Origin of the sequence: Arcicella sp. LKC2W, assembly GCF_034931005.1 — a bacterium.
Lineage (GTDB): Bacteria > Bacteroidota > Bacteroidia > Cytophagales > Spirosomataceae > Arcicella.
This window is the reverse complement of sequence record NZ_JAYGIN010000001.1, coordinates 115,343-230,685: the sequence shown is the minus strand read 5'-3', so window position 1 is coordinate 230,685 and position 115,343 is coordinate 115,343. Positions and strand designations below refer to the sequence as shown.

The following is a 115,343-nucleotide window of genomic DNA, read 5'->3' as shown; positions in this document are numbered from 1 at the left end:
GCGTATTTTCCACCCAATATTTCTTTTGTTAAATACGATTTGTCGTTCGGGGATTCGGTAATACAGGCTTCATAACGGCAATGTTTTTCAATGGTAATTAAAGGTTGGTCAACGATAATTCCATAATATGAAACATTGTTATTTTTATGAAATAATTGGTCAATTTTATCCCAATGTTTTTCTATTTCATCGTTATTGTAATTGGTGGTTTTTATGCTTTGATAATAAATTTTAATGGCATTGATGTATACAATTTCTGGTTGAATTAATGGTTTGTTTTGGGCTTCATTCAAGAAAGATTCAAAAATTTTCAACTTGCTGATTCTTGCCTCAGTTGGTGAAACCTGAAATTGCTTTTTGAAAGATTTGGTAAAAGCTTGTAAACTTTCAAAACCAACAGAATAAGCAATATCCGTAATGGTATCAGATGTATAAATTAGCTTTTTATAACCATTTTCAAGTTTAAGTCGTTTTTGAAATGCACCTAAAGTTTCCTTGAAAATATTTTGAAATACACGATGCAGATTTCGGTATGAATAACAGCCAATATCCTCCAATTCTTCAATCGGGATATTACGATGAAAATTATCTTCTACGTATTTGATGATATGTTGAATTTTCTCTAAATCCATTTTATTCTAATCTTATCTTAAATTTCTTCAAAGCAATTGTTAAATAAAATACAGTCATTCCAACCAAAATTAGTGTTTGTTTCCAGACATATTCAAAACCCAAACCTTTCACCATAATGGCACTCACGATACTGTAAAACCACTTGGTTGGAATAATATTACTGACAATTTGCATCGGCAAAGGCATATTTTCTAAGGGAAACATAAATCCGCTAAAAATCAAAGCAGGCATTAATAGTCCCACCAATGAAATAAACATGGCAACTTGTTGGGTGTCAACCAAGTTTGAAATCAATAAGCCTAAAGATAATGTGGTGAAAATGAATAAAATACTTTCTGCTAACAGCATACCGATATTTCCACGCATGGGCATTTCAAGCACGGTATATGCCAAGAGTAAAATCAGCAAAACGTCCACAAAGCAAAGTAATAAATAAGGAATGGCTTTGGTAATTACTACCATAATTGGACGCATCGGTGACACCAAAAGAATCTCCATTGTGCCTTTTTCTTTCTCTTTTACGATAGAAACTGAGGTCATCATTGCCCCCAAAAGCATCAAAATCAAAGTCATAACGCCAGGGACAAAATTGAAAGCACTGCTCAATTTTGGATTGTACAACATACTACTTTCTAACTCAATTCGATAGGGGAGTTTCTGCTCGCCCAAAATCTCATTTTGATAATCTCTGATAATTGCTGAAGCATAGTTTATCATAATATTGGACGTATTTGGGTCGGTAGCATCACCAATAAATCGTATTTGAGCTTGTTTATTATGTGAAAGATTCCTTTGAAAATTGGGCGGGAAGATTATCATCATTCTTAACTCGTTTTTACGGAAAGCATCTCCAATTTCACTTTCTCGTTTTAGTTTTTGAGTAACTGAAAAGTATCTACTTTGGTCAAATCGATTGGTAAGGAGAATTGTACTTTCGTCGTGAGAAAGGTCTAAAATGCCGATATTTGAGTTTTTAACCTCATTGGATAAAGCAAAACCAAACAAAAGCATCATCATCACGGGCAAACCCAACAGAATGATTAAACTGCGAGTATCCCGAAGTACGTGCCAAAATTCCTTACGGATAAATGCGAAAAATAGTTTCATGTTACGTAGTGGCGAATAGCATTCGCCATTTGGTGTTATTAAATGATGGATAGCATTCGCCATTTGGTGTTTTTTTATGGCGAATACTATTCGCCACTACCATAGTCTAGGATTACTCGCCCCGTTTCGCTTGTCTTGCCAATTTCAAGAAAACGCCTTCCATAGAATCGGTGTCAAATTGGTGTTTCAAATTATTGGGAGTGTCCAATGCGGAAATTGTGCCGTCCACCATGATGGAAACACGGTTGCAATATTCGGCTTCATCCATGTAATGCGTGGTTACAAAAACGGTGATTCCCGAATCGGTGGCTTCGTAAATCATATCCCAAAATTGTCGTCTCGTGATGGGGTCAACGCCACCAGTCGGTTCATCTAAAAACACTATTTTGGGTTGGTGTAAAATGGCGGTTGAGAAGGAAATCTTTTGTTTCCAACCCAAAGGCAGTGAACCTACTAATTTTTCTGCTTCTTTTTCCATGCCGAGCCGTTGAATTAAATCGTTTCCTTTTTCTTTTAATTCCTTTCGAGAAAGTCCGTAAATACCACCGAAAAACTCAATATTTTCACGCACGGTCAGGTTTTCATACAAAGAAAACTTCTGACTCATATAGCCAATGTGTTTTTTGATGGATTCATTTTCTTTATAAACATCGAAACCTGCCACCGTTGCTTCGCCAGAGGTAGGGGAGAGCAACCCGCATAAAATCCGCATGGCAGTAGTTTTTCCTGCTCCATTTGCTCCCAAAAAACCAAAAATTTCACCTGCTTTTACTTCAAAAGTAATGGCATTTACGGCTGTAAAATCTCCGAAAGATTTGGTGAGATTGTGGGTTTTTATGACAATTTCTTGACTAAGCATCTTGCATTAATTTTATAAAAGTATCTTCAATATCAGGACTGATGGCTTGGATAGAAATGTTAGTATGTCCTTTTTGTTCGAGATATGGTAAAAGAGATTTTAAACTATTTTCTCCCGATTTGAGCTGTAAATGATGTTTTTGACCGAAGGCAAAGCAAGAAATGGTATCGGGATAAGCTCGTAAATCTTTCAATAATTGATACATTTTATCACTATTTACGGCAAATAAATTTTGTTTATTTTTACTCAAAATGCCTTCTAATGTATCAATATCCAATATTTTACTGTTTTGAATCAGGGCTATTCTGTCACAAAGTTTGGCTTCGTCCATGTAGGGCGTTGAAACCATAATGGTAATTCCACGTTCTTTCAGTCTCCCCAACATTTCCCAAAACTCTTTTCTCGAAACTGGGTCAACGCCTGTGGTTGGTTCGTCCAAAAACAAAACTTTAGGTTCATGAATTAAAGCACAACACAAGGCTAATTTTTGCTTCATTCCTCCCGAAAGTTGTCCAGCCAAACGTTTTTTAAAAGGCTCAATTTGTACGTAAATCTCTCGAATCAATTCGTAGTTTTCTTCAACAGTTGTTCCAAAAACGGTGGCGAAAAAGTTGAGATTTTCTTCAATGCTTAGGTCTTGGTATAAAGAAAATTTCCCAGGCATATAGCCCACAATTTCTCTGATTTTTTTGAAATCTTTCACCACATCAAAACCCGCTACACTTGCTTTGCCACTATCAGGAATTAACAGCGTAGTTAGAATTCGGAATAAGCTCGTTTTTCCTGCTCCGTCTGCACCAATAAGTCCGAAAAGCTCACCAGATTTGACAGTAAAACTTACATCGTCAAGGGCTTTTATTGCACCGTTTTCGTAGGTCTTAGTGATATTTTGAATGATAACTTCTGCCATGTTAAGGATTGTTGATTGAGTAAATTGTAAGTGAGTGTTTTAAATTCTAACGGAACTATCTACAATTTGTCGCAGAATAAAATTAGCCCACAGATTTTACTGATTCAACGGATTTACACGGATAAATTTACAGAAAAATCAGTGTAAATCTGTTTTATCTGTTCTATCCGTGGTCTAATTTTGTCTTGTGACAAATAGTAGATTATTCCGAAATCTAAAACTTCACTTCTCCGTACATTCCAATCTTTAGAAATCCATCGTTTTTAACTTTGATTTTAGTGGCATAAACTAAATTGGCTCTTTCGTCTTTGGTTTGGATGGTTTTTGGCGTAAATTCTGATTTGCTCGAAATCCATGAAATAGTTCCCGTCATTTCTTTGTAAGAACCGTCTTTTCCGTTATCAATAAAAACCTTAACAGGTTGATTTACTTTGACTTGTCCCAATTGTGTGCCAGCGATGTACGCACGAAGAGTCATCGTTTCCAAGTTGGCAATTTTATAAAGTGGCTTGCCCATACCTGTAATTTCTTGAGCTTCTGCGTATTTTACCAAAACGGTTCCATCAATTGGATTGGTAATTTTGCAATGCCCTAACTGTTCTTCAATTTGAGAAATCCGTACTTGTAAAGGTTGGGTTTCGCTCAAAATGCCTTTGTTTTGGATATTTACTTGCTCTTTTTGTGAAGCAATTTGTTGCGTAATTACCGCTAATTGACTTTGGGTATTTTCTATTTGACGTTTCAAAATGTCAATTTGCCCCGAAATGTCATCTAATTGCTTCGTCGGAACGGCTTCAGCATTTACCAAATTTTGGATTCTTTTGCGTTCTTTTTCTAAAATGGTTAATTGCTCTTTTTGGGTAGCCATTACCGATTTTTGACTATCTATTTGCTTGGCTAAAATCTCAATTTGTGGCGAGGCATTATTGTGTTTTAGTTTCAACGCCTCAATGCTCGCTTGAACTTGTGCTTTCTGCAAGCCAACATTTTGACAATCAACTGAACCAATTTTTTGCCCAATTTTTAAATTATCACCTTCCGAAATATTGAAATTTAGCAGTTTCCCACTCGATTCTGCTGAAACGATAACTTCATCGGCTTCAAAAACACCTGTTGCATCAAAGTCATTTTTTGAGGAATTACAGGCAGATACGCCCAAAACAAATGCTGAAAGAAAATATATTTTGTATGATTTTTTCATTGTTTTAAATGTTGATTTTTTTTGCTACGAAGTCACTAAGAATCAAAGAGGTCTAACCCCAAATTCTCATTAAAACTTGCCTTTTGTAATTTTTATACTATTGATAACTTGCAGTAATTGAACTTGATGTAAACTCAAATTTTGTTTTGCAATTGCTTCATTATCCATTTCAGTAATATAATCACTCACTGTAATAATGCCATTTTCGAGTTTATTTTCAGCCGTTTTTTTGATATATTCCCTAATTTCAATCAGTCGAGCATCTTCTTTAATTTGGTCTTGCAATTTTGCAACGTCTTCATTTTGTGAAGCTAATTTTAGATTGGTTTGTTGCAAGAAAAGCTCTTTTTGACGGTCAATTTTCTCTTTATTAATATCCAATTGTCGTAAATCTGAATTTTGGGTTTTTAAGTATAGATGTGATAACGGAATTTTGAATGCTAATCCGCCAATAAAGTAGGTACTAAAGTCGGGAGAAAGGAAATTTAACCCTGGTCTGCCATATCCGCCAGTCGCAAATAAATTAACTTTTGGAGCATATTTCGCTTTTATGAGCGATTTATTGGCTTCTGATAAATCCTTCTGAGCATCAAATAATTTTAGTTCTGGTCGGTCAATATTACTTTCTTCAAGTGCTTGAATTTGAGGCGTTTCTAAAATTGTATTTTCAGGAAATTCCTTTCCTGTTAAGATAGAAAGCCCTTTCAAAGCCGCTAATTTTCTGCTTTTTATTTCTCTTTGAATTTGTTTTAGTTCAATCAAACGAGCTTCAATCATTAAAACATTGCCTTTAATAGCTGTTCCATTTTGCAAATTTGCTTGAATTTTCTTCGATTGACTTTCAAGGTCGTTTCGTGTAATTTCAGTATTTACGAACTGTTTATCGGCTAATAAAATCCCAAAATAGAGATTTGAAATTTGTTCTTTTAGTTGATAAAGATTATTCTCAATACTTTTCGAATCTGTGTTTGCCGTAGCGGAGGTTATTTTTTTTTGTCCTTTGGTCAATCCGCCATCCCAAATATTTTGGGTTAAATCCAAAGTTGCTTTGTATTGGTCTTTTGAGATAGTCGGGACTGAAATATTGGGTAATGAAATCGGTAAACTCGTCACCGCAGACTGCCAAGTAGCTTGTCCACCCAATGACATTTGGGGGAGAAAATTCTTATTCAATGCTCCAATTTGTACGTTTTCAGCTTCTTTCACCAAAGGCAAAAGTTGTGCTTGTGGACTATTTTTTTCAGCCAATTCTATGCAAGATTGCAGGGTAGTTTGGGCAGAAATAGAAAAATTACAGAATGCTACTATGATGAAAATTTGACTTAACTTGTTCATTATCAATGTCTCATGATTATGGTTCTAATATTAATTTTATATATCCTTGCACTTCGGGAATTCGTTGATTCATGAATTCTTGAAATTGCTCATCATTCATATTTGACATTTTTTTTAGCATTGGTTTTGCCATAAATGGAAATACACACATACCAAAAACAGAAATAATTAATTGGACAGGGTTATGCTTTCTGACCTTTCCAAGTGCTAAATCTCTTTGATAAAACTCTATTAATCTTCGCTTTAAAAATATAGGAAGTTTTTCCAGAAAATCTTCTCTATCAGGTTTGTTTATGGTTGTGATGACAAAAAGAGGTAGAAATGGATTTGCCATTAATAATTTGATGTAATTCTCAATAAATCCTGATAAAATCTCAATGAACGAAGCATTTTCATCGAAAAGTTCTTCCATTTTAGGGAACATCAAACTGATTTTTTTATCAAAAATATATTCAAATAACTTGTCTTTTGAACGGAAATAGTAGTGAAGTAAAGCTTTGTTCATACCCGCAAGGTCTGCAATATCTTGCATTCGTGAACCTGAGTAACCATCACGCAAAAATATCACTTCGGCAGCAGCCAAGATTTTTGCTTCGGTTGTTATGTTATCAATTTTTGACATTAACTAAATAATTTAACTTTCAAATTTAACCATTTGGTTAAATTTGAAACAAAATTACTTTTATAAGTTTTTATTTACAAATTCTTATTAAGATTTTATGGAGAATAAAATAAGTCAAGAAGTAAAGTTTTAAGTATTCGTTAAAATAAGTTTATGGTTGAATAGGTTATAACTTGACTAATGGCGAGTTCCAACACTAATACCTAACCCCCACATATATAAAAAAGCCTTCAAAAGAGGGTTAAATCTTTTGAAGGCTTCCAAAATATTAAAAATAAAGAATCAAATTAATCGTCATCTTCGTCTTCTTCTTCATTTCCTGCAAATTTGGCAGGATAGGGTGATTTACCTTTTACCGAAAACCATAAAATTCGATTTAATAAATTATCGTGTCCTTGGTCAATTTTATTAAATGCCATTTGAACAGATTTATTACTAAATTTCAAAGCAGCACCTTTTAAATCTTTGGGTTCAGGATTCATTTTGTCAAGTTGAATCCTGTTTGGAATGGCTTTATATTTGAACGAAAAATCTGGTTTGTCGCTGAAACAATCAAACATCGGGAGGGCAGTTGCATCAATAACATTCATTGGTGGAAGTCCCAAAATTTGTTCCATCGTTCTCAACATCGAAGTTTGATTATAACTCGTATGAATTGTTTTTTGTAATCTTGAATAGGCACTAATAATATAACCAGTAGTTCGATACGCTGAAATATGATCCCAACCAGCTTGTGAATCATCTTCTGAAATAAAAATCACGGTAGAATCGGCAAATCGACTTTTCATAACTGCTTCTACAATTCTTCCAACCGCTAAATCATTATCTGCCACCATAGCTTGTGGAACTGGAAATTTAGGACTCGTCCCTGCCGTATGGTCATTTGGTAAAGCCATAATCATCAAATTTGGTAATTGACCGTTTGGTTTTGCCGCTGTTTCCTCCAATTCTCTGATAAAGGCATCGGCACGCATTTGGTCACTTACTCTTTCATCGTCTCCACCAGGAAAAGTCTCTGATAAAATTGGTCTTACTCTCGAAATGGTCGTAGTATTTTTAAATTTAAAATCAACAATTTTTCCTGCCTCACGCATATCATAAAGGGTTTTCCAGTCGTACTTTTTCTCATCAAATTCAGACGTACAGGCTTCTCCATAAATACGAACGGTTTTTCCGTGGTCTAAAGCATTATTCCAAATCAAGCCTTTTTTATTATAAACCATTGCATCGTACAATACGTGTGGGTAACTTCTAAACCAAGCCCGAACATTTTTCTCCGTATAATCTGTCACCATTGCCGCACTTGCCCAATGATGCCCTTCGGCTGAGCTTTTTCCAGAAGCGTGATAATTGTCTAAAAGTAAATAATCGTAAGTCAATTTATGCTGATTTGGCGTTACGCTGTCCCCAAAAATACACAGTGATGGCATTCCACGACCTTCTGGAATATCGCCCAAAACTTGGTCATAAGTACGATTTTCCTTGATGATATACAAAACGTGCTTGAAAACCGACGGTTCGCCAATTCTTTCTGGAACTGGTTTCGGGGCAACTCCTTTACGGGGTAATCTTTCAGAAAGTGCTAATCTGAAACTCATATTAAGCTTTTTTACTTTCTCTGTATAGTTTTTGAGTTCCCCATCACTTGGTAAAGGAATGAACGAAATGGAAGCCATTTGTTTGTGAGAATTGAAGCCTGAAACTTTATTTGGACCTTTTACACCCATAGATTTTCCGAGCGAAAATACTTCAATAGGTGAGTCATTTAAAGCTCTTGCTCCGGTTGCTTCTAAGTTTGTTATACATAATTGATTGTTATTCAGTACAATACCTGATGGATACGCTTCGGTTGGAATATACCCTTTTATTTGATGTTTTCCAGATTGGTGATTTAATTCGACTACGCAAATAGCATTATCCAAACCATTCGCTACGTAAAGAATTTTGTCCTGACTATCAATTGCTAAGGCGTTTGGTGTACTTCCGATATAGCCATTCCCAGTATTAAAAAGTCCAACAAAAATGGAATCTTTAACTGTATTTGTCTTTGTGTCGATAATAGAAATGTAGTCACTATTACCATTAGCAACGTAAATATATTGTTTATCGTGACTGGTAATAATAGCATTTGGGTGCAAACCAACGCTGATTTCTTTTTCTAATTGAATAGAATTAAGGTCAAAAATTGAGACCGTTCCTTGCGACATTGCACCTGTTTTAGGGTCAATATAAGCACTTCCCCAAGGAATTCCTGCGGTTTCTAAGCCATTTGTAGAATCTGGAACTGCACCAGCCCAATTGGTTATGTATGCTTTGTTATTAACTATTGCTAACCCAAAAGGAGCAACGCCTGTGGGTTTTGTCCAAACGGTTTGTTTGTCTTTTACTCGAACTTTTACCAATTGATTATTGCCATTTAGGATAGTGTAAAAATATAAATCTCCGTTTTCTACTTGTGTAATAATTTGATTTGGCAACGCAATCGTAGCAGGTTTCAGAGGTTCAAAAGAGAATAAATTTACAATTTTAGCTTTTTTACCATCCCAATAAAATTGTGCTACATAGGAATTGGCAATTTTTTCTCCTTTTTCGCTTGTAAAGGTATCTCGCCCGCCTGCACTGCAAAAAATAAAAGTTGAATCGTGATGAATAGTCGTTGTAATTCCCGAAAAAGTATTCATACTACTTTTGTATTTTGAATCTTTTGAGTAACTCCAACGGTGAATCAATTGGTGAGAATTTACCTCAAAGAAAGCAAGTCCGTATCGGTCTTCCACCAAAAGCGTCTGCTTATCAGGTAGTAAAATGGCATCAAGACTGTGGTTTTCTACCGAACCATCACCAAAGCTGACAGATTCGCCCGCAGGTTCAAGCGTTCTATTGTATGGCATGATGTACGGTGCTTTGTTTCCGTACAAAGTGCTATCGTCAGAGGCTGATTTATAAGAAGAAAAAACGTCCTTTTGTGAACTGGAATTCATAGTTCTGCATCCTTCGATTAGCAGAAATGTCAGTAAGCTGAAAATTAAAGTATTCGTGTAATGAAGTTTGTGTTTCATGGAATGTTTGGTTGTCTGTCAGATAGAAAGAAGACAATATGAAATGAATTTTACTGAAAATTAAGAAATTCAATCTGCTTATTTCACCTCAATATAGTTTTTTAATTTAGGGATAATATGAAAATAAAAAACCTCCATACAGTAAAGTATGAAGGTTTTTATGTGGAGAATATCGGATTCGAACCGATGACCTCTACGCTGCCAGCGTAGCGCTCTAGCCAACTGAGCTAATCCCCCGTATTGGTTTTACAAATGTAGCCAATAAGCTGACTTATGCAAAACCTTAACGATTTATTTCTTAAAAATTAAGCCTAACACCTCCGCCACCTTGTGGATGAAAGTAGAGAATTGAAGGTACAAGTTCAACATAAGCACCTGCTTCTAAGAAAATAGAAATAGGAGAACTTGGAAGAAAATATTCAATACCCACTTGTCCTAATCCACCTAAGCCTGTCGTTGGAATTTCTTTTTTACCCGTTCCATCTGGTACATAATACGAACGTGAAGTAAATTGAGCTCCAAAACCATAATAGTTTTTTAAGTTGGTTGTCATTTCATTATGCCATAAATAAACACCACTAAAAGAAAAACCCGCTCCATCAAAAGCACCATTTTTATAATTACTTCTTAGTCCCCAAATACCGCCATAAACTCCCAGATTAAGTTCTATCGCATTTTTATCATTATTCAGATAATGACGAATGTTTAGTCCTGATGGGTCGCCAATTTTTGCCCCTAAAGCCCAACCTTTTTCTTGTGAAAAACCGCTTAAATAGCTGATTAATAAGATAGATAATAGCAATATTCGTTTCATAAGTACCGTGAATATTTAGGCTCTTTGCCGTGTAATTATTATTTTTTTCTAAAAATTGAAAGAGTTTTTTCCCCAATCTAATGCTTGAAAAATGCTATGCGGTCTGACTATCGTCTGACCGAGTCAAGGTCTTAAGTCAGACGATAGTCGGACTGCTTAGAACTCGCTAAGTTAGAGTTTCTTTACCAACTAATATCCCTAAAACTAAATTCTCTTAACTATGAATAGTTCTTTAAAAGTTCCATTAAATGATGGTTTTCTTCGGCAGTTCCAATTGAAATTCTAAGGGAATTATCGCAAAGAACAACTTTAGAACGGTCACGCACAATTGTTTTTTGCTCAATTAAATAATCAAAAATTTTCTTTGCTTCCGTGAATTTTACTAAAAGGAAATTGGCATCGGATGGATAAATTTTTGTAACAATTGAAAGGTTTTCTAATGCCACAATCATATCTGCTCGATTTTGATTTAATGTTTTTACCGAATTTTTAACAAATTCTACATTACCAATATTCTCAATTAATTGCTTTTGGGTTAGTCCGTTAATGTTGTACGGATATTTTATTTTATTCAAAAGAGAAATTAATTCTTCATTGGCAAAAGCCATTCCCAAACGTAAAGCGGCTAATCCCCAAGCCTTTGAGAAAGTTTGAAGCACCATAACATTCGAAAATTTATCTAATTCTGGAATGAAAGACGGCTCTTCTGAAAAATCATTGTAGGCTTCATCAATGATAACGATTCCTTGTTGGAAGTTTTCGATGATGGTTAGAATGGCTTGTCTATCAATCAAATTTCCCGTTGGATTATTGGGCGAACAAACGAAAATTAGCTTCGTTTTTGGATTAACCGCCGCAATAATTTTATCAGTATCCAATTGATAATCAGTCGTTAATGGGATTTTTTGAATTTCCACATTATTCACTGACGCACTCACTTCATACATTCCGTAAGTAGGAGGCAAAATAATAATATTATCTTCTTTAGGTTCGCAGGTAAGTCTGATAATGAGGTCAATTGGTTCATCAGAGCCATTTCCCAAGAATATCTGCGATGAACGACAACCTTTTATCGGGGCTAACTTTTCTTTAATTTCCCACTGATATGGGTCTGGATAACGGTTCCAATTTTCGGGTGTTGCCGAGCCAATTGGATTTTCGTTGGCATCCAAGAAAATACCTTCTTTTCCTGTATATTCATCACGAGCAGACGAATACGGAGCAAGTGATAAAATATGTTGTCTGACTATGTTTTGTAAATTAAAGCTATTCAAAATCTTAAAATATTTTTTTGTAAATGTCTTTTAATGAAACAGTTAGATTGTCAATGATTGCTGTATTTTCCAACGAATCATAATCAGTATTTATCCAAACATTAGGTTCGTTAGTTCTGGTAAAAGTAGAAATCCAAGGTCTATCCTGTGCTACAAAAATGATTTGCTTAATCGTTTCAATGGTTTTATAGTTCACCAATTTCTCACTCATATCAAAATCTTGTGTTGCCTTTGATAAAACTTCAACTACAATATATGGATTTAAAATCTCAGTTTTAGTCCCTTCTTTGAGTTTTATTTCTCCGTTGATTACCGTCATGTCTGGTTGGTAATAACTTTTAAGATTAGGAATGTGAACACAAGCACCGCTTTCTAAAACCCAAAAATTTTCATTTTCAAGATTATCGTAATAGTTTGATAAAATATTGATTAATCTTGTACCTAAAATTGAATGAATAGGTGTAACTCTGCCCATAGTAGCAATAATTTCTTCGTTATGATATTCTATTTTCAATTCTCGTTCATCTGCAATACTTTCATATTCCTCTACTGTCGCAGGAATTCTGACAAATGGCTCAGTCAAAAGCCTTTCACGTATTTCATGTAGTAATTCAACCGTTTTTACCATATCCGTAATGATTTTAACTATTCATTATTTATTAGCTAATCGAACTCTAACTGCATTGGCATGGGCTTCTAAAGATTCTGCCGTCGCCATTTCTATAATGGTTTTACCAAGATTTTGAATCCCTGCTTGGGTAATATTTTGCACTGTAATTTTCTTCATAAAACTGTCCAAACTTACGCCTGAGTATGCTCTTGCATAGCCGTTTGTTGGTAAGGTATGGTTTGTGCCAGAAGCATAATCGCCTGCTGATTCTGGTGTATAATTCCCTAAAAAAATCGAGCCAGCATTGTATATTTTCTCCGAAACTTCCTCTGCATTTTCAATAGACATAATTAAATGTTCTGCTGCATATTGATTCAACATATCCAACGCAATCTCTTGATTCTCTACAATTACGGCTTGACTATTCTCCAATGCTTTTGACGCAAATTCTGCTCTCGGTAAAACCGCTAATTGTGCTGAAAGTTCTTGATTGACTGCTTCAACCATTGTTTCAGAAGTCGAAACTAATAAAACCTGCGAGTCAATGCCGTGTTCTGCTTGCGACAATAAATCTGCCGCTACAAAAGCTGGGTTTGCTGAATCATCAGCATAAACGGCTACTTCCGAAGGGCCAGCGGGCATATCAATGGCAATTCCTTCTTTGTTTACTAACATTTTGGCGGCGGTAACGTATTGATTTCCAGGTCCAAAAATTTTATAAACTTGTGGAATTGTCTCTGTACCATAAGCCATTGCTGCAATCGCTTGCGAACCACCAATTCTAAAAACCTTAGAAATACCGCATAAACTTGCCGCAAAATAAATAGCAGGGTGATTTGACGGAGTACATAAAACCACTTCACGACATCCCGCAATTTGGGCAGGAATTCCCAACATTAAAACTGTAGAAAATAGGGGAGCAGTTCCACCGGGAATATATAAACCTACTTTATCAATCCCTACTGATTTACGCCAACAAGTAACACCCGTCATCGTTTCAATTTTTTCTGGGACTGATTTTTGAGCTTCGTGAAATTTATAAATATTAGCGTAAGCCTGTTTAATCGCTGTTTTTAGGTCTTTTGACAATAATGTTTCTGCATTTTGAATTTCAGAAACATTTACCTCAAAGTTTTCCAAAGCAATATTATCAAACTTCAAAGCAAAATCACGAATGGCAGCATCGCCTTCTTTTTTTACTCTTTGCAGAATAGGAGCAACTCTTTCCTCAATTACCGAAATATCTTGTGTAGGTCGGGTAAGAATTGCTTTATATGCTGATTGATTGGGGTATTTTATAATTTTCATATTTTTGAAGCGATACTTAGCAAAAATAGCGAAAGGCGAAAAAAATAACTGCTTATGTTTAATAACTTATTCTAAGCTCTTTTTTCTATTCGCCATTCGCTAACTCGCTTTTATTGCTAAAACTAATAAATCATCTTCTCGATTGGCATTACTAAAATTCCTTCTGCACCTGCTTCACGGAGTTTTTCGATATTTTGCCAAAAATCATTTTCATTAATAACTGAACTCAAAGCTGACCATCCTGACTGTGCCAATGGAATAATCGAAGGCGATTGCATTCCTGGTAAAAGTTTTGAAATAGCTTCAATATTTTCATTTTTTGTGTTCAAAACAACATATTTACTATTTTTTGCCCGTTGAACAGCATCAATTCTGAAAAGTATTTGCTTGACAATTTCCTGCTTTTCTTCGCTCATATCTTGGCAACCAATCATGATAGCTTCCGAACGGAAAATTACTTCCACTTCTTTTAAGCCATTACTCAAAAGTGTACCACCCGATGAAACAATATCACAAACGGCATGAGCCAAACCAATGCTTGGAGCGATTTCAACTGAACCTGAAATTTCATGAATGTGAGATGTCACACCGTGTTCTTTCAAGAAATTACCTAAAATAATTGGATAAGAAGTTGCAATGTCCTTTCCTTCCAAACTCTCTACGCCACCATAAACGTCTTCACGAGGAATAGCAATAGATAAACGACACTTTGAGAACCCTAAAAGTTTTACTTCTGAAACATTTTTATGGGATTCGACATGGACATTCTGCCCCACAATTCCAATATCAGCTACGCCATCTTCTACATAACCAGGAATGTCATCGTCTCTAAGAAACAAAAATTCAGCAGGGAAGTTTGAAGAAGTAGCTTTTAATTTGCCCGCACCATTGTCGAACTTAATGCCACATTCTTTGAAAAGATTGAGGGAATCCTCACTTAATCGTCCAGATTTTTGGACTGCAATTCTTAAAATAGTATCCACGATTGTCAATTAACAGTTATTAATTATCAGTTAACAGTTTGAGCAGGATTTTGTCTTTTCCATAATGAATGAATTTTGACTTATTCTGATAACTATTTCCGATTTTACAAAATTACTCAATCAAATTTAGCTTTTACTTGCTTTTCTTTAAATTGTGTCTATTTCAACTGAAAATAAAGGTTTTGAGTAAAAATACTTAAAATAAAAAAGTCTCAACAATGATGAATTGCTGAGACTTTTTCGTTGATGTCATAAAACAAAAAAAGCAGGCTCAAAAAGGCTGCTTTTTTGAATTACACTTCATCAACAAACTAAAAACCAAATAAAACTACTTTTATAATCGGTAGTCAATCTGATAATTTGAGAATAAAGGTAATCATTAAAAGACGATTTGTCAATGTTTTACTCTCAAATATTCAAATAATTGGCTGTAGGAGAAGGACTCGAACCTCCACGGTGTGATTAGGTATAGTACAAAATCCGGTGGTCTACCCCAGTCTGTCTTGCGACAGGCATTATACTAACTTTATTTCATGTTCACCACCCCCGAGACAGGAGGGTACGTCTGCCAAATTTCATCACCCTACAGTGTGTGTATCTTTTCGACATGACAAAATTAGTATATGTGTGATTGTTTTGCAAATTTTTTATAAAAAAATATTAAAATATACATTTTTTTTATTTTTATCTTATATTTATTGTGAATTTATTAAAAAAATGGTTGGTGTAATCCATTTTTTTAATAAATTCACAATCATACAAAACAGTATAAATACTTATAGAATGACTAATAATACAATTATTGATGAAGTTGATAAAAAGATATTGAGCCTTTTGATGCAAAACGCTAATATGCCGTACACTGAAATTGGAAAAAAAATCAATGTATCAGGTGGGACGGTTCATGTAAGGATGACTAAAATGGAGGAGGCTGGTATTGTTATTGGTTCACAACTTATTATTGACCACACAAAATTAGGTTGGGATATTTCCGCTTTTTTGGGAATATATTTGGATAAAAGCTCTCTTTATGAGGAAGTTGCTATACAGCTTCAGCAAATCCCCGAAGTGGTAAGTATTAATTATACAACAGGTATTTATTCGATATTTGCTAAAATCGTTTGCAGAGACACCGTCCACTTAAGGGAAGTGTTACACGATAAAATTCAGAAAGTTCAAGGAATACAGCGAACAGAGACTTTTATTTCATTGGAAGAGTCCTTAAATAGACCAGTTCCTTTCACAAAATAGCCAAAATATTATTGATAATCAATCGGAATTATCTACTATTTGTCGGAAGACAAAATTAGACCACGGATAGAACAGATAAAACAGATTTACACTGATTTTTCTTTAAATTTATCCGTGTAAATCCGTTGAATCAGTACAATCTGTGGGCTAATTTTATTCTGCGACAAATTGTAGATAGTTCCGTAATCAATTAAGTATTTTGTCAATTCATTACCTCAAATTGCTAAGAATAACGCAAATGTTTAGGAAAATTCTATGCAATAGAACTTTTGTACGGGTTTATGAGTTAAATTTGTAGTGTAAAAACAAGACAAATCTCGTTTCAGATAAGACTAATTGTATTTTTTGCAATTATTTTAAATCTGGAAAACAATAACATGGCAAAGGAAGAAATTGATATTTTAGAAGAAGTAACCTCCTCGGAGTACAAATATGGCTTTCATGATAATTTTGAAGCTGATGAATTTCCTGCTGGTTTAAGCGAAAACGTTGTTCGTCAAATTTCTGCTAAAAAAAATGAGCCAGAATGGATGTTAGAATATCGTTTGAATGCTTATACTGCATGGTTAGGCATGAAAGAACCGAAATGGTCGAATGTAAACTATACTCCTGTTGATTATCAGGCAATTAAGTATTATTCAGCTCCCAAAGTAGCGAAGGTAGTCGAGTCAATGGACGATGTTGACCCTGAATTACGTGCTACTTTTGAAAAGTTAGGTATTTCTTTGAAAGAACAAAAGCGTCTTTTAAACGTAAAAGATGGGGAAGAATTATCAGGTATTGCCGTTGATGCGGTGATTGACTCGGTTTCTGTTGGAACTACCTTTAAAGCAGATTTAGCAAAAAGAGGTATTATTTTTTGTTCAATTTCAGAGGCTATTCAAGAGCATCCAGAATTAATCAAGAAATATTTAGGTTCGGTTGTGCCTGTTAAAGATAACTTTTTCTCGGCACTAAATGCAGCAGTTTTCTCTGACGGTTCGTTCTGTTATATTCCAAAAGGTGTTCGTTGCCCGATGGAACTTTCAACGTATTTCCGTATCAATGCAGCAGGTACAGGTCAGTTTGAACGTACTTTGATTGTTGCTGATGCAGGTTCGTATGTAAGTTATTTAGAAGGTTGTACTGCTCCTCAACGTGATGAAAATCAATTACACGCAGCCGTAGTTGAAATTTTTGCCCATGAAGATGCGGAGGTGAAATATTCAACAGTTCAAAACTGGTATCCTGGCGATAAAGATGGTAAAGGAGGAATTTATAACTTCGTTACTAAGCGTGGTATTTGTGATGGAGCAAATTCTAAAATTTCTTGGACGCAAGTAGAAACTGGTTCAGCAATTACGTGGAAATATCCATCGGTAATTCTGAAAGGAGATAATTCTATCGGAGAATTTTATTCTGTTGCCGTTACCAATAATATGCAACAAGCCGATACAGGTACTAAAATGGTACACATCGGAAAAAATACCAAATCAAGAATTGTATCAAAAGGTATCTCAGCGGGAAAATCTCATAATTCATATCGTGGTTTAGTTGAAGTGATGAAACGTGCAGATAATGCTCGTAACTTTTCTCAATGTGATTCTCTTTTAATGGGTGACCGTTGTGGAGCTCATACTTTCCCTTATATTGAAGTTAAAAATAAAACGGCTACCGTAGAACACGAAGCAACGACTTCAAAAATTGGAGAAGACCAATTGTTTTATTGTAATCAAAGAGGAATTTCAACCGAAGCAGCCGTAGCTTTAATCGTGAATGGTTATGCAAAAGAAGTTTTAAATCAATTACCAATGGAGTTTGCAGTTGAAGCACAAAAATTGCTTGCCGTATCTTTAGAAGGGTCAGTTGGTTAGAAAATAATTAAATTTTATTAAAGGCTTTTGTTTTCGTTAACAAAAGCCTTTTGTATTTTTGTAAGTAACAACATACCACTTAATTTAACGTTTTGCATCTTAAATAATTATTAATTTTCGATTCAATAACGGTTAAATTTTATCCGATTCCTCATGAAGAAAATCATTTTTTTTGCTCTTTTTCTTCCGCCATTTTCCCAAAATATCTTTGGAATTGATTATTTCAAAGGAAATTTAAAAACTGCATTAGACTCCGCTAAAAAATCCGAAAAACTCATTTTTATGAATATTGCTGCCACGTGGAGTGGGGCATCTAATAGAATGGAAGAAACTGTGTTTCGTGATGACGAGACAGAAAATCAAATTGGTACACATTTTTTGCCAATTCGTTTTGATGCTTCGTCTGAAGAAGGATTGAAAATTCAACAACAATTTGGAATAACCGCTTTGCCTGCCTTTTTGGTAATAAATAGTCAGGGACAAATTGTACGTTTACGCATTGGTGAAATTTCATTGGAGGCATTCAGAACATTTCTAAAAGATGCTTTAACCGACCCCAACGGCTATCAAAATCTGGAAAAGGAAACTTTAGAATCTTTTAATTTAAGTATGAAAACGCCCAATGATTATTCGTGGTCGTCGTACAATTTTAACTATCTGATTTCAAAACCTGAGATAGCTTTGACACTCTATACCGCAAATAATTATCGTCCCAAAGGAGTAGCCTCCAAACTTGAGGTTTTCAATACTTTAGTGAATTGTGCCAGAAAAGCGGGCAAAAATAATAATATTGCTTTGCTGAGTGAATTACAGATTTATGCTGAAAAAATTGGGTTTGTCGGAAGAGAAAAGACAGTTTTTGAACTATTTTATCATCTTGAACGCAACGATGCTGAAGATGTACAAAAAAGTTTACTTGAATTTGGGAATAATAAAGATAGATTTTCAGATTTTCAGTTTACTGGTGTAGTTTTTTCTGAATTGGTGAGAAGTATTTCTGAAATTTATTATCGTACTGCTGATTCAGAAACATTACTTGCTACCCTTGAAAAAGTGAATTCCCAAAATTCGTTTTTTGAAAGAGTTTACCCAGAGCGAATTTATAAATACTATAAGTCTATTTTATTGACAAAGGTTGGACATTTGGAAGAAGCAAAGGTGATTGCTAAAACGATTATGAAAACGTATGAGTTTGTTCCTGCCGACAAAAACTACGATGAAATGATAACTGAGTTGGAAAAAATAGTCGATGAACGAGAATAATAATTAGATAATAGAGATTAGTGGATAGAATTTGTAATGGATAAAATCTCTAATCTCTAATCTCTAATCTCTAATCTCTAATCTCTAATCTCTAATCTCTAATCTCTAATCTCTAATCTCTAATCTCTAATCTCTAATCTCTAATCTACTTATGATAAATTACAATCCCAAAGAGTGGTTTACTTTTATTTTTAAACTGCATAAAGCTGACACTTTTAGGCAGTTATTGCCACTGTTATTTAGTATTTCTATTTATGTAGGAATTGTAGCATATTTGGAGATTGAGTTTTTTAAATTGGGTGATGAAAGCCATTTAAAGAACATCACAGTTATGCACGGGATGTTGGGTTTTGTAATTTCTTTATTGTTAGTTTTCAGAACAAATACTGCTTATGAACGTTGGTGGGAAGGTCGGAAATTATTTGGTAGTTTAACAAACAATTCCCGAAATCTTGCCATAAAATTGCGTGCAATTTTGCCAGTTGATAATGAAGTTATTCGTAACGAATTTCAACAAATTATTATAGAATATGCTTTTGCCTTGAAAAGACATTTGCGTGGACATCAACGAAATAGTGAATATTTTACCTCTAAAATAAATGTAGTTGAGGGTAGTCACAAACCAAATTACATTGCAATTTTACTATTTAAAAAGGTTCAAGAGTTACAAGTAAATGGAGTTCTAACGAGTGAACAACTTTTATTCTTAAATAATGAATTAAGTTCATTTACAGATATTTGTGGGGCTTGTGAACGGATTAAAAATACGCCAATTCCATTTTCTTATTCTGTTTTTATCAAAAAGTTTATATTTTTCTATGTGATGACTTTACCTTTTGGGTATGTTTTTACGTTAGGTTATTTATCAATTCCGATTGTCGTTTTTGTATTTTATGTACTTGCAAGTTTAGAGTTAATTGCGGAAGAAATTGAAAATCCTTTCGGTACAGATTCTAACGATTTACCACTAAATCAGATTTGTAAAAATATACAGAAAAATATTCAAGATATTCTTTAATTGATTCCGTCTAACTCTTTGCAACGTCCTAATAATCCGCCAGTATGAATCACAACAATGGTTGAATGCTCCTTGAAATGCCCTTTTTGAATTAAATCATAGACACCATACATCATTTTGCCTGTATAAACTTGGTCGAGTTTGATGCTTGGATTTCTCCTCTCAAAAGCTTTGATAAACTCAATTAATTCGGGAGTTGTTTTTCCATAATTTCCAAAAATGTAATCCGTAGAAATGTCAAATTCTGCTGATTCTGGTACTAATTTGGCAACGGCATTCCAGAGTAATCCTTTATCTTTCAGAACCGCAAAACCAAGTGCCTCTGTGTTTTCTCGTAATCCAGAAACGACTCCCGCTAATGTACCGCCTGTTCCTGAGGCAACACAAACATAATCAGGGGTGATTTCTGAATAAATTTCGTCCATCATTTCTACTACGCCTTTTACCGCTAATTCATTAGAACCACCTTCTGGAATTACATAAAATTCATTTTTGTATTGTCGGGTTATCTTATCTTTGAAACCATAATTTAATCTTGGCAGAAAGATTAAATCCATACCATTCATTTTTGACATGGTTAGCATTATATTGGACTTTGGGGTTAATTCTTCCCCTCTGATAAGTCCTGTGGTTTCAAATCCAAACTCTTTCCCTGCTGCTGAAGTGGCATAAACATGATTTGAAAATGCTCCTCCAAAGGTCATAAGTCTATTAAATCCAGTACTGCGTGCCTCGATGAGATTGTATTTCAGTTTTCTCCATTTATTACCAGTAATTTCTGGATGAATAATATCATCACGTTTTATATACAATTTTATAGGATAATTACTTAAAAGAGGGTCATTAATTAACTCTAAAGGAGAAGGAGGTAGTTGAATCATGGCAATAATTTTTTAAATTTGGGGTCAAATTAGCTATTGCTAAGAAACACAAATGTATGCAAGAATTAGAAGAAGACGAAGCATTATACGTTCATCATAATATCACAGTTGATAAAGGGCAAAATATCCTTAGAATCGACAAATATTTGATGTTAAAATTGCAAAATGCTTCCAGAGTTAAGATTCAGGAGGGTATTGATGAAGGTGCTGTAAAGGTAAATGGGGCTGTCGTGAAGGCAAGTTACAAGATAAAACCTTTAGATGTTATTACTGTTGAATTAACTGAACCGCCAAGAGATAATGAAATTATTCCACAGGACATTCCTCTGGATATTGTCTATGAAGACGATGAACTTTTGGTGGTAAATAAACCAGCAGGCATGGTTGTACATCCAGCACATGGCAATTGGGAAGGTACTTTGGTAAATGCTTTGGTATATCATTTTCAGAATTTGCCAACGCATCGAAACGGAGAAATTCGTCCAGGTTTGGTACATCGTATTGATAAAGATACTTCGGGATTATTGGTGATTGCCAAGACAGAACAAGCGATGACCCATTTAGCAAAACAGTTTTTCGACCACTCTATCGAAAGAACTTATAATGCTTTAGTTTGGGGCGAACCTAAAAATGACGAAGGTACTATTGAAGGACATATTGGTAGAAGTTTGAAAGACCGCAAAATTATGGCAATTTTTCCAGATGGTTCACAAGGAAAAGATGCCGTTACGCATTATAAAGTCTTGAAGAAAATCCGTTATGTGTCGTTGGTTCAATGTAATTTGGAGACAGGGAGAACGCATCAAATTAGAGTACACCTAAAGTCAATCGGAAATACTCTTTTTAATGATGAAACTTATGGTGGAAATAAAGTGCTTCGTGGTACAGTTTTTACAAAATATGAACAGTTTGTAGCCAATTGCTTTAAATTATGTCCAAGACAAGCTCTTCACGCAAAATCTTTAGGATTTATTCATCCTAAAACGGGTGAATTTATGCACTTTGAAACGGAGCTTCCTGAAGAAATGAAATCGGTGATTGCTAAGTGGGAAGGCTACGTAAATAATGAATAGATTTCTTGCGAAAGTCGTTTATGATTGAAAAATAGTGATTTTTTGAGCGAAAATCAGGTAAATTTTGAAAGCATAGCATAGCTACGGTTGAAAAATTTACCTGATTTGTAGCCTAAAAGGTGCTGGCTTTCACCTTAAACGACTTTCGCAAGAAGTCTAATAGGTGTTTTAGAGAATTAAACCAGAATAAAATGTCAATTGTAATTCGTGAAGGCATAAAAGAAGATGTGCCAGTGATGTTTGAGTTGATTAAAGAATTAGCTCTTTATGAAAATGCTCCTGAGCAGGTAACCAATACTGTCGAGCAAATGTATATTGACGGTTTTGGCGAAAATCCTATTTTTGGCTCAATTGTAGCCGAATTTGAAGGGAAAGTTGTTGGACTTGCCTTGTATTATTATCGTTATTCTACTTGGAAAGGCAAAAGACTTTATTTAGAAGATTTAATTGTTTCTGAAAAAATACGTGGAAAAGGATTAGGCGAGCAACTTTTAGAAGCAACAATTCAAAAAGCTAAAGATACAGCTTGTACAGGCGTTATGTGGCAAGTATTGGACTGGAATGAACCTGCTATCAACTTTTATAAGAAATTCGGAGTGAGGTTTGATTCTGAATGGTTAAACGTTCATCTTGATTTTTAAGTAATTATAGATAATCATATGACTTATTTGGAACTTCCCGAAAGTTTTAAACTTTCGGGAAGTTAGGCTGAATCACTAAATTTCACTTTTAATAAGTTATGGCTTAGTCTATAAATAGGTTTTAGAATTTAGTGGTTAGGGAAATGCCTTGATTGCTAAACCCTAAAACCTAACCCCAAAAACCTAATTATGACAAAATCTTTCCAGATTTCAATTGACACAGGCGGAACATTTACAGATTGTATTGCTACTGATAATTTTGGAACAGAATATCGTTGCAAAATACTTTCAAGTAGTAGTATTCGAGGTGAAGTCATTGAACAATTTTCGGCAAATAAATTTAAAGTAAAACAGTCTTGGTTATTGAAAAGAGATATTCTAAAAGATTATCTCTTTTTGATTTTAGGACATAATTTTCAAGCGTCGGTACTTAGTTTTGATATTCATGAATCTACTTTGGAAATTGACAAGAGTCTTCCAGAATATCTTCAAAGTCAAGTCTTTAGCTTTGCTTTAACCGCTAATGAAGAAGCACCAGTTTTGGGTGCAAGACTCATTACCGAAACAGCTTTGTCTGAATCTTTTCCACCAATAGAAATGAGAATTGGTTCAACCAAAGGAACAAATGCACTTTTAGAAATGAAAGGAGCAAAAACCGCTTTTATTGTCACCAAAGGTTTCAAAGATTTATTAGTCATTGGCAATCAAGCTCGTCCAGATATTTTTGCCCTAAATATTGTTCGTCCAGAGCCATTGTATAGTTTAGTTATTGAAGTTGAAGAACAGATTGATGCACAAGGAAATATAATTCAATCCTTAGTTTTAGATGAAAAAAACTTAGTTCAAAGTCTTGTAAATCAGGATATTGAGTCGGTTGCCATTTGTTTGAAAAATGCCTATCGAAATAATATTCATGAGCAACAGTTACAAGAAACGCTAAAAAAATACTTCAAATTTGTTAATATTTCTACCGAATTAAGCCCACAAATAAAGTTTGTTAATCGTGCAGAAACTACGGTTGTCAATGCGTATTTAGCTCCAATTATTTCTAATTATCTTCAAAATATTACCGATAAATTACCCAATAATTCCCTCAAAGTGATGACCAGTGCGGGCAGTTTAGTAAAATCAAACGCTTTTTATCCCAAAGATAGTCTTTTTTCTGGCCCAGCAGGTGGCGTTGTAGGAGCTTCTGTCATTGCTAAACAGGCTAATTATCAGCACTTTATTGCTTTTGATATGGGTGGAACCAGTACCGATGTCGCCCGTTATGATGGTAATTTTGAATATCAGTTTAGTCAACAAATTGGTAATGCTCAGATTTTTAGTCCATCATTAGCCATTGAAACAGTTGCCGCAGGTGGAGGCTCAATATGTACCTATGATGGTTATAAATTATCAGTAGGCCCAGAAAGTGCAGGTTCTATGCCAGGCCCTGCGTGTTATGGTGCTGGTGGACCTTTGACGATTACGGATGTCAATTTATTATTGGGACGTTTAGATGCCACTCAATTTTCAATTCCAGTTTTTCCTGAAAAAGCAGAAGAACGTTTGCAAGAAATTTTGCAAAATGCTCATTTTCAATTGAGTAAAGAAGAAGTTTTAGAAGGATTTCGGGCAATTGCGAATGAGAAAATGGCAGAAACTGTTCGCAAAATTTCTATCACGAAAGGATACGACACTCAAGATTATGCCTTAGTTGCTTTTGGTGGTGCAGGTGGATTACACGCTTGTGGCATTGCTGACTTACTAAATATTAATACCATTTTACTACCAAAAGATGCAGGAATATTATCAGCTTTTGGAATTTCAAAAGCCCAAGTAGAGCGTTTTTCTGAGGCTTCTGTCCTTCAAATTTTTGATGTTTTTTTAAATTCTAAACTCGAACAACAATTTTCTAAATTAGAATCTGAAGTCAAAAATAAGTTAATAGTTGATAGAATTTCCGAAGATAAAATCGAAATAAAAAGTCGCTTACTATATCTACGTTTTAAAGGACAAGACTCAAGTATAGAAGTTGAATGGACTGATTTTGAAGAAGGTATTAATAGTTTTAAAGAGAAATATACTTCAATTTTTGGACATTGGGTAGAAAACAGAGCCATCGAACTTGAAAGTATTCGGGTTATTGCAGGTGAAAAAAAGTATTCAGAACAATGTGAATATTCATTGTCTGAAAATTTAGAAATATATTTTCCAGAGCCTTCTCATTTTATCGAAGCATTTGTTGAAAATAAGAAAGAATCTGTCCCTGTCTATATCCGTGAAAATCTGAAGTCGGGGGCTAAAATCAAAGGATTTGCCTTACTGTTGGATAGGTTCAGTACAACAATTATTGAGAATGATTGGGAATTAGTCATCGATGATTTTGGAACTGGGCATATTACTAAAATTAAAGTTGAAAATACGATTCAATTTGCTGATAATCAATTGAATAATGAAGCTGCTCAGTTAGAATTATTCACTAATCGCTTCATGTCGATTGCTGAAAATATGGGTGTTTTATTGCAAAGAACTTCCTTGTCAGTCAATGTAAAAGAGCGTTTAGATTTCTCCTGTGCTTTGTTGGATGCCGATGCCGAACTGATAGCCAATGCCCCACATATACCTGTGCATTTAGGGAGTTTGGGCGTATGTGTGCGAAGTGTTTTAAAATATATTTCCATTGAAAAAGGTGATGTTGTTATCACCAATCATCCCAAATATGGGGGTTCTCATTTACCCGACGTTACCTTGATTTCTTCGGTGTATTCAGATGATAATCAATTGATTGGCTATGTGGTCAACCGTTGTCATCATTCTGAAATCGGTGGAATACGTCCTGCGTCTATGCCTCCATATTCTACAAATTTGGCAGAGGAAGGCGTTGTAATTCCACCGATGTATTTGGCAAAAAACGGAGAAATACACTGGGATACAATCAGAAACGTTTTGACTGCTGCAAAATATCCAACTCGTTCTGTCGAGGAAAATTTAGCTGATTTGAATGCCGCTTTAGCTGCCAACAGGAATGGAGAAATTGCTTTGCAAAATTTAGTCAAAAATTATGGGTTGTCCAACGTTCATTTTTACATGAATCGTTTGAAGGAATATTCTACTCAAAAAATGCAAGAACGTTTGCAAAATTTTGGTATTGGGACTTATGAGGCTGAGGAATTTTTAGATATATTACTCGATAATAAAGAAATTTATCGTTTAAAAGTAAAAGTTGAAATTGCTCAAAACGAATGTGTTATAGATTTTTCGGGAAGTGCCAAAACGCATCATGGAAATCTAAATGCGAATATTGCCATTGTTAACTCGGCAGTGGTTTATGTTTTGAGATTACTTTTAAATGAAAATATTCCATTAAATGATGGCATTTTAAAAGCAGTGAAGATTATTATTCCAGAAAAATCAATGCTGAATCCTGATTTTCCTGATAATAGTGAAGATTGTCCTGCGGTGGTAGGTGGAAATGTAGAAGTTAGCCAAAGATTGACCGATACTTTATTAAAAGCTTTTGGAATAGTGGCGTGTTCGCAAGGAACGATGAATAACTTTTTGTTCGGTAATGCTAAATTTGGTTACTATGAGACGATTTGTGGTGGGAGTGGAGCAGGAGAAGACTTTTCGGGGACTTCTGGTGTACATACTCACATGACCAATACTCGAATTACCGACGCTGAAGTGATGGAATTACGTTATCCCGTTTATCTTAATCGTTTTGAAATTCGGGAAAATTCAGGAGGAAATGGTATTTTCAAAGGTGGTAACGGAATTGTGAGAGAAGTTACATTTTTAGAAGATGTAGAAGTATCACTTTTACGTCAACATCAACAACAAGAGCCTTACGGTATAAGTGGTGGTGAAAATGGAAAAGTAGGCAAACATATTCTGGAGAAAACCGACGGAACAAAATTTACTTCCAACGAATTTTCTGCTCAAAAAGGTGATAAAATAACCATTTGTACGCCAGGTGGTGGAGGTTTTGGAAAAGCATAATAATTGTTATTTTATTGAGAGGAAATCTCGTTAAAGTGATTTCCTCTCAATAAAATAACAATTATTAACAAACCTGCCTTTTTCTCTTGATAAAATCATTTTTGCTGCTCGTTTTCCCATGATAGAAAAATCGTTTGAAATAACCGAAATTCCCTCTGCTAAGATTTCTTTTATAGGTGTATCATCATAAGAAAGTAGTCCAATATCTTCGCCCAATTTCCAGTGCTTTTTGTTTGACCAATTGATGAATCTCACTAAATCATTTTCTCTAAAAACCAAGTAAGCATGGTCTTTTTGAAGATGCTCTTCTTCTTCTAAATTAGAAATTATCTCATAGCTAATTTTATTTTCATTACAGAAACGCTCAAAGCCATTAATAATTCCAATTGGCGTGTACTGAAAACTTTTACTACTTAAAACCAAAGAAAGCGTTTGGTATTTTTTGATTAAATCCTTTGCCTCTGTTAGTCCCTGAAAAATATTTTGTTCAAAATCTTGGCATAAAATAGCATAATCATCGCCCAAATTCGGAGCATCAATATCAAGAATTAAGAGCTTTTCTCTTGGTATTTTTTGAAGAATATGCGTTACATCTTCCTTAAAATGAGGCATAACCACAAAAAAATTATAGTTGCCCAAATTATTCATCAAAAGATTTTCAAAAACCTTCAAATTGTGGTGATGAAAAAAAATATTCACATTTATACTTTCTCCCAATTCAGCAATAAGACTATCATAAAGTATTTCTTTGAATGGGGTAAGAGCATCAAATAAAACGAAAATATTTAGTTGATTTCGAGTATCCGTACTGGCTACATAAAAACCTTTGCCATGATGAGAAGTAACCAAGCCTAATTCTCTCAATTCATCGTATGCTTTTGTCACGGTCATTCGTGCAATTCCAGAACTTTCAGAAACTTCATTGATAGAAGGAAGTCTTTGCCCTCGCAAGAGAGTTCCATCTTCTATTGAGTTGATAATATGCTCAATTAGCTGTTGAAACTTGGGTTTACTTGAACTTGAAATAGAGGTGAAATTTTTCATTAAATGAGTTTTATAGTTTATGCTTGATGAACAAAATTACACTTTTTCATATTACTGATGATGATTAACACATTTTATCATAAAATATTGCAAAAAAATTTTGGATAGGCAAAAATATTTATATATTTGTGATACAATAAAATAGCATAGTATAGCATTGTTAAGTGATAGCTCAATTTTCAATGTTTAAAAATATCAACAATACCTTATTTTAAGGTTATTTGGTTAGTTTTTGTTTATAAAAATGGTTAATGGTGTACAGTGTCTGCGGGAGACCAATGGTGTCTCCGCAGGCAATTGTCTTTAAACAAAAACATTTAAAATAGAATCATACTTCTGAATAATTTAACTACTAAACCGTTTGATGGACAAACGGTTTTTTTGTGTATAAAAAAAAGCCAACTCTTACGAGTCGGCTTCCTTAACTTCTTCAAAAACAGACATCTAATCTTTTAAATAGCATTCTTCATTGAGAAATAAATTATATTTTACTTGATTTTATTCGTTAGAAATGCTCCCAACAATCCCAAAAACATAATTGATGATAGTGCAATTCTTAAAGAAGAAAATTCTGAAAGATAACCAATTAATACTGGTCCAATCAAGAAACCTGCCATACCAACGGTTGTTATTGCCGCTAATGCAACACCAGCCGACATCGTTTTTGAGTGTCCAGCTTCAGAATAAATTAGTGGAACAATGGTTGACAGCCCTAAACCTGTGATACCAAAACCAATAACAACTGAAATTGGATGTTGAAATATTAAGGCAATTGACATACCTGAAAATACAATTAAGCAATTGATTAACAATGTTTTACGTAGACCAATTGTGTGTACTATTTTATCTCCAAAAACTCTGCCCACAACCATGAGAATCGAAAATGCAGTAAAGCCTGCCGTTGCGTATCCTTGCGGATTATTTAGCACTTGTTTATAGTATAATACACTCCAATCCGCCATTGCACCTTCTGATAACATTCCACAAAAAGCGATAATTCCTAAGAGCATTAAACCTTTGTCTGGAATGGCAAAAAGTGGTTGAGATTCAGATGATTTTTGGTCTTGGGCTACTAAAAAACGATATACAACAATACCCAATATTATATCAATAATCGAAATGGTGGTTAAATGTAGAAAAGGTGAAATACCTTGATTTGCTATCAATCCCCCTAATGCGGCACCAATCATAAAACCTGTGCTAAATACCGCATGGAAAGACGACATGATTGAGCGTTTTAAGATTTTTTCTACATTTACGGCTTGAACATTCATTGAAATATTGAGCATATCACTGCCAAAACCAAAAATAAACAAGCCGATTGCCAACACATAAGGCACCTGAGCAAGTCCAAGAATTGGAAGGGCAATAACATAGAATATTAATGAGAAAATGGTGATATTTCTACTGCCAAATTTTTCAATAATGATTCCAGAAACTGGCAATGCCGTCAAACTACCAATTGGCATGGCAAATAAAACCGAGCCTAAAGCGGCATCGCTGAGTTGTAAAAACTCTTTTACATCTGGAATTCTTGATGCCCAAGAGGCAAAACTTATTCCGCAAAGGAAAAAAAGCGTATTTGTGGCAATTCGGGCATTTCGCCCATTATCTGAATTAATGGTTATGTTTTCCAATGGAGAATGGATTATAGTAAAATCGTTTCGATGTGTTTCCAAGAATTAACTCGTTGAAAATCAACTATGTGTTGATTGTGAGGAGCATCAAAAAGTAAACCTTTTCCTGTAAAGTTAATCAAGTTTTTTTCGTGGTCGTCAATTATATAATCAGCTTTAATCATCCATTTATGACCACAAAAAACGGTATGACTCCAACCAATGTATGGAAAATAATCTTCCAACCATTCTAATTTTTCTGACATTGAATTTGGAAATTCGGTTGCGGCAGAAACAATGAAAATTTCATATTTTTTATATAATTCTCCAATAACTTCTTGAGCATCAGGCATTAAAGGAATATCTCTAAAAAATCCTTTGTCCCATAATCTATGTCTTTGAGTGAGGTATTTTGCTTGGTATTCCTCTTTAATTTTTGGGTCAGAAATTAACATTTCTTTGGTGTAAGTTGTACCAAATGTTTCGTTTACCATGTTGATGATTTTTTGGCTTGTATCTGCCATTACGTCATCCATATCAATTAATAATCTTTGCATAATTTTACTTTTAAATAGTTATTTCAATTCTGTTTTTGTCTGGGTCAAGAATTACACTTTCATAATATCCGTCGCCAGTGGTGCGTGGTTCGCCTATAATTTCAAAACCATCATTTCTAAATATTTCGGTGATTTCATTAACTTTTTCTTTGCTTCCTACCGAAATCGCAAAATGAATTAACCCTGTATATTCATCGTAAATATTATTGATATTAGCAGGAATTCCCTCTTTTTCCATAAGTTCTAATCGACAACCATTTTCAAATGATAAGAAATACGAAGAGAAGCTTTTTTTAGGATTATGATATTTTTCATTTGCTGAAGCTTTGAAATATTTTACGTAAAAATCTTTCAAAATTTCCAACTGTTTTGTCCAAATGGCAATATGTTCTATTTGCACGTTATTTCGGTTTTATTCCTTTTTGTTAAATGATTGAACAAATTTACCGAATAAAAACGCATAATTGCAAATTTTATATTAAATTTGTGTGAAATAAAACGATAAAAACCGAAACTATGCTCAGAGAAGAACGTTTGCAGATTATCTTAAAAATGTTGGAAACCGACCAACGGGTATCTTCTGTTCGATTAGCAGAAATATTAAATGTATCGGATGATACCATTCGTCGTGATTTGAATGAATTGGCTGAGAATGGACTTTTGAAAAAAGTACACGGTGGTGCCATTCCAAAATCTCCGAGTCCCTATAAATTATCTGAAAGAATAAATATTGCCCATGAAGAGAAATTGGTTTTGGCGAGTAAAGCACAACAATTTTTTGAGGATGGACAAGTTATTTTGATGGATAACGGTTCTACTAATATGGAGGTTGCCCGTTTGATGTCTCCAGATTTGAAAGCTACGGTTTTTACAACCAGTATTCCTATTGCCCAAATTCTGTGTGAACACCCAAATATAGATTTATTTTTGTTGGGAGGGAAGGTTTTTAAAGATGCCCAAAATACTTATGGTTCAGAAGTGACAGAGCTTTTGAGTAAAATAAGAGCAGATGTTTTCCTTTTGGGTGTATGTGGAATGCACCACCAAATTGGAGTAACAATGCCAGATTGGGGCGAAAGTGTAGTAAAACGGAAAATGGTAGAAGTTTCAGAAAAAGTAGTAGCTTTAATTACAGCAGATAAGTTAAATACTGCCGAAAGCTATGTAGTATGTGGCTATCAAGAAATAGATGTGATGTTGGTAGATGATACCATTTTAGATATACAACTTACCGATTATAAAGCAAAAGGCGTAGTGATATTATAAGGATTCTAAAACTTAAAAAGTAGTATTTTCAATTGGCGAAAATACTACTTTTTAGGCAATCATAAATTTAGTGTGTTAGCTGAATGCTAAAAATTATTTTAAACATCAGTCACAAAAATATAAAATATTTGTAGTTTCTAAAGCCTTACCCTAAGTCATACTAAATTAGGTTGTTTATGATTGTTTGAGTGTAAGTGTTTGTTTATGAGTTGATTGTATGTTCTTTTTCTAATATTTTAGCGTAATATTCTCTGCATTTATTGATATATGTCAATATTTATTTTTCAATAATTATACAAACAGTTGAGATAATTTATCTTTTTGCTCGTAATCTACTCAATGTTTCGAGGGTTATACCTAAAAATGATGCAATATGTTTCACAGGAACTCTATTTGCTAAATGTCCATATTGTTTTAAAAAGAGTTGATATTTTTGCTCAGCATTTTTCAGTCTAACGATATATGCACGATGTTCAGCGTGCATATAATAGATTTCGGTGAGTTTTCTGACAGTAATATTAAATGAGGGATGTTTTACATAAAGTCGCTCTAAATCAACTTTACTAAGAGAAATCAGTTCGCAATCTTCCAGTGTTTGAATATTCTCATGGGTTGGTATTTGTAAAATAAAACTACAAATTGCCGATACTAATTCTCCATCTGCTGTTATCCAAGTGGTTATTTCTCGACTTTCATCGTTTACATACCCTCTCAGAACTCCTTTTTTTACAAAGTACATATTTGTGCAAATTTCTCCTGCTTTATGCAATATTTTACCTTTCTTGACATTTTTGGGGTAAGTATTTTTAATAAGAAATTGAGAAATAGCTTCTGTAAGTGGATGTAAATTGTTGGAAAATTCTAAAAACGGAATTGCTTCTTCTGGCGATGTGTGGTTGGGTTTCTTCACGAGATTAATAATCGAATTACAGATTGTTTCGCAAATTACAGGAATTTAAAGTTCTTACAAGTTTCAAACTGAGAAAATTAATTTGAGTCCTCATTTCTACCGAATTGAAATTTTTAAACCTCAGTTTTAGTAAAATAAAACGGAATTATCGACTGTTCGTCGCAAGACAATATTGGGTTACAGATAAGACGGATAAAACAGATTAATCCCCCTAATGGAGTTATGATTTTCATGCCAATCTGTTAAATCAGTACAATCCGTAATCTAATTTTATTCTGCGACAAATGGTAGATAGTTGTAATGTATCACTATTGGTCTGAATTGATTGTTTTGAAATAAAAAAACCTTCCTAATTTACTTAGAAAGGTTTTGAGAAAATGGGTCAGCAATTACTCTTTATAAAATTTATCAGATGCTTTATTTAGTTTCTTAACCAGCATTTGATTAAATAGTTGCTCTGTTTTATATAATTCGGAGATTTGACGAATATTGATAACTTTCAAAAACTTGCTTAAATACTCTTTTTCTAAGTCAACTTCTTTTTGTTTTAAACTCAAAACTTCTTTTAAATCCGCTAAAATTTTATCGTCAGTAGTCGTAATATTTCTACTTTCTGCGGTCATTTGGCGTATATTTTTTCTGATATCAGAGCGTTTTCTATCAAATTCGTCATAAATAGCCCAAAATCCTTTGGCTTGTTCTTCTGTCAAACTCAAACGATTTGTAATTAAACCAACTTTGGCGGCTTTAATCTTTTCTTTACCTCTTAATTGTTCATCTTGTGCTTTAATATTTGATATTGAAGCAAAGGTTATTAAAATAACTAAAATACTTAACTTTCTCATGTTTTCTATTTGTAAGGTGGTTAAATTTCCTCTTGGATATTGTCTATATCAATGCTTTGCAAAATATCTTTATCGCTAACTTTTAAATTGTCTAACAAGTCAGAATCTTGAAATTTGGCACTTTTATTATTTTCAAACTGTTCTGCTACGTCGGTTTGATTTAGATTTTCTTGGATTAAATAATTAACAATTTCTGTATTCTGAACGCCTGAAAGTGCTTCATTACCCAAAGAATCTTGCTTTGGCATTAAGGTAAAATACCCTAAAATTGCAATTGTTGAACAAGCGGCAATACTTGCCCAAGTTCTTTGTTTAGACCACGAAACCAAAGGAATAGTTTTCGATTTTCCAGAAGTCTGAGCTTGTACACGCATTGGAAGCTCATCAAAGTAGTTGTCAGGTACTTTGAAAATATTTTTTCGTGGTAAGTTTTCTAAATCAAATTTCTCGTTTTTCATCTTTTGAACCATATACTTAGAAAGAAATATAAATTCTATCATTGCAGTGGCTTTAATTTTTTATTTATAAATAGATATGCTTGAAAACTGGTAAATGTTCAATTTGCATTTTATTTATAAATCGACAATCTGATATTGTCATTTGTACTTATATATTAATCTAACTCTTTGATAATCTTAAATCTAAAAGGTTTAATGGAATGTTTAAAAAGGTGAATTTTTTAAATGTTCTTCAACTTTTTTGACTGCTAAGTGATAAGATGCTTTCAATGCACCCACTGAGGTGCCTGTAATTTCGGCTATTTCTTCATATTTCATCTCATCATAATATTTCATATTGAAAACCAAACGTTGTTTGTCAGGTAAAGTCAATAGAGCTTTTTGTAATTTCAGTTGAATTTCATCACCTGAAATCATATCAGAATCTTCCAATTTATTAGATAATTCTTCAGTAATATCGTTGATAGGCAGAAAAAAGCGTCTTTTTTTCTTTGCCAAGTGGTTTAATGATTCGTTGGTGGCAATTCGGTAAAGCCACGTAAATAATTGTGATTCTCCTTTGAAATTTTCTAAACCTTTCCATGCTTTAATGAAAGTTTCTTGGGTTAAATCGTCGGCATCGTCGTGGTCAATAACCATTTTTCGAATATGCCAATAGAGTTTTTGCTGGTAAATTCTTACCAGTTGGTTGAAGGCAAAGTTTCGAGTTTCTGCAACTGCAAATTTTGCTAATATTTCTGAATCAGTTAATTGTTTATCGGTCATTCAGAATTAAGTAGGACAGGTTTCTAACCTGTTGTTAACCAGACAGGTTAGAAACCTGTCCTACAAAAAAACTCCGCAAGAATTCTTCATTCTTGCGGAGTTTTATACTCACAATCAAAAAATTAAGAATTCTTACGTGCGATTGCTTTCATTGCTTTTTCAACAATAGAAGCAGCATTTAAACCATATTTTTCCATTAATTGAGCAGGAGTTCCTGATTCTCCGAAAGAATCTTCAACCCCAACATATTCTAATGGAGCAAGGTGTTTTTTGATTAATACTTGAGCGATTGAATCACCTAAGCCACCTGCAATTTGATGTTCCTCTGCTGAAACAGCACAACCAGTTTTACGTACTGAAGCTAAGACAGCTTCTTCGTCCAAAGGTTTAATAGTGTGGATATTAATAATTTCAGCGTCGATTCCTTTTTCTGCTAAAATTTCACCTGCTAAGATGGCTTCCCAAACTAAATGCCCTGTGGCAAAGATACTTACATCTTTTCCTTCGTTCACAGTCCAAGCTTTTCCAATGATAAATTCTTGGTCTGGAGCAGTAAAAATAGGTACAACTGGACGACCAAAACGTAAATAAACTGGACCAACGTGTTCAGCAACGGCAATGGTAGCCGCTTTAGTTTGGTTATAGTCGCAAGGGTTGATAACTGTCATACCTGGAAGCATTTTCATTAATCCTAAATCTTCCAAGATTTGGTGAGTTGCTCCATCTTCACCTAAAGTTAAACCTGCGTGAGAACAAGCAATTTTAACATTTTTGTCTGAATAAGCAACAGATTGACGAATTTGGTCATAAACACGACCTGTTCCGAAATTGGCAAAAGTAGTGGCAAAAGGAATTTTTCCACCGATAGTCAAACCCGCAGCAATACAAATCATGTTTGCTTCAGCGATACCAGTTTGGAAAAAACGCTCTGGATTTTCTTTAATAAATGCGTCTAACTTCAATGAGCCAATTAAGTCAGCACAAAGAGCTACAACGTTTGGATTAGTTTGACCTAAAACCTGCATACCTGCTCCGAAACCAGAACGAGTATCTTTTTTTTCTGTGAATGTATATTTTTTCATTAAAATATTAAATTTCAATTATTTGCGATTGATTGTAACTTGGTTAAAAAATATTTAGCACTTGGGCAATTGGGGTGATTAGCGGCATTTTGGATTGAGAAGCCAGCTTTAAGCATTTTTCTTGCGAGTCTTGGTTTACTCTTTGCAAAAGAAAACCCTTTTAATCTTATCATTTCATCAATTGGTTCATCATAATTTTCGGGATAATCTACATTGATTGTTTTTCCTAAAAAATGACTAATTGCAATACTATCTGCTAAGTACCAATTTTCAAACTCTTTGACTGCAACAACAATCTCTTGATTAGTAAAAACTGACAGTTTTTGTTTGGTGATGGTTATACATCCATCTTTATCTAAATCTAATAAAGTTAAAATGTGGGTTGCACCTTTATCAATTAAAATTTGTCGATGCGAGTTTATTCGCTCTTCATAAAATTGATTTTTTGAGCCAGTTTCTTGTACCGCTACTAATTCAAGATTCATTGTTTGTAAAAAAGATATAAAACTAAGAGAATTGAAAATGATGGTTTCACTTTCTCCTTCACAAATAATTCCAAGTTTTACCATGGAAGCCCACCTCCAAGAGCATTGGAAAGCCATGCTTCGTCCATTGGTAATCCATAAAGATTCAGATCTTTCTTTAATTGCTTTACCTTTGTTTCACCTTCTTTCTTATTGACTAAAATAATTTCATGAGGTTCTAATTGTGAAACCAACGACTGAGAATGCGTATTAAGCCAAATATAATGACCTTTTTCTTCACAAGCATATCTAAAAAGACCTACTAATTCTTTTATTACTTTTGGATTGAGTCCATTTTCTGGTTCTTCTATGCACAAAAATTGTGGTTCATCAGATTGGAAAACCGCTGTTAAAAGAGCAAGGATATTATAAGTACCGTCTGAAAGTAAATTTTTAGTGAAAGGTCTGTCAGTCCCCTTTTCATATATTACTAAAGTGTCTGTACCGCTTAATTCACTTGAAATTACTTCTACCCTTTCAAATCCAGGAATAAATAAAGAAAGCCAGTCTGATATTTCTTCCCTAAGAAGTGAATCTTTTAAAATTCTTTTTAATACTTTTTCAAGATTTGAAGTTGAAAGATTTAATTTAGATGAATCCGAAAATGGCAACTTTTCGATTTTTTGATTTGAGACAAATACTCTCGAAAAACCTTCATTAAAAATCTCTATTAATTTCTCTTCTAATTCTGTCTTTTCACTTGTTGTAACATTTGATAAACTAAGCACTCTGAAAGAATGAGGGTTTTCTTCCAAATCCTTTTTTGAAAAATACTGACCAGTTGTGTTTGTAACGAAAGTATCTGTCTCTATCGAATAAAAGTATTGATATTGAATATCATTATTTCTAAATGATTTTAGCTCTTCTTCTCCTCCAAAAAGCTTTAACTTTATTGAAACATCTAATGAAGAGCAAAAAAACTCCAACGCCTCAAAAATATTACTTTTCCCAGACCCATTCGGTCCAACAAAGACCGTAAATGGGTTGGGTTCAATGATTTCTAAATCTGCAATAGATTTAAAGTTTTTGATATGTAATTTTTTGATTTTCAAAATGCTAATTTTTTATTTTTGGATTAATAATCTCCCAAAGTCTCAGGTAGTTGAGCTAAAGCAGCCGCTAATTGCTCATCGTTTGGAGCAACACCGTGCCATTTGTGAGAACCCATCATAAAATCAACGCCAGCACCCATTTCGGTTGTCATCAAAATCATTGTTGGTTGTCCATTTCCAGAAAACTCACGTGCTTCAGCTAAAACTTTCACTACGTCAGCCATATCGTTTCCGTTCATTTTCATGATATTCCAACCAAAAGCAGCATATTTTGCCCCTAAATCACGGTTGTTCATTACTTTATCAGTTGGCCCATCAATTTGCTGACCGTTGAAGTCGATAACAGCAACTAAATTGTCAACTTTATGGTGCGGTGCGTACATTGCTGCTTCCCAAACTTGACCTTCGTTTTGCTCACCGTCACCCATTAATACAAATACTAATGAATCATCACCGTTCAATTTTTTGGCTTGTGCAGCACCAATTGCTACTGACATTCCTTGTCCCAATGAACCTGAAGCAATACGAATACCTTCAAGGTGTTCGTGCGTTGTTGGGTGTCCTTGAAGACGAGAATTTAATTTACGAAATGTTGCTAATTCTGAAGCAGCAAAGTATCCCGAACGTGCCAATACCGAGTAGAATACGGGAGAAATGTGTCCGTTTGATAAGAAGAAAAGGTCTTCACCGATACCGTCCATATCAAAGATTTTTGTGCCGTCTGGATTAGATTTAAGTTTCATTTGGTCAAAATATAGACCAACTAACAAATCGGCACAACCTAACGACCCACCTGGGTGTCCAGACTGACAAGCGTGTACTTGTCTAACAATGTCACGTCTCACTTGTGACGCAACTCCTTGTAATTCAGTAATTTGCATTTGTAATTTGATTAAAATAAAGTTCCCCAATGGTTTCTCAAGAGGGTAAAGAAATAAAAGACAATGTTTGATGCCGAAGCATTTTATAAGTTAAGCAATAATCTGTTGCGTATGGTTTTTAGTGTCAATTTTACTGATGATGTCTGTGATGATTCCTTGTTCATCAATAATGAAAGTTGTGCGAGCAGTACCCATATAAGTTTTTCCATACATTGATTTTTCAACCCAAACACCATAGGTTTCTACCATTTGGTGGTCTTCATCTGAAAGCAAAGTGAATTTCAAATCGTATTTTTTGATGAACTTTTGATGAGCTTTTTCACCATCAACACTTACGCCAATAATTTCAAAACCTTTTGCATTAAGGTTTGTTAAGTTTTCATTTAGGTTACAAGCTTGTGCGGTACAACCTGGAGTATCATCTTTTGGATAAAAGTATAAAACTACTTTTTTACCCTCAAAATCAGATAACTTAACGATGTTTCCGTTTTGGTCTTTCTGTTCGAAGTTTGGGGCTTTGTCGCCTATTTTTAAGTTCATTTTTTTTCGTTTTAGCTACTTTTTTGACGATTGTTTTGGGTAAAATTCTTACCGTATCAATGTTGGCTTCAAAAGCACTCTTATTCCCTTGATTATCTTCTAATTCTAACCTTAATTTTCCGTAAAATCTCTGTGATGAATCAGCTTTTACAGACCATAATAACGAGCGTTTTGCATCGTAGTCTGTTAAGATATATTCATTATTGACAAAAGCTTTGAAACTCCTGATTCCAGAAAGATTATCTCCAATTCGTATTTGAATATCATCTGGTGTTTTCTTCATCATACTCGCCTTTGGAGGTATCGTATCAACTAATACAATAAAATCACCTAAACGTTTGGTACTGAAAGATGCTTTATTGCCATTCCAAACTGTTTTTAAGAATGATTTAACATTTTTAAACAGGTGATAGATAGAAGTTTTATCAGGTAAAATATACTGAAAATTGGGTGTGTAAATAACATCAATTTTACCTTTTAGCGGTAGGGTTACTTCTCCGATTTTTAATTTATTTCCTACTTCTTCAGTTTGCAAATAAAGTGTATCGTACAAAGATTTATACTCAAAGTTGATGTCTAAGCCATCTGATTCAAAAGCATAATCAATATTTGGAACAATTACTTTTCTAAAATTTGTCGCTTTTGAAACTCCATCAATAATAATTGAGTCGGGTAAACTCTTTTTCAAGTCCCAAAGATACACCGCTTCATTGTTTTTAACATAATTTATTGGTAAATCTATTGTAGATTTAGCGAATTTTAAGCTCGCTACAGAGTTGACAGTCTTTAGGTTATGTGCTTTGATTATTAGTGTGTTATCTTCAATAGACTGGTTAAACAATACTGGTAAATTATTGGGGCTAATGGTGGTTGAACCTTCTTTCTTTTCACCTTTAATTGTAAAGTTCAACACGGTGCTGTTCTCAAAAGTATCCCAAATTTTTATAGTAATTTGATGCGTTTTTCCATCAGTAATTTTAATTTTTCCTTTTGTTAATGACGGTTTATAGATTTGAAGTTTGTCATTTCCATCCTCCTGAAATAACTTCTGAAACCTCTGTCCTTTCATTTGTTCATGGGCGTAGTCATTATGGACGTTAATGTCGTGAGAAACATCATTCGGGAACTGCTCTAAATGAGAATAATATTGCTCAACCCCATCCACAAAAAGTTCCACACATGAAAGCCCATTTGAATTGTTAGTGCCATTCATTTTATCAACGGCTAATAATTCAAGTCCTAATTCACCGTTTGCATAAATTTCGTTGTTTAGCGAATAAGCATTACCAATCTTGGTTGGATAAAATAATTGTTTGCCGAATGCACCATTAATTCGAGAATCGGTACTAAGTGTTTTTATAATTAATTGTTGGAAAATAGGAGGGAGATTATCTTTAATTTCTGGAAACCCAAAATTGAGTGGATTCAAAATATTATTGATTACATCTCTAATCTCGAAGTGTAAATGTGGACCTGCCGAACCGCCAGTATTTCCAGAAAGCCCAATGATTTGTCCTCTGGCAACTTCAAATTCTTCGGGTTTAAGATTAAGTTTTATTTCAAATGTCTGACTTTCGAGGCGTTTTTTTCGTACATAACTCGCTAAAGGTTCCGAAAAAGTTTTCAAGTGTCCATAAACTGAAACGAAACCATTGGGGTGAGTAATAAAAATTACATTTCCATATCCGCTCGTCTGTACACGTACTTCTGAAATATATCCGTCACCTGTTGCATAGACAGGAAGTCCTTCTCTTCCTTGCGTTTTTATATCAATTCCTGCATGAAAATGGTCGGAACGCAAATCTCCCATTCCACCCGCTAAATAATTCTGTTGATTTGGGTTTATCGGAAATAAAAAATAGCCTTTAGGATAGGTTAGTTGAGGTTTCTGAGCCTGAATACTTAGGTAAATTAGACTTAGAAATATAATATTTATTAATTTTTTCAAAGTTGTACTTTAATATTAAAAAAATGGTAACGAAAGTTTAAACGGCTTCGATATAATTACTTCACTTCAAAAGAAAGCATTTCCGTATCTTCTATAAATGCTGTCAATTTATCCCCAATTTTTACTGCTCCAACGCCTGAAGGTGTTCCTGTAAAAATTAAATCTCCTGTTTTTAGAGTAAAGTATTTTGAAATTTCGGCAATGATTTCATCAAAATTCCAAAGCATCATTTCTGTGTTTCCTTGCTGACGAGTTTCCCCGTTAATTTCTAAATGAAAGTTCAGTTTTTTTAAATCCTCAAATTTGCTTTTTTGAACAAAATTTGAAATAGGAGCAGAGCCGTTAAATGCTTTCGCTTTTTCCCATGGTAAACCTTTTTCTTTCAATCTTGCTTGAACATCACGAGCGGTGAAATCAATACCGATACCAATTTCGTCATAATATTTATGAGCAAATTTAGCTTCTATATTCTTACCAATTTTGTTGATTTTCAATACAAGTTCTACTTCGTGATGAATATCATTTGAAAAATCAGGGTGGTAAAAAGGCTCATTATCCTTAATAATGGCAGTATCAGGCTTTAAGAAAATAACGGGTTCAGAAGGTCTTTCATTATTTAGTTCAGCAATATGGTCGGCATAATTTCGCCCAATGCACAAGATTTTCATATTTCGTCGTTTATAAAGTAATTCGCCAAAGTTTTGAATGGCATAGTTTTTTGTTAGGATTGCACATAAAGAATTAATGAAAATATCTAAATGAGACTTTATTAAACAAAATTACCTCGAAATTATAGAAATTTAGAACCTTTTTATGATTTTTACGTCTCAATTGTGGATATTAGCGAAATATCTTTGATTGAAACAAAATGAATACCTTAAACGGAATATTAAAATGAAGAGAGTCATTTTTTATGGAGTAATTCTCCTAACTACTTTGTGGGCGTGTACAAAAGTGCCTTTATCTGGTAGAAATCAGTTATTATTAGTTTCTGATGACGAAATGAATGCGATGGCATTTACCAGTTATAAACAGTTTTTGGATACCAGTAAAGTTGTACCTGCTAATTCTCAACAAGCGGCAATGGTAAAACGTGTTGGGGATAAAATTGCTCGTGCGGCTCAATCATATTTTGAATCAACGGGTAATGCTGATTATTTAAAAGGTTATCAGTGGCAGACTGAATTGGTGCAGAGCAATCAAGTAAATGCTTGGTGTATGCCAGGTGGAAAAATGGTGGTTTATACTGGAATTCTTCCAATCACGCAAACCGAAACAGGGCTTGCCGTAGTAATGGGTCACGAAGTTTCTCATGCTATCGCAAAACACGGTTCAGAACGTATGAGTCAAGGAATGTTGGCACAAGGACTTTTAGTAGCAGGGCAAATTGGCTTGGGTGTTGCCTTAAAAGATAAACCTAATGCAACTCAAAACCTTTGGAATAACGTTTTTGGCGTTGCTGCACCAATTGGAGCTCAATTAGGAATGATGGCTCATGGGCGTTATCAAGAGTCGGAAGCTGACCATTTGGGGTTAATATTTATGTCAATGGCTGGGTATAATCCAATGGAAGCTGTAAACTTTTGGGGACGTATGGCTGCCAATTCTGGCGGAGCAAAAACCCCAGTTTGGATGTCAACTCACCCTTCCGACCAACAACGTATTTCAGATATTAAAAGTCGAATGGGCGAAGCGATGAAATATTATAACGCTTCAAGTAAAAGTGGGTCAAATGGTAGATTTTAATTTTAGAGAATAGATGATAGAGAATAAATATTAGAGAATAGATTTTAGAGAATAGATTTTAGAAAATAGATAATAGAGAATAGGTGATAGAGAATAGATTTTAGAGAATAGTGGAGGGATTTTTTTATGAATTTCTGTCTCAATTAACAACAAAAAAGGAGCGAAAATTAATTTCGCTCCTTTTTTATTGTTAATTGAGATTTTAAAGTTATCAATAATTTATACTCTAAAATCTATCATCTATTCTCTAACCTCTATTATCTAATCTTCAAACTACATTGCCGCCAAAACCTCTTCTACTTTCGTAGCAGCGTCTTTCAACAATACAGCAGAATATACTTTTAAGCCTGATTCGTCAATGATTTTTGCACCTTCAGCAGCATTTGTACCTTGTAAACGAACAATAATCGGTACAGGAATATCACCAATAGCTTTGTAAGCCTCAACAACACCCGTAGCAACACGGTCGCAACGAACAATACCACCGAAAATGTTAATCAAAATAGCTTTAACGTTCGGGTCTTTTAAGATAATACGGAAACCAGCTTCAACAGTTTTAGCATTTGCTCCTCCCCCAACATCAAGGAAATTAGCGGGCTCACCACCTGAAAGTTTGATGATATCCATCGTAGCCATTGCTAAACCTGCACCATTAACCATACAACCTACGTTACCGTCAAGTTTTACATAGTTCAAATCGTTTGCAGAAGCTTCAACCTCTAATGGGTCTTCCTCAGTTACATCACGTAATGGAATAAAATCAGCGTGACGGTAAAGAGCATTGTCATCTAAGTTTACTTTCGCATCAACCGCTAAAATTTTATTATCAGAAGTTTTTAACACTGGGTTGATTTCAAACATTGATGAATCTGTTTCAACGTAAGCTTTATATAAAGCGTTGATGAATTTCACCATTTCTTTGAAAGCATCTCCCGATAAACCTAAAGCAAAAGCAACCTTACGAGCTTGGAATTGTTGTAAACCAACTCTTGGGTCAATCCATTCTTTAATGATTTTTTCTGGAGAGTGTTCTGCCACTTCTTCAATGTCCATACCACCTTCAGTTGATGCCATGATAACATTACAAGCTTTACCACGGTCTAACAAAATAGAAACGTAATATTCTTTAACCTCTGAAGGACCTGGGTAATATACATCCTCAGCAATCAAAACTTTGCTAACTTTTTTACCTTCTGGACCAGTTTGGTGTGTAATTAATTGCATGCCCAAAATCTCTTCAGATTTTTGACGAACGTCATCTAAGCTTTTAGCTAATTTAACGCCACCACCTTTACCACGACCACCTGCGTGAATTTGAGCCTTAATTACGTGCCACCCAGTACCCGTGCGGGCGGTAAGTTCACGGGCAGCCTCAACTGCCAATGCGGGTGTATCTACCACGATGCCTTCTTGAATGCGGACACCATAGCTTTTCAAAATGTCTTTTGCTTGATACTCGTGAATATTCATTTGATACAGTTTTTTTATGCGAAATAAATTCGTGTGCTAAATTACTGACAAACTATTTAATTAAGCGTTTTTCTTTGGTAAATATTTATATTTCCTATATCAAATTTGTAATTTTGACGTATAAATACACAAATAATGAGGCTACTTACTTATTTTGGGTAGTCTTCAAAACGTAAAAATGCCTAAACTCAGCGTCCTTATCCCTACATTCAATCATCATAAATTTATTGCCAAAACATTGGAAGGTGCATTGATGCAAAAGACCAATTTTGACTTTGAAATTGTGATTGGCGATGATGCTTCAAGTGATGGAAATCAATTGGTTATCCAAGAATTTGTAGATAAATATCCCGATAAAATTCGAGCATTCTTGCATTCTGAAAATTTAGGTCCTTCTTCTCCAAAAGAATTAGGAGGGAAAAATAATGTGGCGTTTCTTTTTGGAGCTTGTAAAGGTGAATATATTGCTTTGTGCGAAGGCGATGATTTTTGGACTGACCCTTTTAAATTACAAAAACAGGTCGATTTTTTAGATAACAATCCAGATTATGCTCTTTGTCATCATCAACTTGCGGTAATTTATGAAGATAATTCTCCAACTCATGATTTTAACGAAGAGAATCACAGGGATACATCTTTACTTACGGATTTATTAGAAGATAAATCGTGGTTCTTGGGAACTGCCAGTACGGTTTTAAGAAATGTATTTACCAATGGTATGCCAAAATGGTGGTGGAAGTCTGCAAGTGGTGACTTAGGAATCTTCATTGAAGTGGCTAAATACGGTAAAATTAAATATTTACCCCAACGTATGGGGTGCTATCGTAAACATCGTGGTGGTATGACTAATATTCATACGCCGCAAAATATTTTTTTTCTACGGAATAGGATGGAAATGTTTCAAGAATTAGATGGGTATTTTGAATCAAAGTATTCAGGATTTTTACAGAAAACCATCGCCAATTATCAGCAAATAGTATTAGAATTGGAGAAAAACGGATGAAATTGACTAAGTTTTTCGGAAAAAATATTATTCGGTAGTACACATTATTTTATTGACCTTAACTTTGAAACATGAAAAATATTCTTTTTGTAAGTCATGATGCCAATCGAGCAGGAGCTCAAATATTGCTTTTGCGATTTTTACGACTTCTGAAGGATGCAAATGAAGCGTTTACTTTTTCGATTCTTTTAAAGGACGGAGGCATTATAGAGGAGGATTTCAAAGCAGTTGCCCCTGTGTATTTTTGGAAACAAAAGTTACAATCTCGAAAAACAATATTGATTAATAAATTTATTGGAAAAATTACTTCTACAAAATCCCCTGAGAATCAGACTTTAGAAAACCTTAAAGCTCAAAAGTTTGATTTAGTCATTAGTAATACCATTACCAATGGAGATATTTTGCCTGCACTGAAGGAATTGAATTGCCCAATTATTACGTATGTACATGAACTTGAAATGGGTATTCAACAATATACCTTACCAGAACATTTTCGGAATGTAATTAAATTGAGTAGTGCTTTTATTGCTTGTGGTGAGGCTGTAAAATTAAATCTTATCGAGAATCATGAGATTGAATCTGATAAAATAATGATTTTACCCTCATTATTACCTGAATCTGCCTTAAGTTTTGTGGCTGATAAAGAGAAAACAATAAAATTGAAAAACCAATATGGTATTCCTGAGGATGCTTTTTTGGTAGGAGGAATTGGTACGGTTGATTTACGAAAAGGAGTTGATATTTTCTTACAAGTTGCCAGAAAGTTTAAAGAAAATAAAGAAATTTACTTTTTGTGGCTGGGAGGACAAAATACGGAAATTGATTATAAAATATTCCAAATTGATAATAATCGTCTGGGATTGGAAAATGTTGTATTTCAAACTTCCGTTAGCAATCCTTTAGACTTTATGTCCAGTTTTGATGTTTTTTTTGTGTCCTCTCGTGAAGACCCATATCCATTAGTTGTTTTGGAGGCTGCCATGTTGGAAAAACCAATTATTTGCTTCGACAAAGCTGGAGGAGCAAAAGATTTTGTAGAAAATGATTGTGGTTTTATCATTGATTATCTTGATGTAGATAAAACAGTAGATAAAATTGTAGAATTAAAAGATAATTCTGCACTTCGCCAACAAATGGGCAAATCAGGAAGAAAAAAAGTTTTAGAAATACACAATCAAGACAAAGCTTTTCAGACATTTGTAAAAATCTTGAACAATGAGTATTAGCCAAAAGCCTTAATACAAAATTAATTAAATTGAATGACCTTAGCCTTCACTATTTGCTCCATTAATTATTTAGCCCAAGCTCAAACTTTGGGGCAGTCGCTTCAACGTACTAACCCAGATGTAGAATTTGTGATTGGTTTAGTAGATAGACTTGATAAAGTGAACTTGGATGCAGATAAAATTCCCCCATTTCAGTTATTAGAAATTGATAAAATTAATATCAATTGTTTAGATGAAATGTGCGAACATTATGATATTACTGAACTAAATACAGCAGTAAAGCCTTTCTATTTTGATTATTTTTTCAAGAATAGACCCGATATTAAAAACGTTATTTATTTTGACCCAGATATTATCGTTTTTGATGATTTGAAGCCACTAAAGGATAATCTTGAAAAACACAGCATTGTTTTAACACCACATATTACATCTCCAATTACGGATAAATTTGATACTCGAGAAATAGACCATTTGAATACAGGTTTATATAATTTAGGGTTTGTAGCAGTTGGGCGAAGTGAACAAAGCTATCTAATGACTGATTGGTGGATGGAAAGACTGAAAAAAGATTGTGTGATTGACCTTTGTAACGGACTTTTTGTAGATCAACATTGGATGATTTTCGTGCCAATTTTCTTCAAAGAAGTAACTTTAGTGGATAAATACGCAGGTTATAATGTAGCGTATTGGAATTTACACGAAAGAAAAGTTACTGTCAATCAGGGGAAATATTTTATTAATGATGTACCCTTGATATTTTTTCATTATAGTGGATATGGTTTAAATAAACCAACTGAAGTTTCAAAATATCAAAATCGTTCTTCTTTTGAAAATAGACCCGATATTGTTCCACTTTTTGAATATTATGCCCAGCAATTGAAGGATAATTTTAATGATTATTATATTAAAATTCCATGTTTTTATATAAAACCTGCTAAAATAAAAAGATATTTAAGAGTACGGAAAGCATTGAAATACCCATTCAAGAAAATTCTTCAATTTGTTGCTTAAAAAACACACTGATTTATTATTATTATTTACCTTTTGTATCTATGACACCTAAACGTTTTATTGAAATTTGGAAATATCGATATCATAAATACGCCGACATATTATTGTCTGTGTATTATTGGTTATATGATTATTTACACATAAAATTCTATAAATTATTTAATCCCAATCAACAATTAATCGGTGTACTTTTAGCAGAGCATTTTGGCGATATTGTAGCTTGTGAGCCGATTACTCGAGAATTAAAGAAAAAATATCCTAACTCAAGAATTTATTGGATTGTACGAAAACCCTATCGTGAATTATTAGATTTTAATCCAAATGTTGATGTAGTTGTGGAGGAGTTTAGTGTGTTTTATTCGATGCTTTTGATTAAAAAACACCCTTTTGATGTTTTTCACAATTGCCATCTTTCGGGGCTGCGTCGCTACAATTATTTACGAACAACTTTACAAAATCCGCAAGCAGTTTCCTTAAATATTTTAACAGATAACTACTTTAATCACGGAAATATTCTGGAGGTTTTTGCAAAAGTTGGAGGCTTGCCCGTTTTGAAAGAAGTTCCCAAAATTTATATTCCACAGTCTGTGATTACTGCCGTTGATAAACTGAAATTGCCACAAAAGTTTATTGTAATGCATTGTCACTCAAACTATTCTCCTAAGGATTGGCAAGTATATTATTGGGAAAAATTAGCACAGGATTTATTAGCAAATTTTGATTATTCAGTTATTGAAATTGGCTTAAAAAGCACCCTAAATGTTAGTCAAAATGGCTATACCAATCTGTGTGGAAAATTATCATTGCTTGAAACGGCGGAAGTAATTAAAAGGGCTAACTTCTTTATAGGCATTGATAGTGGGCCTGCTCATTTTGCCAATGCAGTTGGTACTTATGGCTTTTTATTATTTGGTAAATTAGGAGATTTCAACCATTATATGCCTTATTCAGGTGATTATGAGGAAAAGACTAATGCAAAATTTATCGTAAAAGAAGGACAACCATGTTCAGAACTTGATTATAAAGAAGTTTGGAATGTGATTTCTGAACAAGTAGAATCAGCGGTTTTATAAGCAAAAAGGTAACTTAATAATTAATGAAAGCAATTTTAGATGTATCCTTGTTGGGGCAAGGATTTTATTATCCCAAAGCCCGTACAGGAATATTTAGAGTGGTAGAAAATTTAGCAATCTTATTGCCAGAAATTTCTGAGGAACTGACGCTTTATTATGCAGATACACTTGATTTACCTGCGACATTACGATATTTTGAAGATAATCTTACTTCTCCAAACTTTGAATTTGCCAATAATCAATCTCAGGTTTCAAAAGCAAAGTTTGAGAATAGCTTGCTTTCAATTTTTTCTTTGAATTCAATTCCTCAAAAAATTATAAAGCGAATATTATACAAATTGAATTCGCATGATGCGGTATTTCAAGATTCGCTTTTAGATAGTTCCGCAATTTATCATTCTCCTTATTTCCCGATTCCAGAACAAGTTCAGCAGAAGAAAAGAATTTCCAAATTAATTACAATTCATGATTTAATTCCGATTAAATACCCTCAATATTTTGAGAATCAAACTGAAAATGTTGTTCACAAAATTGTAAAGTCTATACAAAAAGATAATTTTGCCGTTTGTGTTTCAGAAGCAACCAAAGTCGATTTGTTGGAAATAACAGGAATGTCAGAAGAACAAGTTTTTGTATCTCCATTGGCTGCTTCATCTTCCTTATTTTATCCTGTATTCAATCAAGAGGTAATTAATTATACGCTTGCAAAGTATGCAATTTCGACTTCAAAACCGTACTTTCTGAGTATTTCGACGCTTGAACCTCGAAAAAATATTGATACCGTTATCAAAAGTTTTGCCGAATTAGTTACTCAGGAAAAAATAGAAGATTTGCAATTAGTTTTAGTTGGAACTAAAGGTTGGGATTTTGATAAAATATTTGAAGCTATCAAGGTATCTCCAACCATTAAAGATAAGATTATTGTAACGGGTTATGTTCCCGACGAAGACCTCGCTGCCCTTTATTCTGGTGCCTTAGGTTTTGTTTATATGTCGTTTTGTGAAGGTTTTGGTTTGCCACCTCTTGAAGCAATGCAATGCGGTACACCCGTTATTTCTTCAAATACGACTTCCTTACCTGAAGTAATCGGTGATGCTGGAATTTTGTTAGCTCCCACCGACAGAGACTCTATTTCACAAGCCATGATTGATTTATTTCAAAAAACGGACTTAAGAGAGTCTTTGAAAACTAAATCAATTTCAAGAGCGGGCTTGTTTTCTTGGCAAAAGTACGTTAATGAGAACTTTCAAATTTATCAGAAAATAGGATAAATTAGAATATATTTTTTGTTAATGTCTTATAAATTAAGCCTTTATTAACTCAAAATAGTACAAAATGATTTAAGTCGAAAATTCGGCATATTTTTTGTAAAACATTAAAGTAGAACATATAACACACCCAGACACCGCCTATCTGGGCATAAACAGTTTTCCTTACAAATGGATACAAATTCACTGGAAAATGCCCTCAATCCGAACGATTCGGAGGCAACTTATCGAGCATTACGAGATTCTATTTTACAGATTTATCAGTTCGGTACCAAAATAGCTAAGGAGGCAAATCCTGACAATGAACTTCAAGTTTCTTGGGAGTTAGGTGATACTTCTTTGATGAATTGGATTAGTGATACTCACTGTTATTTGAGTAGAAAAGGTCAAAAATTGCAATTTTTAGCACGTCCTTCCAAATTAGAAATCATTAGTTTTAGTTTAGATGAAGGGGATAAATTATTGATTTGTAGCGATTCGTTACGTCAAAATTTGTCTGATAATGAAATTGATGAAATATTACAAGAAAGTAATGGATCGGAAGTTGGTTGTCAAAACCTTTTGAAAATTGCTAATGTCAATGCTTTATCGGGAGAAAATACGCATAATATTGTGGTAATGGAGGTGATTAATCACCAAAAAGTTATTACACCAACTCCGATAGTTGATACTAAAAAATCAGATAAATCTTCCTCTAAAATTAAACCTATTTGGTTTATATTGCCAATCTTGTTGTTCGCAATGGGTGCTGGTATTTATTGGTTATTACAAAATAATAAGGTGGATTTTGGTAAAATGTTAGGTTTTGGTAAAAGCAATGTTGTTTTAGAAGATACTGTTAATTTTATCAATAAAGACTCCATTGAATTAGCAAAAGCTAATGAAGTTATTACAAAAGAGTTTGAGACTGAAAAAACCGACGTAGTAACTCCAGAACAAAAAGATGACTTTACAAATGCCCCTGTTAAAGAACAGAAATCGGACTTTGAAACGACAAAACCTTCTATCATAGATAATGGTTCGACTTCCAAAAATGATTTAAAATCAAGTTCAAACAAGCCATCATCTAAAAAGACTGAAGCATCAGAAAGTTCATTTTCAACAAAATCTTCTACAAATAGCACTTCGTTTGACCCTGCTAAAGAAGAGCAAAATTATAATGCTCTACTACAACAGAAAGAAAAATGGATGACAATAAAAGCTGATTTAGAAGGTACTTTGAGTAGCGGCAATACCGCAGCAGCCGAGAAGCTTAAAAATAGTGAGAAAGTATTATCAAGAATTGAACAAAAAATTCGAGAAAGTGCTAAAAAATTAGGAAAAAATTAAGAAGATTTATCCACAAAAAAGCCTCTAAAATTTAATTTTAGAGGCTTTTTGTATTTTAAACAGTTTCAATATTGAAAGATGGATAGAAAGGAATGTTAGCTTTAGATTTTACGACTAACCTAATAAAACCAATTATGAAGTGGCTAATTCCTTTTGAGAAGGTATTTTATTCTGATTATCAGTTGCTTCTGAGTCATTCTTTAACGCTTCTTCTTTGCGGTTTGCAATGTTCTTTTTGAGAATATGAGAAATCCACATATAAACGGCAAATAATGAGAAAAGAATATAAAGCGATGTTGTGTTGTCGGTAGTTTTACTGATTGTTAAGAATAATATTGTTGAAATCAATGTAAATGTCCATAAAATAACGGATGCTTGAAAATGGCTCATTCCACTATCTATTAAGATATGATGCAGGTGATTTCTGTCGCCAACAAACGGAGATTTTTTATCTTTTAATCGAATAATAAATACTCGTAGTGTATCAAAAATTGGAACAATTAAAACTACAATGGCAAGTATTGGTGCTGAAAATGAAGCATTTGGGTTAAATCTGTATTCAATATTTAATTGAATAAATTTCAAAGCAAACATCGTAAGCAAGAAACCAACAATCAAAGAGCCTGTATCTCCCATGAATATTTTAGAAGTCTTTGAGTAATTAAACCTCAAAAAACCTACCAATGAGCCAGCAACAGATGAAGCCAAACAAGCTAAAGCATAGTGTCCATTTAAGTAAAACCATAGCCCAAACATACCTCCCGAAATCATTCCTATTCCGCCAGCTAAACCATCAATTCCATCAATTAAATTAATGGCATTGATGAGGGCAATGAAAATAAAAACGGTAAGTGGTAAGCTAATTAAATAGGGGATTTCATGTATCCCAAAAATACCAAATAAGTTTTCTATTCGTAAATCTGCAAATATTACAATTAGAGCCGAAGCACCAATTTGTCCAATCATCTTTTTCTTAGGAGATAAAATTAAAATATCGTCTTTTACGCCCAAAAAGAATAAAATAACAAGTGCGGAGATAGATAAATGGATAAGTTGTCCTTCATCGGGGTTTTCCCACAAAAAATAACTTACTAAAGTTGATGCAAAAATTGCTACTCCGCCTAAAGTGGGTGTTTTCGTAATGTGTGAGCTTCTTTCCCCTGGGTCAGCCATCAAGTTTTTTAATCGGGAAATTTTAATAATTACAGGAATTGCTGTAATAGAGGTTGTACAAGCTACGATTGCAGATAGAACTATCTGAAAAAGTCTGTCATTGTACAAAGTCAAAAAAAAGTTGCTCATTGAAATGAATGGTAGTTTGCTGAAAATTTACAATTTTATATTCAAACTATTTTATGCGGGAGGTTAAAATCGAAAAGTATCATAATTTACGATGAATACTAATAATTACCAAAAGTATTACTCAGAAATTACTCGGTCTCTGATTTCTTTCGCAGGGTTGCCTTGATATATTTTGTAAGGTAATAAATCTTTTGATGTAACTGAATTAACGGCTAAAACAGCATGAGAATGGCATTTAACACCACCACAAACAACTGATTTTGCACCAATCCAAGTTCCTTTTTCTAAGTGTATTTCTCCTGGCATTAAATCAAATGTACTTTTTTTATAATTGTGGTTTCCTGTTAGTAGCATCGCCCCTTGAGAGATACACGCATGGTCTTCTATTACCACTTTTACAAAATTATCTATCCAAACTTGTTCTCCAATCCAAACGTAATTACCAATTTCTAAAAACCAAGGATATTTGATGTTTACTTTGGGTTTAATCATGACATTATCCCCAACTTTAGCCCCAAATAATCTTAAAACAGTAACTTTTATAAAAACTGGAATGGGTAGGTAATTATTTAAAATCAAAGTATTTACTAAAAACCAGAGTAGGATTTTGGCTTTGTTACCTGGATTATACCAGCTATTATTGAATTTTGATAAATCAGTTTCAATTTTCATTTTTCTAAATCTTTATCATATTCTGTTTTGAAAAAATCTTTGATAGCTTGTTTGTCTCTGCCTACTCGATGATAAACTTCGTAAATTTTCGCATCAACTAAAAATCTATACCAAAAGCCCTGTAAGAAATGCCACATCAAACCCTGTTTGCCGTCTAAGAAACCTAATCTAAAAATATATCGGTAAAAAAAGTAAAAAACTGGTCTGGTAAATAAAGGAACTGAAGCATATTTTACTTTTAAATACCGTTTTCTTTGTTCTTGCGTACCAAATAATTTTGGTTCAACAGCTTCAAAATCTCGGAAATTATACTTGATATTCAATAAATCAATGACTTCACGAATTGCGTAAAGATTATGCTTTTGCGTCCACCAAGTGAGATTATTTAGGTTATGGTCAACTAAATCGTTTTCCATTTGGATTGTTTTTCCTTCAAACAATTTTATGTGTTCGTCCATCCAGCTTTCTTCGCAAATACCTTGTCCATTTCTCCAAATTCTCAACAACCACATTGGATAATAAGAACCATGACGAATCCATTTATCGAAAAACATCACTCTTCTTTTAATATACATTCCACTGATTTCGGAAGGAGTTGTATGAAGATTTTGCTTAATTTCTTGTGCTAATTCGGGCAGAACGTACTCATCTGCATCCATTCGCATGAGCCATTTTGTTTGATATGGATTATTTTTGATGCCATGATTGAATTGAGTTGCATAGTTAATCCATTGATTTTGAGTTACTTTTGCTCCTAATGATTCTGCAAGAGCAACTGTTTTATCCGTAGAACCCGAATCAACAATGAAAATTTTATCCGTAAATGTCAATAAAGATTTCAAACATCTCTCAATATGTTTTTCTTCGTTGAATGTTAAGATGATGACTGTAATATCTTGCATTATAAATTGTTGATTGGGCTATAAATGTTACTTCTTAACTATTTTCTCGAATTCATTGTAAAGTTGTCTTGCAACAAGTTCAATGTCATATCTATCCTTTACCAAAGCAATTCCATTTTTAGCGATTGCCCGACAATATTCTTCATCATCTAACATTTTATTTAATCCTGCAACGATACTTTCTGGATTCAATGTCACTAAATGTGCCGCATTTGTTTCTTTTATAGCTTCTCCAAAACCAACTCGGTCAGATAGGAGAGAAGGAATCCCTGAAATGAGGGCTTCGAGCGTAGCTATTGAAAACCCTTCCGAATGAGAAGGCAAAGCAAAAATGTCTGCATCTGCAAAAGCTGCTAATTTATCGTCTCCCGTTAACATTCCCACTAATTTGATGCGGTCTTGTAGGGCATTTTCAAGGATAAAGTTTTGGGTTTCTGTCAAGTAACCATCATCTGGACCAGCCATTACTAATAAACAATCTTCTCGCTGAATGGCAAGCGACTTGAAAGCTGGCAAAAGCAAATCTAATCCTTTTTTGAGATTAATTCTGCTTAAAAACAGGATGATTTTCTTGTCAGTTGGCAAATTGAATTTTTCTCTAAAAATACCTTTTTGGGGTAATCTTGCAAAATTACTCAAGTTCATTCCATTGGGAATAATCTTAACATTCGAGTGTTGATAACCTAAGAAACGCTTTAAATCTTCCTGTTCATCGGTATTATTGATTTGAATAAGCTCGGTTTTCTTTAGAATACTTTTCTGAAACAATAAACCAAATATATATTTTTTCCAATATCCTTTACTGATTGTCCAACGGTCGAGCAAACCATGCGTGGTAATACATTTTGCGGTTGTAATTCCTGCTAAATACGGTGCAACTCCTGCAAAATGCCAAACACCATGAATATGAATAATGTCGTATTCGTTACCATGGTGTTTAATCCATGAATATAATTCGGGAGAAAATTCAGCCCAAAATTTAGCCAACCAATGACGTTTACACGTGACTACTTTCGCTCCGTCTGGAATCGCATAAATCTTTTGTCCTTCTGAAATCGGTGTGAGAATTGTTACTTCTGCACCCATTGACATTTGAACAACAGCATGGTCATAAATGATTTTTGGTGGGCCACCAATATCCCAAGAATATCCACAGATATTTAATATTTTCATTTTAAAATAAACTTTGCAATTGGTTTTTCAATCCATTTATGCACGAAAATGCTGGTAATGACGATTGAAATAATGATAAAGTAACTATAATTTATTTCCTGAATTGCGGTGAATTGATAACCTAACATTTGAGGTATTTTATTCATTAAAAGCATCATCGGAAAATGTATCAAATAAAGTGCATACGAAGAATCTCCAAGTGTTAAAAATAGCTTTGGAAATGAAATAAAGCCATTTTTTTCTAAATTGAGTAGTGTCAGTAATATTAAACCAGAAGGTAAACCAAAAGTTAACACTCTTTGAAATGAATCAACATCGCTTACGTCGTACCCAAAATAAATGATTATAAAGATGGCAACGCTAAGCAAAATTAAGGACAAAGCCTTAGAAAGTTGTATTTTTTCATAAAACTGAAAAATTAAACAGCCTAAAGCAAATTCAAAATTATAGCCACTAAAAATAAAATTGAAATAGGTTAATTCACTACCTGATTGACTGATAAATATATTATAAAAAGAACCCAATAAGATTAATAATGGTATGATAATGAGTCTTTTAGAGACGATTAACAGAGCAAAAATAACATAGAAGAAAATCTCATAGCTCAATGTCCAAGTAACTGGATTTATAGCAAAATGCAAGGGAAATAACAAATAAGTTTGTAGATACGCAATGAATGTGTGCGGATAACCGATACTAAAGACATTTTTGTGTAAGACATTGGTAATCAACCAACCCAATGTAAAAAGTAGCGTTGTAATTATCCAGTAAATCGGATAAACTCTGATAAAACGTTTACTCAAATACTCTTTTATTTTTGAGGGATTATTGAGGTAGTTTTTACTGGTAAAATGAATAATGAAACCACTTATTACAAAGAATAAATCTACCCCTGCGAAGCCAATACTAAAATAGTCTCCTAAAAGTAAATGTGGTTCGTAATAACGTTTTACATAGCCACCTGTATGATGAATTACCACCGCTAAAGCTGCCAAACCTCTTAAAAACTGAATGGAATTTATGATTTTTTTTGAAGACATCAATTATAAAACGGCTAAATATCCTGCGTACATTTCTTTCGCCACGTTTTCAGGAGAATATTCTTGGATAATTTGTTGTGAAGCTTTACCCATTTCTTGTAAATTTTGGGTTTGACTCATGAATTTCAATAAAATGGTCTTTATTTCGTCTTTTTCATAAGGAGAAAATGTATAACCATTTACGCCATTTTTGACCAAATCAATGGCACATCCGCATTTTTCAGACACTAACACAGGCATTCCGCAAGCCATTGCTTCGTTAACAACCAAGCCCCAAGGTTCTGAATAACTTGGTAGTACCAAAACATCACTTAAAGCTAAATATTCGGGTACTTGTTGCCAAGAAACTCCTCGCTGAAAACTGACATATTTAATTTGCTTGGTTTGAACAAATTGCCGTAAGTCTTCTTTCTGTTCACCATCCCCTAAAATAATTACCCCCCAATCGGTGGTTATTTGTTTCTGTGCCTCAGCGAATGCTTCTAAGAAATTAAATAAGTTTTTATAGTCAATCAGTCTGCCAACAAAAATGAAATTATGAGAGGCTATTCCTAATACTTGTTGTTTGGGTTCTCTATTTAGTCGGTATTTATCGTAAATATTTTTGAGTGCAACATTATCAACGCAATTTCTATTTACCAACATTTTAGAAGCTTTTGCTCCCAATTCCAAAAGGTAGTTTTTAGAAAGCGTACCAAAATTAAAATAGCCATCAAATTGCTTGATGATAAATGACTTTATTGTTTCTTTAAATTTATCTCTGGCATGGTCGCCAGCCGTTGATTCATTAGAAAGAATGGTTTTAATTCCTTTTAATTTGCAATATAAAAGTATCGCCCATGATGCCAAATCGTAATATCCCGTCAGATTTACAACATCAGGCTTAAATTTAATAATTGCCCCATGAATACCTGAGATTTTTTGCCAAAGACCAACTTCTTCGAGCGTTCCTTCATGCAGAAGTTGATATGGATATTGATGAATTGAGGTGTCTAAACTGCCTAAATCAACTCTGCTTTTCTCAATAGTAGCAATTTGAACAACTAAAAGTTCATTGTCTTTTTGTGGAGCTATTATTTTCTGTAATTCATTGAAAATAATAGCCTTATAATGAGCCCATAGTTGATTATGAACAATTAAAATTTTCATAAAAATGGGTTACATTACTGGTGAAGTCTGCGGGATGTATTTTTTTAGAAATTGTGTATTTCTTTGAATGTATTTGATGCCTAAAAAACGAATCATTACGCAAAAAATAAACCAATATGGCGTTCCATAGGGTTCACCTCCTGTGAAAAGTCCAACGAAATAACACATATAGAAATACCCTAAAAAGGTAGTTAATGGATTTGTTCCTTCTTTTATTGCTCGCAACGCCTCCTTAAAAATGACCAAGTTCATTAATGAAAAACTAATAAATGCAACAATGCCACAGTCAATCCAAGTTTCTAATAATGGAATATCCATGTATAAAAAACGATAGCCTTTTCCAAGTATCAATTGCCAGGGTGTTTCAAAGAATATTTTTTTAAATGTGGCAAAGCTGTTTACTCGTCCCATAGCTGAGTAATCAATATTTTTAGTATCTTCCGCCATGCCTGTTGCAGTTAAAATAGCTCTTGTGAAGGTTATTGTAACGGCATCATAGTACATCGTAATAATAGAAACCAAGTTTGCTTGTGTACTTACAAAATAAGAAAATCCTGCAAATAAAAGGACAATAAGAAAGATATTTTGTGGTTTAAAAATACCTACAAATACTTTTTTAACGGTTTCTCGTGATACGTTATAGTAACAAAAAATAGCAACGGTAAAAAAGAATGCTAATAAAATTGACCTTGCTTGTGTCAAAACCAACACAATGATTGATAATACCATGTTGGCTAAGGAAAACATTTTCCATAAGAGGTTTTTGTTTCTTAGCATCAAATAGGAGGCAAATACACCTCCAAAAGCATTTCGAGCATATACGTGTGGATTTCCACTGGCTGTTGTTGAACCATCTCCAAAAACAACTGAAGCCCTCTGACCAATCACAAAATACGGATTGGTAGCCATAGAGTAAATCAAACAAACACTTCCAAGAAAAGTTAGGAACACTACAATCGGTAAAACATAATCTTTTATGTCATTTGAAACCCCAAGAAGTAAAAAGAAAAAGGTAAAAATGAACATATAATTCCCCAAATCACGGATAAAAACGTATCTGTTTGCCGCATAACCATAGAACGGATTTGCAAAAAAGAAATTGATGAGAGCAACGGCTATAAAAACCGATGCAAGCCGAAAAAGAGGCAGATTTGGCTTGTAGAATTTTTTGAAAATATCGTCAGGAGAAATCATTAATATCATCCCAAGGACTAAACTACCAATTGTGAATGTTGATGCACCACCAAAACCAGCAATTTCTTTGAAAAAGAAAATTAGAGGACTTCCCATAAAAACCATGAAAATCCCTAAAAACTGTCGGCTATATTTAAAGTTGAAATATGAGTTCATGATGTAAAATTACAAACTATTTAAGAAAAAGAGATGTATCGTTATTAATGAATATTTTTAGGTTTGAATTCATAGACCCAAAAACTATCTCCTCCGCTTTTCGTAAATGCTTTTAGGGGAGAATATTCACTCAGATTTTGTTTCGTAATTAGATAATGATATTTACCATCTGCAAAGTTTTTGAAAGCTGTTTGTTGAACTAAACAATGGCTCATATTTTTATTAGACTCAAAGAAAAAGTCAACGTCATAACGTTTAGATAAATCAGAATCAAAATATTTTAATGCAATTTGATATTGAGTGTCAAACAATTTTTCGTCCTCAAATGCAAACGATTGTGCCACAATAGGCAATGAAAACTTATTTATAGAATCATTCGGAGGTAATTTGAGTAAACTATTTAGTTTATTTATTCTATAATTATCACTCGCATTAAGTTCATATTCTCTTTGAAGACAATTCTTGTTTTTGGGTACTAATCCGTCAAAATCAAGTTCGCAAGCTATTTTTTCGTTATTGGGTAAAGTTTTAATCCATGCAATAGCATCTGCAAGATTCTGTTGTTGTGTTTTAATCTCAAAATTATTCTGATATATAGAATATGTTGTATTAGATAACAGAAGTAACGCCACCAAAACAATTTTCCAGTCAGCATTAAGTTTGATAATATTTCCTAAACCATAACCAATCAACACTAACGCCATAATTGACATCGGAACAGTGTGAGAAGAATAAAGTTGAGAGGCTTTGAGGGAAGAAAACATAAAAAAGAAGAAATTCCCTAAAAATAATAAAACTAAAACTTTCGATTGATGTAATTTATAGAAATACCAAATCCCAACAATTGCAAAGATTGAAAAGCAAATGTTCATTGGTTTACTCAAAAAACTGTTTATAAAAGTCATATTAAAAAAACTTGCCATTGGGTCATGGTTAATTTTAATAAACACACCACCCAAAAATGATTTCATCACCACTAACGTATCAGTAACGACAAAGGGCATTAGACCAAAAAGTGCTATGGCTGATATTAAAATAAGATTGATATAACTTTTCAACGCAATTTTTTCATTTTTCAGCATCATAAAAATACTAATAAAAACAAATGGACTTAAAAATAGATATATTAACCGTTGGGTAATAACTACGAAAAATAGAAAAATTATATAAAAAGCAAACTTGGGAGTTAATCTATTAGTAAATAGAATCAGTATAATGATATACAGAAAAATGCTTGCAGAAAGTGCCTCTGGTCTGATAATGGGAACAGATAACCAAAGAAAATCTGCACATAAACAAACCAAAGTTAACATAAACTTAGTTTGATTATTTAGTGAGCTACTGTTAGAATGAATAATAAATTGGATTGTTTTAAAAATAATAAAACCCACCAAAAGTATTTGGATATAGCGTTCCCAAATGACAAATTCTTCTCTGTGATTTATGTAATGGAAAGTATTTTTATCAATAATTGTTAAAATATCTGGTAATCCATGAATATTTTTGAGTTGACTGATTATGGTAATTCCTGTCCAAACAAGAAAAAGAAAATAAGCAATAAATGTACTTGGAATAGCAGCCCATTCTAAAGCTCTCGGTGTATTACCATAAAAGAGAAATATACCCGATTCTCCGATGAAGTTTTCATCAGTTGTGTAAGTAATAATAGGAGGAGGTGATACAATACCGAAGAAAATACTGATTATCAAAAGTATAAATAAAATACCTGTGGAGACAATTGAAAGATTACGGATTGAATACATGGGCTAAAGAGGTTTAAATTAGAAAAAGCCTTCACACGATAAAGTATGAAGGCTTTTCTTGAAGTGATCCCGACAGGATTCGAACCTGTGACCCACAGATTAGAAATCTGTTGCTCTATCCAACTGAGCTACGGAACCGTCACAAAATAAAATAGTTATCAAAAGCTTGATAACTATTTTGTCGGGGTGGCAGGATTCGAACCTACGACCTCTTGGTCCCAAACCAAGCGCGATACCGGGCTACGCTACACCCCGAAAATTTACCCGAAAACATAATTGAAAAATGAAACTTACTTTTGTCAAATATGCGGAGAGTGAGGGATTCGAACCCTCGGTACCCTTGTGAGGTACGGCAGTTTAGCAAACGGCTCCTTTCGGCCTCTCAGGCAACTCTCCTTAACACATTTAGTTTCTCTTTCGATACTCTCGTTGTGTTTAGGTGATGCAAAGGTACGGCGTTTTTCTTTAAAGATGCAAGCCTAAAGAGAAAAAAACTTTAAATTTTTTGAAACTTTTTTGTACTTGTTCTTGTACTGTTTTGAAAAACAGGGAGTTATTGTACACTTATATTTGAATATTTTTTTGCACAAAAATGCGTTAAATCTGAAATTAGGGTAATTTTGAATAGGGGGTAGAGGATTTTGAAGTGTCTGTTGATAAAAAATAACTCATATTCCTTTAAATATTAGAAGATGAAATCTTTTCAACATTGTACAATTGTATTGTTTTTACTCTTTTTGACTTCTTGTGCATCTACAAAGGTGATGCGATTGAAGCCTGTTGAGCAAGAATCTATTTTTGATGGAGGTAAGCAGATTGTTAAACAAGAACGTGACGATATTAAAATTGTGGCTTCTTACGATGGACAATACCAAAAGTATATGATTTTTGATGTTGAAGTGTTTAATAATACATCACAGCCATTGACTGTTTCGCCCAAAGATTTTTTATTTACTCCGCTTGATGAAAATAAACAAACACTTCAGTCATTAGATGGAAAATATGTTTATTCTTATGAAGGTGTTGAACCGCAGGAACAAATGAACTTGATTAGACGAGAAATTGCTTTTCAGGAATCTAAAATTAAACGAGCGAGAGTGGTCAATACCGTTTTGTTTGTTGGAGGTATTGCCGCCCTAATTGCCAGCTCTGGTAGATATACTGAAAGTGCATGGAAAACTGCAAGAGTTGCAGAAACGGTAGTACAAGTTGCTCAAGTAAAAAGAATTATAGACCATGAAAATTTTTACTCAAGAATGAATAAACTCGAACACGATGGGAAAATGTGGCAACAAGAAAATTTTAGAACAACAACGTTATTACCTGGCACTTCGATACGTGGAGGTGTATTTTTGGAAGCAAACTCTCACGCTAAGTTTGTTCAGTTGAGTTATCAAGGTACAACGAATCCAATTAATTTTCTTTTTGAACAATGGTTTGAGGTGAGACGATAAATTGTTTGTCAAAATTTTCGCTTAGGCTAAGGAATTCAATTCTTTAGCCTTTTTTTATTTTTTACCTAAATTTCATTTAATTTTTTATGAACTTTGCAATCCTTTTAAAATCCAGTTTCTCAACTTGTTCGGAGAAACTACAACTTGTTACCAAATGGAAATATTAAAAAGCTCACGATTGGACTCGCTACGCTATGATATACGTGGTCCAGTTTACGAAAAAGCCCTGCAATTGCAGCGAGAAGGCTACAAAATCACTTCTTTGAATATTGGTAACCCTGCGGCATTTGGTTTTGAAACACCAGATGAGATTATTCATGATGTTATTATGAATATTCGTAATGCCCAAGGTTATGCAGATTCACGTGGATTGTTTGCCGCCCGTAAAGCCGTTATGCAATATTATCAAAGTCGTGGAGTGAAAAATACTGAAATTGATGATGTTTTTATTGGTAATGGTGTAAGTGAGTTAATTGCTTTGACGATGACGGCTCTTTTGAATCCGCACGATGAAATATTAATACCTTCGCCCGATTATCCACTTTGGACGACTTCTGTGGGTTTGGCGGGTGGTACGCCTGTACATTATGTATGTGATGAAGCATCAGATTGGAATCCAGATTTAAAAGATATTGAGGCGAAGATTACCAAGAAAACTCGTGGAATTGTCTTGATTAACCCCAACAATCCAACGGGTGCAGTTTACGAAAAAGATATTGTTGAGGGAATTGTTCGTTTGGCAGAAAAACATAAGTTAATTGTTTTTGCGGATGAAATTTATGATAAAATTCTTTATGATGGAGCAGTTCATCACACCACAGCGGGAATGTCGGAAGAAACACTGATTATTACGATGGGTGGAATGTCAAAGAACTATCGTGCCGCAGGTTTTAGAGGAGGTTGGATGATTTTGACAGGTGCAAAACACAAAGCAAAATCATACATTGAAGGGCTTACTTTTATGGCTTCTATGCGTTTGTGTTCCAATGTAATAACGCAATATGGTATTCAAACGGCTTTGGGAGGTTATCAGTCGATTAATGATTTGGTTACTTCGGATGGACGTTTATATAAACAAATGAAATTGGCACATGAAAAGTTGATTTCGATTCCAGGAATTTCATGTGTGCGTCCGAAAGGAGCCATGTATTTGTTCCCTAAAATTGATTTGAAGCAGTTTGACTTTAAAAATGATGGAGACTTTGTTTTAAGTTTATTGGAAGATCAAAGGATTTTGGTTGTTGGTGGTCGAGGTTTTAATTTTAAAGAACCAGACCATTTTAGAATTGTATTTTTACCACATTTAGAACAATTAGAAATTGCGATGAATAAAATGATTTTACATTTTGAAAATCATCGTAAGTAGGAATAAAATCTAATTTTTCTGTTTATTTTTGTTAAAGAGGTCTTTGGTACTGAACAAAGACCTCTTTTTTTGTTGTTAAAATATCAACGATTCAACATTCCCACAAACAATGAATATTGACACATCATTATTTAACTCAAAAAGAACCGTTCTTTTTATTTTTCTCTTCGGAATATTTCTTTCCAATGCCATTGTCGCTGAAATTATTGGGGTGAAAATCTTTTCTGTGGAAGGGACTTTAGGTTTTCAACCACTTCATTTACAGACTTTTATGGGAGTTTGGGATATAAACCAAACGGCAGGAGCATTGAATTGGCCTTTTGTCTTTATCACTTCGGATATTATCAATGAATATTTTGGAAAAAAAGGTGTAAGAAAAGTGTCTTACTGGACGGCAGGTTTTATCGCTTATTGTTTTATCATTATTTACGGAGCCACTTTGTTGACTCCTGCGGATTTCTGGATTGAGGTAAATAAAGGTGACGATAATTTTAATATCAATGATGCTTTTGGGAAAATTTTCAGACAAGGTTTAGGTATTATTATAGGTTCATTAACGGCATTTTTATTGAGCCAATTATTAGATGCTTACGTATTTCATTTTATTCGTGAAAAAACGAATGGCAAAAAGATTTGGTTACGAGCAACGGGTTCAACGTTGGTTTCACAGTTGATAGATAGCTTCGTGGTGATTGGAATTGCTTTTGTTCTTTTTGGAAATTGGACGATTGAACAGTGGATTTCAACATCGTTAAACAGTTATTTATATAAATTTTTTACGGCAATTTTACTCACACCCGTTATTTATCTGGCTCATAATCTGATAGATAAGTATTTGGCTAAAGATTAATTTTATCGGCTATCAAATTTTGATAGCCGATTTTTTATCTTCTTAAATTATCTAAAACTACCGCCGTTGCAATACCCGCATTCAAAGATTCTGCTCCGCCAAAACTTGGAATGGTTATTTTATCGGTAACTAATTTTTCTATATCTTCCGAAATTCCGTTAGCTTCGTTGCCGATGATAATATAGCCAGATTTCGCAAATTTGGTTTGGTGAATGTTATTTCCATTGAGCAATGTGCCGTAAATTGGAGTGCTTTGTTTATTGATAAATTCTTCTAAATCAGTGTAATACAATTTTGTTCTTGTGAATGAACCCATCGTAGCAGCAATCACTTTTGGATTATAAAAATCTACGGTTGAATGCGAACATATTATTTTATGAATTCCGTACCAATCGCCCACTCTGATAATTGTGCCTAAATTTCCTGGGTCACGAATATCATCTAAAATTAGGGCATATTCATTTTCTCCGACCAATAATTCTTCGTTTTCTTTCGTTTTAGCTACGGCAAGGGCGGCGTTATTTGAGCTGTACGAGCCTGATTTTTCTAAGTCTTGTTGATTTACTAATTCGACTTGAATGGGCAATTTCTGCAAAATTTCTTCGTAATTATTGAAAAAATCTTGGGTGACAAATAATAACTCAAGCTCAAAGTCTGATTTTAATAATTCAAGCACACTTTTTGCCCCTTCCACAATAAAAGATTGATGTTCTGAACGAAATTTCTTTTGTTGTAGAGAATTAATGTATTTAATTTGATTTTTAGTTATCATTTATACTTTCGCTTTAATTGAAAAGAGCCTTATTAAATATATCCTTTTTTGCTTTGATGCTATTGGTTTTCGGTTGTTCGCCGAAGAGTGTTTTTACAGAACCGCTTTTATCGTCTCAGACTTTTAGAGGTAACAAAACTTTACCTAAAGAACGATTAGAAGCTCTTTTGCCCCAAAAACCTAATAAACGTCTTCCATACACGCCCATCACTACGGGACTTTATTTTTACCAATTATTCTCTGCCAAATTGCCTCCGTTTTCTTACAAATCTTATGCTGAAAAGAAGGTTATTTGGGAAAAGGAACTCACAAAGTTAAACGATGATTTTGACCAAAGAGTAAAGGGGCTTGATATTAATTCGGAAGAATATTTGAAAATTGCCAAAAAGAAAGAATCTAAAGCCCAAAAATTGACCCGAAAAATCAATGAAGGCAATTGGGCAATGCGAACTTTCGGTGAAGCTCCGTCTTATTTTTATGAAGCTGATGCCATTAAAAATGTTGAAAAAGTAAAGACATACCTCAAAAATCACGGTTTTTTTAATTATTCAGTGAGTTATAAAAAGGATTCAACTTTCTTTAATCGTCGTGGTATTGATGTGACTTATTTGGTTGATGAAGGTACTTTTTATCCGTTAAAACAAGTAGATTCACTGGTGGTTCAAGACCGAACTATTCGTGAAATTTTACGAGCAAATCAAAATGAAAGTCGTTTGAAAGCAGGAGAGCGATTGACTTTGGAGGATTATAACGATGAAAAAGTACGCATTGAAAATCTGCTAAAAAATAATGGCTATTATAATTTTTCAAAAGATTATATTTCCATTCGTGTCAATGACCTTGATACGGCTATTACAAAAGGTATCGCTGCGATAACCTATATTCCTAATCCTTCAAGACCACCACAAAACCCGAATTATAGAAAAGCATATCCTATCAATAAGGTTACTTTTATTTCTGATGGTTCGTCGCCTGCCATTACTGTTCCCAAAGTTGATACAATTTATAACAGAAATATTCAATACATTTTTGTGAATAAAAGGTTCTCTACCAAGTTGTTAGATTCAAAAATTGATATTCGTCCGAACCAATTGTACAAGTTAAATAACCGCCTACAAACGGAGAAGAATCTTTATGGACTTGACCAATTTCAGTTTACCAGAATTAATTTTGATACGACTCGTGGTTTATTAGATGCCACTATTTATACACGTCCTTTAGATAAATATCAGTTTACAGCTGAGACGGGCGGAAGTGTGTTTCGTTTAGTTTTTGGACCTTTTTTTAATACGATATTCAAAGTACGAAACATTCAAGGTAGTGCCAGTTCATTAGAAACTAATTTACGTTTTGGGTTTGAAGCTCAAACGGGCTTTTTCGATACGGATGTTGTAAGTCGAAATTTAGAATTAGGATTAAATACTTCTCTTATCGTTCCAAAAATATTAGCTCCTAATTTTTTAGCTCAGAAGTTAAATGCTTTTACTCCACAAACTCGCCTTGGCGTTGGAGCAGAGTTTACGTCAAGGCAGGAATATAGCCGTTTGAATTTTAAAATTAATGGAACTTACGTTTGGCGACCTTCACCCAAGAAATTTTGGCAGGTGTCGTTGGTGGACTTAAACTTAATTTTCACCAATAACCAAACCAAAGCATTTTTAGATTATTTGGATACTTTAAAAGCACAAGGGAATAATTTAGGACAGAGTTTTAACCGTTCTTTTGTTTCTACGATTAGTGCTTCGTACACTTATACGGATGACCCTTACGGACAAATTAAGAAGGGGAATTATTTACGCCTTTTGATGGAATCGGGCGGGACGACACTCAATTTTTTCCCTTCGGGTAAAATTGGCTTCGTTTCAAGTCTTTTCGGAGATAGTTTGCAGTTTTTTAAATTTGTGAGATTCAATGCTGATTATCGTCGATATTTATCAATTGGCGGTAGTAAAAACGCAAGTTTTGCCTACAAAATCAACACAGGTATTGCTTATGCTTATGGTGAAGGACGAAATTTACCTTACGAGAAGAACTTCTTTGTGGGCGGTCCAAGTAGTATTCGTGCATGGCGACCAAGAACTTTGGGGCCAGGTTCGGCTTACTCCTTCCGAAATTTAGACCAACCTGGCAGTATTTTATTGGAAACAAGTGCCGAATATCGTTTTAAAATTATCCGTTTCTTGGGAGATTATAATATTAACGGAGCATTTTTTGTAGATGCAGGAAATGTCTGGCGTTTTCAAGGGCAGAATACGGAAGGTTTAACAGGTAGTGATTTTCAATTTGATAGATTCTATAAAGAAATTGCGGTAGGAACTGGCTTTGGCGTAAGAGTCGATTTATCCTTCTTTGTGCTTCGTTTAGACTGGGCAGTAAAAGTAATCGACCCTTCGCAAGAAGAAGGAAACCGTTGGGTATTATTTAGAGATAAATCTAATTTTAGAACTAATACCCAATCCGATGGTTATTCTAATTCATTAGCCTTAAACTTTGGTATTGGTTATCCGTTTTGATTTAGTGATTTGTGATTTAGTGAGTTGTGAATTAGTGACAAATTTCCAATCCAAAATAACCAATAACCAATAACCAATTCCCAATCCCCAATCCCCAACTCAATGGTCTAAAGGGCGTTTTTTTATCATTCCTCCTTTGGTATCTTTTATGCTACTCATGACCACAAAAGCTTCTGGGTCAATATTATTGATAGCTTCGTTTAGTTTGTTTAGTTCAAGTCGGGTAACAACGGTATAAATAATTTCTATACTTTTTGATTCTCCCATTTTTCCATATCCGCCTCGGCCATTATACATCGTAACGCCATGTCCTAATTTGGTAATAATCATTTCTCTAATTTCGTCATTCTGCGTTGAAACAATCGTCACACCAGTATATTCTTCAATGCCTTCAATCACAAAATCAAGCGTTTTTGAGGCTGCTAAATACGTTACCATTGAATAAAGAGCAATTTCTACGGATAAAAAATAGGCGGCAGTTCCAAAAATGAGAACATTAATCATAATAATAATATCGCCCATTGTTGTACCAAATTTACGACTTAGAAAAATAGCTAAAACCTCAGTTCCATCAATAACTGCCCCTCCACGAACGGATAATCCTATGCCTGCACCCAAGAAAAAACCACCAAAAAGTGCTACTAAAAGATTGTCGTTTGTGATATTAGGGAAAGAAATTGTTGCCACAACTAAAGCCAATCCAGAGATAGCCAAAGCTGTTTTTATGGCAAATGATTTTCCCATAATTCGGTATCCTAAAAGGATAAATGGGATATTCACAACCACTAATAAAATAGCTAATGGAATGGAAGTAAGGGCTGAAATAAGGAGTGAAATCCCTGTTGCTCCACCGTCGATGAAGTGATTTGTCAATAAAAAACCCTTAAATCCGAAAGCAGCCGAAAATACTCCAGCAGTAATAAATAAAAAGTCTTTAAAATATCCTCGAAGTGTACTTTTTAAGGCTATAAGACCTTTTTCGAGTTCATAGCTGGAATATGCGTTGAAATCTTTAGGTTTCTGATTCAACTTGCGAGTTAAAGTGTCAATTACTAACTGTTTCAGGATTGGATTCATTATGTAGTGTGTTTGATTCGATTAAAGCCAATGGCTCAAATATAATGACAAAAAAACCTTGCCAGACGTTAGTTTAAACACGAAAATGGCTGAGAATTAAACAAAAAATGAATTCTATTGACAATTTAGCAGGATTGATTTGGAGAGGTATTACAAAGTTCGGAAGTTTGAATACTTTTTCTCACACTGCCCAATTTTTTATAATTCTGCTTTAAATTAGTATTAATTTTCATCAACTCATCTTCCAAATTTTTTAACACAAATTAAATGAAAAAATGTTTATTGTTTAGTTCGATTTTACTGTTTGTTCAATCGTTCTTGAATGCTCAAAATACAGAGCAAGTAAAGTCCGCCTTGCCAGTAATTGACAAAATTTGTAAAGATTTTGCTGAGAAAAATCATTTGCCAAGTTTGGTTTACGGTTTGGTAATTGATGGGCAAATAGTACATTCCAATCATATCGGAATAGCGAATGCCACAACAAAAACACTGGCTGACGGTAAGTCCGTTTATCGGATTGCGTCGATGTCAAAAAGTTTTACGGCAATGGCAATTTTGCAACTTCGGGATGCAGGTAAATTGAAATTAGACGAATCTGTTTCTCTTTACATTCCCGAAATAAAAGGACAAAAGTTTTCAGCCTATTCTCCCGAAATTACCATTCGTCATTTGTTGACTCATGCCGCAGGTTTTCCAGAAGATAATCCTTGGGGCGACCGTCAATTAGCAATTTCAGACGAAACAATGCTTAAAATGTTTAAGAAAGGAATCTCATTCTCAAATACCGCAGGCGTTGCTTATGAGTATTCAAATATGGGATTCGCTATGTTGGGTTATATTATCAAAAAAATAAGTGGGCAAACGTATCAAAATTATATCAATCAGCACATTTTGAAGCCATTAGGCATGAATGACACCTATTGGGATTATACCAAAGTGCCTAAAAATCAATTGGCAATTGGGTATCGTTGGATGGATGAAAATTGGGTAGAACAACCCATGCTTGGCGATGGTGCTTACGGGGCAATGGGCGGAATGCTCACGACCATTGATGATTTTGGGAAATATTTAACTTTTCATCTTTCGGCTACCGTTTCGGATAAAAAAGAATCACCTGTTTTGAAAAGAAGTTCACTCAGAGAAATGCACCAGCCTTGGAATTTTAGTTATTTTAGTATTGATAACAAAAATGCGATGGGGAAACCTTGTCCAAACGTATCAGCTTACGGATATGGTTTGCGTTGGGTTCAAGACTGTAATCATATTACCAATATTGGACATAGCGGAGGTTTACCAGGTTTTGGGAGTAATTGGAAAATGTTGCCAGAATACGGCATTGGAATTATTTCATTTGCCAATCGTACTTATGCACCTGCCAGTGCCTTAAATACTCAGATTTTAGATACATTAATCGCTTTGGCACATCTAAAACCAAAGCCAATTCCTGTTTCAGCAATTTTAAAACAACGTCAAAAGGAATTGATGAATATTTTACCTTCTTGGCAAAATGCGGAACAATCAGGAATTTTTGCGGAAAACTTTTTCTTAGATTATTTTGTAAAACCTCTCAAAAATGAAGCAGAGTCTGTTTTTGTGAACGCAGGGAAGATTTTGAAAATCAACGAAATGGTACCTGAGAATAATTTAAGAGGCTATTTTATTGTTGAAGGCGAAAACGCCAATATAAAAATTAGCTTTACGCTTTCACCCGAAAAACCTGCTCTTATTCAAGAATATCACATTCAAGAAATTAAAAAATAAGTCAACCATGAAGAAAATATCAATCATTTTCATATTCTTTTATCTCACCATTTTCAGATTGTCAGCCCAAAATACCACTATTTATTTAGTGCGTCATGCTGAAAAAGTTACGGTAAATCCAAAGGACAAAGACCCTCTTTTAACGGAACAAGGACAACAAAGGGCTTTAGATTTAGCCCAAAAATTAAAAAAGCAAAAGATAAATAATATCTTTTCTACCAATTATCAGCGAACCAAATTGACTGCAAAACCTTTGGCGGAGGCAAAAAAAAATGACCTTAAAATCTACGAGCCAAAAGATTTAAAGGTTTTTGCCAATCAATTATTAACTGAAAATGAAGGCAATAAAATTTTAGTTGTTGGACATTCTAATACTGTTTTAGAAACAATTGAAGCTTTAGGAGGTAAAAGACCAATTCCAGAAATTAGTGACCAAGAATATGATTATTTATTTACCGTAAAACTAAAAAATGGAAAGGCAGCAAATGTAAAAGTTGAGCATTACGGAGCAAAAAACTCGAATGCTGAAGGTTTGGAAATGATGAAAGGGAATTAAAAATGATAGCACACAAAGATTATTTTCGAGTCAATTGAAGATAATCTTTGTGTATAATAGTACCATTGATTTATTACTAACCCGTTTTAATGTTACACCTAAACCATCTACCTAATTTGCACTTTCTTCGTCATGCTTAAAACCATGCTTCGATAAATTCATTCCATACGTATAATTTGTAGCAAGAATGACATCATTGCAATCAAAGTGTTTAATCACTCCAGTTTCTTGAATAGCCACTACCCAACAAGTATTTTGGTGCATTCCGTAGTCAATAATGAAGATACCATGTCCTTTTCCGAGTGGAGTATCAACTAAAATAGCAGGGTCTAATTGTAAAATCATAGCTTTGAGATTTATTTTTATTGAGTTAAAGAACTGTTTTGGTTGAGTTGTTAAAATATTGTTCCGTCGGATTAACATATTGATTAATAATGTTTTATGTAGATGTTTGAGGATGATTTTCTACAATTGTTTCAATTGAATGAACGAGAAGTTCGTTTTCTTCCAGCAATTGTTAAATTCGTGTTTGAACATGATTCATAAAATTATATTGTTTTGTTGAAATCGGTATAAATTGCATGAACCTTCGTTTAAACAAATAGAAAGCACCTTACAAATCACCTAATGAACTTCCTAATATTTCAACATAATCTGCCATTCTGTCATAATTTTTTGTAAATTTGTAACTTAATTTAAGACTTACATATTTGGTTGTTAATGAAAAAAACATCAACAATCGAATACCGAACATCGAAAATGAGAGAATTAGAAATACTTAAAGAAGAAGACAAAGAAGCTTTAGAATTGCCTCGTACAAGTGTCGAACAAGCTGACACAACAGGTAAAAGAAAGTTATACATTGAAAGTTACGGCTGTCAGATGAATTTCTCTGATTCAGAGATTGTTACCTCCATTCTTCAAGAGGGAGGCTATGCCACAACTGCCAATTTTGAGAATGCCGATGTCATCCTTTTAAATACTTGTGCCATCCGTGAGAATGCCGAACAGAAGGTTAGAAATCGTCTGAAAAACTTCACTCATTTAAAGAAAAAGCGTCCAGAAATGGTCGTTGGGGTATTAGGTTGCATGGCGGAACGTTTGAAAACGAAATTTTTAGAAGAAGAAAAAATCGTTGACGTAGTAGCTGGACCAGATGCTTATCGTGACCTTCCAAATCTTTTGAGCGAAGCCGAAGATGGGCAAAAAGCCATCAACGTTTTCTTATCGAAAGAAGAAACATACGCCGATATTTCGCCAGTTCGTTTAAATTCTAACGGAGTTACTGCTTTCGTTTCCATCATGCGTGGTTGCGATAATATGTGTTCGTTTTGCGTTGTACCTTTCACTCGTGGACGTGAACGTTCACGTGACGTATATTCCATCATCAAAGAATGTCAGGATTTATTAGACAATGGTTTTAAAGAAGTAACGCTTTTAGGACAAAATGTTGACTCATACAAATGGGCTTCCGAAGATGGTTCTGAAACTGTCAATTTTGCTCAACTATTGGAAAGAGTAGCTTTGATTAATCCAGAATTAAGAGTGCGATTCTCTACTTCTCATCCAAAAGATATTACTGATGAAGTGCTTTTTACCATGAAAAAGTACGAAAACATCTGTAAATATATTCACTTGCCTGCTCAAAGCGGAAATAGTCGTATTCTGAAAATAATGAACCGTACATACGACCGTGATTGGTACATCAATCGAATTGATAAAATTAGAGAAATTTTAGGTGAAGATTGTGCCATTTCACAAGATATGATTACAGGTTTTTGTTCTGAAACCGAAGAAGAACACCAAGATACATTGTCATTGATGGAATATGTAAAATATGATTGCGGTTATATGTTTGCTTATTCAGAACGCCCTGGAACGCCAGCCGCTAAGAAATATGTAGATGATATTTCAGCAGAAGTGAAGCAAAGACGTTTGGCTGAAATCATTGATTTGCAATTACGTTTATCGCAAGAACGTAATAATAGAGAAATCGGTACAGTTCATAAAGTATTGGTTGAAGGGTTCTCAAAGCGTTCGGATGATTTTCTACAAGGAAGAACAGACAACAATAAAAAAGTTGTTTTCCCGAAAGAAAATTACAGCAAAGGAGATTATGTGATGGTAACAATAACGTCTTGTTCAACGGCAACATTGAAAGGAATTGCGATAAAATCTTAAAAAATAATCCAAATGCACAGATTTCAATTAAGCCTTTCTGATTTACCTCATTATACTTATGAGGATTATAAAAAATGGGAAAATCAATGGGAACTCATTGCAGGTGTACCGTTTTCAATGAGTCCTTTACCTGTTTTCAAACATCAGAAAATCAACGTTAAAATCGTAAGAATTTTAGATGAAGAATTAGAGCGAAATGGGTGTGACGATTGTACTGCTATGATGCCAATTGATTGGAAAATTGATGAAAGTACCATCGTTCAGCCAGATGCTTCCATTATTTGTGAAAACTCCAATGGAAAGTATATTATTAGCATTCCGAAATTGGTTTTTGAAATTCTTTCCCCTTCGACTCGTAAAAAAGATTTAACCATAAAATTTGACCTTTACCAAGACCAAGGTGTTAAATATTATTGCATTATTGACCCTGATGTTAATAAGGCTACTATTTACAAAATGATTGAAGGAAGATATCGACAAGTATTTGAATCTGAGAATGATACCTACATTTTTGATATTGAAGACTGTAAAGTTGTCTTTGATTTCAGTAGAATTTGGAAGTGATAATTAGGTGTTAGTATTTAGGGATTGGTTTTTAGATTTAAGCAATTTTAGTTGAAAATCTAATTTTAAGTCCCCAATCCTAACCCCTAAATCCTAAAATATATGCAAATTACAGAATTACAATCCATAAAAGCCCGTTTCGGAATTATCGGAAACTCGCCCGCATTAAATCATGCCATTGAAGTAGCTGGACAAGTTGCTCCAACCGATATGACGGTGCTGATAACAGGTGAAAGTGGCTCAGGGAAAGAATCATTCTCTAAAATTATTCATAATCTTTCAGCTCGTAAACACGGTCAATTTATTGCCGTAAACTGTGGGGCAATTCCCGAAGGAACAATTGATTCTGAACTATTTGGACACGAAAAAGGGGCTTTTACGGGTGCAATTGATGCTCGAAAAGGTTATTTTGAAGTAACCGATGGCGGAACGATTTTCTTGGATGAAATAGCTGAAATGCCCTTAGGAACGCAAGCACGCCTATTACGTGTACTCGAAAATGGTGAGTTTATTCGGGTTGGGTCTTCAAAAGTTCAAAAGACAAATGTACGTGTAGTGGCAGCGACGAATATCAATTTGATGACCGCCGTTGAAAGAGGAAAATTCAGAGAAGATTTATATTACCGTCTCAATACCGTACCGATTTTTGTGCCTCCTTTGCGAGATAGAGGAATGGATATTGAGTTGTTGTTTAGAAAATTTACGACTGATTTTGCTGAAAAATATCGAATTAAACCTATTCAACTAACACCAGACGCTCAACACATTTTATTGTCGCAACGATTTCCAGGTAATATTCGCCAATTAAAAAATTTAGCCGAGCAAATCTCTATTTTGGAAGTCGATGATAGAATAATTGATGGAGCAAAATTAAGTAGTTATTTACAGAAAAATAACGGACAATCTATCGGTAACGGTTTGATGCGTAGAGATTTTGAGGAAAAGCAATCAGACAATTTTTCAGAAAGAGAATTACTTTATAAAATTCTCTTTGATATGAAAAAGGATGTTACGGAGTTAAAAAAAATGTTCTTGGATGTGTTGAAAAATGGAGAAATAAACCCTGATATTCTGAAACAAAATGAAGGATTATTTCAAAATATGGACAATGATAGAGCGTTTCCGTACACGCCAAATACGTATCAGCCAGAGACAAATCCAGCGAGAATTTTACCAACTGGACAAGGAAATTATACCCCAAATCCAGAATTAACAATAATTAACTTAAACGGCGAAAATCACGAAAATAAAAGCGGTTTTATTGACGTTACCCATGAAGCGGAAGAAGTATCTTTTTCTTTAGAAAAGCAAGAAAAAGATATGATTATCAAAGCTTTACAGAAAAATAAAAATAAACGGAAATATGCCGCACAAGATTTGGGAATCTCTGAAAGAACCCTTTACCGTAAAATTAAACAATATGATATTGAAGAAGAGTAGTTTAGTTATCAGTTATCAGTTATCAGTTATTAGTTATCAGTCCATGCTGAATAAAATAAAAAACATATTCTTTAAAGTGAGAAAGTTTACTGTTTACTGTTTACTGTTCACTGTTTACTGCTCACTGATTTCTTGTTACACCTTCAGAGGGGCGAGTCTTGACCCAAATTTGAAAACGATTCAGATTCAAAACTTTGCCTTTCAAACTGCGGGTGGACCAGCCAATTTAAGTTTGACATTTAATGAAAAAATGAAGGAGTATTTTCAGCGAAATACTTCCTTGAAAACAACAAATGTTAATCCTGATTTGATGTTTGAAGGGGCAATAACAGGTTTTTCCGTTGAAGCAAAAGCCCCAACTTCTGATGATAAAGGAGGTTTAAACCGCTTAACAATCACTATTCAAGTGAAATTTACCAATGCCAAAGATGAAAATAAAAATTATGACCAAGAGTTTTCTTTTTATCAAGATTTTGCCCAAACCCAAACCATTACAGCCGTTCAGGGCGAATTAATTCCCAAGATTTTAGACCAAATAATCTTGGATATTTTTAATAAAACTGCGGGAGAATGGTAGTTATACTCATTCTATCATTCACTCAATCTCTCATTAAATTAAGATGAATAAAGACGTTTTCTCATATCTTATTGCTCACCCTGCCAATATTTCATTGTCGGACGTGAAAACAATTGAGTCTATTACCAAACAATATCCATATTGCCAATTAGGACATACACTTTTGGCAAAAGGTTATCACGCTCATCATGCTGAAGAATTAGCTTTTGAGAAAATTCGTCATGCTTCTGTCCATGCCGTGAGTAGAAATGCCTTGAGAAAATTGATAAATGGAAGTTTTCGAAATGAAGTAATCACAAATTCAAACCAAAAATTTGAATCAGAATATCTGCATAAATTAAAAGAAACTCCCGAAGAAGAAGCGATTGCCCTTGAGGAAGATAATATTACAGAACAGACAGTGATGATTTCAAATCTTGATATGCTGACTAACTCGACAGCCGTTGAAGATTTATTAATTGATGAAATTGCTCAAAAAAAGCAACTTCAAAATTCTATTATCGATAGTTTCTTGATAAAAGACCCTGGTTTGATTCGTACTACAAAAAGTCAGTTAGAGGCAATGGGCAGGCAAGAGGATTTATCCGTTAAAAGTAGTAAATTAGAAAAAGGAATTGTAACCGAAAGCTATGCCAAAATATTAACCATGCAGGGCAGAAAAGAAAAAGCAATTGAGGTTTATCAGAAATTAATTTTGAAATTCCCAGAAAAAAAAGCGTACTTTGCATCCAAAATTAAAGAATTGGCATAATTTTTCTAATTTGAAAATATGTCAATTTGAAAATTTGAAAATATTGCTACTTATATAGCCACTTCAAATTTTCAAATCCTTCACTTTCAAATTATTGTATTTTCAAATTTTCAAATTAAAAAGAAATGTTCGGAGCAGTTATCGTAGTTATTTGCATTATTGCAGTTTTATTAGTTTTTGTAGTATTAATTCAGAATCCAAAAGGAGGAGGACTTTCAGGTGAATTTGGAACTGCTGGCGCAAGCCAAATGTTCGGTGTACAACGTACTGGTGACCTTTTAGAACAAATTACTTGGGGTGGTGCAATTACAATTGCTGTGTTAGTTTTGGCAACGAAATTTATCACACCTACTGAAACAGGAAGTGGCATTGAGTCTTCAAACGTTGAAGCAGCTAAAGGTAAAGCAGGTATTCCTGCGGCAGCACCTGCACAAGGTCTTGGAACAAATCCAACTGCTAAGCCATCTGATACAACTAAGAAATAAAATATTTATAGCTTATCACCAAAAAAGGAAACTCAAACGAGTTTCCTTTTTTGGTTTTTTAGGGGTATCTGTTTTTTCTAACACCTAACCCCAAAAACTCCTCATCTCGTCACTTCCTCCACAATTTTCCATTTAGCGATGGGTAATAATGTTTCTTCCAAAGGCAAAATATACTTTGATTCTACCAGATACGTCGCAGGATTGGGTAAGTGCTTATATTTTTTGACTAAATCTAATTTTATATTCTCGAAAGTAGTCGAAACACTTTTTCTGACAGTCTCGACATAGAAAGTTTTTACTCCCCGTAATTTCTCATTTTTGCCTTCAAAAACCGTCAAATTATATTGATAAACCAATGTTTCACTAATTGTAGGTTCATGAACTAATAAATAACCGTCATTTTTATAAAGTGGTAAAATCCCGATAGGGGTGACGTTGATATTATCTTGCACTTCTGCCACAATTTCTTCCCCTTCGTTGATAGCATTTTCAAATCGTGGAAGAGCATAATTCATGATAGACTCCAATTCGGTGATATAATGATTGTCGGGCTGTGGAGATGACTCATAAACGATATTCAAATCATCGGTATTAAAGTCTCGAATCCTTTTTGGAAAAAGGTCACTCATTTGCTCAATTCCGTCCTTAAAATACTTTGAATATTCGTAATGATACTGCAAGTCCCGTAGGTCTGGATACAATTTTTGATTTTTGAAATTACTTTTGACGTGTTGTAGATATGCCAGAAGTACATATTTTTTATACTCAAAATCAATCAGTCCAGTGGTTAGCCAGTCTTTATCTAATGTTTTCATAGGCTTTAATTTTTGTTGAAGGATTATGAAATTCAAATGAAAGCAAACATCAATATTTAAAATTAACATTTATACGCATAATGTCAACTTTTCAGTATAATATTTTCAAGACTGACAGAAGTCAAAAGTAAAATTGTATGAAATTCGTATTTGAGTGTAAAACCTGACAATTTTTCCGCTTTTTGGACAATGGCACAAAATATGACGAAATTTGTATTGTAGGAGTTAGTTTCAATGTAATAAGTGTTTGCTAAAATCTAATATTAGAAACCTAACACCTTTACAAAACCTAAAAAATCAAATACAAAAAATAACTTATCACAAAAAACAATGTCAACAGTTAGTATTAAGCCTTTGGCTGACAGAGTTCTGGTAGAACCAGCAGCCGCAGAAGAAAAAACATCATTCGGAATTATCATTCCTGACACTGCCAAAGAAAAACCACAAAGAGGAACAGTTGTAGCAGTAGGTGCTGGCAAGAAAGATGAGCCAATGACCGTTTCAGTTGGTGATACTGTTTTGTATGGTAAATACTCAGGAACTGAAATCGCAGTAGAAGGTAAAGATTATCTTATCATGCGTGAAAGCGATATTTTCGCAATTTTGTAAGGAGGTGATTGGTAAATGGTGATTGGAAATTAGATTCATAATTTCACAATTATTAGGTACCCCATACTTTTAAAGCAAAAATTATTAAAATCTTTTTTGAAAAAATATGATTAGTTACGGTAAAATATTTTTCCATTCACCAATAACTAATCACTAATAACCAAATAACAATGGCAAAGGAATTATTTTTTGACACGGATGCCCGTGATAAACTGAAAAAAGGCGTTGATACCTTGGCAAACGCTGTTAAAGTAACTTTAGGACCAAAAGGTCGTAACGTAATTATTGATAAAAAATTCGGTTCACCAACAATTACGAAAGATGGTGTTTCGGTAGCAAAAGAAATTGAATTAGAAGATGCTGTTGAGAACATGGGTGCTCAATTAGTGAAAGAAGTAGCTTCTAAAACTGCTGACCAAGCAGGTGACGGTACAACTACTGCAACTGTTTTGGCTCAAGCAATCTATACAATTGGTTCTAAAAACGTAGCAGCAGGTGCAAATCCAATGGATTTGAAACGTGGTGTTGATAAAGCGGTTTTAGCAGTTGTTGCTTCATTGAAGTCTCAATCAAAATCAATTGAAACGTCTCAACAAATTGCTCAAGTTGCAACAATTTCAGCGAACTCTGATTTAACAATCGGAACAATGATTGCTGATGCAATGGAAAAAGTTGGTCGTGAAGGTGTAATCACTGTTGAAGAAGCTCGTGGTACTGAAACTGAAGTTAAAACAGTAGAAGGTATGCAGTTTGACCGTGGATATTTATCTCCATATTTTGTAACAAATACTGAGAAAATGGAAGTTGAATTAGAACGTCCATTCATCTTGATTTCTGAGAAGAAAGTATCTTCAATGAAAGAATTGTTACCAGTATTAGAAGGTGTTGCTCAAACGGGTCGTCCTTTGTTAATTATCGCTGAAGATGTTGACGGAGAGGCTTTAGCTACTTTGGTAGTAAACAAAATTCGTGGTGCATTAAAAGTTGCGGCTGTAAAAGCTCCAGGTTTTGGTGACCGTCGTAAAGCAATGTTAGAAGACATCGCTGTATTAACTGGTGGTACTGTAATTTCAGAAGAGCGTGGTTTCAAATTAGAAAACGCTACAATTGAATATTTAGGTCAAGCAGAGAAAGTTATCATCGACAAAGACAATACTACTGTTGTAAACGGAGTAGGTGCAAAAGATGGTATCGAAGCTCGTGTAAACCAAATCAAAGCTCAAATCGAAAATACAACTTCTGATTATGACCGTGAGAAATTGCAAGAACGTTTGGCTAAATTGTCAGGTGGTGTTGCTATTCTTTACATCGGTGCAGCTACTGAAGTTGAAATGAAAGAGAAAAAAGACCGTGTTGATGATGCTTTACACGCTACACGTGCTGCCGTTGAAGAAGGTATCGTTGCAGGTGGTGGTGTTGCTTTAATCCGTGCTATCAGTGCATTAGACGGTTTAGTTGGCGAAAACGAAGACCAAACAACTGGTATCAACATTATTCGTCAAGCTATTGAGTCTCCATTGAGAACAATCGTAGCTAACGCAGGTGGTGAAGGTTCAGTAGTGGTTAATGCCGTAAAAGCAGGAGAAGCTGATTTCGGTTATAACGCTCGTGAAGATAAATACGAAAATATGTTGGCAGCGGGTATTATTGACCCAACTAAAGTAACTCGTTTGGCTTTAGAAAATGCAGCTTCAATCGCAGGATTGTTGTTAACAACAGAATGTGTAATTGCAGACAAGCCAGCAGCAGAAGCTCCACACGCACATGGTGGTGGCGGAATGGGCGGAATGATGTAATTCTGAATTCGTTTCAAAATAGAAAAACTCCCCTTGAATTTACTTTCTTGGGGAGTTTTTTTATGGATTTGATTGTACTTTTGTAAACATATACCCAATCACCACACTTAATTAAAATGCCGAATCATCAAGCCATTTTCCTGTCCAACGAAGTAAATAAACAAGCATTTATCCAACAGATTTTATCTCAAAAAGCTACTGGAATTTTAGCCAATTTTAATGATTTACAAGGGTCACTTTTTTCCAAAATCAGCATTGATGAACTTTTGGATGAAGAAGACCGTCACGGTTTTACAGAGGTTACAAAATCGCAAAATAGAAGCTTAAAATCAATGTCGAGTGGAGAACAGAAAAAGGCTTTATTAGACTATTTGATGACCACAAAAACAGATTATATCATTTTGGATAATCCGTTTGATAATCTTGATGTAAAAATTAGAGAATCTTTATTGACTAAGCTGATTGAAGTTCAAAATCAAGTTTTGCTTATTCAAATTATTCATCGTAAGCGAGATTTGTTGCCTTTTATCAATGAATTTATTACGGTTGACAAAGATAATAAATTGCATATTTGTGCTGATAATGAGGAGTTTATGAAAATGGAGGAGGATAATATATTAGTTGGTAAAATTCCTGATACAACTCATATTTATTCGGATTTGGAAGATGAACTAATCATTTTTGATAAAGTAAATGTGAGTTACAACGAAAAACCAATTCTAAAAGATATTACTTGGACAATTGGAAAAGGTGATTTTTGGCATTTAATAGGTCCAAACGGAGCAGGAAAAACCACTATTTTATCCATGATTACAGGAGATAATCCGAAAGGTTACGGACAAAATTTGTACTTATTCGGAAGGAAAAAAGGTTCTGGAGAAACTGTTTGGGATATTAAAGATAAAATTGGCTACGTAACGCCAAGTATGACCGATTTATTTATTACCAGACACACTTTGGAGCAAATGGTTGTTTCGGGTTTTTATGATTCGATTGGTCTTTATGTCAATCCTTCAGATTTGAATGTGAAATTGGCAAAAGAATGGTTGACTTTGGTTAATATGTCGAATCTTGCCAATACATTATTTTGCTTTTTAACCTCTGGACAGCAACGTTTAGCCTTAATACTTAGGGCAATGGTAAAACATCCCCCTTTGATGATTTTAGATGAAGCTATCGCAGGATTAGACGACCATAATACACGCTTGGCAATTGCTCTGATTAATAAAATTGCGAATGAAACTAATACAACCATTTTGTATGTGTCTCATAGAAATGAAGAAGGACTGAACCCAAGAAGTATTTTTACGTTGAATCCTTCGGTTCATGGTTCGGAAGGAATTTTTAGGTAGATACAAGGCACTGCCTTGTCTCATGTCCAATTGAAAATTATAAAAATATAGACAAGGCAATGCCTTGTGTCATATCCAATTACAAATTATAAATGTAGAGACAAGGCATTGCCTTGTCTCGTATCAAATTGGAAAGGTTCAATTATGATTTGTACGGATGGCAGTCTCGTATAAATCATAGTTGAACCTTTGAAAATTATAAAAATAGATACAAGACAAGGCAATGCCTTGTCTCTACCTACCTAAAGGGAATAATTAAAATAACCAAAGAAATTTCTTCGGTATTGGCGTTTCAAAATACATTTGTTCATTCGTTACTGGGTGAACAAATGCTAAAACCCAAGCGTGTAACCCTAAACGTCCGATTGGGTCAGTTTTAGCACCATATTTTTCGTCGCCTACAATCGGAGAACCAATATCTTTCATGTGAACACGAATTTGGTTTTTACGCCCCGTCTCTAAATTCACTTTTAATAAACTATTATGTTCACTTTTTTTGAAAACTTCAAAATGAGTGATGGCGTGTTTTCCGTGGTCAGGATTACGAGTTGAATAAACAGTAAGAGCTTTATTTTCAACTAAATACGACTCTATTGTACCAGTTTCTTCTTTTACACAACCTTCAGTTACTGCCAAATATGTTCTTTCTTGAATGGTAGCATTCCACGATTCTTGAAGTAGTCCTTGCACTTTTTCGCTTTTGGCAAACATCATTAAACCTGACGTTTCACGGTCGAGACGGTGAACCACAAATATTCTATTTCTTGGGTCTTCCTTCTTAACGTGGTCACTTAAAATACTGTACGCATTATGTAATTTTTGCTTTTCAGTAGCGATAGAAAGCGTTCCTTCGCTTTTTTCAATAATAATTAAATATTGGTCTTCAAAAATGATTTTAAGTCCTTTATAACGTTGTTCTTGCGGGGCTTTGCTATCCTTAATGTCAACAACTTGATTGGGCTTTAGTACCTGATTAAACTGCGTAACTGCTCGGTTATCGACTAAAATTTGTTTATCTCGAAGGAGGGACTTGACATTGTGGCGACTTTTATGAGGCATACTTGCCAAAAGAAATGTCAGTAATTGAATTTCTTCGGTAACTTCAAAATGATTTTTGTTTGTTTTAGCTTCTTTTGCTTGTTGAGGCTTATCTTTTTTGATAAATTCTTTCATGATTATATTATTTCGGTAACAAAGGTAGATGTTTTTTTGAAGTTCTTAATTCAATGTTTCATTTTCAATACCATTCTTGATTTCATTCTTGACTTGTTTTATCGTACCAGTGTATTATTTTCGTAGAAAGTTTTGAGAAATATCATTCAAATTCAATTTTTTCAAGCAAAAATTATTGATTTGATGTTAGGTGTTCGAAGTCAAAAACCTAAACATCGAATTATGAACATCAAACATCAACAACCAAATATCAATATATGAATTTTACCTCCGAATTTAGTAATACTGAACAATGGTTTTTAGCAGTTTTCTTGATATTGTACCTAATATTTTTAGGTCGAATATTTTGGATTGCTCGCCGTTTAGGTACTTCTGCGGGGTCGAGTGTGTTGAAATTCTTACTCAGAGGAGTTTATTTTAGTTTGATGTTATTAGCATTATTGAATCCATCTTTTGGGGAGTTAAAAGGAACGGTTAAGGCACAAGGGAAAGATATTTTATTACTAATTGATATTTCGAAGTCAATGGATGCGACTGATATTCAGCCAAGTAGGATAGAAAAAGCAAAGTTTGAACTCAATCGTTTTATTAATCATTTTAGTAAAGATAGAATTGGACTTATTGTATTTTCAGAAGATGCTCTTTTGTTATCACCACTGACATTTGACAATAATGCCATTAATTATCTTGTTCCAAAAATCAACACTGATTTATTACCCGAAGGAGGAACCAATTTTACGCCAGCCCTTGAATTGGCATTAGATAGATTTTCAAAAGCAAAGGCAAAAACGCAGTCAAAAGTGATAGTGCTTATTAGTGATGGCGAAAATTTTGGTGCTGAGAATAAAGCTTTAAAGGCAAAAATTAGACAAAAGGAAATTAATTTTTTTTCGGTTGGAGTTGGCACTACCGATGGCATTACGATTAGAGACGGAAAATCTTTCAAAAAAGATAAAGACGGAAATATCGTGGTGACAAAATTAGAAACAGCCACCTTAAAGAAATTAGCTGCCGAAACGAAAGGCAACTATTTAGAAATTAAAAGTGTTTCTGAAAGTATAAATGAATTAATAATGAGGGTTGAAAATATAGAAACAGACCTTGTTGATGAGCGTCAAATTGATGTTATCGCAAATAAATATTTTTATTTTCTAATCATTGCATTATTTTTGCTCGGAATTGATGTTTTTTTCACAGTGAGGACTTTTCAATTATAATTCCCCTTCCCATTTTTCCCTTTCTACATCTTGTTTTAATGAATGACGATTATTCGTCTTCAATGTATTTTTTGAGTTGCTCAATTTGAGTAATTTGATGTATTTTTACTTAACGACTAACTATTATTAACTCAATTATTTTTTACATATTTCTCTGGATAATTGATAATAGCTCGATTACGAAAATTAATATTCGTAATAAAGCCACTATGGAAGCTCAGAAAGCTTTTTTAAAAGGTAATTTTCAAGAAGCATCTTTGCAGTATCAATTATTAGCAAAACAATCATTTTTTACACCTTCTGAGGTAACTTTAAATTTTGCACATTCTTTATTTGAACAAAAAGATACGCTTGCCGCACGGAAAAAATATGCACAGTTGGTTAGTTTAAAAGAGCCTAATTTAGCTTCGACGACTTATTCGCAATTAGGTATTATTTTTTGTAATGAAAGAGATACTTTGAGAGCATTAGCATTATTTAAAGAAGCCTTAATTTTGAAGCCCGATAATGAGATAGCTCGATATAACTATGAACTTTTGAAGAAGCAATATCATGCTGAAAAAACAAAAGAAGAGGTAAAATCTAAAAATAAGCAGTCAAATCCACCACCAAGTCCGCAACAACAAAAATCAGAAGTTGCCAATGACAATTCTCAAAAAGAATTATTGAAGACTTTAAAGAATTATGGCTTGACCTTGGAAAAGGCAAAAATGATACTTGATGGGATGAAAAATGATGAAATCCAATATATTCAAAAACGAAATAATTTAGTAAAAAGTAGAGAGTCACGAATCACGCAAAACTGGTAAGTATAAAATTTATGAATACGCAAGAAGTGTATATTGTATCGGCCGTAAGAACGCCGATTGGAAGTTTTGGAGGGGCATTGTCGAGCCTTTCAGCCACTCAATTAGGAAGCATCGCCATTAAAGGAGCTATTGAAAAAGCAGGAATCAAACCAGAATTGGTTGAGGAGGTCATCATGGGAAATGTGATTTCTGCCAATGTTGGACAAGCACCTGCTCGTCAGGCAGCACTTGGAGCAGGTTTGCCAGCACAAGTACGTTGTACCACTGTCAATAAAGTTTGTGCTTCTGGTGCAAAAGCTATTATTTATGCAGCACAAAGTATCATGTTGGGACTTACCGAAGTAGCCGTTGCAGGTGGAATGGAAAGTATGTCTAATGCACCTTTTTACGTACCAAGAGCAAGATTTGGCTATAAATATGGCTCAGGAACTTTAGTTGATGGTTTGGAAAAAGATGGATTAACTGATGCCTATGATGATATTGCCATGGGTTTCTATGCAGACCAAACTGCTCGTAAGTATGGTTTTAGTCGTGAAGCACAGGATAATTACGCCATTGATTCGTATAAACGTGCTGCCGAAGCAACTGAAAATGGTTATTTTAAGGACGAAATTATTCCAGTAGAAGTACAAACCAAAAAAGGAACAATTATTGTATCGGAAGACGAAGAATATAAAAATGTTAATTTCGATAAAATTCCTTTGTTGAAATCAGCTTTTGAAAAAAGAGGAACGGTAACAGCCGCCAATGCCTCAACATTAAATGATGGTGCAGCAGCTTTAGTTTTGATGTCAAGAAAGAAGGCTGAAAAATTGGGTTTATTACCATTAGCAAAAATTGTTGGTTTTGCAGAGGCTGAACAAGAACCTGCTTTATTTACAACTACTCCCGCAGTTGCAGTGCCAAAAGCAATCAAAATGGCTAATTTAATCAAAGAAGAAATTGATTATTTTGAAGTAAACGAAGCGTTTTCAGTTGTACCTTTGGCGTTTGAAAAAATGCTTGAAATCCCTCACAAAAAAGTTAATATTTTTGGAGGAGCAGTTTCATTAGGTCATCCACTTGGAGCTTCTGGAGCAAGAATTTTAACTACTTTGATTTCAGTTTTGAGACAGACAAAAGGTAGATATGGTGCAGCAGGTATTTGTAATGGTGGCGGAGGAGCATCAGCAATTGTAATAGAAAGAATGTAATTTTTTTAGGTAGTAAGTATGAGGTAGTAGGTATAGGCTATAAGGATAATTTTATCCAATATGGCTCATAACTCATACTTCATACCTCATACCTACACAAACATGAATACAATAAATACAACCAATTTTAATTTTCCCAATCAAACTGGGTTCTACAAAGGTAAAGTGCGAGATGTCTATTCCTTTGAAAACTTATTAGTTATGGTGGCTTCGGATAGAATTTCTGCATTTGATGTAGTGCTTCCAAGAGCTATTCCATATAAAGGTCAAGTGTTAAATCAAATAGCTGAACACTTTTTGAATGCCACTCGTGACGTTGTGCCGAATTGGTTAGTAGCAACCCCTGATGCCAATGTTAGTGTCGGTTTAAAATGTGAAACATATCCCGTAGAAATGGTTGTGAGAGGCTATTTAGCAGGTCACGCCTGGAGAACCTATAAGTCAGGTTTACGTACTTTGTGCGGTGTAACTTTGCCAGAAGGATTGAAAGAAAATGACCGTTTACCTACGCCAATTATTACCCCAACTACCAAAGCACACGAAGGACACGATGAAGATATTTCTCGTGAAGAAATTCTTGCTCAAGGATTAGTTTCAGAAGCAGATTATTCGCAATTAGAAGCTTATACTCTTGCCCTGTTTGCTAAAGGAACGGAAATGGCTGCACAACAAGGGTTAATTTTGGTAGATACTAAATACGAGTTTGGAAATAAAGACGGTCAAATTACGTTAATTGATGAAATTCATACGCCTGACTCTTCAAGATATTTTTATTTAGCAGGTTACGATGAACGTCAAGCTAACGGAGAATCTCAAAAACAATTATCGAAAGAATTTGTTAGAGAATGGTTGATTGCCAATGGTTTTCAAGGAAAAGAAGGACAAAGCATTCCAGAAATGTCAGATGAATGGGTAAATCAAATCTCAGAACGTTATATTGAACTTTTCGAGAAAGTGACTGGGAAGAAATTTGAAAAGGATTTTTCAGAAGATATTTTAGGCAGAGTTGAAGCAAATGTAAATGCTTATTTGAAGTCATTATAAGTATAATTCAAGTTATATTGGAATTCAAATGATGCAAATATTGTCCAAAGAGATTTAAAAATACATAAATCTATATTTGGAAGTGTCTGTGTAGTTTGTGTTCCATTTTACATCATAAAACAAAAAATATGGAATTTAAGGTAGAAAAAAACGAGCAGTTTGCTCTAATCGAACTTAAAGAAACTGCTCTTAATCAAGAGAACTCCGCTGACCTCGAAGCAGTCATTAGAAAGCTTTTCAGAGAAGGTTACGGAAATATGATTGTTGAATTTAGTTCAATTGACGAATTAGATGGGTTTGGAATCTCGGTAATTCGTAAAGCCAACAAAATCTGTTTGAACGAGTTGGGGCTTTTCATTATTGTTACTAAAGATCAAGCAATAATTGACCAATTGGATGGAGCTAAAATTGAGGATTTAACGGTTATGCCAACCGTTCAAGAAGCAATTGATGCCGTTTATCTGAATGAATTGGAAAATGATTTTCAGTCAGACGAAGATGATGAATACGACCACGGCGAATATGGCGACGGAGCAAAAGAAGAAGACTATTGATTCTTTGAATTCATAAACAAAAAAGCCTTATCTGACGTTAGTTCGATAAGGCTTTTGGTTTTCTTCAATATTACACCTTTCAGCAATAACACTAATTACTAAAATCAACCAATACTACTTTGAGTTTTCAATTAACTATCTTAGGTACAGGTTCGGCTACGCCCGTGCTGACACGCAATCCAACGGCACATTATCTTCATATTGAGCAAGATGGATATTTGATTGACTGTGGAGAAGGAACACAAAATCAGTTGTTGCGTTATAAATTACGTCCTACTCGATTGAAGTATATTTTTATCACACACCTTCATGGCGACCACTACTTTGGACTCATTGGGTTAATTTCTACCTTGAATATGCACCGTAGAACTGAAGACCTTTGGGTTTTTGGTCCAAAAGGTTTAGCCGAAATTATTACCATTCAATTAAAATATTCCGATGCTTGGTTGAATTTCAAAGTACACTTTATTGAAACAGAAACAGAGAAATCTTATCAATTATTTGAAAATGAAAGTGTTACTGTAACAACAATTCCGCTGATACACCGAGTGCCTTGTTGTGGATTTTTGATTAAAGAGAAAAAAGGAAAACGCAAACTGAGAAAAGAAGTGTTGCCAAATGATTTGTCAATTGAAGAAATTAAAGATTTGAAAGATGGACTTGATATTTTGGATAAAAAAGGAGCGATTAAATATTCAAATGCCACTTTGACAAAACCCGAAATAGAACCTAAAAGTTATGCTTTTTGCTCTGATACACTTTTTCATGAACCAATAATTGATATAGTAAAAGGGGTAGATTTACTTTATCACGAAGCTACTTTTTTAGAAGATTTAACGCCCAGAGCCACGCAAACTTGCCACTCAACAGCAGCACAAGCAGCGGAAATTGCAAAGCGTGCCAATGTGAAGAAATTAGTCATCGGGCATTATTCATCACGTTATAAAGACCTTGACCCTTTCTTGTTTGAAGCTCAAAAAATATTTACAAATACCGTTTTATCTATTGAAGGATTAAGTTTAGAAATATAGAAAATTTTACGGAACAATGTAATTGCTCGTGAGCGGTTAAATACGACAAATTTTAAGTGTTGCATTTTTAAGTATATCGTTCCAAAATTTTATTACTGAAAAGGGGAAATTCAATGAATTTCCCCTTTTTTTTTGATTAAAAATACTTAAATAGCTTATCGTAAAAATACTTATTTCTTTGAAAAGTGCAATTATTTTTGATTCATTAATAAAACCTATTTTTTAATTATTTTCATAAATTTCCTTTAATTTTTCATTTTTAAAACCAATATTTTTAATTTTTTGATAAAATTATACAATTGAAGCTTATTTTGAAACTTGTAATTTTTCGCTGTTAGATATTTATTATAAGATTTTTTCTTGAATTTATAGATTTTTTATGAATAATTAATGTAAAAATTTGACTTTTCAAATAAAAAAGCACTTTTTTTAGTTTTTCTTTTTGAAATTAGTTTTGTTTTTATAGTTTTATATTATTAATCTTAAATAAGTACAATTAATGATTCAAGATTTAACTCTTTCCGACCGCAACATGAGAGTTATTTAGAATAGTGCTTATTTCTGTCCTTTCTCGGAATTTATTGAGTTAAAATTTCAAATTCACGCATTATAAGATATGCTCAAATAGCGTATATCATTTGGTTGACTTTTACGGTGAAGCCTCTTAATTTTTTTAAGAGACAATGACATTTCAAATTTTTCTCTTCATACTGATTATTACGAACCGAGCGGTCGGAGTCTTGTAATAAATCAGTTTTGAAGAGACGACAAACCAAACCCACTCCACGAATAGATGATGAGAAACTTTTACATAATATTCTTTTTGATTTTATCTTTTGTAGCAACTGCACAGGATAGGGTCATTACTGGGGTAGTCAACTCTGAAAAAGATGGGTTGCTTCCTGGTGCATCAATCCTCATTAAAGGAACTGTAAATGGTACAGTAACAGATGCAAATGGTAAGTTTTCGATTAAAGTGCCTGCCAATGGTAACGTCTTAAAAATAAGCACGGTTGGTTATTCCACTAAAGAAATAACGATTGATAATAAAACTTTTTTTCAAATAAGTCTTGTTCCTAATAATTTGGAACTCAATGAAGTAGTTGTAACTGCCTTAGGTATTTCGAGAGAAAAGAAGTCTTTAGGGTATTCACAACAAGAATTGAAAGGAGAGAGTTTAGTAGAAGCTCGTTCAAATAATGTAGCTAATTCACTTTCTGGAAAAATTGCAGGGGTCAGAATTGGTAGTAATGGTGGGCCAGGAAGTGGTTCTACGATTCAGATTCGTGGGTCTTCATCTGTTTCTGGAAACAATCAACCGCTTATTGTGGTAGATGGTGTGCCAATTCAGCAACAATTTGATAAACAATTTGGAGGAGGTATATCGGAAGTAAATCCTGATAATATAAAAGATATTTCTGTGCTGAAAGGGCCCAATGCAGCTGCACTTTATGGTTCAAGAGCTGCCAACGGGGTAATTTTGATTACAACAAAAGATGGAGCGGGAACGAAAGGTTTAGGCATTGAAATTAATACCAATTTTACGGCTGAAAGACCTTTGGTGAAACCCAATTTTCAGAATACTTACGGAGGTGGTTCTGGTTATACTACTTGGTATTCAGATGGTTGGAGTGGCGTTATTGCTCCCGATGCTTATGACCAATATCGTGCGGCTTACGGAACGGTTTCTCCAGGAAGAACTACTGGAACTGATGGTACAGATGAAAGCTGGGGAGCTCCGATGGACGGAAGATTGGTTCGTCAATGGTACACAGGCAAAGAAGTCGCTCCATTGACTCCACAATCCAATAACTGGGATGAATATTGGAGTACAGGAACGACCTTGTCGAACAATATTGCTATTTCTGGAGCAAATGACAAAGGAAGTTTCAGATTGAGTCTGGGTAAATTAGACCAAACAGGTTTGATGGCTTTCAATGATTTTTATAGAAATAACTTCAAACTGAATTCAAATTATAAAGTTTCTAAATTCTTAACTGCCGTTGTTTCAGGTGAATATGTTAAGTCTGGAGGAAATAGAACCTATCAAAACGGAGACCAATTTATTTGGTCGCATAGACACGTTTCTTGGGATCAATTAGCTAATTGGGCTGATTATTCTGGCGTGCATATTCAAAGAGCTGTTGCTGGAAAATTACCTGATACAGACCCCGCAAACTGGCAACATACTTTCTTTACAAACCCATTTTATTTAAGCGAAAAATTGCCTTATACTAACGAGAAAGACCGTTTAGTAGGAAATATCGCTTTGAATTTTGCCATCATGCCATCATTGAAATTGATGTTAAGAAGTGGTACTGATATGTGGTCTGATACCCGAATAAATATTGTCAATTTTGAACGTGTCCGTAATGGTAATTTAACCCCTGGAAGATATTCAGAGGAGGTTTTACGTCGTCAGGAAACAAACCATGATGCTTTACTTTCTTATGATAAAGCCATTACCAAAGATTTAAGTATTGTGGCTTCTGCGGGTGCTGCCCAAAGAACCAATTTTTATAAACGTAATTATGCGTATGTAGGTGAATTGGTGGTAGATAAGGTATATAATTTGGCAAACTCAAATCCAAGTCAGAACGCCATTGAAAGTAGAATTGAGAAAGCAGAAGTACAAAGTGTTTATGGTTCATTTCAATTTGGCTACTTGAATGCTCTTTTCTTAGATGTTACCGCTCGTAACGACTGGTCGAGTACATTGCCTTCCAATGCTCGTTCTTATTTTTATCCTTCGGTTTCGGCGAGTGCCGTTTTATCAGACTTGATTGATTATCCAAAAGAGATTGTTTCTTATGCAAAAGTAAGAGGTAGTTGGGCTCAAGTTGGTAACGATGCCGACCCGTATCAATTGCTTCAAACTTTCCGTTCTGGAGGTTCTTGGAACAGTTCATTGCCAGAGTATTATGAGAATTTGACGATTTCAAACGCTACGCTAAAACCAGAAATTACCACTGGTATCGAAGCGGGAATCGACTTGAAATTCTTCAAAAATAAATTTGGTCTTGACCTGACATATTATCTTCAATCTACTCAAAATCAAATACTTGGTGTTGAAATATCAAAAGCCAGCGGTTACGACAAACGCATCTTGAATGCAGGTAAAATTACCAATCAAGGTATTGAAGCAACACTTTCTGGAAAACTTTTAGAATCATCAAGAGGATTTAAGTGGAATATAGCCTTGAATTTCTCTAAAAACAGAAACCAAGTTGTTGAATTAGCCGAAGGATTAACCACTTATACCTTACAAGAAAGAAGAGGTTTAACCTCAATTGCTCAAGTAGGAATGCCTTACGGTTCTTTATTTGGTATTGGTTTCAAACACGCTCCTGATGGACAAATTGTTTACCTAAATGGTCTTCCTGTGGTAGAATCAACGCCAAGAGTGCTTGGTAATATTCAGCCAGATTGGATGGGAGGGATGAATAATACTTTCTCTTACAAAAATTTCGTATTGTCTACTTTGATTGACGTGAAAATGGGCGGTGATATTTTTGATGAAGGTACTGGAACGGCTCGTTGGACGGGTCAATACGCAGAAACCGCACTTGGACGTGAAGAAGGTATCATCGGAAAAGGCGTAATGAATGTTGGTACGACTGAAAACCCTCAATATGTACCCAATGATGTCATTGTGGCAACTAACCAATTGATTGGTTACAACAATCCACGTCGTTATCATGAAGCTGCTATTTTTGATGCTTCTTTTGTGAAATTGAGAGAAGTTTCTTTCGGTTATAATATTCCAAAATCTTTCTTGAAAAGTATAGGAGTGCAAAATGCTAAAATTTCAATAGTGGGTAGAAACTTGGCAATATTGTTCAAGAATACACCACACATCGACCCAGAAGTTGACCGTTTTGGGGCAAATCAACAAGGTTTTGCTTATGGAGAATTGCCAAACTCAAGAAGTATTGGGGCAAATCTCTCAATTGGTTTCTAAAATCAATTACTATTTAAAGCATAACATTAACCTTAAATTTTGAAAGATATGAAATTATATAAAACAATATATTCATTTTTAGCCATCGGAAGTTTGTTGTTGCTCAATGCTTGTACCAGCAAATTTGACGAACTCAATATTGACCCCAATAACCCAACAGCGATAGGTTCACAATATCTTTTTCCTTATGCAGTGGAGAAATCAGTGGATAGATATTGGGGTGGCAATACCCGTTTTGAACGTCTTAATTTGGACGGAGCCATGCTTTGGATTCAGTATTTAGCCAGAAATATTTATTCAAATGAAGGCGATAATTATGGTATAACGCCAACTTTTTACAATAATACGTGGAAGTCGCTTTATAATGATGGCTTGGTTAATTTTCAAAGAATCATCACGGAGTCAGGAACGACTGGCAAAACACCCAATAAAAACTACGAAGGTGCGGCAATTGTAATGCGTACATGGGTTTTTTCTTTATTGACTGATATGTACGGAGCAATTCCCTACACGGATGCACTGAAAGGAACGGATACTTCGCCAGTTTATACACCGACTTATGACTCGATGGATAAAGTTTACGAAGGATTATTGAATGACTTAAAGTTAGCAAACGAAAAATTAACTGTTGGTGGACCAAGCATCACAGGTGATATTATTTACAGTGGCGATATTTTGAAATGGAAGAAGTTTGCGAACTCTTTAAGACTTCGTTTGGCTAATAGACAAGCTGCCAAAAAATCGGCTGAATCAAGAGCTATTATGCGTGAAATATTGGCTGACCCTGTCAAATTCCCAATTTTTACCAGCAATTCAGATAATGCACTTTTAGCAAATACTGCCATAAGACCAAGTAATAATGAGTGGCACGAAGTAATGATAATTGGTAGCAGAACCGACTGGAATATTAGTAAAACTTTAGTTGATAAATTATCAGGATTGAATGATACTCGTTTGGGTGTTTTTGCGAATAAAAATAAATCAAATGCTTATGAAGGTGTACCTAATGGACTTCCAGATGCTATTGCAACAACATATTTGAGTACAGGGTCTGTTTTAGGAGATTATTTCACGAGAGCCAATACGCCAAGTGTAATTATGACGTACAGTGAACTTCAACTCATTTTAGCAGAAGCCGCCTTCGAAGGTGATATTACAGGCACGGCTGACGATTATTTCAAAAAAGGAATTGATGCTTCATTTGCACAGTATAGCCTAACAACTCCAACGGATTATTTAAAAACTGTTGGTACAATTTCTAAAGAAAAGATTATCGAACAAAAATGGATAGCCCTTTTTGGACAAGGAGTTGAAGCATGGACAGAATTCCGTAGAACAGGTTTTCCTAAATTTTCGACCCGTGACCCAAGAGCAGTTTTTGAAAACGATGGAGTTGTACCAACTCGCTTGCCGTATCCTACCACCGAATATTCTTTGAACAAAGCAAAACTTGACGAAGGAATTAAGCTGATTGGTACGGACAATATGAAAGCGAAACTTTGGTGGTCAGAGTAACGATATTTTGGGAATAATGCTCAAAATGTTACTCATTATTTTAACTTAAATGATTCCAATTATGAAAAAAATACTATATATCTGTTCTCTTTTTGTAGCCTTTGTTACCGTTTCTTGTAAAGTAGATGACCCATTTGTGGATAGAGTTGTAGCTCCTGTTTTAGTAATTTTTGAAGATGCCGCAGGCAAAACTTCTGGATTAACGACAGAACCATCAATCAGTTCTTCTGCCTCAGCAGATGCCTCGATTACGGTGAGATTATTAGAATTGAATAAAGATGGATTGCTTGATAATAAGGTGGGTATTGACAGTATTCCAGCAAAGGCAATTCCAGTAACATTCAAGCTAAGAAGTGGAACAAAACTGTCGGATATTACAACAGATGCTCAAGGACGTTCAACGCTAAAAATTGCTTGGAAAACTCTCGGAATATCAACACCAGTGGCAGGTTCTTCAGTGTCATTAAGTTGTTCTGGAACGTATAAAGACATATCATTTACAAAATATTTTCGCTTAACGGCAACAAAATAATCTTATCAAACAAAACTAATAAATTCCATGAAAAACCTTGTTAACAGACGTAGTCTTCTAAAATCTGGCTTAATGACCATCAGTGGTATGGCTTTGGCTCCGCATATTTCAATGGGAGCTTTTCCAGAAGCTTCAGTTAGAGTTGACTCACAAAATAGACTTTATTACAGTCCACTTTTAAGAGAGCATTTTTTAGACGAAAAACCAAATGTTACCGCTATGTTGGCTCGTTTAAATGCTAATGAAAACCCTTATGGCCCGCCAGCAAGTACCCAAAAAGCCGTAGCAGAATCTGTAAGTGGAGGAAATAGATATTCTTGGAAAGAGCTATCAAATTTGGTTGACAAATTAGCTAAGAAAGAAGGCGTAACCCCAAACCACATTATGATGGGGCCGGGTTCTTCTGATTTGCTTGAAAAAGTGGCTTTGGTATTATTTATGAAAGGTGGAAACGTCGTTTCGGCTGACCCAACTTATATGTCATTGATAAAAGTGGCAGAATCGGTAGGAGCAACTTGGAAGGCTATTCCATGTAAAAGTGACTGGTCGCACGACTTACCAGCGATGGAAGCCGCCATTGATAAAGACACTAAAATGGTTTATATCTGTAATCCAAATAACCCAGTGGGAAGTATCACGGCAGGGAAAGATTTATTAGATTTTTGTTCAAGAGTTTCGGAAAAAGTGCCAATTTTTATCGACGAAGCCTATCTTGAATTAGCTGAAGGAACAGGAACAGAATCGATGGTTTCGCTTTTAGCACAAAAGAAAAATGTCATCATTGCTCGTACTTTCTCTAAAATCATGGGTATGGCAGGTTTACGTGTAGGATATGCCGTAGCACAACCAGAATTTTTAGATAAAATTCAAAAAATTACTCGTGGAGGAATGGGAATTTCTCATACTTCAATTTTAGGAGCAATTGCCAGTTTTGAAGATAAAGATTTTCAAGCAATGACTAAAAAACTCAATACCGAGTGTAAAGAATATTTGTATGAAAACCTTAAAAAAATGAATTACAAATACATTCCATCTTACACCAACTTTGTGATTTTTCCAATCAATATTCCAGGAAAAGATTTTCTTGCCAAAATGACCTCAAAAGGGGTAATGGTAAGAGCTTTTGACATCCAAAATAAACCTTGGTGTAGAGTAAGTATGGGGACAATGGAGGAGATGAAATTATTTGTAAAATCATTAGGCGAACTGTCGTAGTCAGCACATTGATTTATCGGGAGTTGTGTAAACCTCTTATAATTAATGCTAAGTTTGAACCTGTGAGATTTTATTTAATTAACTGATAAACAGGTTGATGAATAAATCTTATGGGTTTAATATGATTAATTGTTGACTTTTACGCAACTCCCGACTATTACCGAATTTTAAGATTTTTAAACTCACTTCATTACAAAAAAACTATGGTTGAGGCAGTACAAAAAACGCTTATCCTCCTCCTTTTAATCGGAATAGGGTTTGCACTTAGAGGCAAAATCAAGAACAAAACAGAAATAAATGGGGTAAAAGAAATAATCTTGTCAATTGCTTTGCCTTCAACGGTATTTATTGCATTGATGGGTATTAAAATCAGTTTATCTCTGTTGATATATCCAATTTTAATTCTTGCATTTAACTTTTTTATATTTTTATCAGCTCCTTACTTTTTGCCAATTTTCGGCATTGAAAAAGATAGCACTTCGGGAAGAACTTTAACTATGCTTTTGCCTTCATTAGCACCTGGTTTGTCGAGTTTTCCGTTCATTAATGAGTTTTTAGGCGATGAATCTCTGGCTTTGGCAGCAATGGGAGACGTTGGAAATAAATTCTTTGCCTTAAATTTCTTGTATTTCGTTGCTCTCAAAATGTATCTAAAAAACAACAGAGAAGAAGAAACACAAGAAAATGGGAAAGTGAAAAGTCTTCTGCTAAGTTTGGTGAAAGAACCAATAAATATTATCATGTTGTTGGCAATCGTATTTCTTTCTTTAGGATTAAATATGACTTCATTACCAACGGTTGTTTCAGAATTATTCAATCGTGCCAGTAGTTTGATGACCCCTTTGGTTTTGATTTACATTGGTTTAGCGGTTCAATTTAAGGAAGGGAAAATCAAATTAGTAAGTTCCATTTTGCTATTTAGAGCAGGAATTACGCTTTTATTTAGTGTGTTAATAATCAACTTATTCAACATAAATAACCCAAACCTCATCCTTTTAGCTGTGGTAGTACCGTTGAGTTCTTGTAGTTTTTGGCCTTTTGCACATATTTCAGCAATTAATTTGAAAGAAGAGGATAAAAACTTGCCAAAAGAAAGAAGAACTTTTGACTTGAACTTAGCGGTACTCATTTTAGCATTTTCGTTGCCTCTTTCCACTATCTTAGTAATGGGAATTTTGGCATCGGGGCAGTTTTTCGCTAACACCAGTACATTATTGATTTTTGGACTTTTATTGACAGGTTTAGGACTTGCTCCACATTTGTTCAAAAAGCGTTCATTCAAATTTTCTAAAGCGTAGTATTTTAACTGAGTAAAACTATATCATCTAACAAACAACCAATCGTTGAGCAGGTTTTAAACCTTGTTCAACGATTTTTTATTTGTTTAAAATCCGTCTATCGAATCAAACTCACCCAACCTTTAAATTCTCTCTGAGTAAATTTTAATTGATAATAATAATCAGCGGAAGAAAATTCGTCGCCAGTCCATTTAAAATTTCTATCGGAGGATTTAAAAATTGAACTTCCCCAACGGTTAAAAACTTCAATCGACTCAAATTGTTCAAAACATGAATTTTCTGGTAAATCCAAGGAAAAATAGTCATTTTTGCCATCCCCATTTGGCGTAAAAACATTGGAAGGCTTGAAAGAATCAAAACTCGCAATCTTATTTTTCAGGATAATATTTACCGAAACGGTGTCAAATCTATCTATGTTGCAGGAGTTATTTTCGACAATAAAGTCAATTTTATAACTCATTGAATCTTTGCCCTGTAATAAACTACAATCAGGTTTCCATGAAAAAGGATTAATGATTTTCACCGTTCCTGATTTATCAGTCCAAATCATTCCAGTAGCTTTCAAATCAAAACCAATCGGTACTGCCGATAACTTGATGATAGTTTTAGCGTCAATTTCTTCTCCGATTACATCAAATAATATCGGCTGCGGTTCAGTACCATTTATCGTAACATCAATAGCATTATTGGGCAAATTGGTGTAAACCGTTGGTGGCTCTACTTTGTTGCTTAAAGGTTTTAGATTTACAGAAATACTATCTCTCAAATTTCTCCCGCATCTTTTATCAATTACGATAAAATCAACAATGTAATCAGTTGTGCGTTTTAAGTCACAAATCGGAATCCAAGTAAATGGGCTGGTCAATTTCCCAATTCCAGAGCCACCCGCAAAGGACATTCCAGCTTGAGCCAAATTAAAACCTCGACCCGTGGCGATAACAGTAATGCTATCATTATCAATATCATTCCCGAAGAGATTAAATTTTAAAGTATTGCCAAGTAAAATTTCCGCTCGGCGGTCAACCAAATCTGTACTAATTGTCGGAGGAATATTAGGTTTGGGTTCGATAAATATTTTCAATCTAAGGGTAGAAGAAAGTGGTTGTGGGCATCCATTATCCGAAACGGTAACATCAAAGAGTAGTGGTTTGCCATCGGTGGATTCTGTACAATCATTAAAACAAATTTCAGTCCTTAATGTGTCTTTGGAGGTTGCATTGGTTAAAACGGAAGTTGAAAGTGTTGGCGTAAATTTAGCGTTTATGGGTAAAACTTTCATTGAAATTGACTGACTTGAGTCTCGGTCGTTTCCTAAAAGTGTTAGGCATTTCTTTTCACCATATTTTATATTGATTGTTGTTTCAGAATTGTAAAACTCAGCTTTCCCCTTTTCCCTAAAAAATGCCAAAGGAGCATTATTGATAGGACAATCCAAAGATTTGAGTTGGAAATCCCTTCTAACTTCGCCTATTTTTACCCCTTTTCTATATTCTTCTGTCAACACGCAGAAGACAAATAATCCTTCCTTATTTACGGTGACGGTAAGTTGTCCAGTTCGTGGATTGACTGATAAGGGTTTTGTTCCTCCCATCACATTGTCAAGACTATAACCGTTTCCCCAAGCTACCAGAGGATAATTGCTACTGCCACGTGGTAAAGCTGGATTTGGAATATCTTTGTTGCTATACCCATTTAGGGGCGTTACTAAACGATAAACTAAACTATCTCCGTCGGCATCGGTTGCTCCAAATTCAAAAGTAAAGGGACGATTTAGGCAAATATAATCACCTTTTAAAGTTGCAAAAGAAGGTGATGAATTGATAAAGGCAATTCCGTCTTTTTTAAGTGGAGGAAAAGATAAATAAAATACAGAAGCGGCTTCTTGAGGCAAAACAATATTAGAAATGATATTATTTCTACAACAACGTTCCCAAACAATATAATAACCTTGTGAATCAGAGAAATTGTCAGGATTTAGAGAAATCAAAGTAGAATACTGCAAAAGACGTGTTTGTATTTGATTACTTTGACTGCAAGTTGGATTGGAATATGGAACAAGAGAGCTGTTTACGAGTGGAACAACCACATATCCCATTAAAAAATTATCTCTTTTTCTAAAAACGCCTAAAGTCAAGTTTTGGTCAATTGCCCCAACGGAACCATTAATGTTATCAAAATAGAGATTGAGATTCAGACGATGAGAAATATTAGCCTGATTTTTTATAGCCTGCAATTCTATTTCACCCCCAACTATGTGTGTTGCATGAGTTTTAGGGAGAAAAATAACGATTAAAATAATACAGAGTAGTATTGTTCTCATGAAAGTATTTTTATAAATAGACAGTTTTTTAGCACGAATGGTTGTATTGTGCGTTTACTTTTTTACAAATTTTCAACCAATTTACACGACCTACTTTTTATCTGATAATTTAACAGGTTTAATCAAATCTTCATTTTCACAGTTTTTACATTCTTCTGGTTGTTTCCACTTTTCGACCATCCAATAATCTTTGTAAACTTATATTCTCTAACGATTTCTAAATGTGGATAAACACTGGCTTTTGCCTGTTCTTGAATAATTTTGGTTTGATACAAATAAATGCCAAAAGTTGCTAAACAGATAAGCATGGCAGATAAACTGACAATAATATCAACTCGCCAAACTGATTTAAAAGATTTGCGATAATTCATGATTTGAGAAATATAGGTTTAAATCAATAAAAAGGTAAAAATGATAGAAACCGAAATTACAAATTTATTTTAATAGGGAGCTTAATCATTAATTTGTAATTTCTATCAGATTTTTTTCAGAAAGTTGACTGAATTTTATTTTTTTGCTCAAGTTGTGGATTTTGAGTTGCAATGTGTTTTTTTTTCTTAATAAATTTGCAAATAGGTGTTATATTAGTGTTGAAAAATGAACAGTTCGCCTATTTTTTTGCTAAAAATGAAAAATAGAGTTTTTTAAATAGTATTTGCAAAATTGTATCTAACCAAGATTAAATTTTAAGAAATCTTGAAATTGTTTAATACCAATGATTCTTTGGCAAAAGTCTATTTTTTCCAAAGAATTTCTTGTATATATTTGTAACAGCAAAATAGAAAGTAAATGCTTTTGCTAAATCCAAAACATAAAATTTTGTTTTCAGTCTTAAAACTTCCTTAATAATCTTAATTTTATTAAATAAGTTATATAACAGGAAACATTTTGAAGTAACAAAGAGTAGATTATTTTGTTGGGGACAATCTTGCGTTAATGCTTACACACGGATTGTTCTGTTTAAAGCCCCAAATTAATACCATGACTAATTTCGACAATAAAGGGTTGTATCGCAAAGAATTTGAACACGATGCTTGTGGAATCGGTTTCGTTGCGAACATGAAAGGGCGAAAGTCACACAAAGTTGTAACTGACGCTATTCAAATGCTTATTCGCATGGACCACCGTGGTGCCTGCGGTTGTGACCCTAATTCAGGTGACGGAGCAGGGATTCTTCTTCAAATTCCGCATGAATTTTTCTTAGAAGAATGTACTCAATTAGGAATTGATTTACCTGCCGCTGGTGAGTATGGCGTAGGTATGACATTTTTTCCGAAAGATGCACATACTCGTGAGGAGTGTAAAGAAATTATTACTCGTAAAGCTAAGAAATTAGGCTTGGAGATTCTTGGATACAGAGTTGTACCATGTACAAATGTTGAAATTCAAGGTGCTGAATCGGGTAATACTGAACCTCAAATGGAACAACTTTTCATCAAGCGTCCAGCAACGGTTACTGATGAAATGGCATTTGAACGTAAATTGTACGTTTTCCGTCAGGTAACTGCCCGTATTATCAATGAAACAGTTAGAGGTTTAGATGATAAATTCTACTTTGGCTCATTGTCTGCACACACCATTATTTATAAAGGTATGTTGACGACAATGCAGGTGCCAGGGTATTTTGATGACCTGAAACGTGAAGAATTTACTTCTGCTTTGGCAATTGTTCACTCTCGTTTCTCGACAAATACTTTCCCTGAATGGAAATTGGCTCAACCGTTCCGTTTTATCGGTCACAACGGTGAAATCAATACCGTAAAAGGAAACTCTGCGTGGATGCAAGCTCAATCGGCTTTGTTTGAGTCAGAATTCTTTACGAAAGAAGAAATGGATATGATTCTGCCAACTTGTCAATTAGGACAGTCAGATTCAGCTATTTTAGATAATGCCATCGAATTGTTGTACATGAGTGGACGTTCGCTTCCACACGTGATGATGATGCTGATTCCAGAAGCATGGGACGGCAACGAGCAGATGGAACAATACAAGAAAGATTTCTACGAATACCACGCAGCTATGATGGAACCCTGGGATGGTCCAGCTTCAATTTCGTTTACTGACGGAAAAATCATTGGTGCTACTTTAGATAGAAATGGTTTACGTCCATCAAGATACTGGGTTACTGACGATGATTTTGTTATCATGGCTTCGGAAGCAGGTGTTTTGGATATTGACCCAGCTAAAATTGTATCAAAAGGGCGTTTACAACCTGGTAAAATGTTCGTTGTGGACATGGAAGCTGGTCGTATTATTCCAGATACAGAATTAAAAGAAAAAATCTGTCAACAACAGCCGTATGGCGAATGGTTGAAAGAAAATAAAATCAAAGTAGAAGACTTGCCAAAAGCAGGTTCTGAATATCGTACACCGTTTGAACGTGAACTATTATTACGTCAACAGGTATTCGGATTCACAACGGAAGATTTACGAGTTTTATTGGCTCAAATGGTTGAAACAGGTAAAGAAGCACTTGGTTCTATGGGTGTTGATACTCCTTTGGCTATTCTTTCTGACCAAGCTCAGCATTTGTCGTACTATTTTAAGCAATTATTTGCACAAGTTACCAACCCACCGATTGACTCAATCCGTGAGCGTACTGTTATGTCATTGCTTTCTGATATTGGTGGTTTGAGAAACTTATTGAAAGAATCTCCAGAACACTGTCGTCAGATTGAAATTCGTCAGCCAGTATTAACAAATGCTGAAATTGAGAAAATTCGTTGGATAGACCATAAAAACTTCCAAACAAAATCAATTCATACAACTTTCCGTGCCAATGGAAAAGTAGGCGAATTGAAAAGAGCTTTGGATAGAATTTGTCAATATTCTGAAGATGCCGTTGATGATGGATATGCAATTATCTTATTGACAGACCGTGGCGTTGATTCTTCACACGCTCCAATTCCTTCATTATTAGCGGTTGCAGCAGTTCATCACCATTTGATTCGTCAAGGAAAGAGAGCTCAAGTTGGTTTAATTGTAGAGGCAGGAGACGTTTGGGAAACACATCAATTTGCTACTTTGATTGGTTTTGGTGCATCAGCAGTGAATCCGTACATGGCATTCGAGACAATCAACGGAATGAAAGAAAAAGGTATTCTTCAAGTTGATTATCCTTACGAAAAATTACAAGCCAATTATATCAAAGCCGTTAATGGTGAATTGTTGAAAATTTTCTCTAAAATGGGTATTTCAACGCTTCAATCTTACCAAGGAGCTCAAATATTTGAAATTGTTGGTTTAAGCAAAGAAGTAGTTGATACGTATTTCTCAGGAGCAATTTCAAGAATTGGTGGTATTGATTTGGAAGGTATCGCTAAAGAAGCCTTAATCAAACACAAAAACGGTTATCCAGAAGTACCAGTAGCAAATCCTAAATTGGAAGTTGGGGGTATTTATCAATGGAAGCAACGTGGAGAAGCTCACTTATTTAATCCTGAGACAATTCACTTGTTGCAACAATCGACAAAATCGAATAGTTACGCTCAGTATAAAAAATATTCAAAAATCATTGATGACCAAGCTGAAAGAGCATTAACCCTTCGTGGATTATTGAAATTCAAAAAAGGAAAATCAATTGATATTAGTGAAGTAGAACCAATTGAAAATATCTTCAAACGTTTTGCAACGGGTGCGATGTCTTTCGGTTCAATTTCTTACGAAGCACACACAACTTTAGCCATTGCAATGAACCGCATTGGTGGTAAATCAAACTCTGGAGAAGGTGGAGAAGACCCAATTCGTTTTGATAAATTGCCTAATGGAGACTGGTTGAATTCAGCGATTAAGCAAGTTGCTTCTGGACGTTTCGGGGTAACTTCTCATTATTTGAGTAATGCCAACGAACTCCAAATTAAAATGGCTCAGGGTGCAAAACCAGGGGAAGGTGGACAATTACCTGGACACAAAGTAGATGATTGGATTGGTAAAACTCGTCACTCAACGCCTGGAGTAGGTTTGATTTCTCCTCCTCCTCACCACGATATTTACTCAATTGAAGATTTAGCACAATTAATCTTCGACTTGAAAAATGCCAACCGTGCCGCACGTATTTCAGTGAAATTAGTTTCAGAAGCGGGTGTTGGAACGATTGCAGCGGGTGTGGCAAAAGCTCATGCTGACCACATACTGATTGCAGGACACGACGGAGGAACAGGTGCATCGCCACTTTCATCAATCCGTCACGCTGGTTTACCTTGGGAACTTGGTTTAGCAGAAGCACACCAAACTTTGGTACGTAATAAATTACGTGGACGTGTAACGGTTCAAACGGACGGACAAATCAGAACTGGTAAAGACCTTGCAGTTGCAGCTCTTTTAGGTGCTGAGGAATTCGGAGTTGCCACGGCGGCTTTAGTAACTGCGGGTTGTATCATGATGCGTAAATGTCACGTAAATACTTGCCCAGTTGGTGTAGCGACTCAAGACCCACGTTTACGTGCTATGTACACAGGAGAAGCTGACCACGTAGTAAATTTATTTACTTTCTTGGCAACTGAATTGCGTGAAATCATGGCTGATTTAGGTTTCAGAACTGTAAATGAAATGGTTGGACAGTCTGATAGATTGGAAATGAAAGAAGCATTGAGCAACTGGAAATTGAAAAACTTAGACTTATCACCAATTTTATATAAGCAACCAATGGCTTTGGATGTCGCTCTTTATAAGCAAGAAGACCAAGACCACGGATTGCAAGACCAAATTGACTGGCAGTTATTAGATATTGCAAAACCTGCTCTTGAAAATGGTACAAAAGTTTCGGCAGAATTGAACGTAATCAACGTGAATCGTACTATCGGTACAATGTTATCAAACGAAATCACGAAGAAATACGGAGCAAAAGGCTTACCAAACGATACCATTAATATCAAATTTAAAGGTACTGCTGGACAATCTTTCGGAGCGTTTTCTGTAAATGGAATCACCTTTGAATTAGAAGGAGATTCTAATGACTACATCGGAAAAGGACTTTGTGGTGCTAAATTGATTGTTTATCCTGATAAAAAAGCCACTTTTAATCCTTCTGAAAACTCAGTAGTTGGTAACGTTTCATTCTACGGTGCAACATCGGGAGAGGCTTATTTGAGAGGTATGGCAGGTGAACGTTTCTGTGTAAGAAACTCTGGTGCAAAAGTAGTAGTAGAAGGTGTTGGCGACCACGGTTGCGAATACATGACAGGTGGTTTAGTGGTTATCTTAGGTGAAACTGGACGTAACTTCGGTGCAGGTATGTCGGGTGGAGTTGCTTATATCTGGGATAAAAACAAAGATTTTGCTCCTAAATTGAACGGTGAAATGGTAGCGATTGAAGAATTGACAATTGAAGATGAAAATATCTTGAAATTGTACGTTTCTCAACATTTACAATACACAGATTCAGACGTTGCAAAAAATATCTTAGATAATTGGGCTACAATTTTACCACAATTTATCAAAGTAATGCCACAAGATTTCAAGAAAGCTTTGGCTTCAAGAAATATCAGTGTTGCAGAGGTTTTGGAAGATAAAAATGTCGTTTATAAAGATATTCAAGTGGAAATTGCCCATTAAGATTATTATTGTAATTTAGAATCTAAATTCAAACTCTTTTTTTATTATGCAATATATCGTAAATGATAAAGGAAAAAATACTGCAGTAATCGTTCCAATTAAAGAATGGGATGAGTTGCAACGGATTAAGAAAAAATTACAAATATTTGATAATCTTGATAATGCTTTACAAGAAGTAAAAGACGTAAAAGCTGGTAAAAGAACAGAAGGAAGAAGTTTAGAAGATTTTTTAAATGAAAACTAAGGTAATTACTACTGATGATTTTGAAAAATCTGCTAAACCTCTTTTGAAAAGATATGCTTCTTTAAAATCAGAACTTCAAAAACTATCTAATGATTTAAAAGAAAACCCCACTTTAGGAGTATCTCTTGGCAGTGGAGTTTACAAAATAAGGCTTGCGATAAAAAGTAAAGGAAAAGGTAAAAGCGGCGGAGCAAGAGTTATTACTTATTTTGATTTAGAGGTTTTGGTAGAAACTGAAACAAAAGAAGAGTATAATCGAGTCTTTTTGTTAGAAATTTATGATAAATCTGAAACCGACTCTATTTCGGCAAAAGATATTGAAAAATTGACAAATAGGCGATTTGATTAATTATAATTCTAATCACATTAAATGTCTTCGATAAATACCAATATATTTATTGAAATATAAAATCCGAATTTAAACAATGGGAAAACCAACAGGATTTTTAGAAGTAACAAGAGAAACTCCTAAGAAAAGACCCGTCGCTGAACGTGTCCAAGATTATAAAGAAATAGATATTGATTTTGAAGCAGGAAAAGTAAAAGACCAAGCAAGCCGTTGTATGGATTGCGGTGTGCCTTTCTGCCATAATGGTTGTCCACTTGGTAACATTATTCCTGAATTTAATGATGCCGTTTATGATCAAAACTGGGCTTATGCGTATGAGATTTTATCTTCTACTAATAATTTTCCAGAATTTACAGGTCGTATTTGTCCAGCACCTTGCGAATCTGCCTGTGTATTAGGTATCAATAAACCTGCCGTTACTATTGAATATATTGAGAAATCAATTATTGAATATGCTTTCGGAAATGGTTTGGTAAAGCCTAATATTCCTTCAAAACGCACTGGTAAAACAGTTGCCGTAGTAGGAGGAGGCCCTGCGGGTATGGCAACTGCCGCTCAATTAAATAAAGCAGGTCATACAGTAACAGTCTTTGAACGTGCTGATAAAATCGGTGGGTTGTTACGTTATGGTATTCCTGATTTCAAATTAGAAAAATGGGTTGTTCAACGTCGTGTTGAAGTAATGGAGCAAGAAGGAATTGTCTTCAAAACGAATACTAACGTTGGAAAAGACATCAAAGCAGATGATTTATTAGACGAATTTGATGCTGTGGTACTTTCTGGAGGTTCAACTGTGCCAAGAACTTTGCCAATTCCTGGAGCTGAACTAAAAGGTGTTTATCCTGCAATGGAATTTCTTTCGCAACAAAATAAAAGAGTTGCTGGGATAGAACGTTTTGTAAACCACGCAGGACAGGATTATCCAATGGGAGAAATCTATGCAACAGATAAAAACGTTGTGGTTATCGGTGGTGGTGATACAGGTTCTGACTGTGTTGGTACTTCAAATCGTCACAAAGCAAAATCAATTACGCAAGTGGAAGTAATGCCAATGCCTCCTGCTGAACGTGCGACACAAACACCTTGGCCAAATTGGCCGATGATGTTGCGTACATCAACTTCACACGAAGAGGGTGCAAATCGTCAGTGGTCCATTGCTGTAAAAGAATTTGTTGGTGATGCCGATGGAAACTTGAAAGCCTTGAAATTAGCGGACATTGTGATGGAAGTTAAGGACGGGAAAGCGTCACAAGTTCATACCAATGAGCGTGAAATTCCTGTTGAATTAGCATTAATTGCCGCAGGTTTCTTACATCCACAAAAAGAAGGTTTGTTAGCTCAGTTGGAGGAAAAAGGGATGGAATTTGACGAAAGAGGAAACGTAAAAGCCAATAACTACCAGACTTCAGTTGACGGTGTTTTTGCAGCAGGAGATATGCGTAGAGGACAGTCTTTAGTTGTTTGGGCAATTTCGGAAGGTAGAGAAGCTGCCCGTGCAGTAGATATTTACTTAATGGGAGAATCTACTTTGGAAGCAAAAACTGTTTCAAGTTTTGCGGTAGCATAATATTTATCAGGTACAAAGAAAAGTCCCGTTATTCAACAATGACGGGACTTTTTTTTTATTTTAAGGAAGGCAATAATCAAACTACCAATAACCCATCCTGCATCACCAATTTTCTATCCGCCATATTGGCTAATTCTTCGTTATGTGTTACAATGACAAAAGTTTGATTGAATTTATCTCTCAAATCGAAAAAGAGTTGATGTAATTCTTGGGCATTTTTTGAGTCTAAATTTCCCGAAGGCTCATCCGCAAAAACAATTGAGGGCGAATTTATCAAAGCACGGGCAACGGCGGTCCGTTGCTGTTCTCCTCCCGACATTTGTGAAGGCAAATTGTGAATTCTATCTTGTAAACCAAGCAAAACTAATAATTCTTCTGCTTTCTCCTTAACTCCTTTTTCTTTTCCTCCGATAAAAGCAGGCATACATACATTTTCCAGAGCAGTAAATTCTCCTAAAAGGTTATGGAATTGAAAAATAAAACCTAATTTTTCATTTCTAAATTTCGCTAAATCATTGTTTTTGAGTTTGGTAACTTCCTCATTAGCAATAAAAACTTGTCCTGTATCAGGTTTGTCCAATGTGCCTGCAATATGTAAAAGCGTACTTTTTCCCGCTCCTGAAGCCCCAACGATGGACACAATTTCTCCTTGATTAATCGTTAAATCAATTCCTTTCAAAACGGTTAAATTACCGTATGTTTTTTGTATATTTTTTATTTGTAGCATTTATTTTGAAATATTCATAAGTTGAAGTTATTTAATACTTTTGGACTTGATTCAAAACTATGGATTTTCTGAAATAGTCGTTTCTGTTGTTTCGATTACATTACTCAAATGACTTGAACGATCTTTTAAAGTAATTGAAAATTTAATTTTATCACCTTGTGCTAAATTTATTCTTTGAAGTAGTAAAAAATTTAATTCAAAGATTAAACTGCAACTAATTTCTCCAGTACAATCACTGAAAAAATTTATAGTAGAGTAGTTAGAAATTGATGGGCTAATTCCTGTGGTTGCATTCGGTAAAAATAAATATAAGTTATACGGTTCAGGTAAAGATAGTTTAGAGAAAGTACCGTCGTTATTTTTTTTCAAAACATTAATGAAAATTGTTTGATTTATACCATCATCATTAAAAAGTTTTTCAGAAGGGTTAATCCCGATATCATTTTCAGAATCTTGGAATTTGAAAGTAAGAGTAATACTGTCTTGCTTGACTTCATAACCTAAAAAATTATTCTTTTTAGAATAAATATTAGATAATTTTAGAAAGCTTATTTGTGGTACAGATGCAGCAGTTTTGCAATTGCTTTCTACTGGTGTTGAGATTTCCTTTTGGCAAGCAATAAATGAAATGCTTAATATGATAAATATTGCAAGAATTTTCATATTTTGAGATAAAGATTATGAATGTATTTGTAATTTGATAAAGCTACTAACAGTATTAAGTATTTACAATTAGGTGCTTATATTATATTGTAAATATGGACTATCCAATCTTTTAGAGACTTACTAAAAATCTCTAATCAGAATGTTACAAAAGTCTATAGGAAAACCCTCATATTGTAATAAAATTCGACCTTCCGAAACCTCAACTTGCGTTCCTTCATTGACTAACTTTCCGTTTAATTCTTGTTTTATGTTTCCGTTTAAAGAAGTAATTGTGACTTTATTCCATTCACCAAACGGTTTTTCAGCATCTTCAAATTTAGCAGAGACAACGCTTTTTCCTGCTTCGGTTTTCTTTCCTTTTACTTCTAAAACTACGTTTTGAAGAAACACAAAATCGCCAGTTGCACCTTCTTTTACTTGAAATTGGATGCCTTTTGGCCATAACGTATCAGGCGTTGAAGTCGGTACGAGATACATAATTCCACTGTTTTTCTTATTGCTTTTTCTAACAACCGTAGAATCCGTATTCCATTTATATTCAAGTGTTAGTTGGAAGTTTTTGAATGATTTTTCAGACATCAAATAACCAACTTTATCCCCATACAATCGTATCATTTTTTGCTCGGCATAAAATACTTTTGAGGCATCTTTTTGCTTGCCCGATACTGCTTCATAAGCGTACCAACCCTTTAAGTTTTTCTCATTAAATAGCTTTATTTTAGCTTGTGCATACGTTTTTGTCGTAAAGAAAGTAATTACCAATAAGAGGATATACAGTTGATAATTTAATTTTTTTATCATTGTTTTAAGTTCTGTTTCTCAACAGAGAAAGATTTTATTTTTAATGTATATTTACTAATCTTTAAAACCTAAATCCTAATCCATTATACTCAATACCAATCATCTACATTATTTTCACGCTCAATTTTCTGCTCAATGCTGTCGGGTAATTTGGCAAAAAAGTCAATACCAGTCATGGTTTCTAATTCATCAATACTAATAGTAAATGATTTTACTAATTCTACCGAACCTTCATTGGGAAATAAAAATGCTATGGCTTCTTCGGTGGCAGGGTCATAAATAATTTTATAAAACTTTTCAGGAACTGCAATTTGATTCATTCTACCAATAGTTGGTAAACCTTTTTTCAAAATAGGCCCTGTCACTACAATCAATTCACCTCGTTTTTTTACCCATGAACGTATTTTGTTTTCCAAATCACTCCAAATTCCTCGGTTAAAGTCAGCTACTTGAGGTGCCATATTTGACATATAAAAGGTTTCATCTTGAAGTGCTTTATCGTGTCTAAAATCGCCTGCGGGACATAAGTGTCCTCTGTCATATCCTGAGCGAGAATAGTCTTGCGTAACAGCCGACCCAGATTCTACCAAAGGGTCTGAAATAAATTCATTTGAGCGGCTTTCATGACCATAAGCTGCATCTTTTACCAAGCGGTGCAATACCCAAGAAGCCAGCTCGTATTCTTCCTGATAACTTAAAATGAAGGCATTATGGCGAATTATATCCGTATTTTTCTTTGAGTATGGGATATATTTATCCAAAGTTGAAGGTTCTTCTGAATCGCTATCATTATCCGTTTTTTTACTTTTAAAAATATCAAAAAGAGACGTTTCTTTTTCTTCGATTTCTTCATCGACTTTCTCTTTTATTTTCTCTTTAACTTTATTCCCAATATCCTCCGCAATAGAAGTACCATCGTCAGTTGCCACTGTATCGCCACGACCCGCACGAGTCCAAGGCTCTGGTGCATCTTTTGACGTATTACCAAAAACTTTGTTAAAATCATTTTTCAATGATTGCATTGGTTCTGGTTTCCCGAAATAATATAAAACAATGCCTAAGAAGAATAAGAAAATTAAAAACTTGATTTTACTCATGGAGTGTCAATGAATAATTGCGTGAATAAATACTAAAATAAACGATTAAATTTTTGTGACACATGAATAAAAATAATTGTGTCTTTGTGACTTAGTGGCTAATAAATACTAAAATGAACGATTAAATTTTTGTGACACACGAATAAAAATAATTGTGTCTTTGTGACTTAGTGGCTAATAATAAAATACTTTTGTGATAATAAACAAAAAACATGAGCAAAAAGCAAATAATCGTTATTGGTGGTGGTGCTGCGGGTTTTTTCGGAGCAATTACTGCGGCTGAAAATAACCCTGATGCAAAAGTAATACTTCTGGAAAAGAATCGGACAGTTTTAAATAAAGTTCGTATTTCGGGTGGCGGTCGTTGTAATGTAACACACGCTTGTTTCGACAATAAACAATTAGCAAAATTTTATCCGAGAGGAGGGAGTTTTTTACGACCATTATTCAATCAATTTAATGCTCAAAGTACCGTTAATTGGTTTGAAAAACAGGGTGTTGCCTTGAAAAATGAACCCGATGGAAGAATGTTTCCAACGACTGATAATTCAGAAACGATTGCCTTATGTCTGGAACAAAAAGCTCGCAAATTAGGTGTTGATGTAAGAACGTCTTTTGGGGTAAGTTCATTGCAAATAAATGATAATCAAATTACAGGAATTGAGTTGCAGACAGGTGAAATAATGAACGCTGATGTAGTTTTAGTAACTACGGGTGGTAATCCTAATATTGCTGGTTATCAGTGGCTTGTAGATATAAAACATCATATTGTTCCTCCCGTTCCGTCACTTTTTACCTTCAATGTTCCAACGTCACAATTTTTAGATTTGGCGGGTGTAAGTGTGTCGCACGCAACGGTAAAAGTAGCAGGAAAGAAATTATTGCAAGATGGGGCTTTATTGATAACGCACTGGGGATTTTCTGCTCCTGCGGTTTTGAAACTATCTGCATGGGGTGCAAGAGAATTAGCGGATTTAGCTTATGATTTCTCAATCGTAATTAACTGGATTCCAACCATTTCAGAAAATGTAATTCGAGAAACGATAACACAAATTAAAAAGACAAATCCTAAAAAAATAATCCAGTCTAATCAGCAATTTGATTTACCATCTCGACTTTGGAAACGATTTTGTGAACTTTCTGAAATTGACGAAAACCTCCGTTGGATTGATATTTCTGGAAAACAGGTCAATAAATTAATAGAAAATCTTATTAATTCTTCACATAAAGTTCAAGGAAAAACAACCTTCAAAGAAGAATTTGTAACCTGTGGAGGTATTGATTTATCAGAAATCAATCCTAATACTATGGAAAGTAAAATCGTCAAAGGTTTATTCTTTGCAGGGGAAGTGCTTGATATTGATGCCGTTACAGGTGGATTTAATTTTCAAGCCGCTTGGACAACTGGTTTTGTGGCGGGGAAAAATTTGTAACCTGATGCCTTTGCATCGGTAAGTTCATACCGATGCAAAGGCATCAGGTTACAAATCCTCCAACTCATCCAAAAACATTTGGTAAGCCCCCTTCAATTCCTTCAAAGCCTTTTCATTGCCAATTTTTTGTGCCAATTCAATACCTTCTTCGTAAGTCGCCAAAGCCAAATCATTTTCGCCCAATTCCACGTACAAAGCTCCCAAATGATAATAAGTAGCTAAATAATCAGCGTGATTTTTTACCAAATATTCAAAAATTGTCTTAGCTTCTTGTTTATCCGTTTTCAATAATTCAGTCGCCAAAGCATAATGATTGAATGGGTCTTGCGGTTCTTCAGCTATAAAATCTCTAAGAATTTCTAATCTATTTATCATTTTAAAATTATTTTAGAAAAAATAGTATGCTTGCATACTATTTTTAAAACTTTTTATTAATATTGCACTATAAATTGAAAAATTGGTATTTTGCATAAGCATAACAACCTGAATTCAATTCTTTACAATTAAAATCTTTGTGCCTGAGAGCTTTCGAGCCTTTGTGCCTAAAATAAAATACCATGAAAATTTTAGTTTGCGTAACGAGTGTACCCGATACCACAGCGAAAATATCGTTTACGGACGGAGATACCAAATTTAATAAAGCAGGCGTAACCTACATCACAGGTCCTTACGATGATTATGCACTTTCACGTGCGGTAGAATTAAAAGAAAAATTAGGCGGAACAGTTACCGTTTTAAACGTTGGAGAAGCTGATTCTGAACAAGTTATCCGTAAATGCTTGGCAATTGGAGCAGATGACGCAATTCGTGTAAATTGTGAGCCAAAAGATTCTTATTTCACGGCTGTACAAATTGCAACAATTGCAGCCCAAGAAAATTATGACCTCATTTTAATGGGTCGTGAATCAATTGACTTTAACAGTGGTGTAGTTCATGGTTTGGTAGGAGAGATGCTGGGAATTCCTTCATTGTCGCCAGTGATGAAATTGGAAATTGATGGAACAACTGCTAAAATGACTCGTGAAATTGAAGGTGGAAAGGAAGACATTGAAGCATCTTTACCATTAGTTTTAGGTTGTCAAGAACCGATTGCAGAATGGAAAATCCCAAATATGCGTGGTATTATGACGGCTCGTACAAAACCTTTGAAAGTAGTTGAGCCAGTTGGAGAAGATTTGACGGTTACAGAGAAATTTACTTTACCTGCTCCAAAAGGTGCTTGTAAAATGATTTCTGCCGAAAATGCGGAGGAATTAATCGCATTATTGAAAAACGAAGCTAAAGTATTGTAGAACAGGTTTGTAACCTGTTGGGTATTGTAGAGCAGGTTTCTAACCTGTTGGGTATTGTAGAACAGGTTTGTAACCTGTTGGGTATTGTAGAGCAGGTTTGTAACCTGTTGGGTATTGTAGGACAGGTTTCTAACCTGTTTTCAGTATTGTTTTTTTGACAGGTTGGATACCTGTCCTACTTAAAAAAATAAAATCATGTCAGTAATCATATTCACAGAAATAGATAATGGAGCTTTGAAAAAATCATCGCTCGAAGCCGTTTATTATGGTGCAGAAGTCGCCAAAATGAAAGGGACAACTGCCACAGTATTAGCCATTGGCACGGCAACGGAAGCAGAATTAGCTAAAGCAGGAAGTTTTGGAGCAGGCAAAGTGCTTCATGCCAATGATGCTCGTTTGGCAACTGGAAATATCCAAGCTTATGCTGATGTTTTGGCATCTGCCGTAGCACAAGAAAATGCAGAAGTCGTAATTTTAGCAAAATCATCTTTGGGGGATGCAGTTGCGGCACGTTTGGCAGGAAAATTAAAAGCTGCGATTGTTTCAAATGTTACTGAATTGCCAAACTTGTCGGGTGGTTTTAAAGTGACGAGAAGTATTTATACGGGAAAAGCTTTTGCTACCGTTGACATGAAAAGTGATAAAAAAATTATCGCTATCAAGAAAAATGCTGTTTCTGTAATTGAATCTGGAGCATCGGCAAATGTAGAAGGATTTACGCCTACTTTGAAAGACTCTGATTTTGCGGTAAAAGTTACAGGAACTCATAAAGCATCAAGTACCATTTCATTACCAGAAGCAGACTTAGTTGTTTCGGCAGGACGTGGCTTGAAAGGCCCAGAAAATTGGGGAATAGTAGAAGACCTTGCTAATGCTTTAGGAGCAGCTACGGCTTGTTCTAAGCCTGTTTCCGACCTTGATTGGCGACCTCACCACGAACACGTTGGACAAACGGGTATCAAGGTTTCTCCTAATTTATATATTGCAGCAGGTATTTCAGGGGCAATTCAACATTTAGCGGGTGTAAATTCATCAAAAGTGATTGTCGTTATCAACAAAGACCCAGAAGCTCCTTTCTTCAAAGCAGCTGATTATGGAATTGTTGGGGATGTTTTTGATATTTTACCGAGATTGACTAAAGCTGTAAAAGCTTTATAAATCATCCTTTACAAAGAATAATTAATTAAGACCTACGATAACTTATTTCGTAGGTCTTTTCTTTTGAATCAATTGGACGAAAACTTTTTTAAAAAATTTAAGGTTTATATCTTTGTTACCAACATTCAATTATTTTAGAATATATATCAAGTGGAGAAAATTAAATTAGAAATATTGGGGCTGTCGCCCAGTTCGTCACAAACAGGGTCATTTGCATTGGTTCTTGGAGAAGAATATGGACCTCGACGACTACCTATTATTATTGGAATGTTCGAAGCACAAGCTATCGCCATTGAAATAGAGAAGATTGAGCCTAATCGTCCAATGACGCACGATTTATTTAAGTCTTTTGCCAGAACCTTTCATTACTCCGTTAGTGAAATATCAATCACTGATATTAAGGAAGGTGTTTTCTTTGCTAAAATACATTGTTCAGATGGCATTAAAGATACATTTGTGGATGCACGTCCTTCAGATGCTATTGCTATTGGTTTACGTTTTAATGTACCCATTTATACTTACGAGAACGTTTTATCTGAAGCTGGAATCTCAATTAATGAAACTGGAAAAGAGGATTTATTGGAAGATTTGGAAGAAGAAGTAAAACCGCAAAAAACCTTCGGAGAGTTATTAAAAGAAAATCCCGTAGAAGTTTTGAATAATATGCTCAAAGAAGCTCTTGAGAATGAAGAGTATGAAAAAGCTGCTAAGATTAGGGACGAAATAGATAGAAGAAACTAACAAAAAAGCCAACTATAAAAGTTGGCTTTTTTGTTAAAAAGCGTTAAGAATGATAGTTCAGAGCTAAAAAAATGTAATTTTGTTTTAAATAATAAGAATATTAGAGCCTTCCCAATTTTAACTATGTCAAAAATAAAAAAATTAGGCAGTACCCCAAATGCAATGGTCATTATTAGTTTGACTATCGCTTTGTTTTTAATAGGACTTTGTGGATTATTGACGCTCAATGCCAGAAAGTTGGCTGAATTGGTAAAACAAAACGTGGAGGTTCAAGTTTATCTTGATAATGACTTGACTACGAGTAAGTTAGATTCTCTATTCAAGTTAATTGCCAAAAAAGATTTTGTCCTAAAAAAGGAAAATTCTCCACAAATAAATTTCATTTCAAAAGAAGTAGCAGCTAAACAATTTATTGAAGAATCTGGCGAAGATTATCGGAAGCTTTTAGGAAATAATAATCCATTGTTTAATTTATATTCAGTTAAAATCAGAGAAGAGTTTTTTAATGAAGTAAAATTAAAAGAAATAAAAGCTGATTTAGAGAAACTTTCAGGTGTACATGAAGTTGCTTATGTGGAAAATTTCGTGGATGAAGTGAATAAAAATATTTCTAAAATCTATCTAATACTTTCTGTTTTTGTAATATTATTATTAGTTATTATCGTGATATTAGTGAATAATACGATAAAACTTTCTCTATATTCTCAGCGATTCTTAATTAGAAGTATGCAATTAGTTGGGGCAACCAATACTTTTATTCGTAAACCCTTTGTCATTAAAGGTGCCTTGCAAGGGCTTATTAGCGGTTTAGTTGCCTGTACTCTTTTGATTATCTTACAACAATTAGCGGTTCAAAAAATCGAAGGATTGGGTGTTTTACAAGAAACTTCTAAACTCATAATGTTAACTTTGGGGATTCTAATTATTGGAACACTCATTGGTATTTTAAGTACATTTCAGTCGGTGGAACGATATTTGAAACTTTCTCTTGACGAATTATATTGATTTGAAACAATTCTGATTAATCAGAAATAAAAATAAAAATGATGACAAATAAAGAAAAACTTCCATTCGGAAAAACGAATTATTCATTGATGTTGGCAGGTATTGCCATTATATTAATAGGCTTTTTTGTGATGAGCCTTGACAAAACCGAATTTGGTTTTGGATTTTTAGGTTTAACACTCGGTCCAATTATCGTTTTAGCAGGCTTTGGTTTAGAGTTTTTTGCGATTTTAAAAAAATCATAAGTAGGGGTGAGAATTAAGCATTATAACTCATTGCTAATCA

101 protein-coding genes and 4 tRNA genes (1 of these 105 cut by a window edge) are annotated in these 115,343 nt (G+C 34.4%); 51 read left to right on the top strand and 54 right to left on the bottom strand.

Annotation, left to right across the window (positions count from 1 at the left end; genetic code table 11):
* The 14 genes from VB796_RS00975 to hisG form a co-directional block, all read right to left on the bottom strand.
* Window positions 1-632 carry the 5' portion of an AraC family transcriptional regulator gene (locus VB796_RS00975; protein WP_323344637.1) on the bottom strand. 193 nt of this gene lie to the left of the window's left edge, so the window shows 632 of its 825 coding nt (coding positions 1-632); it begins with the start codon at window positions 630-632; its stop codon lies beyond the left edge, outside the window.
* A 1-nt stretch (window position 633) separates the two neighbouring features.
* A complete protein-coding gene (locus VB796_RS00970) occupies window positions 634-1,803 on the bottom strand; it encodes an ABC transporter permease (RefSeq protein WP_323344636.1) in 1,170 nt (389 codons plus the stop codon).
* Window positions 1,804-1,852: 49 nt separating this feature from the next.
* Window positions 1,853-2,599, bottom strand: a complete 747-nt coding sequence (locus tag VB796_RS00965; protein WP_323344635.1) for an ABC transporter ATP-binding protein — start codon at window positions 2,597-2,599, stop codon at window positions 1,853-1,855.
* Window positions 2,592-3,509: an ABC transporter ATP-binding protein gene (locus VB796_RS00960; protein ID WP_323344634.1), complete on the bottom strand. Its 918-nt coding sequence runs from the start codon at window positions 3,507-3,509 to the stop codon at window positions 2,592-2,594. The genes VB796_RS00965 and VB796_RS00960 overlap by 8 nt, the downstream gene beginning before the upstream one ends.
* 214 nt (window positions 3,510-3,723) lie before the next feature.
* Window positions 3,724-4,710 carry an HlyD family secretion protein gene (locus VB796_RS00955; protein ID WP_323344633.1) on the bottom strand — a complete coding sequence of 329 codons (987 nt, stop codon included), beginning with the start codon at window positions 4,708-4,710 and terminating at the stop codon, window positions 3,724-3,726.
* 69 nt (window positions 4,711-4,779) lie between these two features.
* Window positions 4,780-6,045 carry a TolC family protein gene (locus VB796_RS00950; RefSeq protein WP_323344632.1) on the bottom strand — a complete coding sequence of 422 codons (1,266 nt, stop codon included), beginning with the start codon at window positions 6,043-6,045 and terminating at the stop codon, window positions 4,780-4,782.
* 16 nt (window positions 6,046-6,061) lie between these two features.
* The gene (locus tag VB796_RS00945; protein ID WP_323344631.1) at window positions 6,062-6,667 is read right to left on the bottom strand and encodes a TetR/AcrR family transcriptional regulator; all 606 of its coding nucleotides are present in this window, start codon (window positions 6,665-6,667) and stop codon (window positions 6,062-6,064) included.
* A 287-nt stretch (window positions 6,668-6,954) separates the two neighbouring features.
* On the bottom strand, window positions 6,955-9,648 hold the full coding sequence (locus VB796_RS00940) for an alkaline phosphatase family protein (protein ID WP_323344630.1): 2,694 nt from the start codon (window positions 9,646-9,648) through the stop codon (window positions 6,955-6,957).
* 241 nt (window positions 9,649-9,889) lie between these two features.
* Window positions 9,890-9,963, bottom strand: a tRNA-Ala gene (locus tag VB796_RS00935).
* A gap of 61 nt (window positions 9,964-10,024) precedes the next feature.
* A complete protein-coding gene (locus tag VB796_RS00930) occupies window positions 10,025-10,540 on the bottom strand; it encodes a hypothetical protein (RefSeq protein ID WP_323344629.1) in 516 nt (171 codons plus the stop codon).
* Window positions 10,541-10,758: 218 nt separating this feature from the next.
* Entirely contained in the window at window positions 10,759-11,814 is a 1,056-nt protein-coding gene (gene hisC, locus VB796_RS00925; RefSeq protein ID WP_323344628.1) for a histidinol-phosphate transaminase, read from the bottom strand.
* Between the two features lie 4 nt (window positions 11,815-11,818).
* Window positions 11,819-12,442: a Uma2 family endonuclease gene (locus VB796_RS00920; RefSeq protein WP_323344627.1), complete on the bottom strand. Its 624-nt coding sequence runs from the start codon at window positions 12,440-12,442 to the stop codon at window positions 11,819-11,821.
* A gap of 24 nt (window positions 12,443-12,466) precedes the next feature.
* Window positions 12,467-13,732, bottom strand: a complete 1,266-nt coding sequence (gene hisD / locus VB796_RS00915; RefSeq protein ID WP_323344626.1) for a histidinol dehydrogenase — start codon at window positions 13,730-13,732, stop codon at window positions 12,467-12,469.
* Between the two features lie 122 nt (window positions 13,733-13,854).
* Window positions 13,855-14,715: an ATP phosphoribosyltransferase gene (gene hisG / locus VB796_RS00910; RefSeq protein WP_323344625.1), complete on the bottom strand. Its 861-nt coding sequence runs from the start codon at window positions 14,713-14,715 to the stop codon at window positions 13,855-13,857.
* A gap of 783 nt (window positions 14,716-15,498) precedes the next feature.
* On the opposite strand from hisG, the gene VB796_RS00905 reads away from it, so the two are divergent.
* The 4 genes from VB796_RS00905 (at window position 15,499) to VB796_RS00890 (ending at window position 20,100) form a co-directional block, all read left to right on the top strand.
* Window positions 15,499-15,966, top strand: a complete 468-nt coding sequence (locus VB796_RS00905; protein ID WP_323344624.1) for an Lrp/AsnC ligand binding domain-containing protein — start codon at window positions 15,499-15,501, stop codon at window positions 15,964-15,966.
* 377 nt (window positions 15,967-16,343) lie between these two features.
* Complete coding sequence (gene sufB, locus VB796_RS00900) at window positions 16,344-17,819, top strand: Fe-S cluster assembly protein SufB (RefSeq protein ID WP_323344623.1); 1,476 nt, start codon at window positions 16,344-16,346, stop codon at window positions 17,817-17,819.
* A gap of 153 nt (window positions 17,820-17,972) precedes the next feature.
* A complete protein-coding gene (locus tag VB796_RS00895) occupies window positions 17,973-19,082 on the top strand; it encodes a hypothetical protein (RefSeq protein ID WP_323344622.1) in 1,110 nt (369 codons plus the stop codon).
* A gap of 151 nt (window positions 19,083-19,233) precedes the next feature.
* Window positions 19,234-20,100, top strand: a complete 867-nt coding sequence (locus tag VB796_RS00890) for a bestrophin family protein (protein ID WP_323344621.1) — start codon at window positions 19,234-19,236, stop codon at window positions 20,098-20,100.
* On the opposite strand, the gene VB796_RS00885 is transcribed toward VB796_RS00890, so the two are convergent.
* Window positions 20,097-20,981 carry a 1-aminocyclopropane-1-carboxylate deaminase/D-cysteine desulfhydrase gene (locus VB796_RS00885; RefSeq protein WP_323344620.1) on the bottom strand — a complete coding sequence of 295 codons (885 nt, stop codon included), beginning with the start codon at window positions 20,979-20,981 and terminating at the stop codon, window positions 20,097-20,099. The genes VB796_RS00890 and VB796_RS00885 overlap by 4 nt on opposite strands.
* A 56-nt stretch (window positions 20,982-21,037) precedes the next feature.
* Between VB796_RS00885 and VB796_RS00880 the strand changes: the two genes are divergently transcribed.
* The 3 genes from VB796_RS00880 to VB796_RS00870 all read left to right on the top strand — a co-directional run bounded on the left by VB796_RS00880 (window position 21,038) and on the right by VB796_RS00870 (window position 26,679).
* On the top strand, window positions 21,038-22,054 hold the full coding sequence (locus VB796_RS00880) for an RluA family pseudouridine synthase (RefSeq protein ID WP_323344619.1): 1,017 nt from the start codon (window positions 21,038-21,040) through the stop codon (window positions 22,052-22,054).
* A 191-nt stretch (window positions 22,055-22,245) separates the two neighbouring features.
* The gene (locus VB796_RS00875; RefSeq protein WP_323344618.1) at window positions 22,246-22,695 is read left to right on the top strand and encodes a GNAT family N-acetyltransferase; all 450 of its coding nucleotides are present in this window, start codon (window positions 22,246-22,248) and stop codon (window positions 22,693-22,695) included.
* A 189-nt stretch (window positions 22,696-22,884) separates the two neighbouring features.
* Entirely contained in the window at window positions 22,885-26,679 is a 3,795-nt protein-coding gene (locus VB796_RS00870; protein WP_323344617.1) for a hydantoinase B/oxoprolinase family protein, read from the top strand.
* Between the two features lie 30 nt (window positions 26,680-26,709).
* Here the strand turns inward: VB796_RS00870 and VB796_RS00865 are convergent, their stop codons facing one another.
* The 4 genes from VB796_RS00865 to VB796_RS00850 form a co-directional block, all read right to left on the bottom strand.
* Complete coding sequence (locus VB796_RS00865; RefSeq protein WP_323344616.1) at window positions 26,710-27,723, bottom strand: GntR family transcriptional regulator; 1,014 nt, start codon at window positions 27,721-27,723, stop codon at window positions 26,710-26,712.
* A gap of 488 nt (window positions 27,724-28,211) precedes the next feature.
* Complete coding sequence (locus VB796_RS00860; protein WP_323344615.1) at window positions 28,212-29,360, bottom strand: MFS transporter; 1,149 nt, start codon at window positions 29,358-29,360, stop codon at window positions 28,212-28,214.
* A gap of 11 nt (window positions 29,361-29,371) precedes the next feature.
* Window positions 29,372-29,896: a 5' nucleotidase, NT5C type gene (locus tag VB796_RS00855; RefSeq protein WP_323344614.1), complete on the bottom strand. Its 525-nt coding sequence runs from the start codon at window positions 29,894-29,896 to the stop codon at window positions 29,372-29,374.
* 10 nt (window positions 29,897-29,906) lie between these two features.
* On the bottom strand, window positions 29,907-30,296 hold the full coding sequence (locus VB796_RS00850) for a VOC family protein (RefSeq protein ID WP_323344613.1): 390 nt from the start codon (window positions 30,294-30,296) through the stop codon (window positions 29,907-29,909).
* Window positions 30,297-30,412: 116 nt separating this feature from the next.
* Here VB796_RS00850 and VB796_RS00845 point away from each other — a divergent pair, with 116 nt between their 5' ends.
* The gene (locus tag VB796_RS00845; RefSeq protein ID WP_323344612.1) at window positions 30,413-31,162 is read left to right on the top strand and encodes a DeoR/GlpR family DNA-binding transcription regulator; all 750 of its coding nucleotides are present in this window, start codon (window positions 30,413-30,415) and stop codon (window positions 31,160-31,162) included.
* A 313-nt stretch (window positions 31,163-31,475) separates the two neighbouring features.
* Here VB796_RS00845 and VB796_RS00840 read toward each other — a convergent pair whose 3' ends face one another.
* From VB796_RS00840 to VB796_RS00790, 11 genes are all read right to left on the bottom strand, one after another.
* Entirely contained in the window at window positions 31,476-32,072 is a 597-nt protein-coding gene (locus VB796_RS00840; RefSeq protein WP_323344611.1) for a Crp/Fnr family transcriptional regulator, read from the bottom strand.
* A gap of 389 nt (window positions 32,073-32,461) precedes the next feature.
* Window positions 32,462-32,917, bottom strand: a complete 456-nt coding sequence (locus VB796_RS00835; RefSeq protein WP_323344610.1) for a Spy/CpxP family protein refolding chaperone — start codon at window positions 32,915-32,917, stop codon at window positions 32,462-32,464.
* Between the two features lie 20 nt (window positions 32,918-32,937).
* Window positions 32,938-33,375 (bottom strand): hypothetical protein, encoded by a 438-nt coding sequence (locus VB796_RS00830; protein WP_323344609.1) that lies wholly within the window; start codon window positions 33,373-33,375, stop codon window positions 32,938-32,940.
* Window positions 33,376-33,579: 204 nt separating this feature from the next.
* Entirely contained in the window at window positions 33,580-34,140 is a 561-nt protein-coding gene (locus tag VB796_RS00825; RefSeq protein WP_323344608.1) for an RNA polymerase sigma factor, read from the bottom strand.
* Between the two features lie 122 nt (window positions 34,141-34,262).
* Window positions 34,263-35,222: a transketolase family protein gene (locus tag VB796_RS00820; protein WP_323344607.1), complete on the bottom strand. Its 960-nt coding sequence runs from the start codon at window positions 35,220-35,222 to the stop codon at window positions 34,263-34,265.
* Window positions 35,223-35,236: 14 nt separating this feature from the next.
* The gene (locus VB796_RS00815; protein WP_323344606.1) at window positions 35,237-35,791 is read right to left on the bottom strand and encodes a hypothetical protein; all 555 of its coding nucleotides are present in this window, start codon (window positions 35,789-35,791) and stop codon (window positions 35,237-35,239) included.
* Window positions 35,785-36,798, bottom strand: coding sequence for an AAA family ATPase (locus tag VB796_RS00810; protein ID WP_323344605.1), 1,014 nt, complete (start codon window positions 36,796-36,798; stop codon window positions 35,785-35,787). The genes VB796_RS00815 and VB796_RS00810 overlap by 7 nt, the downstream gene beginning before the upstream one ends.
* 23 nt (window positions 36,799-36,821) lie before the next feature.
* Complete coding sequence (locus VB796_RS00805; RefSeq protein WP_323344604.1) at window positions 36,822-37,679, bottom strand: transketolase; 858 nt, start codon at window positions 37,677-37,679, stop codon at window positions 36,822-36,824.
* Window positions 37,680-37,769: 90 nt separating this feature from the next.
* Window positions 37,770-38,219, bottom strand: coding sequence for a thioredoxin-dependent thiol peroxidase (gene bcp / locus VB796_RS00800; RefSeq protein ID WP_323344603.1), 450 nt, complete (start codon window positions 38,217-38,219; stop codon window positions 37,770-37,772).
* Window positions 38,152-40,167, bottom strand: coding sequence for a M23 family metallopeptidase (locus tag VB796_RS00795; protein WP_323344602.1), 2,016 nt, complete (start codon window positions 40,165-40,167; stop codon window positions 38,152-38,154). Before VB796_RS00795 ends, bcp begins: the two co-directional genes overlap by 68 nt.
* 56 nt (window positions 40,168-40,223) lie before the next feature.
* A complete protein-coding gene (locus tag VB796_RS00790) occupies window positions 40,224-40,835 on the bottom strand; it encodes a fumarylacetoacetate hydrolase family protein (RefSeq protein WP_323344601.1) in 612 nt (203 codons plus the stop codon).
* Window positions 40,836-41,061: 226 nt separating this feature from the next.
* Here VB796_RS00790 and VB796_RS00785 point away from each other — a divergent pair, with 226 nt between their 5' ends.
* A complete protein-coding gene (locus VB796_RS00785; RefSeq protein WP_323344600.1) occupies window positions 41,062-41,913 on the top strand; it encodes a M48 family metallopeptidase in 852 nt (283 codons plus the stop codon).
* A 273-nt stretch (window positions 41,914-42,186) separates the two neighbouring features.
* Here the strand turns inward: VB796_RS00785 and sucC are convergent, their stop codons facing one another.
* Complete coding sequence (sucC, locus tag VB796_RS00780; protein WP_323344599.1) at window positions 42,187-43,383, bottom strand: ADP-forming succinate--CoA ligase subunit beta; 1,197 nt, start codon at window positions 43,381-43,383, stop codon at window positions 42,187-42,189.
* Between the two features lie 178 nt (window positions 43,384-43,561).
* Here sucC and VB796_RS00775 point away from each other — a divergent pair, with 178 nt between their 5' ends.
* The 6 genes from VB796_RS00775 to VB796_RS00750 all read left to right on the top strand — a co-directional run bounded on the left by VB796_RS00775 (window position 43,562) and on the right by VB796_RS00750 (window position 50,293).
* Window positions 43,562-44,386 carry a glycosyltransferase family 2 protein gene (locus VB796_RS00775; RefSeq protein WP_323344598.1) on the top strand — a complete coding sequence of 275 codons (825 nt, stop codon included), beginning with the start codon at window positions 43,562-43,564 and terminating at the stop codon, window positions 44,384-44,386.
* A 71-nt stretch (window positions 44,387-44,457) separates the two neighbouring features.
* On the top strand, window positions 44,458-45,612 hold the full coding sequence (locus VB796_RS00770; protein WP_323344597.1) for a glycosyltransferase family 4 protein: 1,155 nt from the start codon (window positions 44,458-44,460) through the stop codon (window positions 45,610-45,612).
* Between the two features lie 33 nt (window positions 45,613-45,645).
* Window positions 45,646-46,623 (top strand): glycosyl transferase, encoded by a 978-nt coding sequence (locus tag VB796_RS00765; protein WP_323344596.1) that lies wholly within the window; start codon window positions 45,646-45,648, stop codon window positions 46,621-46,623.
* Window positions 46,624-46,664: 41 nt separating this feature from the next.
* Window positions 46,665-47,696 carry a glycosyltransferase family 9 protein gene (locus VB796_RS00760; RefSeq protein WP_323344595.1) on the top strand — a complete coding sequence of 344 codons (1,032 nt, stop codon included), beginning with the start codon at window positions 46,665-46,667 and terminating at the stop codon, window positions 47,694-47,696.
* Between the two features lie 23 nt (window positions 47,697-47,719).
* Window positions 47,720-48,967, top strand: a complete 1,248-nt coding sequence (locus tag VB796_RS00755) for a glycosyltransferase family 1 protein (protein WP_323344594.1) — start codon at window positions 47,720-47,722, stop codon at window positions 48,965-48,967.
* Between the two features lie 168 nt (window positions 48,968-49,135).
* Window positions 49,136-50,293, top strand: a complete 1,158-nt coding sequence (locus VB796_RS00750; protein ID WP_323344593.1) for a PP2C family serine/threonine-protein phosphatase — start codon at window positions 49,136-49,138, stop codon at window positions 50,291-50,293.
* 132 nt (window positions 50,294-50,425) lie between these two features.
* Here VB796_RS00750 and VB796_RS00745 read toward each other — a convergent pair whose 3' ends face one another.
* The 11 genes from VB796_RS00745 to VB796_RS00695 form a co-directional block, all read right to left on the bottom strand.
* The gene (locus VB796_RS00745; RefSeq protein WP_323344592.1) at window positions 50,426-51,595 is read right to left on the bottom strand and encodes an MraY family glycosyltransferase; all 1,170 of its coding nucleotides are present in this window, start codon (window positions 51,593-51,595) and stop codon (window positions 50,426-50,428) included.
* A gap of 117 nt (window positions 51,596-51,712) precedes the next feature.
* The gene (locus VB796_RS00740; RefSeq protein ID WP_323344591.1) at window positions 51,713-52,267 is read right to left on the bottom strand and encodes a WcaF family extracellular polysaccharide biosynthesis acetyltransferase; all 555 of its coding nucleotides are present in this window, start codon (window positions 52,265-52,267) and stop codon (window positions 51,713-51,715) included.
* Window positions 52,264-53,169: a glycosyltransferase family 2 protein gene (locus VB796_RS00735; RefSeq protein ID WP_323344590.1), complete on the bottom strand. Its 906-nt coding sequence runs from the start codon at window positions 53,167-53,169 to the stop codon at window positions 52,264-52,266. Before VB796_RS00735 ends, VB796_RS00740 begins: the two co-directional genes overlap by 4 nt.
* Window positions 53,170-53,196: 27 nt before the next feature.
* On the bottom strand, window positions 53,197-54,342 hold the full coding sequence (locus tag VB796_RS00730) for a glycosyltransferase (protein WP_323344589.1): 1,146 nt from the start codon (window positions 54,340-54,342) through the stop codon (window positions 53,197-53,199).
* Window positions 54,339-55,382 (bottom strand): acyltransferase, encoded by a 1,044-nt coding sequence (locus VB796_RS00725; protein WP_323344588.1) that lies wholly within the window; start codon window positions 55,380-55,382, stop codon window positions 54,339-54,341. Before VB796_RS00725 ends, VB796_RS00730 begins: the two co-directional genes overlap by 4 nt.
* 3 nt (window positions 55,383-55,385) lie before the next feature.
* A complete protein-coding gene (locus tag VB796_RS00720) occupies window positions 55,386-56,531 on the bottom strand; it encodes a glycosyltransferase (protein ID WP_323344587.1) in 1,146 nt (381 codons plus the stop codon).
* A gap of 9 nt (window positions 56,532-56,540) precedes the next feature.
* Entirely contained in the window at window positions 56,541-57,881 is a 1,341-nt protein-coding gene (locus VB796_RS00715) for a hypothetical protein (RefSeq protein WP_323344586.1), read from the bottom strand.
* Window positions 57,882-57,925: 44 nt separating this feature from the next.
* Window positions 57,926-59,644, bottom strand: coding sequence for a hypothetical protein (locus VB796_RS00710; protein WP_323344585.1), 1,719 nt, complete (start codon window positions 59,642-59,644; stop codon window positions 57,926-57,928).
* A 64-nt stretch (window positions 59,645-59,708) separates the two neighbouring features.
* Window positions 59,709-59,782: transfer RNA gene (locus tag VB796_RS00705), tRNA-Arg, on the bottom strand.
* 43 nt (window positions 59,783-59,825) lie between these two features.
* Window positions 59,826-59,899, bottom strand: a tRNA-Pro gene (locus VB796_RS00700).
* 53 nt (window positions 59,900-59,952) lie between these two features.
* Window positions 59,953-60,040 (bottom strand) — tRNA-Ser (locus VB796_RS00695).
* 296 nt (window positions 60,041-60,336) lie between these two features.
* Between VB796_RS00695 and VB796_RS00690 the strand changes: the two genes are divergently transcribed.
* From VB796_RS00690 to VB796_RS00680, 3 genes are all read left to right on the top strand, one after another.
* The gene (locus VB796_RS00690) at window positions 60,337-61,098 is read left to right on the top strand and encodes a hypothetical protein (protein WP_323344584.1); all 762 of its coding nucleotides are present in this window, start codon (window positions 60,337-60,339) and stop codon (window positions 61,096-61,098) included.
* A 154-nt stretch (window positions 61,099-61,252) separates the two neighbouring features.
* Window positions 61,253-62,464, top strand: coding sequence for a pyridoxal phosphate-dependent aminotransferase (locus tag VB796_RS00685; RefSeq protein WP_323344583.1), 1,212 nt, complete (start codon window positions 61,253-61,255; stop codon window positions 62,462-62,464).
* Window positions 62,465-62,573: 109 nt separating this feature from the next.
* Window positions 62,574-63,314 carry a queuosine precursor transporter gene (locus tag VB796_RS00680; RefSeq protein ID WP_323344582.1) on the top strand — a complete coding sequence of 247 codons (741 nt, stop codon included), beginning with the start codon at window positions 62,574-62,576 and terminating at the stop codon, window positions 63,312-63,314.
* Between the two features lie 34 nt (window positions 63,315-63,348).
* Here the strand turns inward: VB796_RS00680 and VB796_RS00675 are convergent, their stop codons facing one another.
* Window positions 63,349-64,086 (bottom strand): RNA methyltransferase, encoded by a 738-nt coding sequence (locus VB796_RS00675; protein ID WP_323344581.1) that lies wholly within the window; start codon window positions 64,084-64,086, stop codon window positions 63,349-63,351.
* 17 nt (window positions 64,087-64,103) lie between these two features.
* Here VB796_RS00675 and VB796_RS00670 point away from each other — a divergent pair, with 17 nt between their 5' ends.
* Window positions 64,104-66,599 (top strand): BamA/TamA family outer membrane protein, encoded by a 2,496-nt coding sequence (locus VB796_RS00670; RefSeq protein WP_323344580.1) that lies wholly within the window; start codon window positions 64,104-64,106, stop codon window positions 66,597-66,599.
* 99 nt (window positions 66,600-66,698) lie between these two features.
* On the opposite strand, the gene VB796_RS00665 is transcribed toward VB796_RS00670, so the two are convergent.
* The gene (locus VB796_RS00665; RefSeq protein ID WP_323344579.1) at window positions 66,699-67,676 is read right to left on the bottom strand and encodes a YitT family protein; all 978 of its coding nucleotides are present in this window, start codon (window positions 67,674-67,676) and stop codon (window positions 66,699-66,701) included.
* Between the two features lie 267 nt (window positions 67,677-67,943).
* On the opposite strand from VB796_RS00665, the gene VB796_RS00660 reads away from it, so the two are divergent.
* Together VB796_RS00660 and VB796_RS00655 are read left to right on the top strand one after the other, a co-directional pair.
* Window positions 67,944-69,437 carry a serine hydrolase domain-containing protein gene (locus tag VB796_RS00660; RefSeq protein ID WP_323344578.1) on the top strand — a complete coding sequence of 498 codons (1,494 nt, stop codon included), beginning with the start codon at window positions 67,944-67,946 and terminating at the stop codon, window positions 69,435-69,437.
* A 7-nt stretch (window positions 69,438-69,444) separates the two neighbouring features.
* The gene (locus VB796_RS00655; protein WP_323344577.1) at window positions 69,445-69,993 is read left to right on the top strand and encodes a histidine phosphatase family protein; all 549 of its coding nucleotides are present in this window, start codon (window positions 69,445-69,447) and stop codon (window positions 69,991-69,993) included.
* A 111-nt stretch (window positions 69,994-70,104) separates the two neighbouring features.
* Here VB796_RS00655 and VB796_RS00650 read toward each other — a convergent pair whose 3' ends face one another.
* The gene (locus VB796_RS00650) at window positions 70,105-70,338 is read right to left on the bottom strand and encodes a hypothetical protein (RefSeq protein WP_323344576.1); all 234 of its coding nucleotides are present in this window, start codon (window positions 70,336-70,338) and stop codon (window positions 70,105-70,107) included.
* A 375-nt stretch (window positions 70,339-70,713) separates the two neighbouring features.
* Between VB796_RS00650 and miaB the strand changes: the two genes are divergently transcribed.
* The 6 genes from miaB to secG all read left to right on the top strand — a co-directional run bounded on the left by miaB (window position 70,714) and on the right by secG (window position 75,991).
* Complete coding sequence (gene miaB / locus VB796_RS00645; protein WP_323344575.1) at window positions 70,714-72,174, top strand: tRNA (N6-isopentenyl adenosine(37)-C2)-methylthiotransferase MiaB; 1,461 nt, start codon at window positions 70,714-70,716, stop codon at window positions 72,172-72,174.
* Between the two features lie 12 nt (window positions 72,175-72,186).
* Window positions 72,187-72,738 (top strand): Uma2 family endonuclease, encoded by a 552-nt coding sequence (locus tag VB796_RS00640; RefSeq protein ID WP_109743111.1) that lies wholly within the window; start codon window positions 72,187-72,189, stop codon window positions 72,736-72,738.
* A 102-nt stretch (window positions 72,739-72,840) separates the two neighbouring features.
* Window positions 72,841-74,178, top strand: a complete 1,338-nt coding sequence (locus VB796_RS00635; RefSeq protein ID WP_323344574.1) for a sigma-54 dependent transcriptional regulator — start codon at window positions 72,841-72,843, stop codon at window positions 74,176-74,178.
* 169 nt (window positions 74,179-74,347) lie between these two features.
* Entirely contained in the window at window positions 74,348-74,755 is a 408-nt protein-coding gene (locus tag VB796_RS00630; RefSeq protein ID WP_323344573.1) for an LptE family protein, read from the top strand.
* Window positions 74,756-74,798: 43 nt separating this feature from the next.
* Complete coding sequence (locus VB796_RS00625) at window positions 74,799-75,506, top strand: hypothetical protein (RefSeq protein ID WP_323344572.1); 708 nt, start codon at window positions 74,799-74,801, stop codon at window positions 75,504-75,506.
* A 125-nt stretch (window positions 75,507-75,631) separates the two neighbouring features.
* Window positions 75,632-75,991 carry a preprotein translocase subunit SecG gene (secG, locus tag VB796_RS00620; RefSeq protein WP_323344571.1) on the top strand — a complete coding sequence of 120 codons (360 nt, stop codon included), beginning with the start codon at window positions 75,632-75,634 and terminating at the stop codon, window positions 75,989-75,991.
* Window positions 75,992-76,092: 101 nt separating this feature from the next.
* On the opposite strand, the gene VB796_RS00615 is transcribed toward secG, so the two are convergent.
* On the bottom strand, window positions 76,093-76,806 hold the full coding sequence (locus tag VB796_RS00615) for a hypothetical protein (protein ID WP_323344570.1): 714 nt from the start codon (window positions 76,804-76,806) through the stop codon (window positions 76,093-76,095).
* A 330-nt stretch (window positions 76,807-77,136) separates the two neighbouring features.
* On the opposite strand from VB796_RS00615, the gene VB796_RS00610 reads away from it, so the two are divergent.
* From VB796_RS00610 to VB796_RS00600, 3 genes are all read left to right on the top strand, one after another.
* Window positions 77,137-77,415, top strand: a complete 279-nt coding sequence (locus tag VB796_RS00610; protein WP_109743117.1) for a co-chaperone GroES — start codon at window positions 77,137-77,139, stop codon at window positions 77,413-77,415.
* 170 nt (window positions 77,416-77,585) lie between these two features.
* Window positions 77,586-79,211: a chaperonin GroEL gene (groL, locus tag VB796_RS00605; RefSeq protein WP_323344569.1), complete on the top strand. Its 1,626-nt coding sequence runs from the start codon at window positions 77,586-77,588 to the stop codon at window positions 79,209-79,211.
* Window positions 79,212-79,327: 116 nt separating this feature from the next.
* On the top strand, window positions 79,328-80,563 hold the full coding sequence (locus VB796_RS00600) for an ATP-binding cassette domain-containing protein (RefSeq protein WP_323344568.1): 1,236 nt from the start codon (window positions 79,328-79,330) through the stop codon (window positions 80,561-80,563).
* A 255-nt stretch (window positions 80,564-80,818) separates the two neighbouring features.
* Here the strand turns inward: VB796_RS00600 and VB796_RS00595 are convergent, their stop codons facing one another.
* On the bottom strand, window positions 80,819-81,736 hold the full coding sequence (locus VB796_RS00595) for an RluA family pseudouridine synthase (RefSeq protein WP_323344567.1): 918 nt from the start codon (window positions 81,734-81,736) through the stop codon (window positions 80,819-80,821).
* 257 nt (window positions 81,737-81,993) lie between these two features.
* On the opposite strand from VB796_RS00595, the gene VB796_RS00590 reads away from it, so the two are divergent.
* The 11 genes from VB796_RS00590 (at window position 81,994) to VB796_RS00540 (ending at window position 96,105) form a co-directional block, all read left to right on the top strand.
* Complete coding sequence (locus VB796_RS00590; RefSeq protein ID WP_323344566.1) at window positions 81,994-82,953, top strand: vWA domain-containing protein; 960 nt, start codon at window positions 81,994-81,996, stop codon at window positions 82,951-82,953.
* Between the two features lie 209 nt (window positions 82,954-83,162).
* The gene (locus VB796_RS00585; RefSeq protein ID WP_323344565.1) at window positions 83,163-83,762 is read left to right on the top strand and encodes a hypothetical protein; all 600 of its coding nucleotides are present in this window, start codon (window positions 83,163-83,165) and stop codon (window positions 83,760-83,762) included.
* An 11-nt stretch (window positions 83,763-83,773) separates the two neighbouring features.
* Entirely contained in the window at window positions 83,774-84,955 is a 1,182-nt protein-coding gene (locus tag VB796_RS00580) for an acetyl-CoA C-acyltransferase (RefSeq protein WP_323344564.1), read from the top strand.
* 102 nt (window positions 84,956-85,057) lie between these two features.
* Window positions 85,058-85,999 (top strand): phosphoribosylaminoimidazolesuccinocarboxamide synthase, encoded by a 942-nt coding sequence (locus VB796_RS00575; RefSeq protein WP_323344563.1) that lies wholly within the window; start codon window positions 85,058-85,060, stop codon window positions 85,997-85,999.
* A gap of 128 nt (window positions 86,000-86,127) precedes the next feature.
* The gene (locus VB796_RS00570; protein WP_323344562.1) at window positions 86,128-86,553 is read left to right on the top strand and encodes an anti-anti-sigma factor; all 426 of its coding nucleotides are present in this window, start codon (window positions 86,128-86,130) and stop codon (window positions 86,551-86,553) included.
* A 119-nt stretch (window positions 86,554-86,672) separates the two neighbouring features.
* Window positions 86,673-87,584, top strand: coding sequence for a ribonuclease Z (locus VB796_RS00565; protein ID WP_323344561.1), 912 nt, complete (start codon window positions 86,673-86,675; stop codon window positions 87,582-87,584).
* Window positions 87,585-88,380: 796 nt separating this feature from the next.
* Window positions 88,381-91,545: a SusC/RagA family TonB-linked outer membrane protein gene (locus tag VB796_RS00560; RefSeq protein WP_416233506.1), complete on the top strand. Its 3,165-nt coding sequence runs from the start codon at window positions 88,381-88,383 to the stop codon at window positions 91,543-91,545.
* 48 nt (window positions 91,546-91,593) lie between these two features.
* A complete protein-coding gene (locus VB796_RS00555; protein ID WP_323344559.1) occupies window positions 91,594-93,060 on the top strand; it encodes a SusD/RagB family nutrient-binding outer membrane lipoprotein in 1,467 nt (488 codons plus the stop codon).
* A 61-nt stretch (window positions 93,061-93,121) separates the two neighbouring features.
* Window positions 93,122-93,592 carry a hypothetical protein gene (locus tag VB796_RS00550; protein ID WP_323344558.1) on the top strand — a complete coding sequence of 157 codons (471 nt, stop codon included), beginning with the start codon at window positions 93,122-93,124 and terminating at the stop codon, window positions 93,590-93,592.
* A 27-nt stretch (window positions 93,593-93,619) separates the two neighbouring features.
* Window positions 93,620-94,807, top strand: a complete 1,188-nt coding sequence (locus VB796_RS00545; protein WP_323344557.1) for a histidinol-phosphate transaminase — start codon at window positions 93,620-93,622, stop codon at window positions 94,805-94,807.
* Window positions 94,808-95,010: 203 nt separating this feature from the next.
* Window positions 95,011-96,105, top strand: coding sequence for a hypothetical protein (locus tag VB796_RS00540; protein ID WP_323344556.1), 1,095 nt, complete (start codon window positions 95,011-95,013; stop codon window positions 96,103-96,105).
* 97 nt (window positions 96,106-96,202) lie between these two features.
* Here the strand turns inward: VB796_RS00540 and VB796_RS00535 are convergent, their stop codons facing one another.
* Both VB796_RS00535 and VB796_RS00530 read right to left on the bottom strand, forming a co-directional pair.
* Entirely contained in the window at window positions 96,203-98,425 is a 2,223-nt protein-coding gene (locus VB796_RS00535; RefSeq protein WP_323344555.1) for a gliding motility-associated C-terminal domain-containing protein, read from the bottom strand.
* Between the two features lie 122 nt (window positions 98,426-98,547).
* Window positions 98,548-98,796, bottom strand: coding sequence for a hypothetical protein (locus VB796_RS00530; protein WP_323344554.1), 249 nt, complete (start codon window positions 98,794-98,796; stop codon window positions 98,548-98,550).
* 610 nt (window positions 98,797-99,406) lie between these two features.
* On the opposite strand from VB796_RS00530, the gene gltB reads away from it, so the two are divergent.
* From gltB to VB796_RS00510, 4 genes are all read left to right on the top strand, one after another.
* Window positions 99,407-103,978: a glutamate synthase large subunit gene (gltB, locus tag VB796_RS00525; protein WP_323344553.1), complete on the top strand. Its 4,572-nt coding sequence runs from the start codon at window positions 99,407-99,409 to the stop codon at window positions 103,976-103,978.
* 46 nt (window positions 103,979-104,024) lie between these two features.
* Window positions 104,025-104,222 (top strand): type II toxin-antitoxin system prevent-host-death family antitoxin, encoded by a 198-nt coding sequence (locus VB796_RS00520; RefSeq protein ID WP_323344552.1) that lies wholly within the window; start codon window positions 104,025-104,027, stop codon window positions 104,220-104,222.
* Entirely contained in the window at window positions 104,212-104,571 is a 360-nt protein-coding gene (locus VB796_RS00515; RefSeq protein WP_323344551.1) for a type II toxin-antitoxin system RelE/ParE family toxin, read from the top strand. The genes VB796_RS00520 and VB796_RS00515 overlap by 11 nt, the downstream gene beginning before the upstream one ends.
* Before the next feature lie 76 nt (window positions 104,572-104,647).
* Complete coding sequence (locus VB796_RS00510; protein ID WP_323344550.1) at window positions 104,648-106,138, top strand: glutamate synthase subunit beta; 1,491 nt, start codon at window positions 104,648-104,650, stop codon at window positions 106,136-106,138.
* A 76-nt stretch (window positions 106,139-106,214) separates the two neighbouring features.
* Here VB796_RS00510 and VB796_RS00505 read toward each other — a convergent pair whose 3' ends face one another.
* The 4 genes from VB796_RS00505 to VB796_RS00490 all read right to left on the bottom strand — a co-directional run bounded on the left by VB796_RS00505 (window position 106,215) and on the right by VB796_RS00490 (window position 109,429).
* Entirely contained in the window at window positions 106,215-106,865 is a 651-nt protein-coding gene (locus VB796_RS00505) for an ABC transporter ATP-binding protein (RefSeq protein WP_323344549.1), read from the bottom strand.
* A 57-nt stretch (window positions 106,866-106,922) separates the two neighbouring features.
* Window positions 106,923-107,528, bottom strand: coding sequence for a hypothetical protein (locus tag VB796_RS00500; RefSeq protein ID WP_323344548.1), 606 nt, complete (start codon window positions 107,526-107,528; stop codon window positions 106,923-106,925).
* Between the two features lie 123 nt (window positions 107,529-107,651).
* Entirely contained in the window at window positions 107,652-108,332 is a 681-nt protein-coding gene (locus VB796_RS00495) for a DUF1080 domain-containing protein (protein WP_323344547.1), read from the bottom strand.
* Window positions 108,333-108,421: 89 nt separating this feature from the next.
* The gene (locus tag VB796_RS00490; protein WP_323344546.1) at window positions 108,422-109,429 is read right to left on the bottom strand and encodes a DNA/RNA non-specific endonuclease; all 1,008 of its coding nucleotides are present in this window, start codon (window positions 109,427-109,429) and stop codon (window positions 108,422-108,424) included.
* Window positions 109,430-109,641: 212 nt separating this feature from the next.
* Here VB796_RS00490 and VB796_RS00485 point away from each other — a divergent pair, with 212 nt between their 5' ends.
* Window positions 109,642-110,862, top strand: a complete 1,221-nt coding sequence (locus VB796_RS00485) for an NAD(P)/FAD-dependent oxidoreductase (RefSeq protein ID WP_323344545.1) — start codon at window positions 109,642-109,644, stop codon at window positions 110,860-110,862.
* A gap of 48 nt (window positions 110,863-110,910) precedes the next feature.
* Here VB796_RS00485 and VB796_RS00480 read toward each other — a convergent pair whose 3' ends face one another.
* Complete coding sequence (locus tag VB796_RS00480) at window positions 110,911-111,237, bottom strand: tetratricopeptide repeat protein (RefSeq protein ID WP_323344544.1); 327 nt, start codon at window positions 111,235-111,237, stop codon at window positions 110,911-110,913.
* 182 nt (window positions 111,238-111,419) lie between these two features.
* Between VB796_RS00480 and VB796_RS00475 the strand changes: the two genes are divergently transcribed.
* The 5 genes from VB796_RS00475 (at window position 111,420) to VB796_RS00455 (ending at window position 115,303) form a co-directional block, all read left to right on the top strand.
* On the top strand, window positions 111,420-112,154 hold the full coding sequence (locus VB796_RS00475; protein ID WP_323344543.1) for an electron transfer flavoprotein subunit beta/FixA family protein: 735 nt from the start codon (window positions 111,420-111,422) through the stop codon (window positions 112,152-112,154).
* A gap of 195 nt (window positions 112,155-112,349) precedes the next feature.
* Window positions 112,350-113,312: an electron transfer flavoprotein subunit alpha/FixB family protein gene (locus VB796_RS00470; protein ID WP_323344542.1), complete on the top strand. Its 963-nt coding sequence runs from the start codon at window positions 112,350-112,352 to the stop codon at window positions 113,310-113,312.
* A 150-nt stretch (window positions 113,313-113,462) separates the two neighbouring features.
* On the top strand, window positions 113,463-114,053 hold the full coding sequence (locus VB796_RS00465; protein WP_323344541.1) for a bifunctional nuclease domain-containing protein: 591 nt from the start codon (window positions 113,463-113,465) through the stop codon (window positions 114,051-114,053).
* 123 nt (window positions 114,054-114,176) lie between these two features.
* Complete coding sequence (locus VB796_RS00460; RefSeq protein WP_323344540.1) at window positions 114,177-115,058, top strand: cell division protein FtsX; 882 nt, start codon at window positions 114,177-114,179, stop codon at window positions 115,056-115,058.
* Between the two features lie 41 nt (window positions 115,059-115,099).
* The gene (locus tag VB796_RS00455; protein WP_323344539.1) at window positions 115,100-115,303 is read left to right on the top strand and encodes a DUF3098 domain-containing protein; all 204 of its coding nucleotides are present in this window, start codon (window positions 115,100-115,102) and stop codon (window positions 115,301-115,303) included.
* The last annotated feature ends 40 nt before the right edge of the window (window positions 115,304-115,343 follow it).

Coding starts and splice junctions, on each gene's coding strand:
- VB796_RS00905 (WP_323344624.1), top strand. CDS start 15,499: ATGACTAATAATACAATTATTGATGAAGTTGATAAAAAGATATTGAGC.
- VB796_RS00505 (WP_323344549.1), bottom strand. CDS start 106,865: ATGCTACAAATAAAAAATATACAAAAAACATACGGTAATTTAACCGTT.
- VB796_RS00770 (WP_323344597.1), top strand. CDS start 44,458: ATGAAAAATATTCTTTTTGTAAGTCATGATGCCAATCGAGCAGGAGCT.
- VB796_RS00470 (WP_323344542.1), top strand. CDS start 112,350: ATGTCAGTAATCATATTCACAGAAATAGATAATGGAGCTTTGAAAAAA.
- VB796_RS00960 (WP_323344634.1), bottom strand. CDS start 3,509: ATGGCAGAAGTTATCATTCAAAATATCACTAAGACCTACGAAAACGGT.
- VB796_RS00545 (WP_323344557.1), top strand. CDS start 93,620: ATGAAAAACCTTGTTAACAGACGTAGTCTTCTAAAATCTGGCTTAATG.
- VB796_RS00590 (WP_323344566.1), top strand. CDS start 81,994: ATGAATTTTACCTCCGAATTTAGTAATACTGAACAATGGTTTTTAGCA.
- VB796_RS00635 (WP_323344574.1), top strand. CDS start 72,841: ATGCAAATTACAGAATTACAATCCATAAAAGCCCGTTTCGGAATTATC.
- VB796_RS00865 (WP_323344616.1), bottom strand. CDS start 27,723: ATGAAAAATTTCACCTCTATTTCAAGTTCAAGTAAACCCAAGTTTCAA.
- VB796_RS00820 (WP_323344607.1), bottom strand. CDS start 35,222: ATGAAAAAATATACATTCACAGAAAAAAAAGATACTCGTTCTGGTTTC.
- VB796_RS00890 (WP_323344621.1), top strand. CDS start 19,234: ATGATAAATTACAATCCCAAAGAGTGGTTTACTTTTATTTTTAAACTG.
- secG (WP_323344571.1), top strand. CDS start 75,632: ATGTTCGGAGCAGTTATCGTAGTTATTTGCATTATTGCAGTTTTATTA.
- groL (WP_323344569.1), top strand. CDS start 77,586: ATGGCAAAGGAATTATTTTTTGACACGGATGCCCGTGATAAACTGAAA.
- VB796_RS00930 (WP_323344629.1), bottom strand. CDS start 10,540: ATGAAACGAATATTGCTATTATCTATCTTATTAATCAGCTATTTAAGC.
- VB796_RS00970 (WP_323344636.1), bottom strand. CDS start 1,803: ATGGCGAATGCTATCCATCATTTAATAACACCAAATGGCGAATGCTAT.
- VB796_RS00940 (WP_323344630.1), bottom strand. CDS start 9,648: ATGAATTCCAGTTCACAAAAGGACGTTTTTTCTTCTTATAAATCAGCC.
- VB796_RS00680 (WP_323344582.1), top strand. CDS start 62,574: ATGAATATTGACACATCATTATTTAACTCAAAAAGAACCGTTCTTTTT.
- VB796_RS00580 (WP_323344564.1), top strand. CDS start 83,774: ATGAATACGCAAGAAGTGTATATTGTATCGGCCGTAAGAACGCCGATT.
- VB796_RS00740 (WP_323344591.1), bottom strand. CDS start 52,267: ATGAAAATTGAAACTGATTTATCAAAATTCAATAATAGCTGGTATAAT.
- VB796_RS00760 (WP_323344595.1), top strand. CDS start 46,665: ATGACACCTAAACGTTTTATTGAAATTTGGAAATATCGATATCATAAA.
- VB796_RS00510 (WP_323344550.1), top strand. CDS start 104,648: ATGGGAAAACCAACAGGATTTTTAGAAGTAACAAGAGAAACTCCTAAG.
- VB796_RS00880 (WP_323344619.1), top strand. CDS start 21,038: ATGCAAGAATTAGAAGAAGACGAAGCATTATACGTTCATCATAATATC.
- VB796_RS00765 (WP_323344596.1), top strand. CDS start 45,646: ATGACCTTAGCCTTCACTATTTGCTCCATTAATTATTTAGCCCAAGCT.
- VB796_RS00685 (WP_323344583.1), top strand. CDS start 61,253: ATGGAAATATTAAAAAGCTCACGATTGGACTCGCTACGCTATGATATA.
- VB796_RS00610 (WP_109743117.1), top strand. CDS start 77,137: ATGTCAACAGTTAGTATTAAGCCTTTGGCTGACAGAGTTCTGGTAGAA.
- VB796_RS00870 (WP_323344617.1), top strand. CDS start 22,885: ATGACAAAATCTTTCCAGATTTCAATTGACACAGGCGGAACATTTACA.
- VB796_RS00965 (WP_323344635.1), bottom strand. CDS start 2,599: ATGCTTAGTCAAGAAATTGTCATAAAAACCCACAATCTCACCAAATCT.
- VB796_RS00775 (WP_323344598.1), top strand. CDS start 43,562: ATGCCTAAACTCAGCGTCCTTATCCCTACATTCAATCATCATAAATTT.
- VB796_RS00895 (WP_323344622.1), top strand. CDS start 17,973: ATGAAGAAAATCATTTTTTTTGCTCTTTTTCTTCCGCCATTTTCCCAA.
- VB796_RS00515 (WP_323344551.1), top strand. CDS start 104,212: ATGAAAACTAAGGTAATTACTACTGATGATTTTGAAAAATCTGCTAAA.
- VB796_RS00600 (WP_323344568.1), top strand. CDS start 79,328: ATGCCGAATCATCAAGCCATTTTCCTGTCCAACGAAGTAAATAAACAA.
- VB796_RS00655 (WP_323344577.1), top strand. CDS start 69,445: ATGAAGAAAATATCAATCATTTTCATATTCTTTTATCTCACCATTTTC.
- VB796_RS00480 (WP_323344544.1), bottom strand. CDS start 111,237: ATGATAAATAGATTAGAAATTCTTAGAGATTTTATAGCTGAAGAACCG.
- VB796_RS00720 (WP_323344587.1), bottom strand. CDS start 56,531: ATGAAAATTTTAATTGTTCATAATCAACTATGGGCTCATTATAAGGCT.
- VB796_RS00735 (WP_323344590.1), bottom strand. CDS start 53,169: ATGCAAGATATTACAGTCATCATCTTAACATTCAACGAAGAAAAACAT.
- VB796_RS00945 (WP_323344631.1), bottom strand. CDS start 6,667: ATGTCAAAAATTGATAACATAACAACCGAAGCAAAAATCTTGGCTGCT.
- VB796_RS00785 (WP_323344600.1), top strand. CDS start 41,062: ATGAAGAGAGTCATTTTTTATGGAGTAATTCTCCTAACTACTTTGTGG.
- bcp (WP_323344603.1), bottom strand. CDS start 38,219: ATGAACTTAAAAATAGGCGACAAAGCCCCAAACTTCGAACAGAAAGAC.
- VB796_RS00855 (WP_323344614.1), bottom strand. CDS start 29,896: ATGCAAAGATTATTAATTGATATGGATGACGTAATGGCAGATACAAGC.
- VB796_RS00615 (WP_323344570.1), bottom strand. CDS start 76,806: ATGAAAACATTAGATAAAGACTGGCTAACCACTGGACTGATTGATTTT.
- hisD (WP_323344626.1), bottom strand. CDS start 13,732: ATGAAAATTATAAAATACCCCAATCAATCAGCATATAAAGCAATTCTT.
- VB796_RS00845 (WP_323344612.1), top strand. CDS start 30,413: ATGCTCAGAGAAGAACGTTTGCAGATTATCTTAAAAATGTTGGAAACC.
- VB796_RS00535 (WP_323344555.1), bottom strand. CDS start 98,425: ATGAGAACAATACTACTCTGTATTATTTTAATCGTTATTTTTCTCCCT.
- VB796_RS00690 (WP_323344584.1), top strand. CDS start 60,337: ATGAAATCTTTTCAACATTGTACAATTGTATTGTTTTTACTCTTTTTG.
- VB796_RS00665 (WP_323344579.1), bottom strand. CDS start 67,676: ATGAATCCAATCCTGAAACAGTTAGTAATTGACACTTTAACTCGCAAG.
- VB796_RS00920 (WP_323344627.1), bottom strand. CDS start 12,442: ATGGTAAAAACGGTTGAATTACTACATGAAATACGTGAAAGGCTTTTG.
- VB796_RS00710 (WP_323344585.1), bottom strand. CDS start 59,644: ATGTATTCAATCCGTAATCTTTCAATTGTCTCCACAGGTATTTTATTT.
- VB796_RS00625 (WP_323344572.1), top strand. CDS start 74,799: ATGAATAAAGACGTTTTCTCATATCTTATTGCTCACCCTGCCAATATT.
- VB796_RS00950 (WP_323344632.1), bottom strand. CDS start 6,045: ATGAACAAGTTAAGTCAAATTTTCATCATAGTAGCATTCTGTAATTTT.
- VB796_RS00790 (WP_323344601.1), bottom strand. CDS start 40,835: ATGAAAATCTTGTGCATTGGGCGAAATTATGCCGACCATATTGCTGAA.
- VB796_RS00825 (WP_323344608.1), bottom strand. CDS start 34,140: ATGACCGATAAACAATTAACTGATTCAGAAATATTAGCAAAATTTGCA.
- VB796_RS00660 (WP_323344578.1), top strand. CDS start 67,944: ATGAAAAAATGTTTATTGTTTAGTTCGATTTTACTGTTTGTTCAATCG.
- VB796_RS00585 (WP_323344565.1), top strand. CDS start 83,163: ATGGAAGCTCAGAAAGCTTTTTTAAAAGGTAATTTTCAAGAAGCATCT.
- VB796_RS00640 (WP_109743111.1), top strand. CDS start 72,187: ATGCACAGATTTCAATTAAGCCTTTCTGATTTACCTCATTATACTTAT.
- gltB (WP_323344553.1), top strand. CDS start 99,407: ATGACTAATTTCGACAATAAAGGGTTGTATCGCAAAGAATTTGAACAC.
- VB796_RS00560 (WP_416233506.1), top strand. CDS start 88,381: ATGAGAAACTTTTACATAATATTCTTTTTGATTTTATCTTTTGTAGCA.
- VB796_RS00835 (WP_323344610.1), bottom strand. CDS start 32,917: ATGAGAAAGTTAAGTATTTTAGTTATTTTAATAACCTTTGCTTCAATA.
- VB796_RS00725 (WP_323344588.1), bottom strand. CDS start 55,382: ATGTCTTCAAAAAAAATCATAAATTCCATTCAGTTTTTAAGAGGTTTG.
- VB796_RS00485 (WP_323344545.1), top strand. CDS start 109,642: ATGAGCAAAAAGCAAATAATCGTTATTGGTGGTGGTGCTGCGGGTTTT.
- VB796_RS00650 (WP_323344576.1), bottom strand. CDS start 70,338: ATGATTTTACAATTAGACCCTGCTATTTTAGTTGATACTCCACTCGGA.
- VB796_RS00460 (WP_323344540.1), top strand. CDS start 114,177: ATGTCAAAAATAAAAAAATTAGGCAGTACCCCAAATGCAATGGTCATT.
- VB796_RS00745 (WP_323344592.1), bottom strand. CDS start 51,595: ATGAGCAACTTTTTTTTGACTTTGTACAATGACAGACTTTTTCAGATA.
- VB796_RS00730 (WP_323344589.1), bottom strand. CDS start 54,342: ATGAAAATATTAAATATCTGTGGATATTCTTGGGATATTGGTGGCCCA.
- VB796_RS00490 (WP_323344546.1), bottom strand. CDS start 109,429: ATGAGTAAAATCAAGTTTTTAATTTTCTTATTCTTCTTAGGCATTGTT.
- VB796_RS00885 (WP_323344620.1), bottom strand. CDS start 20,981: ATGATTCAACTACCTCCTTCTCCTTTAGAGTTAATTAATGACCCTCTT.
- miaB (WP_323344575.1), top strand. CDS start 70,714: ATGAAAAAAACATCAACAATCGAATACCGAACATCGAAAATGAGAGAA.
- VB796_RS00475 (WP_323344543.1), top strand. CDS start 111,420: ATGAAAATTTTAGTTTGCGTAACGAGTGTACCCGATACCACAGCGAAA.
- sufB (WP_323344623.1), top strand. CDS start 16,344: ATGGCAAAGGAAGAAATTGATATTTTAGAAGAAGTAACCTCCTCGGAG.
- VB796_RS00715 (WP_323344586.1), bottom strand. CDS start 57,881: ATGAACTCATATTTCAACTTTAAATATAGCCGACAGTTTTTAGGGATT.
- VB796_RS00805 (WP_323344604.1), bottom strand. CDS start 37,679: ATGCAAATTACTGAATTACAAGGAGTTGCGTCACAAGTGAGACGTGAC.
- VB796_RS00675 (WP_323344581.1), bottom strand. CDS start 64,086: ATGATAACTAAAAATCAAATTAAATACATTAATTCTCTACAACAAAAG.
- VB796_RS00530 (WP_323344554.1), bottom strand. CDS start 98,796: ATGAATTATCGCAAATCTTTTAAATCAGTTTGGCGAGTTGATATTATT.
- VB796_RS00955 (WP_323344633.1), bottom strand. CDS start 4,710: ATGAAAAAATCATACAAAATATATTTTCTTTCAGCATTTGTTTTGGGC.
- sucC (WP_323344599.1), bottom strand. CDS start 43,383: ATGAATATTCACGAGTATCAAGCAAAAGACATTTTGAAAAGCTATGGT.
- VB796_RS00540 (WP_323344556.1), top strand. CDS start 95,011: ATGGTTGAGGCAGTACAAAAAACGCTTATCCTCCTCCTTTTAATCGGA.
- VB796_RS00750 (WP_323344593.1), top strand. CDS start 49,136: ATGGATACAAATTCACTGGAAAATGCCCTCAATCCGAACGATTCGGAG.
- VB796_RS00875 (WP_323344618.1), top strand. CDS start 22,246: ATGTCAATTGTAATTCGTGAAGGCATAAAAGAAGATGTGCCAGTGATG.
- VB796_RS00570 (WP_323344562.1), top strand. CDS start 86,128: ATGGAATTTAAGGTAGAAAAAAACGAGCAGTTTGCTCTAATCGAACTT.
- VB796_RS00500 (WP_323344548.1), bottom strand. CDS start 107,528: ATGAAAATTCTTGCAATATTTATCATATTAAGCATTTCATTTATTGCT.
- VB796_RS00455 (WP_323344539.1), top strand. CDS start 115,100: ATGACAAATAAAGAAAAACTTCCATTCGGAAAAACGAATTATTCATTG.
- VB796_RS00495 (WP_323344547.1), bottom strand. CDS start 108,332: ATGATAAAAAAATTAAATTATCAACTGTATATCCTCTTATTGGTAATT.
- VB796_RS00550 (WP_323344558.1), top strand. CDS start 93,122: ATGAAAAAAATACTATATATCTGTTCTCTTTTTGTAGCCTTTGTTACC.
- VB796_RS00755 (WP_323344594.1), top strand. CDS start 47,720: ATGAAAGCAATTTTAGATGTATCCTTGTTGGGGCAAGGATTTTATTAT.
- VB796_RS00575 (WP_323344563.1), top strand. CDS start 85,058: ATGAATACAATAAATACAACCAATTTTAATTTTCCCAATCAAACTGGG.
- VB796_RS00815 (WP_323344606.1), bottom strand. CDS start 35,791: ATGGTAAAACTTGGAATTATTTGTGAAGGAGAAAGTGAAACCATCATT.
- VB796_RS00555 (WP_323344559.1), top strand. CDS start 91,594: ATGAAATTATATAAAACAATATATTCATTTTTAGCCATCGGAAGTTTG.
- VB796_RS00520 (WP_323344552.1), top strand. CDS start 104,025: ATGCAATATATCGTAAATGATAAAGGAAAAAATACTGCAGTAATCGTT.
- VB796_RS00595 (WP_323344567.1), bottom strand. CDS start 81,736: ATGAAAGAATTTATCAAAAAAGATAAGCCTCAACAAGCAAAAGAAGCT.
- VB796_RS00830 (WP_323344609.1), bottom strand. CDS start 33,375: ATGAAAAACGAGAAATTTGATTTAGAAAACTTACCACGAAAAAATATT.